General features: G+C 59.6%; 123 protein-coding genes and 3 pseudogenes (1 of these 126 only partly in view). 57 read left to right on the top strand and 69 right to left on the bottom strand.

What is annotated here, in order from left to right:
- From AF71_RS06420 to AF71_RS06365, 12 genes are all read left to right on the top strand, one after another.
- On the top strand, positions 1–449 hold the 3' portion of the coding sequence (locus AF71_RS06420; RefSeq protein WP_169680421.1) for a dihydrodipicolinate synthase family protein. Its footprint begins 439 nt before the window's first position; only the last 449 of its 888 coding nucleotides appear in the window; its start codon lies off the left edge, out of view; the stop codon is at positions 447–449.
- Between the two features lies 1 nt (position 450).
- On the top strand, positions 451–1,797 hold the full coding sequence (locus AF71_RS06415) for an FAD-binding oxidoreductase (protein ID WP_169680420.1): 1,347 nt from the start codon (positions 451–453) through the stop codon (positions 1,795–1,797).
- Between the two features lie 388 nt (positions 1,798–2,185).
- Positions 2,186–2,902 carry a GntR family transcriptional regulator gene (locus AF71_RS06410; protein ID WP_169680419.1) on the top strand — a complete coding sequence of 239 codons (717 nt, stop codon included), beginning with the start codon at positions 2,186–2,188 and terminating at the stop codon, positions 2,900–2,902.
- A complete protein-coding gene (locus tag AF71_RS06405) occupies positions 2,899–3,813 on the top strand; it encodes a dihydrodipicolinate synthase family protein (RefSeq protein ID WP_169680418.1) in 915 nt (304 codons plus the stop codon). Before AF71_RS06410 ends, AF71_RS06405 begins: the two co-directional genes overlap by 4 nt.
- Positions 3,806–5,323, top strand: a complete 1,518-nt coding sequence (locus AF71_RS06400; RefSeq protein ID WP_169680417.1) for an aldehyde dehydrogenase — start codon at positions 3,806–3,808, stop codon at positions 5,321–5,323. Before AF71_RS06405 ends, AF71_RS06400 begins: the two co-directional genes overlap by 8 nt.
- Entirely contained in the window at positions 5,320–6,666 is a 1,347-nt protein-coding gene (locus tag AF71_RS06395; RefSeq protein ID WP_169680415.1) for an FAD-binding oxidoreductase, read from the top strand. The genes AF71_RS06400 and AF71_RS06395 overlap by 4 nt, the downstream gene beginning before the upstream one ends.
- Before the next feature lie 81 nt (positions 6,667–6,747).
- Positions 6,748–7,599 (top strand): glycine betaine ABC transporter substrate-binding protein, encoded by an 852-nt coding sequence (locus AF71_RS06390; protein WP_169680414.1) that lies wholly within the window; start codon positions 6,748–6,750, stop codon positions 7,597–7,599.
- A gap of 83 nt (positions 7,600–7,682) precedes the next feature.
- Positions 7,683–8,774 (top strand): glycine betaine/L-proline ABC transporter ATP-binding protein, encoded by a 1,092-nt coding sequence (locus AF71_RS06385; protein WP_169680413.1) that lies wholly within the window; start codon positions 7,683–7,685, stop codon positions 8,772–8,774.
- Between the two features lie 23 nt (positions 8,775–8,797).
- Complete coding sequence (locus AF71_RS06380; protein ID WP_169680412.1) at positions 8,798–9,646, top strand: proline/glycine betaine ABC transporter permease; 849 nt, start codon at positions 8,798–8,800, stop codon at positions 9,644–9,646.
- The gene (locus AF71_RS06375) at positions 9,643–10,494 is read left to right on the top strand and encodes an ABC transporter permease subunit (RefSeq protein WP_169680411.1); all 852 of its coding nucleotides are present in this window, start codon (positions 9,643–9,645) and stop codon (positions 10,492–10,494) included. The genes AF71_RS06380 and AF71_RS06375 overlap by 4 nt, the downstream gene beginning before the upstream one ends.
- Before the next feature lie 16 nt (positions 10,495–10,510).
- Entirely contained in the window at positions 10,511–11,524 is a 1,014-nt protein-coding gene (locus AF71_RS06370) for a GlxA family transcriptional regulator (protein ID WP_169680410.1), read from the top strand.
- On the top strand, positions 11,525–12,265 hold the full coding sequence (locus tag AF71_RS06365) for an MOSC N-terminal beta barrel domain-containing protein (RefSeq protein ID WP_169680409.1): 741 nt from the start codon (positions 11,525–11,527) through the stop codon (positions 12,263–12,265).
- A gap of 236 nt (positions 12,266–12,501) precedes the next feature.
- On the opposite strand, the gene AF71_RS06360 is transcribed toward AF71_RS06365, so the two are convergent.
- Positions 12,502–12,789 (bottom strand): hypothetical protein, encoded by a 288-nt coding sequence (locus tag AF71_RS06360; protein WP_246733601.1) that lies wholly within the window; start codon positions 12,787–12,789, stop codon positions 12,502–12,504.
- A gap of 208 nt (positions 12,790–12,997) precedes the next feature.
- Here AF71_RS06360 and AF71_RS06355 point away from each other — a divergent pair, with 208 nt between their 5' ends.
- The 3 genes from AF71_RS06355 to AF71_RS06345 all read left to right on the top strand — a co-directional run bounded on the left by AF71_RS06355 (position 12,998) and on the right by AF71_RS06345 (position 14,353).
- Entirely contained in the window at positions 12,998–13,450 is a 453-nt protein-coding gene (locus AF71_RS06355) for an MEKHLA domain-containing protein (RefSeq protein WP_169680642.1), read from the top strand.
- Positions 13,451–13,805: 355 nt separating this feature from the next.
- The gene (locus AF71_RS06350; protein WP_025660847.1) at positions 13,806–14,060 is read left to right on the top strand and encodes a type II toxin-antitoxin system ParD family antitoxin; all 255 of its coding nucleotides are present in this window, start codon (positions 13,806–13,808) and stop codon (positions 14,058–14,060) included.
- A complete protein-coding gene (locus tag AF71_RS06345; protein WP_169680406.1) occupies positions 14,060–14,353 on the top strand; it encodes a type II toxin-antitoxin system RelE/ParE family toxin in 294 nt (97 codons plus the stop codon). The genes AF71_RS06350 and AF71_RS06345 overlap by 1 nt, the downstream gene beginning before the upstream one ends.
- 281 nt (positions 14,354–14,634) lie before the next feature.
- Here the strand turns inward: AF71_RS06345 and AF71_RS06340 are convergent, their stop codons facing one another.
- The 10 genes from AF71_RS06340 to AF71_RS06295 all read right to left on the bottom strand — a co-directional run bounded on the left by AF71_RS06340 (position 14,635) and on the right by AF71_RS06295 (position 25,165).
- Entirely contained in the window at positions 14,635–16,023 is a 1,389-nt protein-coding gene (locus AF71_RS06340) for a Tad domain-containing protein (protein WP_169680404.1), read from the bottom strand.
- 21 nt (positions 16,024–16,044) lie between these two features.
- Entirely contained in the window at positions 16,045–16,638 is a 594-nt protein-coding gene (locus AF71_RS06335; protein ID WP_169680402.1) for a TadE/TadG family type IV pilus assembly protein, read from the bottom strand.
- On the bottom strand, positions 16,625–17,191 hold the full coding sequence (locus AF71_RS06330) for a pilus assembly protein (RefSeq protein ID WP_312867213.1): 567 nt from the start codon (positions 17,189–17,191) through the stop codon (positions 16,625–16,627). Before AF71_RS06330 ends, AF71_RS06335 begins: the two co-directional genes overlap by 14 nt.
- A gap of 289 nt (positions 17,192–17,480) precedes the next feature.
- A complete protein-coding gene (locus AF71_RS06325; RefSeq protein ID WP_169680400.1) occupies positions 17,481–18,809 on the bottom strand; it encodes a HipA domain-containing protein in 1,329 nt (442 codons plus the stop codon).
- A complete protein-coding gene (locus AF71_RS06320) occupies positions 18,799–19,083 on the bottom strand; it encodes a helix-turn-helix domain-containing protein (protein ID WP_169680398.1) in 285 nt (94 codons plus the stop codon). The genes AF71_RS06325 and AF71_RS06320 overlap by 11 nt, the downstream gene beginning before the upstream one ends.
- A 527-nt stretch (positions 19,084–19,610) precedes the next feature.
- Positions 19,611–19,937 carry a hypothetical protein gene (locus AF71_RS06315; protein ID WP_169680397.1) on the bottom strand — a complete coding sequence of 109 codons (327 nt, stop codon included), beginning with the start codon at positions 19,935–19,937 and terminating at the stop codon, positions 19,611–19,613.
- Positions 19,938–20,104: 167 nt separating this feature from the next.
- Positions 20,105–20,809, bottom strand: coding sequence for an LssY C-terminal domain-containing protein (locus tag AF71_RS06310; RefSeq protein WP_348644116.1), 705 nt, complete (start codon positions 20,807–20,809; stop codon positions 20,105–20,107).
- A gap of 827 nt (positions 20,810–21,636) precedes the next feature.
- Positions 21,637–22,587, bottom strand: a complete 951-nt coding sequence (gene araH, locus AF71_RS06305) for an L-arabinose ABC transporter permease AraH (RefSeq protein WP_018856148.1) — start codon at positions 22,585–22,587, stop codon at positions 21,637–21,639.
- 2 nt (positions 22,588–22,589) lie between these two features.
- Entirely contained in the window at positions 22,590–24,116 is a 1,527-nt protein-coding gene (araG, locus tag AF71_RS06300) for an L-arabinose ABC transporter ATP-binding protein AraG (protein WP_169680395.1), read from the bottom strand.
- A 65-nt stretch (positions 24,117–24,181) separates the two neighbouring features.
- On the bottom strand, positions 24,182–25,165 hold the full coding sequence (locus tag AF71_RS06295) for an arabinose ABC transporter substrate-binding protein (protein ID WP_025660836.1): 984 nt from the start codon (positions 25,163–25,165) through the stop codon (positions 24,182–24,184).
- Between the two features lie 188 nt (positions 25,166–25,353).
- Between AF71_RS06295 and dgoD the strand changes: the two genes are divergently transcribed.
- The 4 genes from dgoD (at position 25,354) to AF71_RS06275 (ending at position 29,215) form a co-directional block, all read left to right on the top strand.
- A complete protein-coding gene (gene dgoD / locus AF71_RS06290) occupies positions 25,354–26,502 on the top strand; it encodes a galactonate dehydratase (RefSeq protein WP_169680394.1) in 1,149 nt (382 codons plus the stop codon).
- 76 nt (positions 26,503–26,578) lie between these two features.
- The gene (locus tag AF71_RS06285; RefSeq protein ID WP_169680393.1) at positions 26,579–27,469 is read left to right on the top strand and encodes an aldose 1-epimerase; all 891 of its coding nucleotides are present in this window, start codon (positions 26,579–26,581) and stop codon (positions 27,467–27,469) included.
- Positions 27,470–27,563: 94 nt separating this feature from the next.
- Complete coding sequence (locus tag AF71_RS06280; protein ID WP_169680640.1) at positions 27,564–28,343, top strand: SDR family oxidoreductase; 780 nt, start codon at positions 27,564–27,566, stop codon at positions 28,341–28,343.
- Between the two features lie 110 nt (positions 28,344–28,453).
- Positions 28,454–29,215 (top strand): FadR/GntR family transcriptional regulator, encoded by a 762-nt coding sequence (locus AF71_RS06275; protein ID WP_169680392.1) that lies wholly within the window; start codon positions 28,454–28,456, stop codon positions 29,213–29,215.
- A gap of 75 nt (positions 29,216–29,290) precedes the next feature.
- Here the strand turns inward: AF71_RS06275 and AF71_RS06270 are convergent.
- Positions 29,291–29,548, bottom strand: a pseudogene (locus tag AF71_RS06270) (transposase); the annotation flags it as partial.
- Between the two features lie 77 nt (positions 29,549–29,625).
- On the opposite strand from AF71_RS06270, the pseudogene AF71_RS31520 reads away from it, so the two are divergent.
- The 3 genes and pseudogenes from AF71_RS31520 to AF71_RS06260 form a co-directional block, all read left to right on the top strand.
- Positions 29,626–29,811: pseudogene (locus tag AF71_RS31520) on the top strand (chromate transporter); the annotation flags it as partial.
- A gap of 68 nt (positions 29,812–29,879) precedes the next feature.
- Positions 29,880–30,242 carry a hypothetical protein gene (locus AF71_RS06265; protein ID WP_169680391.1) on the top strand — a complete coding sequence of 121 codons (363 nt, stop codon included), beginning with the start codon at positions 29,880–29,882 and terminating at the stop codon, positions 30,240–30,242.
- A gap of 60 nt (positions 30,243–30,302) precedes the next feature.
- Positions 30,303–30,821: a GNAT family N-acetyltransferase gene (locus AF71_RS06260; RefSeq protein WP_169680389.1), complete on the top strand. Its 519-nt coding sequence runs from the start codon at positions 30,303–30,305 to the stop codon at positions 30,819–30,821.
- A 79-nt stretch (positions 30,822–30,900) separates the two neighbouring features.
- Here the strand turns inward: AF71_RS06260 and AF71_RS06255 are convergent, their stop codons facing one another.
- The 7 genes from AF71_RS06255 to AF71_RS06225 form a co-directional block, all read right to left on the bottom strand.
- Entirely contained in the window at positions 30,901–31,185 is a 285-nt protein-coding gene (locus tag AF71_RS06255) for a copper-binding protein (RefSeq protein ID WP_169680388.1), read from the bottom strand.
- Between the two features lie 19 nt (positions 31,186–31,204).
- Complete coding sequence (locus tag AF71_RS06250; protein WP_169680387.1) at positions 31,205–31,684, bottom strand: plastocyanin/azurin family copper-binding protein; 480 nt, start codon at positions 31,682–31,684, stop codon at positions 31,205–31,207.
- A gap of 29 nt (positions 31,685–31,713) precedes the next feature.
- On the bottom strand, positions 31,714–33,063 hold the full coding sequence (locus tag AF71_RS06245) for a copper oxidase (protein WP_169680386.1): 1,350 nt from the start codon (positions 33,061–33,063) through the stop codon (positions 31,714–31,716).
- Between the two features lie 14 nt (positions 33,064–33,077).
- A complete protein-coding gene (locus tag AF71_RS06240) occupies positions 33,078–34,544 on the bottom strand; it encodes a TolC family protein (RefSeq protein WP_169680385.1) in 1,467 nt (488 codons plus the stop codon).
- A complete protein-coding gene (locus tag AF71_RS31515) occupies positions 34,541–34,765 on the bottom strand; it encodes a hypothetical protein (protein ID WP_169680384.1) in 225 nt (74 codons plus the stop codon). The genes AF71_RS06240 and AF71_RS31515 overlap by 4 nt, the downstream gene beginning before the upstream one ends.
- A 90-nt stretch (positions 34,766–34,855) precedes the next feature.
- Positions 34,856–35,287: a hypothetical protein gene (locus tag AF71_RS06230; protein ID WP_210258162.1), complete on the bottom strand. Its 432-nt coding sequence runs from the start codon at positions 35,285–35,287 to the stop codon at positions 34,856–34,858.
- Between the two features lie 302 nt (positions 35,288–35,589).
- A complete protein-coding gene (locus tag AF71_RS06225) occupies positions 35,590–36,099 on the bottom strand; it encodes a cytochrome b/b6 domain-containing protein (RefSeq protein ID WP_169680382.1) in 510 nt (169 codons plus the stop codon).
- Positions 36,100–36,249: 150 nt separating this feature from the next.
- On the opposite strand from AF71_RS06225, the gene AF71_RS06220 reads away from it, so the two are divergent.
- The 3 genes from AF71_RS06220 to AF71_RS06210 are packed head-to-tail and all read left to right on the top strand — an operon-like array spanning position 36,250 to position 37,428.
- Entirely contained in the window at positions 36,250–36,591 is a 342-nt protein-coding gene (locus tag AF71_RS06220; protein WP_169680380.1) for a hypothetical protein, read from the top strand.
- Positions 36,592–36,624: 33 nt separating this feature from the next.
- Entirely contained in the window at positions 36,625–37,086 is a 462-nt protein-coding gene (locus tag AF71_RS06215; RefSeq protein WP_246733592.1) for a DUF305 domain-containing protein, read from the top strand.
- Between the two features lie 9 nt (positions 37,087–37,095).
- Entirely contained in the window at positions 37,096–37,428 is a 333-nt protein-coding gene (locus AF71_RS06210; protein WP_169680379.1) for a four-helix bundle copper-binding protein, read from the top strand.
- A 34-nt stretch (positions 37,429–37,462) separates the two neighbouring features.
- On the opposite strand, the gene AF71_RS06205 is transcribed toward AF71_RS06210, so the two are convergent.
- The 4 genes from AF71_RS06205 to AF71_RS06190 form a co-directional block, all read right to left on the bottom strand.
- Positions 37,463–37,966: an SRPBCC family protein gene (locus AF71_RS06205; RefSeq protein ID WP_169680378.1), complete on the bottom strand. Its 504-nt coding sequence runs from the start codon at positions 37,964–37,966 to the stop codon at positions 37,463–37,465.
- Positions 37,966–38,154: a DUF2933 domain-containing protein gene (locus AF71_RS06200; RefSeq protein WP_169680377.1), complete on the bottom strand. Its 189-nt coding sequence runs from the start codon at positions 38,152–38,154 to the stop codon at positions 37,966–37,968. Before AF71_RS06200 ends, AF71_RS06205 begins: the two co-directional genes overlap by 1 nt.
- On the bottom strand, positions 38,151–40,295 hold the full coding sequence (locus AF71_RS06195) for a copper-translocating P-type ATPase (RefSeq protein ID WP_169680636.1): 2,145 nt from the start codon (positions 40,293–40,295) through the stop codon (positions 38,151–38,153). The genes AF71_RS06200 and AF71_RS06195 overlap by 4 nt, the downstream gene beginning before the upstream one ends.
- 93 nt (positions 40,296–40,388) lie before the next feature.
- Positions 40,389–40,841, bottom strand: a complete 453-nt coding sequence (locus AF71_RS06190; protein ID WP_169680375.1) for a hypothetical protein — start codon at positions 40,839–40,841, stop codon at positions 40,389–40,391.
- A gap of 24 nt (positions 40,842–40,865) precedes the next feature.
- Here AF71_RS06190 and AF71_RS06185 point away from each other — a divergent pair, with 24 nt between their 5' ends.
- Entirely contained in the window at positions 40,866–41,396 is a 531-nt protein-coding gene (locus tag AF71_RS06185; protein WP_169680373.1) for a cytochrome c, read from the top strand.
- A 136-nt stretch (positions 41,397–41,532) separates the two neighbouring features.
- On the opposite strand, the gene AF71_RS06180 is transcribed toward AF71_RS06185, so the two are convergent.
- From AF71_RS06180 to AF71_RS06165, 4 genes are all read right to left on the bottom strand, one after another.
- A complete protein-coding gene (locus AF71_RS06180) occupies positions 41,533–41,811 on the bottom strand; it encodes a DUF5334 family protein (RefSeq protein WP_246733591.1) in 279 nt (92 codons plus the stop codon).
- Positions 41,802–41,930: a YHYH domain-containing protein gene (locus AF71_RS32215; protein ID WP_169680372.1), complete on the bottom strand. Its 129-nt coding sequence runs from the start codon at positions 41,928–41,930 to the stop codon at positions 41,802–41,804. Before AF71_RS32215 ends, AF71_RS06180 begins: the two co-directional genes overlap by 10 nt.
- Positions 41,931–42,067: 137 nt before the next feature.
- Complete coding sequence (cueR, locus tag AF71_RS06170) at positions 42,068–42,562, bottom strand: Cu(I)-responsive transcriptional regulator (protein ID WP_169680371.1); 495 nt, start codon at positions 42,560–42,562, stop codon at positions 42,068–42,070.
- A gap of 55 nt (positions 42,563–42,617) precedes the next feature.
- Positions 42,618–45,095 carry a heavy metal translocating P-type ATPase gene (locus tag AF71_RS06165; RefSeq protein ID WP_169680370.1) on the bottom strand — a complete coding sequence of 826 codons (2,478 nt, stop codon included), beginning with the start codon at positions 45,093–45,095 and terminating at the stop codon, positions 42,618–42,620.
- A gap of 567 nt (positions 45,096–45,662) precedes the next feature.
- Here AF71_RS06165 and AF71_RS06160 point away from each other — a divergent pair.
- Positions 45,663–47,123 (top strand): multicopper oxidase family protein, encoded by a 1,461-nt coding sequence (locus tag AF71_RS06160; protein ID WP_169680368.1) that lies wholly within the window; start codon positions 45,663–45,665, stop codon positions 47,121–47,123.
- Between the two features lie 80 nt (positions 47,124–47,203).
- Here the strand turns inward: AF71_RS06160 and AF71_RS06155 are convergent, their stop codons facing one another.
- A complete protein-coding gene (locus AF71_RS06155) occupies positions 47,204–47,407 on the bottom strand; it encodes a heavy-metal-associated domain-containing protein (RefSeq protein ID WP_169680367.1) in 204 nt (67 codons plus the stop codon).
- Between the two features lie 144 nt (positions 47,408–47,551).
- Here AF71_RS06155 and AF71_RS06150 point away from each other — a divergent pair, with 144 nt between their 5' ends.
- From AF71_RS06150 to AF71_RS06110, 9 genes and pseudogenes are all read left to right on the top strand, one after another.
- Entirely contained in the window at positions 47,552–48,004 is a 453-nt protein-coding gene (locus tag AF71_RS06150; RefSeq protein WP_169680366.1) for a DUF411 domain-containing protein, read from the top strand.
- A 281-nt stretch (positions 48,005–48,285) separates the two neighbouring features.
- Positions 48,286–48,618 (top strand): hypothetical protein, encoded by a 333-nt coding sequence (locus AF71_RS31510; RefSeq protein WP_169680365.1) that lies wholly within the window; start codon positions 48,286–48,288, stop codon positions 48,616–48,618.
- Between the two features lie 40 nt (positions 48,619–48,658).
- Positions 48,659–49,247 (top strand): annotated as a pseudogene (locus AF71_RS06140) (ATP-dependent DNA ligase); the annotation flags it as partial.
- Positions 49,248–49,616: 369 nt separating this feature from the next.
- A complete protein-coding gene (locus AF71_RS06135; RefSeq protein ID WP_169680364.1) occupies positions 49,617–50,060 on the top strand; it encodes a nuclear transport factor 2 family protein in 444 nt (147 codons plus the stop codon).
- Between the two features lie 395 nt (positions 50,061–50,455).
- Positions 50,456–51,466, top strand: a complete 1,011-nt coding sequence (locus AF71_RS06130; protein ID WP_018856156.1) for a Gfo/Idh/MocA family oxidoreductase — start codon at positions 50,456–50,458, stop codon at positions 51,464–51,466.
- 10 nt (positions 51,467–51,476) lie between these two features.
- Positions 51,477–52,574, top strand: coding sequence for a Gfo/Idh/MocA family oxidoreductase (locus AF71_RS06125; RefSeq protein WP_169680362.1), 1,098 nt, complete (start codon positions 51,477–51,479; stop codon positions 52,572–52,574).
- Positions 52,575–52,577: 3 nt separating this feature from the next.
- Complete coding sequence (locus AF71_RS06120) at positions 52,578–52,991, top strand: VOC family protein (RefSeq protein WP_169680360.1); 414 nt, start codon at positions 52,578–52,580, stop codon at positions 52,989–52,991.
- Positions 52,992–53,103: 112 nt separating this feature from the next.
- Positions 53,104–53,358 (top strand): DUF2934 domain-containing protein, encoded by a 255-nt coding sequence (locus tag AF71_RS06115; RefSeq protein WP_025660824.1) that lies wholly within the window; start codon positions 53,104–53,106, stop codon positions 53,356–53,358.
- A 297-nt stretch (positions 53,359–53,655) separates the two neighbouring features.
- Positions 53,656–54,480, top strand: coding sequence for a glycosyltransferase family 2 protein (locus AF71_RS06110; protein WP_169680358.1), 825 nt, complete (start codon positions 53,656–53,658; stop codon positions 54,478–54,480).
- Positions 54,481–55,210: 730 nt separating this feature from the next.
- Here the strand turns inward: AF71_RS06110 and AF71_RS06105 are convergent.
- Positions 55,211–56,575: a M24 family metallopeptidase gene (locus AF71_RS06105; protein ID WP_169680356.1), complete on the bottom strand. Its 1,365-nt coding sequence runs from the start codon at positions 56,573–56,575 to the stop codon at positions 55,211–55,213.
- A gap of 153 nt (positions 56,576–56,728) precedes the next feature.
- Here AF71_RS06105 and AF71_RS06100 point away from each other — a divergent pair, with 153 nt between their 5' ends.
- Positions 56,729–57,730, top strand: a complete 1,002-nt coding sequence (locus tag AF71_RS06100; RefSeq protein WP_169680355.1) for a LacI family DNA-binding transcriptional regulator — start codon at positions 56,729–56,731, stop codon at positions 57,728–57,730.
- A 38-nt stretch (positions 57,731–57,768) separates the two neighbouring features.
- Here AF71_RS06100 and AF71_RS06095 read toward each other — a convergent pair whose 3' ends face one another.
- From AF71_RS06095 to AF71_RS06075, 5 genes are read right to left on the bottom strand one after another with little or no spacing between them, the layout of a single operon-like run.
- Positions 57,769–58,560: a transporter substrate-binding domain-containing protein gene (locus AF71_RS06095; RefSeq protein ID WP_169680353.1), complete on the bottom strand. Its 792-nt coding sequence runs from the start codon at positions 58,558–58,560 to the stop codon at positions 57,769–57,771.
- A gap of 20 nt (positions 58,561–58,580) precedes the next feature.
- On the bottom strand, positions 58,581–59,498 hold the full coding sequence (locus AF71_RS06090) for a N(4)-(beta-N-acetylglucosaminyl)-L-asparaginase (RefSeq protein WP_169680352.1): 918 nt from the start codon (positions 59,496–59,498) through the stop codon (positions 58,581–58,583).
- 9 nt (positions 59,499–59,507) lie between these two features.
- On the bottom strand, positions 59,508–60,242 hold the full coding sequence (locus AF71_RS06085) for an amino acid ABC transporter ATP-binding protein (RefSeq protein ID WP_112644586.1): 735 nt from the start codon (positions 60,240–60,242) through the stop codon (positions 59,508–59,510).
- Position 60,243: 1 nt separating this feature from the next.
- Positions 60,244–60,915 carry an amino acid ABC transporter permease gene (locus tag AF71_RS06080; RefSeq protein WP_025660816.1) on the bottom strand — a complete coding sequence of 224 codons (672 nt, stop codon included), beginning with the start codon at positions 60,913–60,915 and terminating at the stop codon, positions 60,244–60,246.
- Positions 60,915–61,586 carry an amino acid ABC transporter permease gene (locus AF71_RS06075; RefSeq protein WP_018856166.1) on the bottom strand — a complete coding sequence of 224 codons (672 nt, stop codon included), beginning with the start codon at positions 61,584–61,586 and terminating at the stop codon, positions 60,915–60,917. The genes AF71_RS06080 and AF71_RS06075 overlap by 1 nt, the downstream gene beginning before the upstream one ends.
- Positions 61,587–61,799: 213 nt before the next feature.
- On the opposite strand from AF71_RS06075, the gene AF71_RS06070 reads away from it, so the two are divergent.
- Positions 61,800–62,336, top strand: coding sequence for a hypothetical protein (locus AF71_RS06070; RefSeq protein WP_169680351.1), 537 nt, complete (start codon positions 61,800–61,802; stop codon positions 62,334–62,336).
- Positions 62,337–62,368: 32 nt separating this feature from the next.
- Here the strand turns inward: AF71_RS06070 and AF71_RS06065 are convergent, their stop codons facing one another.
- Positions 62,369–63,796, bottom strand: a complete 1,428-nt coding sequence (locus AF71_RS06065) for an FAD/NAD(P)-binding protein (RefSeq protein WP_169680350.1) — start codon at positions 63,794–63,796, stop codon at positions 62,369–62,371.
- 67 nt (positions 63,797–63,863) lie between these two features.
- On the opposite strand from AF71_RS06065, the gene AF71_RS31295 reads away from it, so the two are divergent.
- The 4 genes from AF71_RS31295 to AF71_RS06050 all read left to right on the top strand — a co-directional run bounded on the left by AF71_RS31295 (position 63,864) and on the right by AF71_RS06050 (position 66,719).
- Positions 63,864–64,079: a hypothetical protein gene (locus tag AF71_RS31295; protein ID WP_192240847.1), complete on the top strand. Its 216-nt coding sequence runs from the start codon at positions 63,864–63,866 to the stop codon at positions 64,077–64,079.
- Positions 64,076–64,909 (top strand): MetQ/NlpA family lipoprotein, encoded by an 834-nt coding sequence (locus tag AF71_RS06060; protein ID WP_169680348.1) that lies wholly within the window; start codon positions 64,076–64,078, stop codon positions 64,907–64,909. The genes AF71_RS31295 and AF71_RS06060 overlap by 4 nt, the downstream gene beginning before the upstream one ends.
- A 93-nt stretch (positions 64,910–65,002) precedes the next feature.
- The gene (locus AF71_RS06055; protein WP_169680347.1) at positions 65,003–66,085 is read left to right on the top strand and encodes a methionine ABC transporter ATP-binding protein; all 1,083 of its coding nucleotides are present in this window, start codon (positions 65,003–65,005) and stop codon (positions 66,083–66,085) included.
- Positions 66,066–66,719: a methionine ABC transporter permease gene (locus AF71_RS06050; RefSeq protein WP_025660810.1), complete on the top strand. Its 654-nt coding sequence runs from the start codon at positions 66,066–66,068 to the stop codon at positions 66,717–66,719. Before AF71_RS06055 ends, AF71_RS06050 begins: the two co-directional genes overlap by 20 nt.
- Here the strand turns inward: AF71_RS06050 and AF71_RS06045 are convergent, their stop codons facing one another.
- The 9 genes from AF71_RS06045 to hutI all read right to left on the bottom strand — a co-directional run bounded on the left by AF71_RS06045 (position 66,720) and on the right by hutI (position 77,219).
- Positions 66,720–68,075 carry an LLM class flavin-dependent oxidoreductase gene (locus tag AF71_RS06045; RefSeq protein ID WP_169680346.1) on the bottom strand — a complete coding sequence of 452 codons (1,356 nt, stop codon included), beginning with the start codon at positions 68,073–68,075 and terminating at the stop codon, positions 66,720–66,722.
- Positions 68,076–68,140: 65 nt separating this feature from the next.
- Positions 68,141–68,995, bottom strand: coding sequence for an ABC transporter permease subunit (locus AF71_RS06040; RefSeq protein WP_169680345.1), 855 nt, complete (start codon positions 68,993–68,995; stop codon positions 68,141–68,143).
- On the bottom strand, positions 68,992–69,783 hold the full coding sequence (locus tag AF71_RS06035) for an ABC transporter ATP-binding protein (RefSeq protein WP_169680343.1): 792 nt from the start codon (positions 69,781–69,783) through the stop codon (positions 68,992–68,994). Before AF71_RS06035 ends, AF71_RS06040 begins: the two co-directional genes overlap by 4 nt.
- A 74-nt stretch (positions 69,784–69,857) precedes the next feature.
- Entirely contained in the window at positions 69,858–70,871 is a 1,014-nt protein-coding gene (tauA, locus tag AF71_RS06030) for a taurine ABC transporter substrate-binding protein (protein WP_169680342.1), read from the bottom strand.
- 210 nt (positions 70,872–71,081) lie between these two features.
- A complete protein-coding gene (locus AF71_RS06025; protein WP_169680341.1) occupies positions 71,082–71,720 on the bottom strand; it encodes a HutD family protein in 639 nt (212 codons plus the stop codon).
- Positions 71,721–71,907: 187 nt separating this feature from the next.
- Positions 71,908–73,596, bottom strand: a complete 1,689-nt coding sequence (gene hutU, locus AF71_RS06020) for a urocanate hydratase (RefSeq protein ID WP_018856178.1) — start codon at positions 73,594–73,596, stop codon at positions 71,908–71,910.
- A gap of 26 nt (positions 73,597–73,622) precedes the next feature.
- The gene (gene hutG, locus AF71_RS06015; protein WP_169680340.1) at positions 73,623–74,423 is read right to left on the bottom strand and encodes an N-formylglutamate deformylase; all 801 of its coding nucleotides are present in this window, start codon (positions 74,421–74,423) and stop codon (positions 73,623–73,625) included.
- A 1-nt stretch (position 74,424) separates the two neighbouring features.
- Positions 74,425–75,960, bottom strand: coding sequence for a histidine ammonia-lyase (hutH, locus tag AF71_RS06010; protein WP_169680339.1), 1,536 nt, complete (start codon positions 75,958–75,960; stop codon positions 74,425–74,427).
- On the bottom strand, positions 75,957–77,219 hold the full coding sequence (gene hutI, locus AF71_RS06005; RefSeq protein ID WP_169680338.1) for an imidazolonepropionase: 1,263 nt from the start codon (positions 77,217–77,219) through the stop codon (positions 75,957–75,959). Before hutI ends, hutH begins: the two co-directional genes overlap by 4 nt.
- Before the next feature lie 121 nt (positions 77,220–77,340).
- Between hutI and AF71_RS06000 the strand changes: the two genes are divergently transcribed.
- Positions 77,341–78,702 carry a formimidoylglutamate deiminase gene (locus AF71_RS06000; RefSeq protein WP_169680337.1) on the top strand — a complete coding sequence of 454 codons (1,362 nt, stop codon included), beginning with the start codon at positions 77,341–77,343 and terminating at the stop codon, positions 78,700–78,702.
- 56 nt (positions 78,703–78,758) lie between these two features.
- Positions 78,759–79,481 carry a histidine utilization repressor gene (gene hutC / locus AF71_RS05995; protein WP_169680335.1) on the top strand — a complete coding sequence of 241 codons (723 nt, stop codon included), beginning with the start codon at positions 78,759–78,761 and terminating at the stop codon, positions 79,479–79,481.
- A gap of 292 nt (positions 79,482–79,773) precedes the next feature.
- Here hutC and AF71_RS05990 read toward each other — a convergent pair whose 3' ends face one another.
- The 3 genes from AF71_RS05990 to AF71_RS05980 form a co-directional block, all read right to left on the bottom strand.
- Complete coding sequence (locus AF71_RS05990; protein ID WP_169680333.1) at positions 79,774–80,496, bottom strand: CBS domain-containing protein; 723 nt, start codon at positions 80,494–80,496, stop codon at positions 79,774–79,776.
- A gap of 45 nt (positions 80,497–80,541) precedes the next feature.
- Positions 80,542–80,874, bottom strand: a complete 333-nt coding sequence (locus tag AF71_RS05985; RefSeq protein WP_169680332.1) for a metalloregulator ArsR/SmtB family transcription factor — start codon at positions 80,872–80,874, stop codon at positions 80,542–80,544.
- A 95-nt stretch (positions 80,875–80,969) separates the two neighbouring features.
- On the bottom strand, positions 80,970–81,533 hold the full coding sequence (locus AF71_RS05980; protein ID WP_169680331.1) for a threonine transporter RhtB: 564 nt from the start codon (positions 81,531–81,533) through the stop codon (positions 80,970–80,972).
- Positions 81,534–81,656: 123 nt separating this feature from the next.
- Here AF71_RS05980 and AF71_RS05975 point away from each other — a divergent pair, with 123 nt between their 5' ends.
- Positions 81,657–81,869 carry a hypothetical protein gene (locus AF71_RS05975; RefSeq protein ID WP_018856187.1) on the top strand — a complete coding sequence of 71 codons (213 nt, stop codon included), beginning with the start codon at positions 81,657–81,659 and terminating at the stop codon, positions 81,867–81,869.
- Between the two features lie 85 nt (positions 81,870–81,954).
- Here the strand turns inward: AF71_RS05975 and AF71_RS05970 are convergent, their stop codons facing one another.
- The 6 genes from AF71_RS05970 to AF71_RS05945 all read right to left on the bottom strand — a co-directional run bounded on the left by AF71_RS05970 (position 81,955) and on the right by AF71_RS05945 (position 85,503).
- Entirely contained in the window at positions 81,955–82,311 is a 357-nt protein-coding gene (locus AF71_RS05970) for a hypothetical protein (protein WP_169680330.1), read from the bottom strand.
- 192 nt (positions 82,312–82,503) lie between these two features.
- On the bottom strand, positions 82,504–82,686 hold the full coding sequence (locus AF71_RS05965) for a hypothetical protein (protein ID WP_169680329.1): 183 nt from the start codon (positions 82,684–82,686) through the stop codon (positions 82,504–82,506).
- Positions 82,683–83,099, bottom strand: coding sequence for a hypothetical protein (locus AF71_RS05960; RefSeq protein WP_169680328.1), 417 nt, complete (start codon positions 83,097–83,099; stop codon positions 82,683–82,685). The genes AF71_RS05965 and AF71_RS05960 overlap by 4 nt, the downstream gene beginning before the upstream one ends.
- Complete coding sequence (locus tag AF71_RS05955; protein ID WP_169680327.1) at positions 83,096–84,025, bottom strand: U32 family peptidase; 930 nt, start codon at positions 84,023–84,025, stop codon at positions 83,096–83,098. Before AF71_RS05955 ends, AF71_RS05960 begins: the two co-directional genes overlap by 4 nt.
- Positions 84,026–84,028: 3 nt before the next feature.
- Positions 84,029–85,006, bottom strand: coding sequence for a peptidase U32 family protein (locus AF71_RS05950; RefSeq protein ID WP_169680326.1), 978 nt, complete (start codon positions 85,004–85,006; stop codon positions 84,029–84,031).
- A complete protein-coding gene (locus AF71_RS05945) occupies positions 84,997–85,503 on the bottom strand; it encodes an SCP2 sterol-binding domain-containing protein (RefSeq protein WP_169680324.1) in 507 nt (168 codons plus the stop codon). Before AF71_RS05945 ends, AF71_RS05950 begins: the two co-directional genes overlap by 10 nt.
- Before the next feature lie 101 nt (positions 85,504–85,604).
- Between AF71_RS05945 and AF71_RS05940 the strand changes: the two genes are divergently transcribed.
- Positions 85,605–87,113: a UbiD family decarboxylase gene (locus AF71_RS05940; RefSeq protein ID WP_169680322.1), complete on the top strand. Its 1,509-nt coding sequence runs from the start codon at positions 85,605–85,607 to the stop codon at positions 87,111–87,113.
- Positions 87,100–87,735, top strand: coding sequence for a UbiX family flavin prenyltransferase (locus AF71_RS05935; protein WP_169680321.1), 636 nt, complete (start codon positions 87,100–87,102; stop codon positions 87,733–87,735). Before AF71_RS05940 ends, AF71_RS05935 begins: the two co-directional genes overlap by 14 nt.
- Here the strand turns inward: AF71_RS05935 and AF71_RS05930 are convergent.
- Positions 87,690–88,370 (bottom strand): NnrU family protein, encoded by a 681-nt coding sequence (locus AF71_RS05930; protein WP_025660788.1) that lies wholly within the window; start codon positions 88,368–88,370, stop codon positions 87,690–87,692. The two genes, AF71_RS05935 and AF71_RS05930, sit on opposite strands and share 46 nt — an antisense overlap.
- 161 nt (positions 88,371–88,531) lie before the next feature.
- Here AF71_RS05930 and AF71_RS05925 point away from each other — a divergent pair, with 161 nt between their 5' ends.
- From AF71_RS05925 to AF71_RS05910, 4 genes are read left to right on the top strand one after another with little or no spacing between them, the layout of a single operon-like run.
- Positions 88,532–89,074 carry an iron transporter gene (locus tag AF71_RS05925; protein ID WP_025660787.1) on the top strand — a complete coding sequence of 181 codons (543 nt, stop codon included), beginning with the start codon at positions 88,532–88,534 and terminating at the stop codon, positions 89,072–89,074.
- Positions 89,074–89,409, top strand: coding sequence for a cupredoxin domain-containing protein (locus tag AF71_RS05920; protein WP_169680320.1), 336 nt, complete (start codon positions 89,074–89,076; stop codon positions 89,407–89,409). Before AF71_RS05925 ends, AF71_RS05920 begins: the two co-directional genes overlap by 1 nt.
- Positions 89,406–90,260, top strand: coding sequence for an FTR1 family protein (locus AF71_RS05915; RefSeq protein ID WP_169680319.1), 855 nt, complete (start codon positions 89,406–89,408; stop codon positions 90,258–90,260). Before AF71_RS05920 ends, AF71_RS05915 begins: the two co-directional genes overlap by 4 nt.
- Positions 90,257–91,630, top strand: coding sequence for a 4Fe-4S binding protein (locus tag AF71_RS05910; protein ID WP_169680318.1), 1,374 nt, complete (start codon positions 90,257–90,259; stop codon positions 91,628–91,630). The genes AF71_RS05915 and AF71_RS05910 overlap by 4 nt, the downstream gene beginning before the upstream one ends.
- Positions 91,631–91,860: 230 nt before the next feature.
- On the opposite strand, the gene AF71_RS05905 is transcribed toward AF71_RS05910, so the two are convergent.
- From AF71_RS05905 to nirK, 4 genes are all read right to left on the bottom strand, one after another.
- Positions 91,861–92,031 carry a hypothetical protein gene (locus AF71_RS05905; protein ID WP_156828727.1) on the bottom strand — a complete coding sequence of 57 codons (171 nt, stop codon included), beginning with the start codon at positions 92,029–92,031 and terminating at the stop codon, positions 91,861–91,863.
- 572 nt (positions 92,032–92,603) lie between these two features.
- Positions 92,604–93,299 (bottom strand): Crp/Fnr family transcriptional regulator, encoded by a 696-nt coding sequence (locus tag AF71_RS05895; protein WP_169680316.1) that lies wholly within the window; start codon positions 93,297–93,299, stop codon positions 92,604–92,606.
- Positions 93,289–94,248, bottom strand: a complete 960-nt coding sequence (locus AF71_RS05890; protein WP_169680315.1) for an SUMF1/EgtB/PvdO family nonheme iron enzyme — start codon at positions 94,246–94,248, stop codon at positions 93,289–93,291. The genes AF71_RS05895 and AF71_RS05890 overlap by 11 nt, the downstream gene beginning before the upstream one ends.
- A gap of 78 nt (positions 94,249–94,326) precedes the next feature.
- Positions 94,327–95,475 (bottom strand): copper-containing nitrite reductase, encoded by a 1,149-nt coding sequence (nirK, locus tag AF71_RS05885; RefSeq protein ID WP_062368251.1) that lies wholly within the window; start codon positions 95,473–95,475, stop codon positions 94,327–94,329.
- A gap of 201 nt (positions 95,476–95,676) precedes the next feature.
- Here nirK and AF71_RS05880 point away from each other — a divergent pair, with 201 nt between their 5' ends.
- A complete protein-coding gene (locus AF71_RS05880) occupies positions 95,677–96,891 on the top strand; it encodes an NnrS family protein (protein ID WP_169680314.1) in 1,215 nt (404 codons plus the stop codon).
- 180 nt (positions 96,892–97,071) lie between these two features.
- Here the strand turns inward: AF71_RS05880 and AF71_RS05875 are convergent, their stop codons facing one another.
- Genes AF71_RS05875 through AF71_RS05855 form a run of 5 tightly spaced genes read right to left on the bottom strand, consistent with a single transcriptional unit; the run spans position 97,072 to position 99,833 of the window.
- Positions 97,072–97,332 (bottom strand): DUF6522 family protein, encoded by a 261-nt coding sequence (locus tag AF71_RS05875; RefSeq protein ID WP_169680313.1) that lies wholly within the window; start codon positions 97,330–97,332, stop codon positions 97,072–97,074.
- A gap of 30 nt (positions 97,333–97,362) precedes the next feature.
- Positions 97,363–97,665, bottom strand: coding sequence for an iron-sulfur cluster assembly protein (locus tag AF71_RS05870; RefSeq protein WP_169680312.1), 303 nt, complete (start codon positions 97,663–97,665; stop codon positions 97,363–97,365).
- Positions 97,658–98,176: a DUF2249 domain-containing protein gene (locus AF71_RS05865; protein WP_025660775.1), complete on the bottom strand. Its 519-nt coding sequence runs from the start codon at positions 98,174–98,176 to the stop codon at positions 97,658–97,660. The genes AF71_RS05870 and AF71_RS05865 overlap by 8 nt, the downstream gene beginning before the upstream one ends.
- Entirely contained in the window at positions 98,160–99,533 is a 1,374-nt protein-coding gene (locus tag AF71_RS05860; RefSeq protein WP_169680311.1) for a hypothetical protein, read from the bottom strand. Before AF71_RS05860 ends, AF71_RS05865 begins: the two co-directional genes overlap by 17 nt.
- Positions 99,534–99,548: 15 nt before the next feature.
- Entirely contained in the window at positions 99,549–99,833 is a 285-nt protein-coding gene (locus AF71_RS05855) for a DUF2249 domain-containing protein (RefSeq protein WP_062368245.1), read from the bottom strand.
- A 219-nt stretch (positions 99,834–100,052) separates the two neighbouring features.
- Between AF71_RS05855 and hemN the strand changes: the two genes are divergently transcribed.
- Positions 100,053–101,405 carry an oxygen-independent coproporphyrinogen III oxidase gene (gene hemN / locus AF71_RS05850; protein WP_169680310.1) on the top strand — a complete coding sequence of 451 codons (1,353 nt, stop codon included), beginning with the start codon at positions 100,053–100,055 and terminating at the stop codon, positions 101,403–101,405.
- A 523-nt stretch (positions 101,406–101,928) separates the two neighbouring features.
- Here the strand turns inward: hemN and AF71_RS05845 are convergent.
- The 6 genes from AF71_RS05845 to AF71_RS05820 form a co-directional block, all read right to left on the bottom strand.
- Positions 101,929–103,821 (bottom strand): VWA domain-containing protein, encoded by a 1,893-nt coding sequence (locus AF71_RS05845; protein ID WP_169680309.1) that lies wholly within the window; start codon positions 103,819–103,821, stop codon positions 101,929–101,931.
- Between the two features lie 7 nt (positions 103,822–103,828).
- Positions 103,829–104,641, bottom strand: coding sequence for a CbbQ/NirQ/NorQ/GpvN family protein (locus AF71_RS05840; protein WP_169680308.1), 813 nt, complete (start codon positions 104,639–104,641; stop codon positions 103,829–103,831).
- A gap of 27 nt (positions 104,642–104,668) precedes the next feature.
- Positions 104,669–106,009, bottom strand: coding sequence for a cbb3-type cytochrome c oxidase subunit I (locus AF71_RS05835; protein WP_018856217.1), 1,341 nt, complete (start codon positions 106,007–106,009; stop codon positions 104,669–104,671).
- Positions 106,010–106,026: 17 nt separating this feature from the next.
- On the bottom strand, positions 106,027–106,479 hold the full coding sequence (locus tag AF71_RS05830; protein WP_018856218.1) for a cytochrome c: 453 nt from the start codon (positions 106,477–106,479) through the stop codon (positions 106,027–106,029).
- A 360-nt stretch (positions 106,480–106,839) separates the two neighbouring features.
- The gene (locus AF71_RS05825; RefSeq protein WP_169680307.1) at positions 106,840–107,127 is read right to left on the bottom strand and encodes a hypothetical protein; all 288 of its coding nucleotides are present in this window, start codon (positions 107,125–107,127) and stop codon (positions 106,840–106,842) included.
- Positions 107,124–107,663: a cytochrome c oxidase subunit 3 gene (locus tag AF71_RS05820; RefSeq protein WP_169680306.1), complete on the bottom strand. Its 540-nt coding sequence runs from the start codon at positions 107,661–107,663 to the stop codon at positions 107,124–107,126. The genes AF71_RS05825 and AF71_RS05820 overlap by 4 nt, the downstream gene beginning before the upstream one ends.
- 297 nt (positions 107,664–107,960) lie before the next feature.
- On the opposite strand from AF71_RS05820, the gene AF71_RS05815 reads away from it, so the two are divergent.
- The 4 genes from AF71_RS05815 to AF71_RS05800 all read left to right on the top strand — a co-directional run.
- Positions 107,961–108,116: a hypothetical protein gene (locus AF71_RS05815; protein ID WP_018856222.1), complete on the top strand. Its 156-nt coding sequence runs from the start codon at positions 107,961–107,963 to the stop codon at positions 108,114–108,116.
- A gap of 9 nt (positions 108,117–108,125) precedes the next feature.
- Positions 108,126–108,614 (top strand): hypothetical protein, encoded by a 489-nt coding sequence (locus tag AF71_RS05810; protein ID WP_025660766.1) that lies wholly within the window; start codon positions 108,126–108,128, stop codon positions 108,612–108,614.
- A 340-nt stretch (positions 108,615–108,954) separates the two neighbouring features.
- A complete protein-coding gene (locus AF71_RS05805) occupies positions 108,955–109,908 on the top strand; it encodes a C45 family autoproteolytic acyltransferase/hydolase (RefSeq protein WP_169680305.1) in 954 nt (317 codons plus the stop codon).
- Positions 109,909–110,601: 693 nt separating this feature from the next.
- On the top strand, positions 110,602–110,970 hold a 369-nt coding region (locus AF71_RS05800; protein ID WP_169680304.1), incomplete at its 3' end, for a hypothetical protein.

Genomic DNA, 110,970 nt, shown 5'->3' with positions numbered 1-110,970 from the left:
TCACGCCGGAGCTATTGCTCAAGTTAAGCGAAATTCCCGGCTTTTGCGCCGTCAAGGATAGCGGTGGCGATCTAGGCAAGCAGGCGGAACTCATTCGCACCGGCAAGTTCGTCATGAATGGCGCCGACAATCTCGTTCCCTACGCGCTCTATGCCGGCTGCCACGGTCTGATCTGGGGAGGCGCGAACTTTGCGCCCAGAACATGCCTCGCAGTCGTCGATGCCGCCGCCAGGGGGAACTGGGCTGAGACCCGTGAGCTCTGGAAGCTGCTCGAGCCGGTGATGGCCCTTCTTTCGAAGGGCGACTACGTCCAAACCGTCTATGCTGCCGCGCATCTGGCCGGATACGGTGCCGGGTCCCCGAGAAAGCCCCTGCGCGCGCTTTCGTCCGATCGCATTCCAGCGCTGCGGCAGTCGATCGAAACGCTCATCGAGCGGGAGGCGATTTGACGTGCCGCGCACTTCCAACGAGGTCTTCGTCGCATCCAGGCTTCCGAAACGCGCCGGTGTTTCAGGCTGGGTGGCGACGCTCCCGTCGCGAAGGCCGCATCCAGCGCTGCATGGTTCGCCCACCGCTGATGTCGCGATCATCGGCGCCGGCTTTGCCGGCCTTTCCGCGGCCCGGCGGATTTCGCGCCTCGACCCTTCCGTAGGTGTTGCGATCCTGGAAGCAGGGATCGTCGGTGAGGGGCCGGCAGGTGCGAATTCGGGCTTCATCATCGACCTTCCGCACGAAGTTTCCGCCGACGATTTCAATGGGGAATCCGAGGACAGGTTCAGCCAGTCCGTGTTGATACAGCGCTCGGCGATTGCCTTGGCCACGGAAATGGCCGTCGAATATGGCTGGGGCAGCGACATCTTCGACCCGTGCGGGCGATATAGTGTTGTGATCAGTCCCGAAGGCGACAAGCACCTCACGGCTTACGCAGCGCGTCTTTCCAAGATGGGCGAGGATCACCGATTGCTGAGTGCCGGCGACATTGCGGCCGTGACCGGATCGTCCGCCTACACGTCCGGTCTCTTTATGCCCGGTACGGTTATTGTTCAACCGGCCGCCTATATTCGCGCTGTTGCCGACGGCTTGAACGAGCCGATCAGACTTTACGAGCAGACGCCGGCGCTTTCGTTCGAGCGTTTCGGGAACGGCTGGCTCATCAAGACGCCGCAGGGCTCGGTGCAGGCGGAAAAGATCATTCTGGCAAACAACGGTCACGCGGAAAGCTTCGGCTTCTTCCGGGGGCAGCTTTTGCATGTCTTCACATACGCCTCGCTTACCGAAGAGTTCGATCCCTCCCGCCTTGGCGGAGAACGGAAATGGGCGGCAACGCCAGCTCTGCCGATGGGAACCACCGTTCGCCGTATCAACACGACAGGCGGTGACCGGATCCTGATCCGCTCGCGTTACAGCTACAATCCGGGCATCAAGGTGAATGACGCCGCGATAGTGCGGGCCGGGTACCTGCATGACGGGAAGTTTGTTCAGCGCTTCCCCAGCCTACATGGTGTGGGAATGCAGTATCGCTGGGCGGGCGCCATGGCTCTGACACGCAATCATGTCCCGGCCTTTGGCGAAATCGCGCGCAACGTGTTTGCCGCATGCGGCTGCAATGGCCTTGGGGCCTCGAACTCGACGGCATCGGGAATTGCTGCCGCCGAACTCGCTCTGGGTCACGAGTCCGAACTTGGCCGGGTCTACGCCAGACTGGCCGCGCCGACGGCACTGCCGCCGCAGCCGCTCACAACGATCGGCGCTAAGCTCCATCTTGCATATCGCGAATGGCGTGCCGGGGCAGAGTGATCGCCGGGTCCGTCCTAAGGGTTTTCTTAGTACTCTAAAGCGCTAAGCCATCGGCCTCGTCGGAGAAAGCCGCGCTGGAGCTGGGTGCGCAACACCGCTTGTGGCCCTCGATCATTCGCTCTTGGACGACGAGAGTCCCAGCTGGTCGCCATCGTTGATCTGCGCCTCTCCCCGCTTTTCCAAGGCCAATATTGGACATCTCGCTCCCGTTTTTGCGGACGATCAGATAGAAAAATACGAAGGCATATCAATGGCATATAGACACGCTCCCCTGAAATTGTATTTCCACTAAACTTTTATTGTGTACGCAAAGTACACAATTTATTGACAGCATATTAGATGCGTGCCATGTTTTAGCCATAGCCCAACCAACGGCGTGGAGTGACGCATGGCGAAGACCGTGAAGAGCAACCTGTACGAGGACTTGAAACGTCAGATCCTGACAATGGAGCTCGATCCAGACGCCGATCTCGACGAAGCCAGCCTGAGCGAACGCTATGGCCTTTCCCGGACGCCGGTGCGGGACATCTTCCGGCGGCTGGCAGGCGAGGGCTATGTCGATATTCGTGAGAACCGCGGCGCGCGCGTCATTCCGATGAACCACGCCACGCTCAGAAACTTCTTCCTGGTTGCGCCGATGATCTATGCGGCCATCGGGCGTCTGGCGGTGCAGAACTTCAAGTCACAGCAGCTGGCAGACTTGAAGCGGACGCAGGATCGCTTCCGCAAGGCGAGCGCGAACGGCGATGCGCTGGACATGGTCCTCGAGAACAATCGTTTCCACGAGATCTTCGGTGAGATGTCGGCAAACGTGTACTTGCAGCCAAGCCTCGGCCGTCTGCTCATCGACCACGCCCGAATTGGCCACACCTTCTTCCGACCGAAGAACGAAGACATGAAGCGCAGGCTTCAGCTGGCGGTCGAACACCATGACGCATTCATCGAAGCGCTTTCGGCGCACGACGAAGATGCCGTCGTCGATCTCGTCTTCGAGCACTGGGAATTGTCCCGCGAGAACATGGAGATGTTCATCGCGCCGCAGGGGCTCAAGGCGGACGTCCTGATCGGCGGTCCCGCCGCCAAAACATTGGAGAAATCACAGTGAAGTTCGAGGGGATCTATACCCCGGCCATCACGCCGCTCGATGCAAGCGGACAGATTGACCGGAAGGCTTTCGCGGCGGTGCTGGAGTCTCTGATCGAGGCCGGGGTTCACGGGATTATCGTCGGCGGATCGACCGGCGAGTACTACGCCCAGACAAGCCAGGAGCGCTTCGACCTGGCGTCCCATGCGAAGGACGTCATCGCAAACCGCTTGCCGCTCATCATCGGAACGGGCGCGACCAGGACTGAGGATTCGGTCGAATACGCGAAGGCCGCCAAGGAAATCGGCGCCGATGCGATCCTCGTTTCCACGCCTCCCTATGCGCTCCCGACCGAGCGGGAAAATGCGGTTCACGCGCTCACCATCGACAGTGCGGCCAATCTGCCGATCATGCTCTACAACTACCCGGCTCGCATGGGTGTGGTGATGGGCGAGGAGTATTTCTCGCGCGTCGGCAAGTCGAGGAATGTCGTCGCCATCAAGGAAAGTTCCGGCGACATGAGCAACCTGCATCTGCTCGCCAGGAAGTTCCCGCATATCGCGCTTTCCTGTGGCTGGGACGACCAGGCGCTGGAGTTCTTCGCATGGGGCGCAAGAAGCTGGGTTTGCGCGGGATCGAACTTCCTGCCGAAAGAGCATGTCGCTCTCTATGAGGCCTGTGTGGTCGAGAGGAATTTCGACAAGGGCCGTGCCATCATGACCGCGATGTTGCCGCTGATGGACTTCCTCGAATGCGGCAAGTTCGTCCAGTCGATCAAGCACGGCTGCGAGATCATCGGCCTTGGGGCCGGTTCGGTGCGCGCGCCGCTTCGCCCGCTCAATTCGGAAGAAAAGCGAACACTCCAGACCGTCGTTGCCACCTTGAAGCGCACGGTCGGCCAGATCACGTCGGGAGCCAATTGTCATGCATGAACCATTGACCGCCACCGAATACAGGGCGATCGCAGCCGACATACAGTTTCCGACGAACGCGTTCATTGATGGCGCATTCCGTCCGGCACGCTCTGGCAAGACTTTCAAGTCCAGCAATCCCGCGACCGGCGAGACCCTTGCCATCGTTGCAGCCTGTGACAGCACGGACGTCGATTGTGCCGTACTCAAGGCGAGGGAGGCGTTCGATGATGGCCGCTGGCGGCTGCGCTCGCCATCCGAGCGCAAAGGCGTGCTCTTGCAGCTTGCCAAGCTGATTGAGCGCAATCGTCACGAGCTTGCCGTGATGGAAAGCCTCGATAGCGGCAAGCCGATCCGCGAGTGCCAGACAGTCGACGTGCCCGATACCATTCATACGCTGCGCTGGCATGCCGAGCTGGTTGACAAGCTCTACGACAACACGGCGCCCGTCGGATCGAATGCGCTGACAATGATCGTGCGCGAGCCTGTCGGCGTCGTCGGCTGCGTTCTGCCCTGGAACTTTCCCCTCCTTATGCTTGCATGGAAGATCGGCCCCGCTCTGGCTGCGGGATGCTCCGTCGTCGTCAAACCCGCTGAGGACACGACGCTGACGACGCTTCGCATCGCCGAGCTTGCTCATGAGGCGGGCATCCCTGCCGGCGTCTTCAACGTCGTCACCGGAAGCGGCAAGGATGTCGGCGAGCCGCTTGGCATGCACATGGACGTGGATATGATCGCCTTTACAGGTTCGACGCCGACGGGACGTCGCTTCCTGCGCTATGCGGCGGACTCCAATCTGAAGCGCGTGGTACTCGAATGCGGCGGCAAGAATCCGGCAGTCGTTCTCGACGACGCTGAAGATCTCGACCTTGTCGCCGAGCAGGTCGTCAATGGCGCCTTCTGGAACATGGGCGAGAATTGCTCGGCCACATCGCGGCTGATCGTGCATGAAAGCGTCAAGGACGAGCTGCTCAACCGGATCGGCACTTACATGCGTGAATGGAAGACCGGAGACCCACTCGACCCGGAAAACCGCATCGGTGCCCTCGTCAACAAGGCTCATTTCGAAAAGGTCGCTTCCTTCCTCGACGATGCGAAGAAGGAAAAGCTTTCTGTCGCGCACGGCGGCAAGACGCGCGACGGCATCTTCGTCGAGCCAACGGTGGTCGAAGGCGTCACCCCGTCCAGCCGGCTTTTCAAGGAGGAGATTTTCGGGCCGGTTCTCTCGGTCACGACCTTCAATTCCATCGCCGAGGCGATCGCCCTCGCCAACGATACGAATTATGGTCTGACGGCTTCGATCTATACCGGAAGTCTCAAGAACGCGATCAAGCTCTCACGCGAAATCCGCGCAGGCGTTGTGACAGTCAACTGCTTTGGAGAGGGGGATGCGACGACGCCGTTCGGCGGCTACAAGGAGTCCGGCTTCGGCGGTCGCGACAAGTCCATCTTCGCCCACGACAATTATTGTGAGCTGAAGACGATCTGGATCGACGTTTCCGATCGCTCGGTCGACGAGACGATCCGATGACGAAGACTGTGGTCAGACGGCTTCCTGCTGAATCCGGTGTCTCTGGCTGGGAGGCGATCAGCAACCGCATTGCCCCCATGCGGACGCTCGAAGGCAGCGTGACGGCCGACTGGCTCATCGTCGGCGCGGGGTTTGCGGGATTGTCTGCGGCGCGACGACTTTCGCAAATCCGACCGCACGACAAGATCGTCGTCATGGAAGCCGGCGAGGTGGCAAAGAGCACGGCAGGCCGAAATTCCGGTTACATGATCGATGTGCCGCACAACCTCTCGGCGGGCGAATATTCCAGCGCCAGCGAGGCGGCAACGACGCTTGAGATGGCGCAAAACCGCTTTGCGATCGATTTCGCAAAAAGTGCTGCGGACGAATACGGGATGTCCCGGGAAACATTCGACCCGTCGGGCAAGATCAATGCCGCTGCAACGGCGAGGGGAATGAGGCTGAACGTCAGCTATGGCGAGTCGCTCCGGCGCATCGGCGAAAAGCACATGTTTCTCGATCGATCCCAAATGCGCGAGCTCACAGGCTCGGACTACTACCTTGGCGGCCTCTACACGCCCGGCGCGGTCATGATCCAGCCAGCTGACTACGTCCGCGGCTTTGCGGCCGGGGTCGGGCAACGTGTGACGATCTTCGAGCGCTCGCCTGTGACGGAACTCCGGCGTGAGGGAGGAACCTGGACCGCCAAATCGACAAACGGGACAGTCACAGCGCCGAAGGTCATCCTGGGCGTCAACGGACATATCGAGGACTTTGGCCATTTTCGCGGACGGCTGATCCATATATTTGCCTACGCCTCGATGACGGCTCCGTTTGCCGCGGACGATGCTGCGCACGCAGCTTCCGGACAAGACCGGTGGGCCTTGCTCCCGGCCGATGCCATGGGGGCGACGGTTCGCAAGATCACATCGAACGGCCTTTCGCGGATCGTGCTTCGGACGAGATACACCTATGACAGAACGATCACCGTCACCGACAAGCGGCTGGCCAAGCTCGCGGCCGCTCATCGTCGTTCGCTGGATGCGCGCTTTCCGAAATTGACCGATTTGCCGTTCCAATACAGTTGGGCCGGACGTCTCTGCCTCAGTCGCAATCATGTGCCGGCCTTCGGCGAAATCGACGACGGGTTGTTCTCGGCCTGCTGCGAAAATGGCCTTGGGACCGTGAAGAGCACGCTTGCCGGCGTGCTGGCTGCCGAGCTGGCGACAGGAACCGGCTCGGAACAACTCGACAAATACATGGATCATGCGGCGCCCACGAGACTGCCGCCCGAGCCGCTGGCATGGCTGGGGATCAATTCTGTGATCCGGTTGCAGGAATTGCGTGCAGGCCGCGAGGGATGATCCCTCGCCGCGCAATGTGAAGACTGAGGCTACCCGCACGTCTTCAATGAAAATGGGAACAAAGAACTAGGAGTAAGAGCAATGAAGGCTTTGTGGAAAGCGCTCTGCGCGGCTGCGATGGTCGGGATCAGCATTCTTCCTGCCCGGGCGGAAGAAAAGACGATCACCATGGGCACGATGTCATGGGAAGACCTGACGCCCATCACCGGTATCACCAAGAAGGTTCTCGAAGACGCCGGCTATACCGTCAAGGTGACCGAGTTCTCCGAATGGGGCATCGCCTATGCTGCTCTTGCCAAGGGCGACATCCAGGTTCTTACCTCGCAGACGGACTATGTCGCTCAGGATTACTGGAACAAGAACAAGAGCCGGCTGGAGAAGATCTCACCGGTTTCGCATGGTCTCTACCAGGGCATCGCCGTCCCGAAATACGTTCCGATCGACTCTCTGGAACAGCTCAATGAGAACGCCGACAAGTTTGGCGGCAAGATCATCGGCATCGAGCCGGGCGCCGGCCTGATGCGGGACTCCTCCAACGCCGTCAAGGACTACGAGATCAAGTTGCAGCTTGTCGAAGGCAGCACGGCTGCAATGACGGCCGCACTCAAGTCGGCCTATGACCGCAAGGAGTGGATCGCCGTCACGATCTGGGAGCCGTCATGGATGGTCCAGAAATACGAGGTGAAGTACCTCAAGGATCCGAAGGGCGTCTTCCCGCCGCCGCAGAGCTACTACTGGATCGGCCAGAAAGGCTTTTCCGAAGAGAACCCTCACGCCCGTGAGTTCATGGCAAGCGTCTACGTTCCGATCGCCGACATCACCGCCATCAACGGCGAGGTCAAGGACGGCAAGACAATGGATCAGGCCGTCGAGGGCTGGATCGCAGCGCACGCTGACCTGATCAAGCGCTGGGAAAACATCAAGAAGAACTAGTTGCGCAGGGCCGTCCGATCCGGTCGGACGGCCTTTGAAGCCCAACGAGAAAAGCCAGCACCAATTGGCTCAAGGGGATCGCTATGAAAGCCGCAAATGCCGATACCAATGAAGTCCTGATTGACTGCCAATCCCTCTGGAAGGTCTTTGGAGACAAGTCCGCCGCCGCCATGAAATCGATCACCGAGCGCGGACTTAGCAAGAAGGACGTGCTGAAGGAGTTCAACTGCGTCGTCGGCGTTTCCAACGCCAGCCTGCAGGTCCGGCGCGGCGAGATCTTCTGCATCATGGGCCTGTCAGGCAGTGGAAAGTCGACGCTCATCCGATTGCTCAACAAGCTGATCACGCCAAGCGCCGGAAAGGTGTTCGTAAAGGGCAAGGATATTGCCGCCTTGTCTCCGGGCGACCTCCGGCAGATGCGCGCCAAGAACATCGGCATGGTATTTCAAAGCGTTGCGCTGCTCCCGCACCGTACGGTGCTCGAAAATGCGGCCTTTGGGCTGGAAGTTCAGGGCATTCCCAAGCCCGAGCGCAACAAGACCGCCAAGGCTGCGCTGGAGACGGTCGGCCTGGCAGACTGGGTCGACCGTTACCCGAAGGAATTGTCCGGCGGCATGCAGCAACGCGTCGGCCTTGCCCGCGCGCTTGCCTCCGATCCGGAAATCATCCTCATGGACGAGCCTTTCAGCGCGCTTGATCCGCTGATCCGTCGTCAGCTTCAGGACGAGTTTCGCCAACTCACAAAATCGCTCGGCAAGTCCGCCGTCTTCATCACCCATGACCTCGACGAAGCGATCCGCATCGGCGATCGCATCGCCATCATGAAGGATGGCGTCATCATCCAGACGGGTACCGCCGAGGAGATCATTCTCAATCCGGCGGATGACTATGTCGCCGAGTTCGTCGCAGGCATATCGCGACTTCACCTGATCAAGGCGCACTCCGTGATGCACAGCGTCAGCGAGTTTCAGCGCAGCGAGCCACACAACGACATCTCATCGCTGGTGCGAACCACTCCGGACGCCGACATCGACGAACTGATCACGTTGACCATGCAGACAGACCGCGACGCTATCGCCGTCGTCGACAACGATCAGGTTGTCGGCGTCGTCACGCCGCGCAGCCTCCTCATGGGCGTCAAGGGCACCTCCAACAGCGATCGCGTGGCCGCCTGATCGCAGAACGGGAGCTGAGTGACATGGACATATCAAGCTTCACAGACATCTTCGACGAATGGACAGACACCGCGCTCGAGTGGGTAAGCGAAAACGGAGAATCCCTCTTCGACTACGTCAGGTGGGTTCTTGAGGGCCTCTACGATGGGATCCTCTGGTTGCTGCAGCTTTCGCCATTCTACGTCGTCGCAATCGTGGTGGCGCTGGTGGGCTGGCGGCTGGTGAACGCCTGGTTTGCGATCCTCAGTGGCGCTGCGCTTCTCCTGTGCTTTTCCATGGGGCTCTGGTCCGAAACAATGAGCACCCTGGCACTGGTTCTGACGGCGACGGTGATTGCGCTCGCGGTCGGCATCCCTGTCGGGATACTGGCAGGCTTCTTTACGGCACTCGACCGGTTCATGGAACCGGGTCTGGACCTGATCCAGACGCTTCCGCCGTACATTTATCTCCTGCCTGCCATCGCGCTCTTGGGCTACGGCCCGGCGACAGCGCTTATCGCCACCATCGTGGTTGCCATGCCGCCGGCAATCCGGCTGACCTCGCTAGGTATCCGCATGACGCCAAGGGAGTTCATCGAGCTTGGTGAGGCAAGCGGAATGCGCCCGAGCCAGATGTTTTTCAAGATCCGCCTGCCATTTGCTCTTCCCAGCATCATGGCTGGCATCAACCAGAGCCTGATGATGGCGTTCGGCATGGTCGTCATCGCCGGTATCGTCGGCTCCGGAGGCCTTGGCGAAACGATCTATGGCGCGATCCGCACGCTCGACATTGCGACATCCATCAACGGGGCGATCGCCGTCGTCGTTCTGACCATGGTCATCGACCGCATGACCCAAAGTGCGGGCCGGCTTGGCGCAGGGAGGCATTCATGAACCCTTCGATACTCAAGTTTTCGCCCGGAGCTTTCCTCGCTCCGGCGGTCGACTGGCTGAACACGAACCTGCACCCCTTGTTCGCTGCAATCAGCTATGTGGTGGAGGCCGTCCTGTCGGCAATCGAGGCAGCGCTCCTGTTCGTCCCGCCTTTCGCCCTTATTGCGATTGTCGTCGTCGCGGCCTTCCTTGCGGTCAATCTTCGCGCGGCCATCCTTGCCGGCCTGTGCCTGGGGTTTTGCCTGATCGTGGGGCTTTGGACGGCATCGATGCAGACCGTCGCACTGGTGACGGTCGCCGTCTTGATCTCCGTGCTCATCGCGTTTCCGATTGGCGTCCTCTGCTCGCGCCACAAGACCCTCGAAGCCTTCGTGCGCCCAGTCCTCGATGTGATGCAAACCGTGCCGCCGTGGGTTTATCTCATCCCCGCTGTGATGATCTTCAGCCTTGGGCGGGTTCCGGCCATCATCGCAACGATCGTCTACGGTATTCCGCCGATGCTGCGATTGACGACTTTGGCCTTCAACCAGGTGCCGCACGAATACGTCGAGCTTGGCAGCGCGATCGGAGCGCCCCCTCGTTCCGTGCTCTGGAAGATTGAGATTCCGCTCGCCAAGCAAACGCTCTTGGTCGGCCTCAACCAATGCATTCTTCTTTCCCTGGCCATGGTCGTTCTAGCCGGCCTGGTCGGGGCAGGTGGCCTTGGCGCCGAGGTGACGCGCGGTCTGACCCGGATGGAAATGGGACTGGGCTTGCGCGCGGGTCTCGCAATCGTGGCTGTTGCTCTCTTGCTCGATCGAGTGAGCCGTGGTCTTTTCGATCGCGACAGGGGACCTCGGGCGGCCTGACATGAAGGAGATTGAGATGCGACCAGAAGACTATCGGCAGGCAGGAGCCGTCGGCAAATCCGCCAGCCGACTGAAGGTTGGTTTTGTTCTTGCCCGGTCTTTCACGCTTTCGGCGTTCGCGCTCTTTGTCGATACGCTGCGGCTTGCCAGCGACGAGCATGATCGTTCCGGACGGGTGATGGCGGACTGGCAGGTGCTCGGAAGTACGAGGCACCTGATCGCCTCCAGCTGTGGCGTGCAGGTGGCCCCGACGTCGGATTTCGTGGACCCGGCGAGGTTCGATTACATTGTGGTCGTTGGAGGACTTCTCACCGCGAGAGACCCGGTCGATCACGATACGGTCAGGTTTCTCAAGCGTGCGGATGCCGCCAAAATCCCGTTGATCGGTCTCTGCACCGGATCGTTCATTCTTGCCGATGCGGGACTGATGGCCGCCCACGAGACCTGCGTGAGCTGGCTTCACTACAAGGAGTTTCGCGAGCGCTTTCCCGATCTCGCCGTGCGGTCGGATCGGATATTCAATCTGGATCGGCAACGCGGCTCCTGTGCCGGTGGCAGCAGTGCAGCCGACATCGCGGCAACCCTGGTGCGGCGGTACATCAGCCGGGAGGCCGAGAGAAATGCCTTGGAGGTCCTCCAGATCGAGAAGGCGCGTTCCGCCGGCGACATTCAGCCCCGGCGCCCGCTACACGACGACTACGAAGATAACCGCGTCAAGGCGGCAATGATCCTGATGGAGCAGCATGTCGAGGGGGGCATGACCATTCCCAGGCTCGCGACGTCGGTTCGCCTGTCGCGGCGACAGCTCGAAAGACTGTTTTTGGAGAAGGCAGGGATGTCTCCCGCGAAAGCCTATACCCGCGTTCGAATGGAGAGGGCACGCGCGCTGCTTGTGCAATCGAAGGCCTCTCTGATCGAAATCGCGCTCGATGTTGGATACGAGAACGCCTCCCACTTCACCCGAACGTTCAAACGCATATTCGGCCAGACGCCAACGCAACTTCGGGCCTCTGCACTGGGATTTCAATAGATGCGCAAGGTCGGGACAATCAGCGAGTTGTGGCGCTACCCAGTCAGTTCCACCGCAGGCGAACTGATCGAGCAATGCGAGGTCACGGCGACCGGTGTCGTCGGCGATCGTCGGCTTGCGCTCGTTGATGCAGCCACAGGTGTCGTTGCTCATCCTGAGCGCGACAAGCGATGGCAGAAAGCGATCTTCATCAGATCGAGGACCATCTCGGATGGCACCGTGGAAATCAAGTTACCGGGCCACGACTGGCTGTCCGTCGATGCGCCGGGGTTGACGGAAGCTCTCACGGGGTTCTTCGAGTTCAAGGTAACTGTAATGCCCTATGAACGCGCAAGGCCGGCGGATGATGGAACCCTCTTCGCCATCGACCGGTATGACGTTTCGCCGCTTCACCTTCTGACAAGCGCGTCGGTCGACCATCTGAAGGCCATCCATCCCAACGGAGATCCCGACCGGCGCAGATTTCGCCCGAACATTTTTCTTGAAACCGAGCCGGATCTCTCCGGCTTCGCCGAATTGCAGTGGGTCGATGCACCTGTAAGTATAGGACATGTCCGCGCAACGGTGATTGCGCCGACCAAACGATGCGGGTTTACGATCATCGCTCAGGACGGACTGGAGAACGATCCGGAAATCCTCCGAAATGTGATGAAGTTTGGTAACCGTAACATGGGCGTCTACTGCCGACCCAACGAGCCAGGGGTTGTTCGTGTTGGAGATGCCGTTTTCATTTCCGCGTGACCGTCCTGCTACATCCCTCAGCTTAAGGCTGTCATCCTCGTTGAACCTTTGGGCCGCCAGCGAAGGCCGACATGACCGACCAACACTGAGCGAGAAACCAGCAGGATGGAAACTTCGCCTTGGCGGGTGAGTAGTTTTCAAGCTCGCACCCGCTTGCAGTCCTCGCCAAGGCCGTGGCCAGCGCCACGTTGGCGTTGCAACGAGGCGCTGAGACCTGAGAAAAAATCAGCCAATTGCTACTGGCAGACGCGCATGCTCTCCATATGCCATCCACCATCGTAGGCATTCGGCACCCGCCGGTCTTCGAACCAGCAACGCGGCGGTGGTGGAGGCGGCGGATCGATGTAGCGCGGCTCGCTGTTGTTTACGATCGCGCCACCGATCAACCCACCGATGACGCCGGCAGCCAGACCACCGGCAATCGCGGCGCCATTGTTGTCGTGATGGTGATGGCGCCGCGGTGGAGGCGGCGGATCGTCATAATGTGGCCTTCGCCACTCCTGGGCAGACGCAGGCGCGGCCATCGGCAATAGAGCGGCAACGCCGCAAGAGGCCATGACTGCCCAGGTAAGTATCGTTTTCATTGCAACTCCGATATCGGGTAGTGGATTTGAAAAATTGCTCAAGGTGGCCGGATCAAATGCCGGCGACCTTATCCTGGTTCTTGGTGTCAAAGTCGGCGGCATCATGGCGCGCCTCAACAAGAGCCCAAACGGGAGTAAGGATAGCCGAATGTCGCCTGATGAGCCTTCAACCAGTCAAGCCTTCTTCGAACTCCTTGCGCAAAGCTTCTTGCGTGCTGTCGGCCGACCGCTTGTCGAGCCAGGGCAGGGAGCCGAATGGCTCTACTTCGACGCCCCTTTTGTGGTCGTCGCTCACAATACCGAGCCGGATCCTCGGTTCATTTATGCAAATCTCACGGCACAGCGATGTTTCGGATACTCGTGGGACGAGTTTACGAAATTGCCTTCTCGATTATCTGCTGAAGCTCCGGATCGACTGGAGCGCCAGGCGCTTCTCGATGCAGTCGCACGGCAAGGATTTATCGCGAACTATCGCGGACTTAGAGTTCGCAAGTCCGGCGCGCATTTTTGGATGGAGGATGGGCTCGTCTGGGAACTGCGGTCAGAAGCCGGAATTCGGCTGGGGCAGGCTGCCACGTTCTCCAGCTGGACGGAAGCGTAAGCTGGGGGATATCGACGGCCTCGTCTTCAGGAATGTTGACCGAGAGACACCGATTTCCTGGAGCATACGATCAATCTCACCTGGCGACCGCTCCCGGGCGCCACAAGTCGAGCTGACCGGTGCTGCACGCGAGGCAATTCCGCGCGGCAGTGGACGTGGGCGAACCGCAATGACCTTTACGCATTCCTGTGGCCGCGACCTTTCTTGTCGCCTTCCTGGCCGCGGAATGCGCTGGACTTGCAGTTGGGGTTAGGCCGCCAATCGCAGAACCCCTTTCAGGAGCTTTCTTAGTGGGCTTCAATAGTTTGACAAACTTTGCCATCACAGGGTAGCCTGAGACCTCAAGGAGACTCTAATGGCAACCATGAATGTATCCCTGCCGGACCCGATGAAAGACTGGGTCGAAGCGCAAGCTAAGACCGGTCGATACTCGAACGCGAGTGACTACGTTCGAGACCTTATCCGCAGAGACCAGGCCCGGACTAACAAAATTGCGGAGATGCAACGTTTCGTCGATGACGGAATCAAAAGCGGCGTAGGAGGCCGTTCGAAGGACGAGTTGTTTTCCGCTGCCGTTGCGCGTGCCGAGATCACCCGCAGACGTGATTGATGCCATTCAGGCTCTCTGTTGAAGCGGAAGAGGATATCGTCTCGATCGCCGAACAAGGTATCCGCAACTTCGGATCCTTGGCCGCCAAACGATATCACGATGAGCTTTTTGATGTGCTCGATCTCATAGCCGCGAGTCCTCGAATGACGCGTGAGCGCCAGGAGATTTCGCCGCCTGTCAGAATCCATCCATTCAAGGCTCACCTGGTAATCTATCGGATCAACGATGATGGGAGCGTTCTCGTGATCCGTATCCGTCATGGTCACGAAGATTGGATTGGAGACTCCCTCTAACGCGCCGCAGTATCGCGATTTGCAACTAAGGCTTTGGACTTCCCGGCAGCAGAGTCCCCCAGCACGCAACTATAGGCTGCCGCCTCGACTTAGGTCAATCCGCTCCAACACTGATCAGGACGATCTTCCCAAAGGGACAGCCGGATAACATAGCCGAAGATTTGACTGTGTTGTTCTCAGTAGTGAAGAGTGCCTATCGGAAGCCAGCATCTGTTTCCTACAGTCGGACATATTGTGGATCCGCGTCTGATGAGGAGGCATTCGACACCATCGCACAATTTCTATTTGCTGACACGGAGGTTGGAGAGTGAATCGGCGATCTGCTTGAAGGCCGACTGAAGCGCGGCCGTTGTCGGCGAGTTGAAGTAGAAGGCGTTCTGGCTGGCGCAGCTGCTCAAAAGCTTTTGGGTGGTTTCGTCGGGCCCATTGAAGGCAATTGTGTAAATGATGATGCCGGAGTTCTTCATCGCCGTGCAGACCGAGGACAGACGGTCGTTGAGTTCCGTCACCGCGGCATCTTTGTCGGCCGTCCCGAGTTTTTTGTCGGCCAGCCAGCCATAAGCGCTGTAGACGTCTGGCGACATCGTGTTCTCGCCGTCGGTCATGATGACTGCCGCCTTGTTCATGTTCTTCGTGTAGTAGTCGAGCGGCAGGTTGTAGGTTGCCATGTCGCCGCCCCAGAGACCACGCCATTTCGGAGACAACATCCGCCAGCCCCACACGGCCCCGAAGTTGATGTGGGTGTTGCCCACCGCCTTCATCGCCGCGATGGCGGCAACCACCGTTGCTTTCTTGGGCGTCAGGCGCGTCACTTCGGCGGGGCAGTTCTTGTTGGGGCCGAGGGACGTGGTGAGAGTCTTGACGTATGTTTTTTTGCCATTCTGGTCGACGCTGATCCAGTTGTTATCCGTGCCGTCTCGCCAATAGTAGGGCGTGATCGGCTTGCTGGAGGGAACCGCGTCAGAAATGTCGTCGGCCTTTACGGCCTGCGCCTCGACGCAGCCACCCCATGAGCCACCCGTTGATGTCGATCCCCAATCGAGCGCGGCGATGGAGCCGGACTTCATCCAGCTGGTATGGCTCGTCCCGACATTGACCGACTGCGAGAACGGAACGATGCCGACATAGAGGTTCTTGGCAACTGCGTCGTCGCCATAGAGGATGTTCACCAGGGTGTTGGCCGCGGACTTGAGGCTCGTGAGCGGCGTTCCCTTCATGGAGCCGGTGTTGTCGAGAACAAGTGCCAGTTCAAGGCCATTGGTCGATCGTTCGATGACGCTTTCCGCGCTGGTGCTGATCGTCTGGACGCCGAGGATTTTCATCAACGTCGCGGGAGCGCTGGCCGATGCCTTGACGGTCAGTGTCTTGTTGTCCGAGCTAATGGTCCAGGTCAGGCTGTCGAGCGTCCCGCCGATCTCCCCATCGTTGAAATTGGCGACTGCAAACTTTCGCAGCTCGACGTCGATGGTGGCGGTGTCCAGCTTGGCGACGGTCGAAAGAGCGCCGGCGTCGATGGCGCGCTGAAGGCTCGAATGGAGAAGCATCAGGCGGGCCGCGTCGATGCCGAACCCCGTCGCCCCGATCAGCGCCAGGCTGACGATGCCGACGAAGGGGAGGACGGCACCTTCCTCGGCCTTGCGGAAGCGGGAGATCATGGACATCAACGACATTGGATCATCCTTCCTTTTGGACTAGCAACCGGGCGCGCTCGTGAGGCTTCCGAGACGGGGGCGGAAGACCGCCGTCTTGTAGAGCTGCGTCTCGACCGGCGTAAAATTGGAAAATAGCGGGGTGTAGCGATAGAAGACCTCGGCGACGATCACATTGTCGGTCGCATCGAGGGTGAGGTTGCCCGGAAGTGTGGCGGCCTTGGTGACAACACCGATCTTGCTCGTCTGGGCGTCAGAGCCGCCTTTGCACTGCCACGCAACGACCGGTGCAGCGCCGCCCGTGCGGGAAACCGACGTCAGGATCACGTAGCCGTTCTGCTTGAAGTCTTCGTTTCCCATGACCTCGGACGACACCGAAAAGATCGAAGTGATGTCCGACGACGTGATCGCTTCGTAGCGCGCAACCGCATCCGCTACCGTCGATGCCATCTGCGCTGTCTGGAAGTGCGAGCGGGCATAGAGGCTGATTTCGCTGCCGCCGCAGAGAAGCAGCAGCAGCACGGGCGTGATGATCGCCATTTCGATACCTGCGACGCCCTCCTCGTTTACCGCCAGCCGACGGGTTATGGAGGAGAGAACGCGCAAGGGCTTGGAGATCAGGTCAGTACGGCTCATTCTGCACCACCGCTGTTGCCGTCAGTTCGACGGTGCCGTCGTTGCCAACGAGCTGCTTGAGGACGGGAGTGTGGAAGGTCCATGGGTAGGTTACGGTGTAGAGGACGACTTGTGCCGTACCGCCGTAGCCGTTCGCCCCCTGGTCGATGTCGTAGACACCGTTTCCATTGACGTCGGTGAAGTTTTCGCCATCGTCGCGAACGCCGTTGCCGTTCTTGTCTGTGAATGGTTCGGGCTTTTTGAGAGCATCGAAGCCCTTGTAGGACAGGCTGGTGATGACGAGCTTGTCGGCATCCATGAATACGCCCGCCTGGTTGCGAATTTTCGCCTTTACGGTCGCATCCTGTGTCGAGTTTTCCGACACAAACCCCGTTCGGCCGGTCCTCGCGGCGTCATAGGTAGCGTTTTTGAGGACAATGTCGGCAGCAAAGGCAATACCGGACTCGACAATAGCGAATGTCAGGAAAATAAGAACGGGAGCGATGATTGCGAATTCGACTGCGGTCGCTCCGTCCACCGAGGTGCGGAAGCGCGTCAATACAAGTCCCCTCACGAAACACCCCATTCGCATCCATTCCGCGATCTTTTGGGTGTTCTAGCGCCGAAACATTCATGGGAATGTAACGCGATAGATAAAATTCTATGCAACTGTGCCTTTTATCAGCAATTGGCTACATTCCGGCCGAGCTGGAGGCGTTTGAGTATGGCGATCGGTTTCATGGAGAACTTCCCATGAAAATCCAAGCTCGTGCCCGGTATGCCCCCGAGGTATCCACAACGACCTCAAGCAGCGGGGTCGGGGGGCTGCCGGCCGTGCGCGTCCTTTGAGCTGCCTAGGCGTTTCATCCCTGGACGCCTCCGCGGGCGATCAGCGCAGCCCGGGCGGCAGCGAAGGAGTCTTGCAGCGCTTTGTGACCTTCGAGCCCGTCAAGGGCATAGCTATTGAGAAACTGGCGCCCGGCGAACAGCTTGCGGTCGACGGCACTCAGTTCGGCCTCATCGCAGGCGGCTTGCCAATGCTCGGCGATGGTCTTGATCTGGTGTTCGATCAGCGCGGCGGCTTCCGCCTCTTTCAGGTGATAGTCCGGCGCGGCGGCAAGGCAGGTGGCGAGCGTGCTGGCGCGGCTCTCGCCCTTGATCAGCATGGCCTGCGTGGCTTCGTTGCCGGTGCGGCCTTGCGGGCAGATATCATACGCCGGTGTCAGGGTCAGCTTCTTGCCGTCCCAGAACGCGGCATGGTTACGGGCATGGTCGTCGGTGTTGCCGCACAGCACGTTGAAGCAAATCCGCCCGTAAAGCTCCTTGAGGGTCTCCTTGGGATCGGTGAAGCGGTGGCGGATGAGTTCTGCAAGGTCTTCGTAGGAGGCATAGCGGGCCATCATCTCATCCAGGCCCAGCATGGTCAGGGCCGAGACCATGCCGTGGCGTATCCAGCCGTCCTTTGTGTGTGTGCGGTCGAAGCGCTCGATCAAGAGGACGTCTTTTTGTGCGGCGCGAGTCATGGAGACTGAAGCGGCGTTGAGACCGCATGCGGTCGCCAGCTTCATCCCGATGAACTCGGCCTTCACGACGCCGTAGGTGTCGTTGATCGCCGAGAATTTGGCGATGAACTTCTTCGTGTCGTCATCGATCAGAGCCTTGGGACGCGCGCCGCCGATCGAGGTGCCGTTATTGAAAGCCTGGTCGAGCGCCGGGGTAAGAGGGACGCCTCTTTCAACGAGTTCGGCCGCTTCGAGGAGTTCGGCGAGCGAAGCTTGCGCGGCAAGGCGGGGGACATACTCCGTAGCCGATGCCTGAAAATCGAGTGCACCAATCCTGTCGGGGCCTGACTGGAGCAGAAAGGTCAGTTCGCTGATCTCCGGTACGCCGGCAGCGTCGGACCTTTTGCCCGTCAGCCTGTTGATGATGACCCGGCGGCCCCAGGCGTCAGGCGAGGCGTCGCGAATACAGCTTGCCATCGACAGGCCGGTGATCGGGGCGATCGTGCCCTCCTGAAGCGGCAGTTCCGGCTCATAGAGGGAAATGGCGCTCTTACGGCGCCGGTAACTGGCGCCATAGGTGAAGAGCAGGCGATCGCCGTCCTGATCGAGGCGGCCCGCGACCACCGGTTCCGTCGCCCCCGGCAGCCAATTCCAGACAAAGGCTTCGGTAGTCTCCGCCTTAGAAGTCATCATCGACCTCCCTCACGGCGTGGCGGACGCTTTTGGGCAGCAGAGTCAGTTTTTCGTCGAGGCGGGCATTATGCATCTCTAGGGTGCGCTCGTCGTAGTCGAACAGGCGAACGCCGACGAGCGAAGCGACTTCGAAGACGATGCCGATCTCAGGGCCCGGCGCGCCCTTTTCAATGCTGGACAGCGTTGTACGGCTGATGCCGGCGCGGTCGGCCAGTTCCTGCGCGGTTAGGCAGCGTTTGGCGCGGGCGACGCGGATCAGCTTGCCAAGCATCGTGAGGGCCTGGCGCGTGACTCTAGAGTAGCTTCTCTGACGGGACACAGTTATGCCTGATTTGTTCATTTGAGTGGACATGAGAGCCTCTCACGTCCAGAATTCTGTACATTATGGCATTGGGCTGGCGTCGGGTCAAATTTTGTTCATTTGATTGGTCATAAAGGCAGTTCGTGCCCAGAATTTTGTACATAATAGGCGCCGAGCATGATTTGGTCGATGGACTTGATGGCCGACCGGGCACGGCTAACCCGTTGAGATGTCCGAGGACATGTTCATTGCAGCAGCAAAAAAGAAACGACGAGAAAATTGTCAGTCGCCAGGTTGCTGCAACAGGGTGGCAAGGTCATCTAAAACAGCTGTCGTTGCACTAGGCTTGTAGGGATAGTGCTCCCAGCACCACCATTGCGTCTCAATCGACTTCGATGAAGCATGGCCAAAACCGCCCCATGTCTCGCAGCCAGCAACGGAACACCAATGGTTCACGTGAATGGTTGCTGCTGCCGCGCTGCTGCGTCCGTCGATACTCACGGCGCGGCGATCCCAACAATGCGCAATGTCCAACCGGCCTTTGGCGGTGAAATACCGATGGCCTGCGCTCTTTTGTCTGCCTCCCTTATTGCCATGGCCTTTGCCGTGGCCTGGTTCGCGGCCCAGACGGTGACCCTCATTTTACCGGCAGTGAACGTGAAGCGGCGAACCTTCTTTCTCCGCCCGGCAGCGAAGCCAGCTTTGAAAGCACGCAGGAGTTCATCCATATTGTGAAGCGCTTTAAAATCGCTGGATTGCGCCGACCACCAGTCGTTAAAGGCTGTTTCCGTTTCCGTGGTCCGTTTTTGAACGCGCATTAGCATGGGAAACTCCGTCGCCGCGACGGCGCTCTCGTGGAGAATGCAGTCGACCGGTCAAGTTAATTAGGTGTGTTCACATTTTGTTCTCTTGTTAAGTCTTAGTCAAGTTCGGTCTTTCTCTCGATCAAGAGCGCCCGGCACTTTGAACTCATTCGGTCTGGTTGGTCGGATCAGGGTGTATCCGGCCCGACAACGGCATCGGCGTGACCGGCGCCCGTGACACTGACAGTCAAGCTGGCAAACGCGATCTCACCATCGGTAATGTAATGGTTGACCTTTCCGGTGTTCAAACGAGAGCCGGATTGGTGCCGCGCGACCTCCCCGATTACTTGCTTTGCCCTCAGTTCATTGACTATGTAGTCGCGCTCGGCGTTCGTATCGGCATCGGTCTTATGTGTGACTTGGAATGTCAGCCAAGTCAGAGAAATCCCGGTATCTTTGGTGCCCGCCCCCACCCACAGGACGCGCTCGTCGGGCGATGGCCTGTCGGTATTCAACCAGAAGCTCGCCGTGCTCATGTCGTCCTCGGAATGGGCAAGACTAAGGGCCCAGAAACGGATGTGATGACGCTTGCGGGGGCTATCGTCGATGGGCTCCTGGAATCCTATGTCCTGCCGTCTTCCAAAGAGATAGAAGGTGCTGAAAGGTGCGGTGGGATAGGCAGAGTTCATCAGGAAAGCGCGTATCATTCGCAACGTGCTTGCGATCCCCAAATGGTCGGCCGTAGTCCAGCCCGCCGTTGCAAAGGCCTCGCGTAGTTGTTGAAGATTGCCGATGAGGGCGAAATTTATAGGATCGCCGGGCAGGCCATCCGCCGTGATCGTGTATCTGGGGATCAGCCCCCGATGAAGAACCTTCAGTGACAATCGGACCACGTTCGGAAGAATGACGTAAGCAGCCAGGCCATATGTGAGGCACACCGCAACGAGCCATGGAAACCTGTGGTCCGCAGTATCGAAAACAACGAAGACGATCAGCCAAACGCTGAGTACACCCAGACAGAAAACCAGAAACCTCCGGAAAAGGCGCGTCAGCAATCTCAAGACACGGGCTCCTCGTCTGGCGTCTGATGGGCTGGCAGTCGCCCTCGCTGTTCGTCGCGGGGATTTTAGCACCCGAGAGTATGCAAATGATAGCATCGCCGTCGCTCATTGTGGGTAATATCGAGCGGGCGGCATGGAGGTGTCCGAGGCGAAGCGAATGAGGACGAGAGTGCGAGGCTGAAGAAGCGGATCGCCGAACAGATGTTGGATGCAGCGCACTCCTCGAGCTTGTCGAAAAAATGTATGGTCCGCCTCGTCCGTGCGAGGGGCTGCGACATCGCAAAATGACGATTCCCGTTGCGTAAATCTATCCGGCCTCTCCCGAGAGGGCTGCTGTTGCAGCCAGGCCATGATGAGATCCGCGCACGCCGTTCCCATTAAATGTATGATCCGTCAAACTGCGAGAGTGAGCAACCTCAGGAGCTGCTACCTTGGCCCTCAGTTCCGGGATGGGCTGTTGTACTTGGCATCCGATAATCAATATAATCGATTATCAGGAGAGGAAGGCCCATCGGATATGAGGTGGCGGCGATTTCGACAAGCCCGTTCCCAACGCGCGCTTTTAACAACCTTGTTCACCACAAAAGGCTTTCGGACGCGGTGCCGTGGTTGGCTTACGCTGGAATCGGTCTGAGATTGCCGTAATGCGTCGCCTCACATCAGCCGCGCCTCCCAGCCGCAGCAGATCTCAGGTTGTCCAACAGAACGGCGAGCAGAAGGATCAATCCACGCACGACATACTGATAAAAAGCCTGGATATTGAGGAGGTTCATCACGTTCTCTGCAATGCCCATAATCAGGACACCGACGATCACTCCGGTCATAGCTGCACGACCACCCGCGAGCGACACGCCACCCAGAACACAGGCCGAAATGACCGATAGTTCCAGCCCGGTTGCAGCATTCGGCTGACCCGATGTGATGCGCGACGCAAGCAGGACACCCGCCACGGCGCAAACGAGTCCCTGCAGCGCAAAGATCCAGATGCGCATTCTGGAGACATTGACACCCGCGAGACGCGACGCTTCCGGGTTGCCGCCGATAGCCAGCGTGTTCTTCCCGAAGACCGTCCGGTTCAGTACGAAGCCAAAGATCACGAAGAAGATCGCCATGACCCAGATCGGAGTTGGGATGCCCAAGAACTTCGAGAGTGCCAACTGGTAGAAGCCGGGATCGTTGATACCGACTGCGCGGCCATCTGATGCGATCAGCGCCAAACCGCGAACGATCTGCATCGTCGCCAGCGTGGTGATAAGGGCGTTGATCCGAAAACGGGCGATAACCACACCGTTCACGAGACCAACAGCACCGCCACAGAGGAGCGCTGCTATAAGTCCAAGGACGATCGAACCGGTGGCGTTCGAGGCCATGACCGCGATCATCCCCGAGAACGCGACGGTCGATCCGACCGAAAGATCGAAATCGCGGGATGCAAGGCAGAACATCATGGTGCAGGCGACAATGCCGATCGTGACGACCGACTGCAGAAGCCCAAGCATGTTTCGCTCGGTGAGGAAGTTTGGAACCGTTGCTGCCACGATGGCGAAAGCGATGGCAAAGATAACGACGAGACCTTGCTCGCCGAGTAGAAGTTTTTTCAGAGACGTCATCGCTACTGGACCTGCTGGTTGGGGAGTTCGCTGGCATTGGCCACATCGGGGAGGGCGGCGGCGAGAATTCGCCGCTCGTCGAAGTCGTCGCGCTCGATATCTGCTGCGACGCGACCCTGGCACATCACGACGATGCGGTCGGTGATGCCCATCACTTCCGGCAATTCGCTTGAGACAACGACTATTGCCATGCCCTGTGCAGCAAGCTCGTAGAGAATTTCATAGATTTCAGACTTCGCACCGACGTCGATACCGCGTGTGGGCTCGTCAATGATCAGCACCTTCACGCCCTGTTCGGACAGCCAGCGGCCAAGGATCACCTTCTGCTGATTGCCGCCGGACAGGTTGACGATGTCCTGCTTCCTGGACGGCGTGCGCACACGCAGCTTGGCAATGAACTGCTCGGCGAGTTCGGCTTCCTTCTTGGGCTGAAGGATCCCGAACGGCGAGAAGTGGCGGCGAGAGGAGATCGCCATGTTCTCTTCGATACTGCGGCCCTGCACGATGCCGTCGAACTTCCGATCCTCCGGGCACAGAACAATTCCGCCGCGAATTGCGTGCGGAGGGCTGTCGGCCACTACCTCTACGCCGTCGACACTGACCGTGCCTTGCGAGCGTGTGTCCGCGCCATACACGAGGCGCGTCATCTCGCTGCGGCCAGCACCGATCAGGCCGAAGAACCCGAGAATTTCGCCTTGGCGAACCGTAAAGCTCATTGGTGTGCGGAGCTTGCGGCCTGCAATGTCCTTGACCTCAAGACGGACGTCGCCGAACTCGCGCGGCCGGTATCCCCAGATGTTGGATATCTCGCGCCCTACCATTTCCGAAATAATCTGCTCGCGAGTAACAGCGGTGATGTCCGCGTGATGTGCTGCAAGCTTGCCGTCACGAAGGACCGTTAGGCTGTCGCAAAGACGGAATATCTCGTCGAGGCGGTGCGATACGTAAAGGATGACCTTGCCCTGAGAGCGTAGGCGTTCAATCAGGGAGAACAGAATTTCGCTCTCCCGCGAGGACAGCGACGACGTCGGCTCATCGAGTGCGATCACGCGAGCATCCGCCATCACGGCTTTCGCGATTTCCACCATCTGGCGTTCGCCGATCGATAGCGAGGCCACCTTGGCACCAGGCTCGATCTCAATCCCGATCTCGCTGAGCTTTTCTCGAACGACGTTCGTAAGGCGGCTTCGGTCGATGACCCCGGCCTTCCCGGGAAAGCGCCCGAGCCAGAGATTTTCCGCTACCGTCAGTTCGGGGACGAGCTGCAGTTCCTGGTGAATGACAATAACGCCCGCATCGAAGGCATCACGAACCGAGCGATAGTGCTGGGTCGAGCCATCGATCGAGATTTCGCCGGTATCGGCGGATTGGTCACCTGAGAGAACGCGGATGAGCGTTGACTTGCCAGCTCCGTTTTCGCCCATCAGGCCGTGGACCGCTCCCTTCTTTACAGAGAACGAAACATCGGCGAGCGCCTGCACGCCGGGATATCCCTTGGATATCGCTTTGAATTCGAGAAAGTCCTGCATGACAGCATCCCATAAGAAGGTCCGGCGACAGAAAGCCGCCGGACTGAATTCATCTTAGTAGCTGATCATTCGATACCCAGTTCCTTGCGGACTACCTCGTAGTTGTCGCGCAGCGCGAGCTGGCCAGCCGTCAGGATCAGCTTCTCAGGTTCTTTGCCGTTGGCTACCCACTCATACATGTTGAGTGCGGTTTCGTAGCCATGGCGCTTCGGCGAGATGATCACAGTGCCGAAGAAACCCGTTGCCGTCGGCTTCTTGAACTCGTTGATTGCCGAATCCGCACCGCCGATGCCGACGCCGATCATGCTGTCGGCGGGGATGCCAACCGTTTCGGTGGCGCGAACAGCACCAAGCACGGCTTCGTCATTGAGGCCGACTGCGACCCACTTCTTGATACCAGCGTTCTTGTTGAGCACGACCGTTGCTGCGTTGAGGGCGGCTTCCGTGTCGGTCTTGGCCTGAGGCGCGTCGAAGATGTTGGTTTCCGGGAACCCGGCAGCCTTGAGCACAGAGAGGGCACCGTTCACACGGTCAACGGCAGTCGGAAGCTGGTCGTAGGAAACGCGGATTACGCCCACTTCCTTCACGTCCCAGCCACGCTTCTTGACCTCGTCGGCGATCGTCTGGCCAACGGCCTCACCGATCTTGGTCGCCGAGATACCCATGTGAGGCACGTCCTCAAGCGGGCTGCCATCGGCGTTTACCAGGCGGTCGTCGACGGTCATGATCTTGAGGTCATTGGCCGCGGCCTTGGCTACGATGCCTGGTCCAAGCTTGACGTCAGGAGTGCAGATGATGAAGCCCTGAGCACCCTGTGCTCCCAGGTTGTCGATGGCGGACTGAACCTTCTCACCGTCTTCCGCACCGATCTTGACGAGCGTGAAGCCCTTTTCCTTGGCTGCTACGTCGGCGAACTTCCATTCGTCCTGGAACCACGGCTCTTCGGGCTGCTTGACGATGAAGCCAATCTTGACGTCGGCCGCGAAAGCCGAACTTGCGGCCATCAGAGCCACGGTCCCGAACAAAACTGCTGCACGAAAAATGCGCATTTCTCTCTCCCTCCTGGTGGAAACACTATGCCTCCCTGGCATGTAGATGAACTATTTCAATTTATCATACCAGTCAATTGCTATTGTATGAAAAATTGGCTACATGCCTTGGTAGCGGGAGGAATGCCGCGTCGATGTGACCATAGAACCGCGTTTGAGCTGACTTCGACGCGCTGAGGAGAGTACGGATGAAGATTACAAAGCTGACGACATACATGGTCCCGCCGCGCTGGTTGTTTTTGAAGATTGAGACCGACGAGGGCATTGTCGGTTGGGGTGAACCGGTCGTCGAAGGGCGTGCTCTGACCGTCGAGGCGGCAGTGCATGAGCTGGCAGACTACCTTATCGGCAAGGACCCGTTCCTGATCGAGGACCACTGGACGGTGATGTACCGCGGCGGCTTCTATCGTGGCGGAGCCATCCACATGTCGGCGCTTGCGGGAATCGATCAGGCGCTCTGGGACATCAAGGGCAAGGCGCTGGGGCAGCCGATCCATTCGCTGCTCGGCGGCCAGGTACGCGATAGGATCAAGGTCTACTCCTGGATTGGTGGGGACCGCCCGGCAGATGTTGCAGCAAATGCCAGGGACGTCGTCGCTCGCGGGTTCAAAGCGATCAAGCTCAATGGCTGCGAAGAGATGCAGATCGTCGATACGAACGAGAAAATCGACAAGGCTGTCCAGACAATCGCGACAATCCGGGAAGCAATCGGCCCGCACGTCGGAATCGGTGTGGATTTCCATGGTCGCGTTCACAAGCCGATGGCAAAGGTTCTCGCCAAGGAACTGGAACCCTACAAGCTTATGTTTATTGAAGAGCCCGTGCTCTCCGAGCATCGCGAGACGCTGAAGGAAATCGCCAACCATTGCTCGACCCCGATCGCGCTTGGGGAACGTCTCTATTCGCGCTGGGACTTCAAGTCCGTGCTGGCGGACGGGTATGTCGATATCATACAGCCGGACCTCAGCCACGCTGGCGGTATCACAGAGTGTAGAAAGATCGCCGCGATGGCAGAAGCGTATGATGTCGCCGTCGCTCCGCATTGCCCGCTCGGTCCGATCGCGCTTGCTGCGTGCCTCCAGGTCGATGCTGTCAGCTACAACGCCTTCATCCAGGAGCAGAGCCTGGGTATCCATTACAATACGGGCAACGATATTCTGGATTACATCTCCAACAAGGAGGTGTTCCATTATGCCGACGGTTTCGTCAGCATTCCGCAAGGACCAGGTTTGGGTGTCGAGGTGAACGAGGAGTACGTGATCGAGCGTGCCAAGGAAGGTCATCGCTGGCGCAATCCCATCTGGCGTCACGAAGACGGCAGCTTTGCCGAGTGGTGATAGCGCGAATCTCTCAAGCCCAGCTGAGGATACTTCTCGATCGACCGTTATGGATCAGGGTCCAGAGGGCTAAGCTGTGACACTTGTGGATATCGGCTCAGGATCACTTTCGCTTCGGGTAAGCACCCATGGGGGATCGATCCTTGGCCTGTGGAAGCAGAGCGGCGGCCGGAGAGTGCCGCTGCTCAGACCTGCACCCAAAGTCGATGCAGGCGCACCCGAAGCGTCCTGCTTTCCGCTTGTCCCCTTCGGTAATCGCATTAGGGGCAACAGGTTTGTCTTCGACGGAGCTGTGTTTACCCTTCGACCGAATACCGAATGGGACGCTCACTACCTCCACGGAGACGGTTGGCTAGCTGACTGGCACCTCGGAGGTCAGACCGACAGGTCGATCGAGATGAGCTTCGAGCACAGGGGCGGGCGCACGCCCTATGAGTATCTGGTGAGCCAGTGCTTTACGATCGACGACGACAGCCTGACAATCGCGATGACGGTCGAAAATCGCGGTCGTCAAAGATTGCCATTCGGTCTTGGCTGGCATCCATATTTTCCGCTGACGCCCCAGACCACACTTGAGGCCCGCGCCGAGGCATTCTGGACGGAGGTCGAGGGATGGCTGCCGGGGGAGCGGACGAGCATACCAGGGGATCTGGACTTCAGCCGAGCCATCGGTCTGCCTCATCGATGGGTCAACAACGGATTTGAGAACTGGAATGGCCACGCGAGAATCTCGTGGCCCGAGCATGGCATCTCTCTCAGCATGGAGGCTGATCCGATACTTCGGCACGCTATCCTTTTCCTGTCGGACACGACCTTCGATCCCAGGTTCAAGCGGGATAATTTCTGCTTCGAGCCCATGTCTCACCTGGCGAACGGTCACAATTTACCGGGCCTTGGTGGGCTTACGGTTCTCGCACCGGGCGAGTCGCTTATGGGAGGTTTCCGTTTGCGGGTCGAGACAAACTGACGGATGGCATACGATACAGGCATACAACGGTTGCCGCACATCAGGTGTGAACCGGATGGCGGCATCACAAGAAAGTCGGAGGAGTAAAACACTTATGTCGAAGCGGCTGTCAGGCAAGCGCATCATGATAACGGGCGCGGCACAGGGCATTGGCCTTGCCATTGCCAAAGGATTTGTCCGAGAAGACGCAAGCCTACTTCTCATCGACCGTGACGAGGCTCTCCTGAACGCCGAGGCATTGAAGCTGCGAGAAGAGGGCTATCGAGTGATAGCACACGCGGTGGACATCACGGATGGCGCGGCGATCAGACAGGCTGCCAGCCAAGCCTCCGACGATTTTGGCCAGATAAACGCATTGGTGAACAATGCCGGGGTCAATGTTTTCTCGGAGCCGCTAGAAACGACAGACGACGAATGGAACCGTTGCTTCGACATCAACCTGAAAGGGGCGTGGAACTGCTCGAAGGCGGTTTTACCCGGGCTGATCGAGCAGGGGGGTGGGGTGATCCTCAACATCGCGTCCACCCATGCCTTCACGATCATTCCACATACGTTTCCATACCCCCTGGCCAAGCACGCGCTTCTCGGCATGACGAAGTCGCTGGGACTGGAATATGCGGCGAAGAACGTTCGCGTGAATGCGCTGGCTCCTGGCTATGTCGCCACGCAGAAGGTTATCGACTACTGGAATAGCTTTCCCGATCCGGAGGCGGCGAAGGCCGCGACGATGAAGCTTCATCCCGGCGGAAGAATTGCATCTCCTGAAGAGATTGCAATGGCGGCGGTTTTTATGATCTCCGACGAGTGCCCGTTCATGAACGCTACCTGCCTGACCGTAGATGGGGGCTTGAGTGTCCAACAGCATCCGGCATGAGTCCCCGCAGTCAGGCTTGTCCGATGAATTTATATCGCTGGCCTAACTAGCTTGTTTCCCGACTCCGCGATCTGATAGAAAAGTGGCGTCAAAGAGTGAGGAGAATCGTGATGCGCTCGGCGCAAAACATCGGAGAACCGAGCGCTTCTGGAGGCCAGCGCCCCCGGGTGATGCCCGATGTGACAAGAGCGCTAGCTGAGGAAGTTCTGTCGGGAAAATACGCTCCCGGCACTGCACTTCCCACTGAAAACGAATTGGGGACGGCGTTCGGAGTCAGTCGCACGGTCATAAGAGAGGCGATCAAGGTTCTCGCCGCTAAGGGTCTGGTGGTGACGCGGCCCCGGGTGGGTACGGTCGTTTCTGACCCGGACAATTGGAGCCTGCTTGATCCTCAGGTTATCAGCTGGCACGGACCAGGGCTCTTCGATGCCAACCTCCTTGGCGCAGTCCTGGAAACCCGACGTGTGCTTGAGCCGCTCGCCGCCAGTCTGGCCGCCGAGCGTGCGACCCTCCGCGAGATCGCTGACTTGGATGGCGCTTGGCAACTCATGAAAGAAGCCAGCGAGGACGTCGAGAAGTTCTCAGCTGCCGATGTCGAGTTTCACCGTATTCTGTATCGAGCCAGCCACAATCCCGTTCTGAGGCAGATCAGCAGCCTGATCGATGCAGCCCTCACGTACTCGTTCGAGACCTCCAACAAGACCGTCTTCAATCGTGACGATGCCGTTCGGTGTCATCACGCCGTGGTGGAAGCGTTGCGCATGCGCGATGTCGATGGTGCCGGATCGGCTGCGAGCAAGCTCATAGAACAGGCAGCCCACGATATCGATCTTGCAGGACGCAAGGCCAAGGATTCAAAGGGCGAGGACTAGCGATCTGACATACATTTACGCAGACTGCTATCGTCGGAACCTAAAATCCTTGCAATGACAGGGTAACCATACATTTCGGCGAATGACGTCCTGCCGCTTCTCCCGGTCCAGCGTCAGATCCGCGACGATCTTCTTCAGCCGCGCATTCTCGTCCTCGAGCTGCTTCAGCTTCTTCATCTCCGGCGGCAACAGGCCGGCGTATTTTTTCTTCCAGTTGAAATAGGTCGCCTGGCTGATTCCTGCCTTGCGGCAGATCTCAGCAACTGGAACACCCTCATCACCCTGCTTCAGGATGAACGCCTTCTGAGCGTCCGAAAACTGCGATGCCTTCATCGTCTTCCGTTCCTTTCCCAGCCAGGAAAATGCGCCGAAAAACTCTAATCAAAACTGGTCCAGTTTGAAGGGTTCGGATCAGTATTTTGGCGGCTGCACTTTAGAGTCCGATTTGGACAAGTGCCGTTTTGTCCGCGCCCGATTTTGCGCTGGCGCTGACAGGCTTCTTGCTTCTAATCGTCTGGAAATTCCCGCCATGGACCGTCGTTGCTTTGATGGCAGCCGGTGGAATTTCTCTTCGACTATTTAGCGGTCTGCAGTAACTGCAGACCAGCAAAGTCCACGGATTCGTGTAGAATGCCGACATCTCACTCAGGCTTGGGAGGGCCAAATGTGGGGACTGTCGATCACATTGGCGTGCTTTTTGATCTTTGCCACGACCAGCTTTGGCGCTGAGCTTCCACCATTCCACACTTCCATGTTGTCGGACGACGTCTCAATCTCCCTGACGGTTCGTTCTATTACCGCCTCGGTAGTGGAAGGCTATGACTACGATGTGAGCATTGGACTGCTGGAGCAGAGGAGCAATGGCAGAACGGTCTTTACTGATTATGGTAGTCATGACGCCCGAGTAAGATGCTTGCCGGGCACAGTGTATGTTGGTGGTAAGAAGTATACGCCGCTTCCGACCAACGCGGGTCGGGACTGGAAGGAAGACCTCGTCGAGACACTGTGCGCCGCGCCGGTATCGTAGCAACGTGAGGCACTAGAGCATCCAGACCCCAACTCATCCCGTCATGATCGGAGCGCAGATATGGAACCGAATTCGGAGATTGGATCGGCCGGACCTCACGACTTTCCTGCTATCAGGGCATTGTGCAACGGCTTCCTCGATTGGTGCCGCTCGCGTTACGGCGAAAACGCTTGGTTTGTCGACCGGTACTACACGCCAGAACAATGGGCCGCGCTCTTGGAAAGCCTACCTAGAATACATTCGGCTCCAGAAGGCGAGATACTTGTTGCCCGCCTGAACGGGAAAGTGGTCGGCTGTGTGATGATGCAACGGATCGATGAGCACACGTGCGAGATGAAGCGCATGTTCATCAGCCCCGAGGGCCGAGGCTTGGGGCTGGGTCGCCGTCTCGCAGCGGGTATCGTGCGCGTGGCTGCCGAGCGGGGTTATACTGCCATGCGGCTAGATACCGGCCGTAACCACAACGAGGCGCTGAGCCTCTACCGCTCTCTCGGGTTCAAGGAGATAGCACCCTACTACAAGGCACCTCCTGAACTGCGCAACCATCTCGTCTTCATGGAAGCCAAACTCGCCGGTTAGCTTTCCTGACCTGTGGTGAACTTCACATTGAAACGGCGGAGAAGCCCGGCTCCCCAGCGCGAAGCCGGGCTTGACCAGCTTACTTGACCTGCGTCACGGTCAATTTGCCATCGACGCGTTCGGCAACGAACTCGATGTTTTGGCCAGCCTTCAGTTTTTCAAGAATGGCGGCCTCCTTGACCCGAAACACCATGGTCATGGCTGGCATGTCGAGGTTCTTCAGGTCATCATGCTTGATGGTGACCTTCTGTCCCTTGGCATCGACCTTGTTGACGACGCCTTTGGTGAACTCCTGAGCAAGGGCAGCGCCTGCTCCGGCAAGCGAAATGGCCAACGCGGCGACGAGATTTATCACAGTTTTCATGGAGCTTCTCCTTCGTTGATTACTTAGCTGCGACTGAAACGTCGCCATGCATTCCGGCCTCGTAGTGGCCGGGGATGAGGCAGGCGAACTTGAAGTCGCCGCCAGTCGTGAACTTCCAGATGATCTCGCCGGACTCACCCGCTGCCAGGCGAATTGAGTTCGGGTCCGCGTGCTCCATCTCAGGGAACTTCTCCATCACCTTCTTGTGCTCCAGGATTTTATCCTCTTGGTCGAGCACGAACTCGTGGTTGGTTTCACCCGCGTTCTTGATGGAGATTTTCACCGTTTGGTCCTTGCGAACCTTGATGACAGCAGGCTGGAACAGCATCTTGCCGTCTTCGGTCTCTTTCATGGTGACGCGGATGGTCTGGGTCACCTTCGCCTTATCGCCAGGTTCGCCGACCGCCATTTTTTCCCCATGTCCGCCAGCGTGGTTGCCGGAGGCCCAGGCGGGCGTGGTGAGGGCGGCGATAGCCAGTGCAAGTGCGCAAATTTTCATGTCAGGTCCTTTGTTGCTGAGGATGTGTGTCAGCCGTGTTTCATCGGCTTCGGCGTGATGGTGGTGTTTGCGTCTTTGGCCTTGGGAGCGTCCGGCAGTTCGCCAGTCCACTCCCAGGCCTGGGTCCCGGGCGGGTTCTCGTACCAACCCGGATCGGAGTAATCGTCGGCCGAGATGCCTTCACGGACTTTCACGACCGAGAACATGCCGCCCATCTCGATGGGGCCGTGAGGACCCCATCCGGTCATCATGGGGATGGTGTTCTCGGGAATGGGCATTTCCATTTCGCCCATATCGGCCATGCCTTTGGTTCCCATCGGCATGTAATCGGGCTGCAGCTTGCGGATTTTTTCCGCGACCTTCGACTTGTCGGCACCAATGAAGGTCGGGATGTCGTGGCCCATCGCATTCATGGTGTGATGCGACTTGTGGCAATGGATTGCCCAGTCCCCGAGGTACTTGGCGTCGAACTCGTAGGCCCGCATCGCCCCGACGGGGATGTCGATGCTCACCTCCGGCCACCGCGCTTCCGGCCGCACCCAGCCTCCATCGGTGCAGGTGACCTCAAAGTCATAGCCGTGCATGTGGATCGGATGGTTGGTCATCGTGAGGTTGCCGACGCGGACACGCACGCGGTCATTCTTGGAAACGACAAGCGGGCTGATGTCCGGGAAAATACGACTGTTCCAGCACCACATGTTGAAGTCGCTCATTTCCATGACCTTGGGGACATATGTGCCAGGATCGATGTCATAGGCGTTGAGCAGGAACACGAAATCCCGGTCGACGCGCATGAGCTTCGGGTCCTTGGGATGGATGACGAAGAAACCCATCATGCCCATCGCCATCTGGACCATTTCGTCCGAATGCGGATGGTACATAAAGGTGCCGGACTTCACGAGATCGAACTCGTAGACAAACGTCTTGCCGACAGGAATGTGAGGCTGTGTGAGGCCACCCACGCCGTCCATGCCCGACGGCAGGATCATGCCATGCCAGTGGATCGTCGTGTGTTCCGGCAGCTTGTTGGTGACAAAGATGCGGACACGGTCGCCCTCGACGGCCTCGATAGTCGGTCCCGGAGATTGCCCATTGTACCCCCAGAGATAGGCGGTCATACCGTCCGCCATTTCTCGCTCCACGGGCTCGGCAACGAGATGAAACTCCTTGACGCCGTTGTTCATCCGATGGGGAAGCGTCCAACCGTTGAGGGTTACGACCGGTTGGTAGTCCGGTCCGGAAGTCGGATGCAGTGGAGGCTGCATGTCGGCCGACGCCATTGCCGGAGCGTCCGGCAGGCCCATCGCGGAGGTCTTTGTCCAGGCTCCGGCTGCCATCAGGGCTGCGCCAGCGCCAAAAAGCTGTCGTCTGTTGAACATCTGATTGTCCTTTCTCAATGAACGCCGCCGCCGCTTTCAGATGCCGATGCAACCTCCGTCTCGGCTGTCGCAGCAGACGAGCCGCCGCCGTAAACAGCGGGGGCGAGGTTCGCGTCGGATAGCCAAAAGTCTCGCTTGGCGTTGACGGAAAGCAGGATGGAATTGATCTTGTCCCGAGTGTCGGTGAGCAATTCGAAGGTATTGGTGATCATTCCGTTGTAGGTCAGCAGCGACTCTTCCTCGACCTTGGTACGCAGCGGCACGACGTTGTTGCGGTAGTGCCGGGCGATGTCGTAGTTGGAGCGGTAGGCCTCGTAGGCCGATCTCGCCTCCGAACGCACATTGACGGCTTTCTCCGCCAATTGGTTCGCGGCTCGCATGTAGCCAAGCTCGGCCTTGCGCATCCGGGCCTTGCCGGTGTCGAAGATGGGGATCGCGAACTCCAACTCGCCAGCGGCGGTGGTTTCCCACTTCTTCTTGCCGTCCTCCTCGACTTCGCGTTCAGCCTCGGAGCCCGCCAGGATTTCCAGGTCCGTGACGTAGCGCGTAGCCTCGGTCAGGCCATAGGATCGTGCGGTGGCCTCCAGCTCCAGGCGGGCGACCTGAAGATCAATACGGTTTCTGAGGGCTTCGGCTTCGATTGCGTCGCTCTTGGCAAGCGACCGTGGCAGCGCCGGGAGACTGTTCGGAACCTGGTAGTCGACGTCTGTGCCCCACAGGCCCATCAGTCTCGTGAGTTCCTCCTTGGCAAGACGGGCCGTCAGCCGAGCCTTCGCGGTTTCGCCAGCCAGTTCGGCGACGAAGACATGCTCGCGGGCCTGGCCTCCCTTGGTCATTGCGCCTGTTTCGCCCAGCTTTTCGGCGAGTTCTGACGCTGCGTCGGCGGCTGCTTGTGCTCGTTGTAGCTGACCGACGGTTTCCCATGCGGCCACGGCATTGATCCAGGCACGACGGGTTTCCGCCGCGAGCTGAAGGGTCCTAACGGCAGCGTTCAACTGAGCCTGCCGGAAACGGGTATCGGCGATCTCGATGTCCCGCTTCTTGGTCATCAGGGCGAGAAGGTTTGTGGTGATCGCCCCCTCGATTGTGCGAAATGCCTCAAGTTCCGGCGCACCGATCCCCGAGAAGCCAATAGAAACCGTCGGGTTCAGCAGGATTGTGGCCTGCCAGGCATCTGCCGCGCTGTCGCCGAGGTCGGCGTAGGCTGCCTGCAGGCCCTTGTTGTTGATGAGCGCGACTTGGACGGCCGTGTCGGCGTCCAGCACCTTGTTCCTGCCAAGGATCGCCTTCACCCGAGAGGACGTTGCCTGTGCCTGCTGTTGGTTTTGCACCCAGACAGTCTGCTTGGACGTGACACCACCGACCTTGGCGGAGACCGTGGAAAAGCCCGCTTCCTTTCCGGCGTATTCGGCACTGCTGACGCAACCGGCCAGAACCAGCGGAATAGCCGTCAGGGCCATCGCTCTCTTGATCGCGATCATGATTGGTCTCCATTCTTCGGAGACAGCTGCTCGTTTTGTTGCCGCCATGGCTTGGGATCGACAGGCTGGCGGGCAACGAAGCCAGAGATGGGCGAACGGTACCGAATAGGACGCACTGAGTACGTCTGCTGGACGTCCGCCGACGCAATAACATCGGGAGGCGTGGATGCGCAGCCGCCCACCAAGAGGGGCAGCCCCACCACAAATATGGAAGATTTCATTTCAAAAATCCGAATAGCAGTAATCTACCGGCAGGCGCGGCTGTCGCCACGGCATGCCTTCCGGACCCGTCAGGACGGGCAAATTGCTATTCAGATATTAGGCGGTCGATGCAGGGGCGGCAGCTCGCCAACCAGACTTTGATCGTTGACGAACTGCCGGATCGAAGACACGACGGGTCCGCCAACGTCGTGAGCTTCACAAACAATGCCAAAGCCGCCGCAGAAATCCTTGCAGCACTGCTGTTTGGAGAACTGGTCGTCATCGCCCGTGGGTGATCCGTGCTCGTGTTGGTGGGCGACATCTTGGACCGCCTCATCGTCGCTGGTCACACCATGATCGTGGTCAGTTGCGGCGTGATGGTCGTGCGCGCTAGCGGCACTGGGGGGCGGTAATTCGGGGAAAGCCGACCCATGCATTGCGGCGTTCGCGTTGGACAATGTGTATCCTGCCAGCGATGCGATGATCACCAGCCGCACGAATATGAGCAGTTTGCTCAGTGCGATCCGATACATTTTGCCCATTCCCAAGAGCTACCGCCAAAGCAGCCCCACTTTAATTGCGCCGCCGAAGCTTTCAAAGATTCGCGACGATTGTGAGGCAGTTCGGATAGCCGTCTACGGCTTGCCATCGTTGGAAGGTCAACATCTATTTTGCAGAGCCGCCCGCGATTGGACAGCAATGGGTTTGAGGGAGGCCACCGGCTTTTTGCAAACCACCCCTCCGTTGTGGCCTCCCATATCCTCCCAGGAGAAGAAGGACAGGAGAACACTAGGCTCGAAGGCAGCGCGGGCAATGGGACTTAGGTCCTAACCCGAAGAGCCGATCACTTGACGGTCCAGGTAGCAGGCTCGTCCTTGCGGGGAAGGATCATCCGGTCGATTGAAGCGTCCCGCTTGATCAACGTATGCCAGGCAGCAGCGGTGAAGTGGATCGCGACCATAATCAGGATCACCTTCGATCCGATGACGTGAAGCGGTGCGACGGAGAAGGTCAGATAGCTGGCGACGAAACCAAGTGCGGCTTGACCGATTATCGCGGCATAGAAGGCAAAGTGGAGAGCCTTTGCGAGCAGGTCCGCACCCGTCTGCGGTATCGATGGTGATGGCGGCCGCATGATCCTCAGGAGAAGCCGCAGGACCATCAGCCCGCCGATGGCAATCCCTGCATAGTTGTGGACCAAGTGCTGCAGCACGTCGGCGGCCGACGGCTGCACGCCCATATGCACTGCATGATGGGTGCGCTCAATACTACCTCCCGTCAGGTACTGGACCGGCAGTAGTCCAGCGATCACCCAGTGCAAGGCGATCTGATAACCCCTGTAGCCGTTGCGCATTCGATCCTCCAATTGCCGAGGAGGATGCCGCGACTCTGTAAAAATTGGGTATCGACGCCCGCACTCCTTGGTTGCCAAGCTTCCCAGCCCATATCGCCATCAGGAACAAAATTCTGCTTTCGCGATTTGGATGCGAAAGGGAAATTCACAGTGAGCCGTATTAGTAGCAAAATCGCCCATGTCATAATGGCCCTGGCGTTGAGCTTGATGGTGATCGCGGCGATGGCGATGGCTCCGTCGGTGAACGCTGGCTTGCTGGGCGGGCAGTGCGTGCATGCCTACTCAGGCTCACATGATGAAAAGCCGGATCCGGACACAACACATGTAGGCGCATGCTGCACCGACATGCATTGCTGTCCGCTTATGCCGAGCGTCCTTCCAGACGATACGTCGTTGCAGTTAGACGACATCCTTTTTGCGGGACATAGGGCAGCAAGCCCGCTCTTGTTGATCAGGCCAATCGATCCGCCGCCGAAAGCCTTGCCGGTTTGACGTTTCGATCAACCCAATCGATGGAGAGTCCCGATGAAAACGAAATACCTTGTTACGGCTTTTGCCGCGTCTTGCCTGTCGCTGGCAGCGCTTCCTGTTGCTTCCCAAGAAATGTCTTACCCTGAAAAATGCAAGGGGATGGACATCGCCAAAATGGGCACGTCGTCCGGCGGCGGGATGAAGATGGACATGTCTTCCGGTGGTGACATGAAGATGGACATGCCCATGGATCAGATGGGCGACTACCAGAAGGCCACGATGGAAGGCATGAAGTCGATGCACGACGACATGATGCAGGGGATGATGCAGAAAGACCCGGATGTGGCTTTCGTCTGCGGGATGATCGCCCACCACATGGGCGCAATCGCTATGTCCGAGGCCGAACTGAAGTACGGCGATAACAAGGCGGCGAAGGACATGGCGAAGAAGGTCATCGCGGCGCAAAAGAAGGAAATCGCCTACATGACCAAGTGGGTCGAGAAGGAAGCCAAGTAGGAGCCGGTCGTGCACCACCAATCGGAAGAGATGAAACGTTGCATCGAAACCTGCCTGGCTTGCTACAAGGAGTGCCTTTCGATGGCGATGACCCACTGTTTGGAAATGGGTGGCGAACACACGAAGCCCGACCATTTCCGTCTTATGATGGCATGCGCGGAAATGTGCCGTACGTCGGCACACTTCATGTTGCTCGGCACACCGCATCACAAACACACATGCCGCGAGTGCGCCGAAATCTGCCGGGAATGCGCCGCCGACTGTGAGCGTATAGGCGACATGGAAAGCTGCGTTGATGCCTGCCGCAGCTGCGCGGAAAGCTGTGAGAAGATGGCCGCCTGAGGCCGTCAGGAGGGCCGGGTGACCGGCCTTCCATTCAGGTTCTTTTCGGAGGCTGGGGGAAGTGATTACCCGCCTCTGAGGTCATTTTTGATACGCACCACCGCGCATATGCCTTTGCGGGAACGCCTCCCAGCCAACTGCCCACCGGGCTGCGGGAGTACGAGTATTGGATTTTCACGATCACCCGGCAGCCTTCCGAGATCGGCCTGATGACAAAGTCCATATGGTACGAGTCGATGACCAGCAGCTTCGGCTGGCCTAGCGTTTGCCAAGATTTCCGCCAAGGCGGTTGCCGCTCAGTTACGATCTCTTCCACGAAAAGGCTCATGCCGAGAACCTTGCCGCGCATCTTGACGATGGAGCCGACCACTTGCCCGTTCCCGGCGTCGACGTCGTATTCCAGTGTACTCCCCAGCATCATCAGCGAGGGCTTCTGCATGTGGGCTCCGACAACGGTTGGATCATCAAGGAGCGCGAAGACCTGCTGCGGCGGAGCCAGCAGGTCGATGGTGCTTGTCGCAGCGTCCTCGTACGTCATTACGCGCCATCCTTGTGGTCATGACCTCCGTGACCACCGTGGCCATGGAATAGGTGCATCAGCGGACATGCCAAAAGAAGGAGGTATGGGGCGATGCCAAGAGCGTGCGCCCAATGCTCCCGGAGCATGAAGAACACGACGATGATACCAAGTGATGCCGCCATCAAAATCCAGGTGCGCGAATTCATAGTCCGATACTCCTAAGTCTGAGGGAATTGCCGACGACGCTCACGGACGACAGGGCCATGGCGGCGGCAGCAATGATGGGGGAGAGGAGGATTCCGAAGACGGGGTAGAGAACGCCCGCCGCTATTGGTACGCCAGCAGCGTTGTAAATGAAGGCGAAGAACAGGTTCTGCCGGATGTTGCGCATCGTCGCCCGGCTGAGCTGTCTTGCCCTGACAATGCCTTGTAGATCGCCCTTGAGCAGGGTAACGCCCGCACTTTCGATGGCGACGTCCGTTCCGGTCCCCATGGCAATTCCGACGTCGGCGGCCGCGAGTGCAGGTGCATCATTGACGCCGTCCCCGGCCATGGCAACGATGCGGCCCTCGCTCCTCAATCGCGAGACGATCTTGCTCTTGTCTTCCGGGAGGACTTCCGCCTCCACCGAGGTGATGCCGAGCTTGCGAGCAACTGCTGCCGCCGTCGTCTTGTTGTCGCCGGTCAGCATGACAACTTCGACGCCTTCTTCCATTAGCACCTTAACGGCCTGCGGTGTCGTGGTCTTGATCGGGTCGGCGATGGCAAAGAGACCGGCCAGCGAGCCATCGATTGCCAGGAAGATGACGGTTGCGCCTTCGTCTCGGAGTTCCTCGGCTTGAGCGGTCATCGGCAGGACGTCGACGTTAGCGTCGGCCATGATCCTGTGGCTTCCAAGGATGAGCTTCTTCCCGGCAACAGTGCCCGTCACGCCTTTGCCGACCGGACTATCGAAGTCTTGTGCGTCGTGGAGTGGGAGATTCCGCTCTTGGGCGGCAACGACTATGGCATGGGCAAGCGGATGCTCGCTCGACCGCTCCAGGCTGGCGGCCAACTGCAGGACGTCATCAGCCGCCATGCTGTCGCGAGGAATGATGGCTGTCACTTTTGGACGGCCCTCGGTGAGAGTTCCGGTCTTGTCGACCACGAGCGTGTTAATCTTCTCGATCCGTTCCAGTGCCTCGGCGTTCTTGATCAAGACCCCAAGCCTTGCGCCGCGACCAACGCCCACCATGATCGACATCGGGGTCGCCAGACCCAGGGCGCAGGGGCATGCGATGATCAGGACAGCGACGGCAGCGACCAACCCATGGGCAAACCGTGGCTCTGGCCCGATCAGCAGCCATGCGACAAAGGCGATGACCGCAATGACGATAACAACCGGCACGAACCAGCCCGACACCTGGTCGGCCAGGCGCTGGATCGGCGCACGAGAGCGCTGCGCCTCGGCGACCATCCGCACGATCTGGGACAGCATCGTGTCACGGCCGACCTTTCCGGCCTCCATGACGAAACCGCCGGTCTGGTTCATGGTGCCGCCGATCAGCTTCGAGCCGACTTCCTTTGTGACAGGCATGGACTCGCCCGTGATCATGGACTCGTCGACCGAGCTTCTGCCTTCGAGGAGGATGCCATCGACCGGTACTTTCTCGCCGGGCCGAACCCGAAGCCGGTCCCCGACCACGATGACATCGAGGCCGACATCTTCGTCGGAACCATCCGATTTCACGCGTCGCGCCATCTTCGGAGCAAGATCGAGCAGGGCCCGGATCGCTCCGCCCGTCTGCTCGCGGGCCCGAAGCTCAAGGACCTGGCCCAACAATACGAGGACCGTGATGACTGCGGCGGCTTCAAAGTAGACCGCCACCGCACCGTCGTTCGAGCGTACTGTTTCGGGGAAGATTTCCGGGAACAAGGTCGCGACCGCACTGTAAATCCAGGCGACCCCGGTTCCCATCGCGATTAGGGTAAACATGTTGAGGTGACGGCTGACCAGGGACTGCCATCCCCGTTGAAAGAACGGCCAGCCAGCCCAAAGCACGACAGGGGTGGCCAGAACCATCTGTACCCAGTTCGACGTCTGAGCGCCGAGAAGCGTGTGCAAATTCGTGAGGTGGCCGCCCATCTCCAGCGCCAGGACTGGCAGAGAAAGCACCAGGCCGATCCAGAACCGCCGTTGCATATCGGTCAGCTCGGCGCTGGGCCCGGTCTCTGCTGTCACGACTTCGGGTTCAAGGGTCATGCCGCAGATCGGACAGTTCCCTGGGCCGGGTTGTCGTATCTGGGGATGCATGGGACAGGTATAGATCACCGGCTCGCCGGTTATCGTAGGCGGCGGTGCCGCCATATGTTCATGGTCGTGATGATGGACCGTTGTCACGAGACACTCCGTGTTTTCCGTTGCCAGCTCGCGCGGCCGAACATGGCCACGCTCCATAGATCAAGCAGCGGTACGGGGTGGTCCCAGCGATGGTGGGAACATGACGCCGGTCAGGTGGTCGACGGGTTCGCGGTAGGCGACCTCAATGAAACTCGGAACGTGACGGACTTCTATCGCAACAGCTTCTGCGACGAATACCAGACACTGCAGGGCGCAGCATTGGCCAGGGACACTATGCGGTTTTGAATCGTCGCAATCCTCGTGACCAATCTGGTTGGCCGAAACGTGCGTGTGGGGAACAACGGAGAGGTCGGCTGTGAAGCCTGGCATCACAGGGGAAAGGAAGAGCAGGACTGCGATGAAAACCGCGACCATGACTTTCCGTCCTTGAACCTCGTCGCTAACTCCAACTGGGCTGAATCTTGCCAATGTCTGTAGATAGCTGAGACGCAAAGTAAGACATTGATCTTGATCAAATTCAAGTCGATGCCGGGCCTTGCCGGGTTCGTTCATCAATCCTGCTAGCGAAGGGATGCCATGAGGTCCGGTATTCTCGGTTCATTGATTTTTGTGGCTGTCGCGTCTGCTGCGGTTTGTGCGGATGACATCGTGACCGTCCGGCAGGCGGATATGAAGGCAATCGCCGCTGCCACCAAGTCCATCGCGGGTATGTTCAAGGTGCCGTCAACCTATTCTTCGCCCGAGTTCAAATGGGTAGCCGTGCTTATTCGGGACAAGGCGGGTCAGACACTGATTGACCATTTCGCGTCGGAAGCTGCATCTCCGGCTTCAAAGGCAAAGCCAAATATCATCGAGGAACGTGACCGTTTCGACCGCCTGGCAAATGACCTCAAGTCCTATGCGGCGGCGCTGGCTGTCGCCGCCGAGAAGAACACAGCGGTCATGACCGACAGCATGCGAATGAAGCCCGGCGAGCCGATGGGCGGCGGGCCGCTTGGCACCCATGTCCAGAGCGAGGCCGAGCTTTCGTCCATTCCGGCCGAACACGCCTTCCACCTGATGCTACAGACGTGCACGACCTGTCACGTCAGGTTCCGAATGGAATGACTTCCCTCGATGCCCGTATCCCCGGGAAGTGTTGCTTTTTTGGAGATTTCGTCTCTGCTCCAGGCAGCGTCGCAGCGCCAAGACGCAGGGGACGCGGCGCTTTCGCCGCATCCCGTTGATCGGAAATGAGAAGGACCTAGTCGTCCATTTCCAGAGTCCGATATTCTCCACTTTCGGTGTCGTAGACCTCAATCTCGACGGAACTACCGTTGCGTTGGATACTCTCCACGTCCACGTCGCGATACTCGCCCGCCTCCTGGTCATAAATCTCAATGGTTCGACCAGTTCGCACGAGGTTGCCCTTGCCGATCTCCACCGCGCTTCCCGTTTCAGTATCTACGCCGTCCCACGCAAGAGCGCTCACAGGTAGGGCGAGCAGGATGCCGATCAGGCTGGCGGATTTTCTTAATGGCAATGATAGCCTCCAGTCTTGTGGTCCGTATGACAGCCATTGCTATCGGTTCCACCACCATGTGCCCACGAGTTTGTAAAGCAGGCGAACGTGACAAAAAGTGCCGCAATAGTAAGCTTCATAAGTAGTCCCTCGGCAACAGGTGGTATGAGATGATCTCGCCGCAATACTTGCGGAGTTGCTGAATTTAATGTTTCCCCACCCTTTGATCATCTAATCAATGCTGCACTTATCAGTCGAGTGCATATTTGAGGTTTTACTAACCTTTTAGTTGTCGTCTCTGCTTGGACCGCGCTGTCGGCTGTTCGGTTCTGAGGCCGTTTACCCCGAATGGGGCATTCATGGCCGGAACATCCTCTTCATCGCTTGCGTTGGCGAATTCCTCGATGATCGGGCAGTCTGGCCGTCCGTCGCCGTGGCAGTGGTTGGCGAGATGCTTCAGGGTCTCCGTCATCGCATGGATGGCGGCGGCCTTCCGCTCCAGTTCTGCAATATGCTCCATGGCGATGGTCTTGACGTCTGCGCTTGCGCGAGAGCGGTCCCGCCAAAGAGCGAGCAGTGTCTTCATCTGCTCGACGGAAAACCCGAGATCGCGTGCGCGGCGGATGAAGCGCAGCGTATGGATGTCGTTGTCGGCGTAGGTTCGGTAGCTCGATTCCGTTCTATGAGCAGGCGTGATCAGCTTGATCTGTTCGTAGTAGCGGATCATTTTCGCCGAAACGCCGCTCGCCTTTGCGGCCTGTCCAATATTCATGTTCGATCTCCTTGAATGCGGGCGGCCCTTCTTCGGCCAGCTCGCTTCGCCTGGGTTATGGGTTTGCAGAACGGAGGCGTAGCGCGTTTCCGAGGACGAAGACGCTGGACATCGCCATGGCGGCTGCTGCGAATATCGGCGACATCAGCGTGCCGTTTACCGGGTAAAGCACGCCTGCCGCTACCGGGATCAAGCTCACGTTGTAAGCAAAGGCCCAAAACAGGTTCTGCTTGATATTCCGGATCGTCGCCTTGCTGAGGGCGATAGCCTTCGGCACTCCGTTCAGGTCGCCAGACATCAGCGCGACGTCTGCACTTTCGATAGCAATGTCGGTGCCGGTGCCGACAGCAAGGCCGACATCCGCTTCGGTCAAAGCTGGGGCGTCATTGATGCCGTCGCCGATGAAGGCCACCTTACGGCCGCCAGCTCGCAGGCGCTTGACCGCCTCAACCTTACCGTCCGGAAGGACTTCGGCCACGACCTCGTCGATGCCCAATTGGCGGGCGATTGCGTCGGCGGTTCGTTTGTTGTCGCCGGTGATCATCGCCACTTCCAGGCCGAGCGCGTGAAGCGCGGCAACAGCTGCCGGGGTCGTTTCCTTTACAGGATCAGAGACCGCGATGATCGCTGCGAGATTGCCGTCAATGGCCGCATAGAGCGGTGACTTCCCCTGATCGCCAAGAGCGGCGGCCTTCTCACGGAATTGGCCGATGTCGATACCCGCTTTCTCCAGGGCGCGGTCAGCACCGACCAGAACTTTTCGGCCGTTGACCGAGCCTTCAATGCCGAAGCCGGGGTTCGCCTGAAAGTCGGTGACGGGAAGAACATGAATGCCCCGTTCCCAAGCCGCTGCGGCCAATGCCTTGGCAATCGGATGCTCTGACAGGGTCTCGACGCTGGCGACCAGTTGCAGGACCTCGACTTCGGCATATCCGTCCCGGACCTCAATATCGGTCAGTTCAGGGCGGCCCTTCGTCAGGGTGCCGGTCTTGTCGAGAGCGACGACATCGGCTTCGCGAAGGCTCTGCAAAGCTTCACCCTTTCGAAACAGGATGCCGAGTTCAGCCGCACGGCCTGTTCCGACCATGATCGAGGTCGGCGTGGCCAGACCCATGGCGCATGGGCAGGCAATAATGAGCACGGCGACCGCGTTGACGAGCGCGAAGCTCAATGCAGGAGAGGGGCCCAGCAGGTACCAGCCGACGAAGGTAATCGCCGCAGTGAGGATCACCGCCGGGACGAACCAGCCGGTGACCTTGTCGACCAGGGCCTGGATTGGCAGCTTCGACCCTTGTGCGGCTTCGACCATCTTGATGATCTGCGCCAGCAGCGTGTCGCTGCCGACCTTGGTTGCCTTGAAGATGAAAGTGCCGTTCGTGTTGATCGTCCCCCCGACGACTTGGCTTTCGGCTGCTTTTTCAACGGGGATCGGTTCACCCGTGATCATCGATTGATCCACAAACGAGCTTCCGGTGACGACGATGCCATCGACCGGTACCTTTTCGCCCGGGCGGATACGAAGGAGGTCGCCGACGATAACGTCTTCGATCTGCGTTTCGATGAATTCGTCGTTACGCGATACGAACGCGGTCTTCGCCTGCAGGCCGATCAGCCGCTTGATTGCTTGGCTCGTCTGTCCCTTGGCGCGGGCTTCCAGGAAGCGCCCCAGCAGGATTAGCGTCACGATAATAGCGGCTGCCTCGTAATAGAGGTTGGCAGTGCCGGACGGCAGCACGCCCGGTGCGAACGTGGCCACGACGGAGTAGAGCCAGGCCGCCGTGGTTCCGAGCACGACCAGCGAATTCATGTCAGGTGTCCAGCGGATCAGGTTCGGTACGCCCTTCTGGAAAAAGCGCAGGCCGGGTCCGAACAGGACGATGGTTGCCAGTATGAATTGTAGGTAGAGATTGTTCTCCATCCCGATGGTGTCCATGATCAGTTCATGGACGCCCGGGATGAAGTGAGACCCCATTTCCAGCAGGAAGAGTGGCAAAGTGAGCGTTGCCGAGACCGCTAGCAGGACCTTGAGCTTGGAGATTTCGGCAATTCGGTGGTCTTTTTTTCCAGAAGTCTGCGCCGTGTGCAGGCGGCGGACATCGTATCCGGCATTCCTTACTGCAGCTTCAAGCGCTGGCGTCTGGACAGCACCCGCTGCCACACGGACAGTCGCCCGCTCGGTGGCCAAGTTCACAGAGGCGTCGATGACGCCGGGAACAGCTTTGAGCGCTTTCTCGACGCGGGCAACGCAGGAGGCGCACGTCATTCCCTCAACACCGAACTCCTGTGTGTCGACCTTGGCCTGATAGCCCGCGTCCTCGATGGCGCGTAAGACGGAGCCTGAATCAACAACGTCGTTGAAGGTCACACTAGCGCGTTCAGTGGCGAGATTAACCGAGGCATTGTCCACGCCGGGGAGCGCCTTGATCGCTTTCTCCACGCGCACGACGCAAGATGCGCACGACATACCCTCGATTTCGAACTCTGTCGGTATCGGAAGGGCTTGGCTTTTTTCGAATTGGGTCAGCGCAGTCATGGGGGATTCCTCATTTCACTGCACAGATAGGTAATCCTTCCCATGATGGGAAGGTCAAGGGGCTTCTTTCATCTGTTTGATGTGGATCAACGCCGCGTCACGCCATCGTGTTTACTGTCGCAATCAATCCATAATATGCTGGATGGCATGGCAGGGAACTTGGATCGAAAATTGATGCGTCTTGCCACGATGGTCATTGTGGCCATTGGCTTGGTGTTCGCGCAATTTGCGGCCACCCACGCTGCTCACTGTGCTGACAGCTCAGCTTCCTATCACATTGTGGTGCAGGATCACTCTGCTGCAATAACGGACAATGCCCACCGGCATTCTGAATCGTCGCATCCGGTCGCCGGAAACTGTTGCGTTTCGACTTGCTCGATATGTGCGACACCTTTCTACTCTGGAGGTTCAGAATTCCTGCAGGTGTCTCACTTAGTCGTCTATGGGATACAGGTCTCTCCGTTGACAGGCCACTCGGTGCCGCCCGGGCTCGATCCGCCTCGTATTGGTGTCTGACGTTTCTTCGCTGGCGCATTGCGCCCAGATTCTCGAAACCGGACAACGAATATGTACAGACGCGAATTTCTCACCCGCACAGTGGCTGCGGCCGCCACCTATGCCCTCGTCAACTCTGTCGCCACCCGGGCAGGTGCCGAGACCAATCCTGTGGCGGGATCAACCCAGAAGCTGAACATCGTCAAGAGAACCATCGAGGTAAATGGAAAGCCTGCGAGCGTTCTCGGGTTGACTCGGCCAAACGGCTCGCCGGGGCTGATACTCGATGCTGACGCGGCCTTTGATGTAGAATTGTCGAGCCAGATCGACGCCCCAACACTGATCCACTGGCATGGGCTGACGCCGCCATGGGACCAGGACGGCGTACCGGACAATCCCGCCGCCCTAATCAAGCCGGGCGAAAGCCGACACTATAACTTCCCCCTTGCATACGGCGGGACCCACTGGATGCATGCCCACACGCTGCAAGAGCAGAGTCTCCTTGCCGCGCCGTTGATTATCCACACGGCCGACGACAGGAAGCGCGACGAGCAGGAGGTCGTCGTTCTGTTGCACGACTTCTCGTTCAAATCCCCCGAGGAGTTGCTTGCCGATCTGAAAGGCAAAGGTGGAGGCATGGACATGGGGCATGACATGGGGTCCATGATGAACATGTCCGGCGGTTCCATGAAGATGGACATGGGCAAAATGCCCATGGGCAACGGAATGGCGATGGGAGGGATGGACATCAACGACATCGAATACGATGCCTACCTCGCCAATGACCGCACGCTTGATGATCCAGAGGTCTTCCAGGTCGAGAAAGGCGGGCGCGTTCGCATCCGGCTGATCAATGGCGCGACGGCTACTGGTTTCACCATCGACACTGGAGGATTGGACGCAACACTGGTTGCCGTCGATGGCCACGAGATCGAGCCGGTTCAGGGGCAGCAGTTCCCAGCCACAATGGGCCAACGCCTGGATATCGTAGTGGCGGTTCCGAAGGAGGGTGGCAGTTTCCCTGTCCTTGCGCTTCGTGAGGGCGCACCTCAACGGACAGGGTTTGTCCTCGCCACCCCCGGCACGGATGTCACAAGGATTGCCACAAGTGGTGATGCAAACGGTCCATTACTTGGGCTCGACCTCGAACAAGGTCTCCGGCCACTAACACCCTTGGCAAAACGTCGGATCGACAAGTCCTACGAGGTCACGCTTTCTGGAGACATGACGAAGTACGCATGGACCATCCAGGGCGACGCTCTTGATGTCACTTCGGGAGACCGCGTCGAAATCGGGATCAGGAACATGTCGATGATGTCTCATCCGATGCATCTACATGGCCACAAGTTCCAGGTCGTCGGGGTCAACGGACGACGTGTGACCGGGGCCATCCGCGATACAATCCTGTTGCCGGTGATGTCGACGGTGACTGTTGCGTTCGACGCCGATAACCCCGGCCATTGGCCATTCCATTGTCATCACCTGTACCACATGGCGAGCGGGATGATGACATACATCGGGTACGAGGCCTGATGTCGGCGCAGATGTCCCATCCACTCCCGGGGGCATCTGCGCTTCTTTGTCAAGGCGGGCTCTTGCGCGGCCCGCGAGGACTAGAGAGAGGTGAAGGTGTTCGGGTAACCCGCGTTCTCGATAGCCGCCGCAATAGTGGCAGGGTCGAGAGCCGTTTCGACCTTAGCCGTCCGGGTCGGGAGGTCGACCTTGGCCTGAGCGGTGGGATCGGCGGCTTTGATTGCCTTTTCCACCGTGCCCGCACAGTGGCCGCAGGTCATGTTCTTGATGTTGAATTCGTACATCGAAGGTCTCCAATTCAAGTGACCTGTAACACGTGGCGCTTCCCAAGGTTGGAAGGTCAAGGGGCCACACCGCATTCGTGGCCGAGAAATACACACAGGGAGTCGCTGGCACCCGATTTATGGATGATGGAAAAGGAAAACGAGATGAAACGCAGAGCTTTTATGTGTCTCGCCGCGACCGGTGCAGTTGCCGCTTTGACTGGCCCCGCGCGTGCTTCACAGGTCCAGATGGACCTTTACAAGGACCCAAGTTGCGGCTGCTGTGAGGCCTGGGGTCGAGCCATGGCCGACGCTGATTTCAACGTAGTCGTTCGCAACGAGGATTTCACTGCAGTGAAAGCGAGGCTGGGCATCCCCGAAAATATGCAAGGTTGCCATACGGCTGTCGTTGGCGGCTATTTCTTCGAGGGGCACGTCCCACTGGAGGCCGTCCAAAAGATCATGAACGAACGGCCGCAGATTGCCGGTCTTGCGGCACCTGGCATGCCAGCCGGGTCGCTGGGGATGGGAGATGATCCCAATGCCTCCTACGAGGTCTACAGCCTAAGCAAACCAGACATGAAGCCTACAGTGTTCATGCACATGGGGAAGGCCTAGCGGCCCATAACTGCATGCCATCCGATAAATATCATCGCAGTTCCGAAAAACAGCGCTGCGATGAGGGCGATCTGGGGGTCTGCCTTGATTTTCAATCGGGGGCGCACGCACCGCTTCGGCCGCAGTCGATGGGCACGAACCAGGGTTGGATTGGCGTGTTGATGTTTACGGCGACCCGACGTGGCTCATCCTCCCGTTGATGCAGGGTCGATTTATAAGGTGCTCGGGAGAGGATTCCAATTATCGTGGTCTTGGGACCGTTGACCAGCTGGAGGATTATGATGCGGCTATTCCTTGCATGCATGTTGATCGCTTTTTGGAGCGTTGCAGAGGCACATCACGCACCGTCGGGCTTCAAATACGAAGCGTTCTGCTGCAACGGGGATGATGAAACTGGCGACTGTCAGCCGATCCGGTCGGAAACGGTGCACCCTAGCGGCGCGGGATACCAAATCACCTTGAAGCCCGGCGATCATCGCCTCGCGACCCGCCAACATGTTTTCCTGGTTCCGCAATCGAAAACGCTGGAGTCGCCCGATGGACTTTTCCATCTTTGCTTGTTTCCCAACGAAGATACGGTTCGCTGTTTCTATGCGCCACCGATGAACTTCTGACGACGCGGCGAAAGCAAACTCAACGCTGATTTTATGTCCTTTCACGGGTCACGATATTCGGAAGATGGAGCTTTCGTCGCGCCGGTTCTTCCTGGATTCGCTTTTGCGCAACGAGCAGGCAGCCATACGTCTATCCGAGGTCATCGATGGCAACGGTCAGGACATCCTTTTGGCCGCGTGCGGACACGATCTTGAAGGCATCATTGCCAAGCGCAAGGATAGCGCTTATCGCTCCGGTCGCCTCGGAGACTGGGTTAAGATCAAAAGTATCCAGAGTGACAGCTTCACTGTCGTCGGATACGAGCAGTCGTCGGTTGCGAGGGGAGGGATCGGAATCTACTTCTCGCTGCCCGAAACGGTGGCGACTGGGTATACGTTGGGTCTGTTGGGACCGGCTTTCGCATGAGCGTCGCCGAGAAGCTCCGCTGGATCAGATCAAACGGAAGACGCCTCCGGTCTCTTACAGCGGCAGGCGCAAGAACTTGGTCTGGGTCCAGCCCACGCTTATCACAGAGGTCGTGTTCCGTTCCTGGACGCAGGACGGGAAGCTTCGGCACTCTTCCTATAAAGGGCTGCGTGAGGTGCTAGACAACGCCGCTGTCGTCTTTCAAATTCTGAAGGCTGGTTGATCGCTGAATTGTTGAGCGGCCTGCGTCGACGGCTGGAAGCTACATGGCGCTCCTTGGAGACAAGAAGATTGCGATGTGGCCCTTGGAGCCGCCGTCGTTCAAAGGGCGCTCGCTATCGCTAGGCAGAGCACAAACTGCTTTGGGCAGCTGTCACGTTCGCAGCAGAAATTCTCGCCGGAGCTGGTTGCACGAGTAGGGCCAGATCGTTCTGGGCAGCCATGAGGATCTGACATCAAGGCACACGAGGAAGCCGACGCTCGGGGACCCCCTCGACGTCCAAGGCGGGATGCAAGTTCAAGAATTTCATCATCATCGATGTCGGAATTCATCTCTTTCGTCCGTCCTTGGTAAGAAGGAGGAGTATCCGGAATGACCTATGCAAAAGCCCACAGCACAGACGAAGAAGCAATTGTCGCCATGCTGATGATGCGCGCGACCGCAATCGGGGAGAAAAACGCAAAGCAGGCGTTATCGTTCGACGCAGCCGACTCCGTGGAATTCTCGCTTGCCCCACCTCTCGCGTACTACGGCAAGGATGAGGCCGGACTCCAAGAGTGGTTCGACACCTGGGACGGCCCGATCGGCGGCGATGTGCAGGACGGCAAGCTCACGATCGGCGCGAACGTGGCCTTCTGGAGTGGCCTCGTCCATATGACGGGCACGAAAACGGACGGTGCAATGGTCGACCTCTGGTTTCGCCAGACTTTAGGCCTTGTGAAAAGGGAAGGGCGGTGGCTGGTGGCCCATCAGCATGCGTCCGTCCCGTTTGCAATGGATGGCAGCGGGAAGGCGATGCTCGATCTGAAGCCATAGGAGCTTGGTGTTCTTTCGTCTTGGATTAGGTCCGCTTCGGTGCCGCCGAAGGTCACTGAGGATATGACCCTGGTCCGCAGGCAGAGACTTGGACCTGCTCCGGCTGATCTTAGGGCATCCTTTGTAATGCCAGGAGCCAATATCCGCCTCCCTAAGAAGTGAATAGCAAGCCCCGAGCACAGCCGCCGACATGCCTTAGCTCGCCGCAATCAATTAAATAACTATTTAGATACAAAAATTTCTCATGTATTTTCCTATGGTTAGCATGATTTCTCCGAAATTCCACTGCCTTTCCAATCTTGACAGCCTCTGAGTTTCGCTGTCTGCTTCGACCAGAGGAGACCGCGCAGGGCTCAAGACTGCACGCTAGAAATTTCCAGGAGGACATTGCTGTTATGTTGAGATTTGCCGTCGTCGGGATCGATCATGGGCACACGTTTGATCATGTGAAGGGCCTGCTTGCGGCCGGTGCCGAGTTCGTTGGATACTGCCCGCAGACCTCAGTGCCAGCGCTCTTGGAAAACTTCAAGAAGACCTATCCGGATACGCCGCAGATCGATCGCGATAGGATCTTCGCTGATCCTTCGATCGACGTGATCTGCATCGCCGCAATCCCGCGCGACCGCGCCGGATTGGCCGTCCGTGCGATGAAGGCCGGCAAGGATGTCATGACCGACAAGCCAGGCGTGACGACTTTTGCCCAACTCGAGGAAGTCAAGCGCACCGTCGCCGACACCGGTCGCATCTTTTCGATCTGCTTTTCCGAGCGCCATTGCGTGCGATCCGCTGTCAAGGCGGGCAAGCTCGTCAAGGAGGGGGCGATCGGCACGGTGATCCAGACGCTCGGCATGGGGCCGCACAGGCTGCAGTTGCCCACACGCCCCGCCTGGTTCTTCGATCCGGAGCAGTTCGGCGGCATCATCGTGGATATAGCTTCGCATCAGGTCGACCAGTTTCTCTTCTATACGGGCTCGACCAGCGGCGAGGTTGTCGCAAGCTCGGTCGGAAACTTCGGCATGTCCGACAAGCCGGCCTTTCAGGACTTCGGCGAGGTACTGCTTCGCTCCGAGAAAGCCTCGGGCTATGTGCGTGTCGACTGGTTCACCCCAGAGGCGCTGCCGACCTGGGGGGATGGTCGCCTGACCATCCTTGGCACCGAAGGCTACATCGAACTGCGCAAATACATCGATATCGCCGGACGGCCCGGCAAGGACCACCTCTTCCTCGTCAACGGCACGGAGATGACCCACATCGATTGCAGCGGCGAAAAGCTCGACTATTTCGATGCCTTCGCCGCCGACGTGCGCGACCGTACGGAGACGGCGATGTCCCAGGCTCATGTTTACGAAGTCTGCCGCCTTTCGCTGGAAGCACAATCAAGGGCAGCGCGCCTGGGTCATCGTTGAGGAATCCGCCATGTCCAAGAAGTTTCGTGTCGGCATCATCGGAGCGGGGATCGCCTCGCGCCACCTGACAGGCTTTGCCTGGAACAAGGATCTGTTTGAGGTTGCGGTCCTTTGTTCGCTGGACGAGGAACGCGGCCAAGCGCTTTGCGAGGAGTTTGGCATTCCCGAATATACCCAGGATGCCGAGACGATGATCGCTCGTGCGGATCTTGACATCATCGATATCTGCACCCCGCCAAGTTCGCATTTCGAGCTCTGCCGCAAGGCAATCGAGGCGGGAAAACATGTCATCTGCGAGAAGCCGCTTTTCGGCTCTATCGCCGAAGTGGACGAGATGGCTAGGATCGTAGCGCGAGCCGAAGGTCCGCAACTGATGCCGATATTTCAGTACCGGTATGGCTCGGGACTTCAGAAGCTGAAAATGCTGATCGATCTAGGCCTGACCGGGACGCCGTTCCTCACCACGATCGAAACACATTGGTGGCGCGGCCCCGACTATTATGCCGTCCCGTGGCGCGGAAAATGGGTGACCGAGCTGGGTGGCGGTCTGCTTGGTCACGCGATCCATGCGCATGACATGCTGAACTATGTTCACGGCGCCTGCGCCGAAATCTTTTCCTACGGGGCGACACTCGTAAACCCGATCCAGGTCGAGGATACGGCAGCCCTTTCGGTAAAGATGAAGAACGGCTCGCTGGCGACGCTGTCGATGACACTGGGCTCACGGAAAGAAATCTCGCGTCTGCGGTTCTGCTTTTCGGATCTCGTCGCGGAAAGTATTCTCGAGCCCTACACGATGGGCCGGGACCCCTGGAGCTTCGTTGCCGGGACCGGGGAGCATCAGCAGCTCGTCGATGAGGCGCTGGCCGGTTATGTGGTCAAGGAAGACGGCTATACCAGACAGTTCGAACTGTTCCACCATGCGCTGACATCGGGAGGCGAGCCGCCGGTGACGTTGGAGGATGCTCGCAACTCACTGGAGCTCGTCACGGCGGCCTATCATTCGCAGCGCACCGGCAAGCCGACGCCGCTGCCGATCCTTTCCGATCATCCGCTCTACCATTCCTGGTTGCCGGAAGAAGAGCGGCGTCTGGCGGCCGGGGCCTGATCCATGATCAAGAGCTTCGAGCATGTCGGCATGGTCACCGGCGACATGGACAGGTCACTGGCCTTTTACCGCGACCTCCTGGGTCTGCGCCTTCATTTACGAAAGACGATGGGGAACGGCACTGAAGTGGCATTCCTGGATAGTGGCAATGGCATGCTTGAGATTTTTGCGCCGCCCGGCGGCGCGGGGCCTGCCTCTGATCTTGCAGCCGCAACATCGGGCGTGCTGCACATTACCTTCCTTGTCGATAACGTCGATGAAAGCTTCGCGAAGCTGGAGGCTGCCGGAGTGGCAATCAAGGAGCGACCGCGTCCCGCCGTCAATTCGGAGGTGCTGGACCGGGTGGCATTCCTTCGCGACCCCGATGGTATCATCGTCGAGCTCGCCGAACGCCGTGATGAACGGAAGCTCGACTGATCGCAAACGAGAAGGCCCCCGAAGCGTATTTTTTTGCACTGCGGTAACGACTCCGTAATGCTCGTTTGTCAGCCTGAAGGCAACAATACGTTCCTTCACGGCTGGGCTTGTTATGTCACGCAGCAAAGACGACTGGATCAATCAGCGCGCTTACGCACTTTGGGAAGCCGAAGGACGGCCGGAGGGGCGCGGTGGCGAACATTGGCAGCAGGCGGCACGCGAGTATCAGCAGCTCGAACTGACCCGCGCCTCGGTCGACGGCAGTGACCTCATCGAGCGGCTGCGGACCATGCGCCGCTTGATGCACCCGAACGACGTTGAAATCGGCGTCGGTGTCCGCGGAGAGGAGCAAAAGGCATCTGCCTGAGTAACACCCATTTTATGGCAGAACCTGGAAGAATGCGTGCGCTGCCGGGCTTCTCGCTGTGTATGTCGCTTCAAGAAAGGCGCGCCCTACCTCGGCCGGCGAGTCGTGGTGGTATTCGGCCGGTAGGCCCCTAGCAGTGCGTTCCAAGTCAGAATACGAGGCCAATTTGCTTCGTCAGTTGCCGTGATCCGCATATGACGCTTCACAGGTGTTCTGGCCTTGACTTGCCGTGACCGCAAATGGCACGGTAGCGACACCTGAATTTGATCAGCGGGTTACATTTTCATCGAGCACCCATTGCGGATCATATCACTCTCCAGCATTCCCCCTCGGTTCGCCAAGCTCGCTCCGACCCTGAACAGTCTCGTTGATCAGAACGGTCCGATCGACGAAATACGGCTCTACATTCCAAAGCGATATCGGCGGTTTCCGGAGTATGACGGGTCACTTCCTGCCGTTCCTGACGGGATTACGATTGTGCGCCCCGACGATGATATGGGACCGGCGTCCAAGGTGCTTTTTGCTGCCCGTGAATTCCTCGGGCAGGACGCACAGATCCTCTTTTGCGACGACGATAAGGTCTTCGAGTCCGACTGGGCCTCGCGACTATTCCTGGCGCAGAAAGAGCGGCCGAACGAGTGTGTCGCGCTGATCGGTAAAGATGTTCCGAAAGCCTTTGCAACCTCGACCCCGTTTTTGCCTAGGGCGGTGCGCAAGCGAAAGCTAACGTTGGCGCTTCGAGCCCGCAGGCTTCACTACAAGGTCGCCACGAAGGTTTTCCGGGCTGAGGTGCGCCGGCCGATGCCGACCCTCATAGAAAGGGGCGGTTATGCCGATATTTTCCAAGGCCTCGGCGGGGTTGTCGTCCGCCCCGAGTTCTTCGACGATCTCGCCTACGACATTCCAAACGTTCTTTGGACGGTCGACGATTACTGGCTTTCCGGCATGCTCGCGGTCAAGGGGATCGCGATTTACCTTCCTGCCGGGCTCGCCGAGCCATTTTCGACCGGCGCCCATGAGGTTTCTTCGCTCTACAGGGCAACGATTGAGGGTGCAAATCGCGCCGAAGCCAACCGTCGATGCATTGAGTATATGCAGGAGCGTTTCGGTATCTGGCGGTGATGCCTGTTGAGAGAGCCACCCAAGCGCCTTCTGCCATTCAGGAGCCAGCGTCTCGATCTCGATCGGCTTGTCATCTTCTGAATGCCAGAAATGCCACTCTCGCCGACGATCATTGCCGTCCAAGCTTAAGTCGAGAAAGTTGGTCCGGGGATCGGTCATGGTTCTCTCCTTTTCCGGATAACAGCAGACGGGCGCGGGATCTTCTGCTCGCACATGGGCGAGTGAGCGGTTAAGGTCGCGCATGGAAAAGCTCCTGATCGCGATTTCTCTCGTATGCATTGCCATCGGCATAGGGGAGCTGATTTTCTCTGTGCCTCTTTTCTTCGAATGGGGTCCTGGAGAGAACTGAGCGGATCGCTGCGTTAAAGTTCGCCAGCAGTGCTGACTAGAGTTGATTTTCCGGAATGCCAATCTATGATTGTGAAGCCGGCAAGTGAGGGCAGACTTATGCGATACGCATTACTAAAAGGGTCTGACATATGCATGGTTTCCGACTCTCTCGCAAAAGCAGAGAGGGAGCGCGCATTTTTCTTGTCCCGCTACGGTCAAACCGTCGAAATTGTTGCGATCGAGGACGGCGATGAGGCCAGCGCTCGGCTGCAGCGACAATTGGCTATCAGGAACCCACGTGATGAAACATAGTCTGGGCAAGGCGTAGGAGCGACGCTCGGCGCCCGGGCGCCCTTGGCAGGGTTCGAACCCGCGACTTCTCAAGCGCCACAAGCCTCCGTCATTTCCGCACGAGGACGTTGCCCGACCGCAGCCAGAATGGCGGCAAATAGAGCGGCGTCGAAGAGAACGGCAGAATATTGTCGGAGAGTGTCACGCCGAGCTGATCTTCCATGAAAGTGCGTCGTGCGGCAATGCGGGCATGCATGTCAGGATAGCGCTGGCGTATCTCTTCGCGCAGCCCAACGTCCGCGAAGGCCACCATGTCTTCGCAATTGAGAGCCCAACCGGCAGGCATCGGCACCGGTATCACGTCGACCTGGAACGGCATGCCGGATCGCAAGCGCTCGGTCGAGCCGGGGCGTACGGGTGAATGAAGCCACTCCTCGTGACTTCCAAGGTGACCGGGATTCAGCGCTGAGTTGAGACCCGCGGATTTGAGCTTTTCGGTGACCGCGGAGAACAGATCACCGCCGGTCACGCCGATATCTGCGGTCTCATACCATGTGATCAAGGCTTCGAAATAGGCCTTCGAGGGCTTCAGGAATGCCTCGTCATGGTCGGTGAGCAGGCCGGCGCGCGAAGACAACGCCCCCCAGTAACCGAGTGCGGTCGTTACGCCGTCTCCCTTCTTCAGGCAGCGGGTCGTCGGGCTTCGCAGACCAATGATGCTCTCACCGGCACTGACGGAAGCAAACATGGTGTGGACGTTTACAGGGTCCCCCTCGTAGCCGAGGCGGCCAAGAGCCTCGAATTCCGTATCTCCCTCCCTTGCGCCGGAAACGACCCTGAAGAGCGCGTCCGAGCACCGCATGGCGGCCCATTCGAAGGCCGCGAGCTGATCGACATCGATGATCGCGCGATGGCCGGTTTCCGGGTGCATGAGCACAGGCGTCGCATCGACCAGTCGCGCCGAATGACCGATCGCCCGGCGCAGCGCATTCACGATGAAATGGGGAACGAAGAAACTCTGCCCATATTCTTCGTCCTCCTCGGCCGCGAGATATTTCCAGCCGACCAGTCCAATGGAATCTCCGTTTTTGATCCCTGCCTCGCGCAGTCGATCGCCGAGCCGCGGGTTTTGACTGCGGTCCTGTCCCAGGAGGCTGAAGGTTTGCGCGCGCAATACGTCGACACCTGGAAGACCGGCAATTGCCGTATAGCTCTCGGATTCGTTTCCGGTGATGATGATGCGGCGCCCACCAGGACCGAGGAGTAGCAGCGCCTCCTCGAAACGGGGCTCGAAGCCGGAAAGATGCATGATGTTTCCGAAATGCTCGCGATCAGCATAGACGACCAGCCAATCGGTGCCAGCGGCCTCAAGGGCTGCGTCCGCGCGCGCGGCGTAGGTCGTCGACGGGATTTTCGGCTGCGCTCCAAGTGGTCCGAAATTTGGCAATGCAACAGGTGCTAGACTAATCGACATCAAGTTCCTCCAAGCGAAAATCAAAGCCAGTCAAAGATAAAAGGCGCAAAAACGTGTACAGCTGCGGCCCGACCGCCAAGCAACAAAAGATTAGCATAGCCGAAGCACGCAACGTTGCGATATCACCCCTTCAAAGGTGGAAAGCTCTCGATCATGAATCACGACAATAGCCGCGACGCTCCTCCCACGATTGCCGATGTCGCGCGCTTGGCGGGTGTCTCGCGCGCCGTCGCGAGCCGGGCGCTGTCGAACGAACCGCGGCCGGTATCGTCCGAGAAGCGCGAGCGCGTAATTGCCGCCGCCGCAAACCTTGGCTACAAGCCGAACCTCCTGGCGCAGAGCCTGACCACCAAAACCGTCAACCTGGTCGCCGTCGTCGTCAACCACATCCACGATCTGTCGGATCTCGACCTGTTCGACCGGCTGATTGATCAGGTCCAGTCGATTGGCAAGCAGGTCATATTGATCCGGATCGGCTCGGTTGCGCGCGTGGACGAGTTCCTGCGCAACGGCGTCGCCTACCATGTTGACGCAGCCCTGGTCTTCTCCGACTTTGCTGACGCCCCGACTGTCCGTCGCTTGTTCCGTTCCGACAGCGTTATCATGCTGAACGGTCTGCACGACGAGTTCTCCCCCGCAATCATCCCGGACGAAGATGCTGGCATCGCGGAAGCTGTGGCCGACGCTGCGACGAAGATGGTGCGTACAGCCGGGCTCGTCACCGGCCGCGCCTCCTCTCCCGTGGAGCAGGCACGCATTCGCTCTTACCACGAGGCGTTTTCGCGCTACGGCATCAATCTTACCCGGACGGTCCAGGGCGACTATTCCTATGAGAGCGGGCATGCCGCGGCCAACGCATTGGCCGGCGCCGATTGTCCTGATGCGGTCTTCTGTACATCCGATGCCATGGCGATGGGCATCCTTGACGTCTGTCGGACCGATTTTCCTGCTGGTCGGCCGTCGCGGTTCCGGCTCTACGGTTTCGACAATCTGTCGCTGACCGATTTCGATGCCTATCCGATCTCGTCCATTGGCTACGACAAGCTGCTCTATGTTCGCCATATCGTTGAATCCGTTGCCAACCCTGGCAATTTCACGCCGGGTCAACCGCCGATCACGGTGCCCACACGTTTTGTGCCCCGCCTCACCGCTTAAACGAAAACGGGCTGCCAGGAGGCAGCCCGAAGTTCAAGTTACCACAGAGGGGTCAGGGCAGGGGGATTGGATTCAGGACCCCACCACTTCTTGTAGTTCGCCGCATAAGAACCCGACTGGATGTAGTCGGAAACGAACATGTCGAGCCAGCGCACGAATTCCGGGTCACCCTTGGCAACGGCAATACCGATCGGATCGTTGGAATAGAGGCCAGGCAGCGTCACGAGCGACGGATTCTTGGTAGCCAGATAATCGAGCAGCGATGAATCTTCGATGGCCGCATCGACGCGCTTCTGCTGCAGCTGGAGAACGCCATCCGGAGCAAACTGATCGACGTAGACGAGTTGGGCATCGGGAACGGCGGTCTTCAGGAAGCTCTCGCCCGTCGTGCCGCGTCCGACGACAACCTTCTTGCCGGCCAGGTCCTTCAACTCCTTGATAGCTGCATCCTTCTGAACGATGATGCGCAAGCCAGCACGATTGTAGGGAATAGTGAAGTTCACCGTCTTGGCGCGCTCGAGCGTTGCCGAGGTGTTGGCAACGGCGACGTCGATCTGGCCCGAAACGAGCATCGAGATCCGCGCGTCACCCGAGACGTCGACGAATTCGACGGGTACGCCGAGCTTCTGGGCGAGCAGCGTCGCAACGTCGACATCGTAACCAACAGGATTGTTCTGCGCGTCACGGAAGCCGATCGGCTCGCCGCCGAGCGATACGCCGATCCGAACGGTGCCGCGCGAACGGATGTCATCGATCATTCCCGCAAAGGACGGAAATGCCGACCCGGCCGCGATGGCGAGGGCGGCAAGGGTAGTCAGAATACGCTTCATGGTTTCATTCCCTCTTTTGATTATGCCAGTTTCGCTGCCCGCAGTTCCGGTTCGGGCATCGATTCCTCCCAGAGCCAGTAGCGAATTTCGCCCTCGCATCTGAAATTCACGACCTCATGGTTTCCCTCGGCGTCGACTGCATGGATCACGACGCCGGCGAGAAATCCGGTGGAGAGTTCATCGAGCTCATCGACGGCAAGCTTCACCGCGTCGGAGAGCGAATAGCCAAGCTTCATTGCAAGAACAACGGTGCGCGCTGTCGAGCAGCGCATCGTCATCTCACCCGTGTGGGTGCAGGCAGCAGCGCCATAGCGGCTGTCGGCATAAAAGCCGGCGCCGGGGATCGGACTATCGCCAAGGCGGCCTGGATATTTCCACGCCCAGCCGGAGGTGGACGTTGCGGCGTGAATGCCGCGCGCTGAATCAGCCGACAGGAAGACGGTCGTATCGCGCACACGCTCCGGATCAGTGATGGCGCGGCTCAACGGCGCGAGCGGAATATTGGGAAACTTCGCCAGATCCTCCGGTGACAGTTCCCTTTCCAATCGCTCCCACCAGACCCGCCTGCTGTCCTCGAACAACACGTCGTCCTCTGCGAAACCGATTTCAGTTGCAAAGCGCCGAGCGCCGTCGCCGGTCAGCATGACGTGCGGAAGGCGTTTCATCACCTCATAGGCAAGACGCGCCACCGGCAGCGTATTCGGCACGGCACCGACTGTCCCGACATCACGTGTGTTGCCGTCCATCACCGCAGCGTCCAGCTCCATGTTGCCGAGCATGTTGGGCCAGCCGCCATAGCCGACGCTGCGGACCTTGACTTCGCTCTCCACCTTGCTGATCCCGGCGACCATTGCATCAAGGCTGATTGCACCGTCGCGCAGCATCTCCACGGAGGTCGGGAAACCCGGCCACGCTTCTTTATTGGCCAAAAGCAGCATCTTGAACCTCTAATCTTTGCGCATCTTGGAAAGGAACTGGGCGACGCGCGGCTGTGCCATGCCGCCGTCGGCGGCGAAAAACTCTTTGGTCGGCAGGTCGACCAGCAGCCGGCCCTTGTCGAGGAACACGATACGGTCCGAAATCTGCCTGGCGAACTCGACCTCGTGCGTCACGAACAGCATCGTCGTGCCTTCCTGGGCGAGCTTTGCAAGGATCGCCAGCACTTCTGCCGTCATCTCCGGATCAAGCGCGCTGGTCACTTCGTCGAGCAGCAGATAGCGCGGCTGCATGGCAAGCGCCCGGCATATTCCGACACGCTGGCGCTGACCGCCCGAAAGCTGCGCCGGATAGGCATCAGCCCGGCTCCCGAGACCAACCGACTCGAGCAGTGCGCGCGCCGTCGCCTCCGCCTCAGCGCGCGGTTTCTTCAACACCTCGATCGGCGCCAGCGTGATGTTGCCGAGCACCGTCATATGCGGATAGAGGTTGAAGAGCTGGAAGACCGTACCTGACCGCTTGCGGGCCTCCGCCAGTTCCCGGGGTTTGCCGACATCGAACTCATCGACCGTGATCTGGCCGCCGTTCAGCTTCTCCAGGCCATTGATGCACCGGATCAGCGTCGACTTTCCCGAGCCGGAGGAGCCGAGGATCGAGACGACCTCGCCCGGCTCGATCGTCAGATCGATACCATCGAGCACGGTGGTCTGGCCGAAGGCCTTTTTTACGTTTTCAACTTTGATCATGTCAGAGCCCCCTCCAGGCGCTGTGGGCGCGAAGGCGATTTTCGAAGCGCGTCCCAAGCAAGGCAACCAGCTTGGCGGCGGCGTAATAGAGCAAGCCAACGGCCGTCCATACAACAAACGGCTTCAGCGTTCGCATGTTGAGGATGTTGCCGATCTTGGTAAGGTCGACCACGCCGATCACCGAGATCAGCGATGTGACCTGCAACTGGTTGACGAGAAGTGCAATCAGTGGCCCGACCGCGAAGGCGGCAGCCTGCGGGGCGAGCACATGTCGAAGGACCTGCCACCGTGTAAGCCCGAAGACTCGCGCCGCCTCGATCTGATCACGGCCGATGGACTCGATTGCCGAAACCGCGATGACATAGATGAAGGCGGCTGTATTGGCCGACAGCGTGATCGTCGCCGCGGTAACCGGCGTGACACGGATATGGAATAGCCCTGGCAGACCAAAGAACACCAGAAACAGCTGCACCAGCACCGGCGAATTCTTCAGGAGTTCAGAAACGAAGGTGATCACTTCGCTGAGGACGGGCACACGGTAGTAGCGCACAATTGCCCAGGCAATGCCGATCACCAGGCCGATCAGCGAGGTCGCGAGAAAGAGCGCGATATTGACCCCGAGCCCTTGTGCGAGAAGAACCAGATCAAAGGCTGTAAAATCGGCAAAGCGCATTACGCAACCGCCTCCATCATGTCACGGTTGAGACGGCGATGGAGGATCGCAATCGCGAGCGATACGAGATAGGTCAAAGCCGCATAGACGACGAGAAGCACAACATAGACTTCGAACGGCCGGTAGGTCTGCGACACCACGATCTGCGCCGAGCCGGTCAGTTCGTTGAGCGTGATCGTCGACAGGATCGAAGAGGTGAGGATCATGTTGATCAGAACCGAGCCGAGCGGGCGCACGGATGTCCTGAGTGCGATCGGCAGGACAATGCGGGTGAAGATCACCCTGCGTGACAAGCCGCTCACCTCCGCTGCTTCGATGATGCCCTGATCGATCGCCAGGATACCGGCGCGGATTATATCGGACGCGTATGCGCCGCCTGCGATCGACAGCGCAATCACGCCTGTTGTGAACGCATCGATGTAAAGACCGATCTCGGGCAGGCCGTAGTAGAAGAAAAACAGCTGCACGATGAACGGCACGTTGCGGAAGATATCGACGTAGACGAAGGCAATTCGCCGCAGCGCCGCTGACGAGGATGTGCGGGCGATTGCCACGAACGCACCCATGATGACGCTGCCGACGAGCGCGAGAACACACGCTTCTGCTGTCAGCAGCGCGCCTTGTGCGAGAAAGCCAAGATGGGGCAAGAGAATCGACAGGTCGAGCCGCACGATCTTTCCATGAGCACGAGTGAAACCGGTTTCATCGTGTCTCGATGACCGAACATTGTCAAGAACGCCCTGGAGATTTCCTGCTATATCCAGCGCGATCGGAGAGATTCGTCTCGTCCGGCGGATTTGCACCGTGCCTGAAGCAGTTGGGGCGGCACCGCCTTTCCGACTTTTCAAGCGTCATTCAGATTTACCCACCGAACGAGCACCGCCATGAGCCATATTCCGCAGATCGACTACACCACAGCCTCTGAAGAGATCCGGGCCGCGCATGACGAGGAGATGAGGGTACGGGGGCGCATGACGAACATGAAGCGTACCTTGCTGCATTCGCCCGCCGCCCACCGCATCTATGCCGAATGGTTCACGCTGCGCGCAGAGCTTTCTGCAATCGCGGATCGACCGATCTGGATCTTCTCGCATTCCATTTCAAAAGCTGCGAACTCAAGGATCGCCATCACTTTCTTTCGCCGGGCACTGATCAATGCAGGTTTCGACCCGGAGGCCTTGGTACTTTCTGAGGAAGAGTCGCTGCTCGATGCCTTCGGCACGGCGATCGTTGCCAATTCCGACGCGGTTCCCGCCGAGATCTGGACGCAGCTGAAAGGGCGCTACGATGCCAAGACGCTGGTCGATCTCGTGGCCTTTGCCGGCATCATGCTCGCAACAGCGGTCTTCAACAATGTCGTGGAGGTTGACTTCGATCCAGAGCTCGAGCCCTTCGCCGAAACCGGCCGAACGGGGTCCTGACGAGTGCCGCATCCTGTCGAGGTCAGGCGAGCCTAAGCGTATTCGCCGGTTGCCGTCACCTTTGTGGCCAACTCACGGGCTACAAGGACGGCATGTTCTGTAATCTGTGGCAGTCCCATCAACTCCCCAAATGTCCCACGGGCCAGGGGGCCGGAAATAAGCAAGGTCGGATCAGGACGGCCATCGGCACTGATCGCCTCCGATCGTTCGGTACATGCAATGCCGAGGCCGGTCGGATCAAGCTGCAAGCGCGATTGATCGCTCAGGCGAGCGAGCCACGCCTGGCTTTCCAAAATGCTTCCATGCGCGGGACCGGTTGTGACGACGACGGCATCAAAGGTCTTCTGTAGCGGTGCGCCGTGCCGCAGTCTCAGTTCCACATGGATTGCCTCGCCGTCACGTTGCACCCGAGCGACGGAGGCCGCCAACACCTCCATCCTTCCTTCGGCAATCGCTCGCTCCAGCACCTCTTCCACCTGCGGAGCGATGCGGAACCGGTGAGCGTCCCAATAAGGCCTGATATGGCGTACGATCCTGCAGCGTTCGGCAATCGGCAGGCTCTGCCAGATCGCGTGGCCGTGACCGCGAACCTGGTCGATCACGGCGTGCCACGTCAATCCCGCGGCTGTGGCTTCTGCAATGGTCCGCCGGATCCCCCGCAGCAGCGCCGTCGCGCTATGAGGCGGGGCGGTCATAAACGCACCGAACGGCTCCTGTGGATACGGAGCATGCCCTCGCGATCTCAATCCGCGGCGCGAAATCGATATGATCTTCCCGCGGTGGCCGGTACGCGTCAGCGAAGCGACGATGTCGGCTGCGGTCAGGCCGTTGCCGACCACCAGCACCCGGTCTGCCGGACGGACAACGTCGAGCGCGCCGGCAACGGTGGAGTTGGCGACAAAGCGGGGGTGTCCTTCGAGAACGCTGAGAGCACGAGGGGCTGACGGCGCGGGATGGCTGGTGGCGATCACCAGGAAATCGGCAACCGTTCGTCCGCCCTCGTCATCGAAGATCTCCCAGCGCCTGCCGTCCCGGCGTACCTCGACAACGGCCGCACGGCGATGATGCACGGTCCCGCTTTGCACCAGGGGAGCGAGCGCCGAAGCAATATAGGCGCCGAAGACATGGCGTCGGGGGAAGAGGTTGCCATCCGGCCGGGACGCGTCCGGGTCGTCCGCGACAGCATCGTTGCGGGCCATCCATTCGAGGAAGTCCTCCGGCCGATCCGGCAACAGGCTCATGCGGGCGGCGGGAACATTGATCCGATGTGTCGGATCGGTGGTGTCGTAGGCGAGCCCTCTGCCAAGCTCTTCTCGTGGCTCGAAAACCACGATTGTTGGTGGCGGGCTGCATGTGGAGGATGCCAGATGGTACGCAACGCCCGCACCAGAAACGCCTCCGCCGATAATCGCCACGACGGGGCGACACGTCTTGCCACGGGTGTCCTGTCGAGATGTCACGCTGCCCTGCTTCACTTGATCGCGACCCAGATCGTCTTGTAAGGCGCGTTTTGTCCCTCGCGCCCCGATGGTTCAATTTAAAGGCTCACAGCCAGGACAGCAACTTCAATATTCTACAAAATTAGTAGAATTTTTATCCCGCTATCCCGCCAAAGCACCGAAGAGTTTTTCCGTGCTGCAGCGCAATAGAGATGGGCTTGCTTGGTTTATCCTCGGCGATTTTGAAATTATCTGGCCGTTCGAGGCTTGCCTCATCAATTCAAGACGGGAAACACCACAATGAACAAGAAGACGTCCAAATCCAGCCTGACGCGTCGCGCAAGCCTTGCCGCGATCGCCGCCTCCACGATCGCTCTGATCGCATTTGCATCGCCTGTCGCTTCCTTCGCCGAAGACAAATCGATCAAGGTTGGCATCATGAGTGGCGAGGACGAAGACGTCTGGCGCGTTGTGGCCGCCGAAGCCGCCAAGAAGGGCCTGACGATCGAAGCGATCGTCTTCAACGATTATACGCAGCCGAACGAGGCGCTGGAGCGCGGCGAAATCGACGCCAACGCCTTCCAGCACAAGCCCTATCTCGACAACCAGATAAAGCAGCATAGCTATCATATCGTCCCGGTCGGATACACCGGCGTCTGGCCGATCGGCCTTTATTCGAAAAAGCACAAGACCATCGCCGAGTTCGCCGAAGGTGCGGCGATCGGCGTTCCGAACGACCCATCGAACGAAGGTCGTGCGCTACGCGTTCTTCAAAACGAAGGCATCATCAAGCTCAAGGACGGTACCGGCATCCTCGCGACCGTTACCGACATTACCGAGAACCCGAAGAACGTCGAGATCAAGGAGCTTGATGCCGGTGTGGTCGGCCGTGCCATCGATGATCTGGATGCGGCAGTGGTGAACACCGACTGGGCCCTGAAGGCCGGCCTCTCGGCGGCCGACCGCATTGCGCAGGAACCTATCGCTGACAATCCGTACCGCAACTTCATCGCTGTCAAGCAGGGCAGCGAGAACGAAGACTGGGTGAAGACGCTGGTCTCGTCCTACCAGAACGATGCGGTCAAGGCGGAGTTCGACAAGGTGTATAAGGGAACCGGCCTCAGCGCCTACTGATCGACATTCGCGCCGAGGGGTTAGGCGCGTTGAACAAGGCGGCCCGGGCGTTCCTTGCCCGGGCCGCCTTGGGCGTTTCCGAAGGGAAAGACTATGAATTCAATTGTAACGGCCTCTGTAATCGAGACGCCGCAAGCAACTGCTGAGGCGGTGGTCCGCCTGGTCGACGTACATCGGCATTTCGGCACCACCCCGGCCCTCGATGGCGTAGCGCTCACCGTCCACAAGGGAGAAATCCTGGGTGTAATCGGGCGCAGTGGAGCCGGCAAATCCACATTGATCCGCTGCCTCAACGGCCTGGAGCGTCCGGATCGCGGCTTAATCGAAATCGAGGGGCGCAGCATCGTTGGTCTCGACGAAGATGAGTTGCAGCCGCTTCGCCGCCGCGTCGGAATGATCTTCCAGCATTTCAACCTGCTGGCCTCCAGGACGGTCGAGGAGAATGTCGCACTGCCGCTGAAGATCGCCGGCGTGGCAAAGACCGAGCGCCTGAGGCGCGCACATGAATTGCTGGAGCTTGTCGGTCTCGCGGGTAAGGCGAAGGCTTATCCATCGTCCCTGTCCGGTGGCCAGAAGCAGCGGGTGGGCATTGCGCGCGCGCTTGCCGCACGCCCTGCCTTGCTCTTGTCCGACGAGGCGACATCGGCGCTCGATCCCGAGACCACACGGTCGATCCTGGCCCTTCTGAAGGACATCAACCGCAAGCTCGGCCTCACCATCATCCTCATCACGCATGAGATGGAAGTCGTCCGCAGCATTGCCGATCGCGTCGCCGTCATCGATGCCGGCCGGATCGTGGAGGAAGGACAGGTTTGGTCGGTGTTCGCTGACCCAAAAGCGCCGATCACCCAGAGTCTGCTGTCCGGCAGCCGCCCGCAATTGCCGGAGCATATCGCCGCCCGCCTTTCGCCGACATCAGGGGAGGAAGCGATCATAAGCATCGACATGGCGGGCCTCGCCGCACAGGGCGCGGTCTTTGCCGACCTGTCTGCGGCGCTGCCGCAATCTTTCCGGCTCGTCCACGGCGGTATCGACCATATCCAGAACCAGCCGGTGGCGCGGTTCTTCATTGCTGTCCCGATGCGCGACCCTGCGCTCAAGGACAAGGTTCTGCAGTTTCTGAAGGCTCGCTCTGCGCGGGTGGAGGTCCTTGGCTATGACACCGATCATGTTTGATCTTCTGCTTCGTTCCCTCTGGGAAACGATCCTGATGACGGGTGCATCCGGACTGATTTCGCTGGTCTTCGGCCTGCCGCTCGGTCTCGCGCTCGTTCTCACGAACAAAGGCGGCATGGCCGAGAACGCCTGGATAAACGGTATCCTTGGGGCCATCATCAACGGGTTCCGTTCCGTGCCGTTCATCATCCTGCTGGTGGCCCTGATCCCGGTGACGCGCCTGATCGTCGGCACTGCGCTTGGCACCTGGGCGGCCATCGTCCCGCTCGCCATTGCCGCAACGCCCTATTATGCACGGATCGCGGAAGTGTCGCTGCGCGAGGTCGATCGCGGACTGATCGATGCGGTGCGCGCCATGGGCGGCAATCGCTGGACGATCATTCGCGAAGTATTGGTACCGGAAGCTTTACCCGGCATCGTGGCCGGCTTCACGGTCACTTTGGTGACCCTGATCGGGGCCTCGGCAATGGCCGGTGCAATCGGCGCTGGCGGTCTCGGCGACCTTGCCATCCGCTATGGCTACCAGCGCTTCGAGACGACCGTCATGGTGGCAGTCGTTGCCGTCCTGATCGTGCTTGTCTGCGGCATACAGTGGCTCGGCGATCGACTGGTCGAAAGGCTTGACCACAGGTAGTCAGCGGCGAAACGCAGCGGCAGGGTGCGAGGATGGCAGCCTGCCGCTGCCGCCAAACAGCTTCTGCCTGAGAGGTCCCTCGGTGTAGTCCGCCTTGAACAGCCCGCGCTCCTGCAGCACGGGAACGACGAGATCGACGAAGTCGCGCAGGCTTTCCGGCGCCACCGTGCGCGCCAGGTTGAAGCCGTCCACACCGCCATCGGAAACCCATGCCGCCAGGCGGTCCGCCACTTGCTCGGCCGAGCCGACAATCGGTTTCATACGGCTGCCGAGTACCATTTGATCAATGATCTGGCGCAGCGTCACCGGCTTTGGCGCTTCCCTGGTGATTGCGGCGAGCGCAGACTGATTGGCATTGGTGGATTTCTGCTCGATCGGATCGTCGAGGCCGTATTTGGAGAAATCAATGCCTGTCGAGGCCGAATAGTGCGCCAGGGAAGCTTCGACACTCGCATGGCGGCGGTAGTCTTCGAGCTTGTCGAATGCCTCCTTTTCGGTGCGACCAACGACAACCGTCACAAGGCCGAGAACGCGCAAGGCATCCGCCCCGCGCCCTGATGCCGCCGCCTTGTGCTTCAGGGCCGCCACGGTCGGCCTTGCCGCCTGCGGGGTCGGCGACGCGATGAAGACGCATTCGGCGTGTCGGGCCGCGAAATCCTGCCCGCGCGTCGAAGCGCCTGCCTGGAAGAGCAGCGGCGTGCGCTGTGGCGAAGGCTGCGAGAGATGAATGCCCTCCATCTTGTAGTATTGCCCGTCGTGCTTGACGGCTCGGACTTTGGACGGGTCGGCGAAGACGGCTCGCGCCTTGTCGCCAAGTACCGCATCGTCGTCCCAGCTGCCCTCCCAGAGCTTGTAGAGGATTTCGAGATATTCCTCGGCCGCGTCGTAGCGCGCGTCGTGTTCCGGCAGTTTGTCGAAACCCATCGCGCGCGCAGCACTGTCGAGATAGCCGGTGACGATGTTCCATCCGATGCGACCCTTTGTCAGGTGGTCGAGCGTCGACATGCGCCGCGCCAACAGGTACGGCGGCTCGTAGGTCGTGTTGAGCGTTACCCCGAAGCCGAGATGCTTGGTGACATAGGCCATTGCCGAGATCGGCATCAGCGGGTCGTTGACCGGGATCTGCGCGCCAGCCTCGATGACGGGTGCCGGACTTCCCTTGTAGACATCGTAGACTCCAACGATATCCGCCAGGAATATCCCGTCCAGCTTGCCCCGCTCGGCTGTCTGGGCAAAGTCCACCCAGTAGTCGAGGTCGGTATAGTGAAGGGACGTATCGCGTGGATGCGTCCACATGCCGTGATTGATATGACCGACGCAGTTCATGTCGAACGCGTAGATCTGCATCTGCTCCATACAATCATTCCCTGGGCCGGTAGACCCGGCACCGTCTTGAGCCACGAGGGACGCTTTGCGTACCCCTAGCTCTTACCTTTCCACGGAACGAGGGTTGCTTCCAAGAGGCGAACGGCAGCGCTGAAGGCAAATGCACAGGCAGCGATGATGCCGATGCCAACGAAGACAACGTCGGTTGCCAGAAACTGGGATGCCGACATGATCATGTAGCCGATGCCGCGGTTGGAGGCGATCAACTCCGCTGCAACGAGCGTGCCCCAGCCGACGCCAAGCGCAATGCGGATACCCGTCAGGATCTCCGGCAGAGCCGATGGCAAAACGATGCTGACAAGAAGCTGCCAGGGCCGGGCGCCAAGCGACCGCGCCGCGTTGACGCGCTCGATCGGCAGGGCGCGCACGCCAGCCTGCGCCGAAAGGCAAATCGGTGCGAACATGGCAAGCACGAGAAGCGTTACCTTCGACGTCTCGCCGATGCCGAGCCAGATGATCATCAGCGGCAGATAGGCGAGGGGCGGTAGCGGCCAGTAGAATTCGATCGGTGTGTCGAAGATGCCCTTCGCCCAGCGATTGAGCCCCATCAGCAGGCCGATCGGGATGCCGGCGGCAATGGCGATGGCAGCTGCCGTTGCAATCCTGAACAGGCTTGCCGAAATATGTTCGCCGAGCGACGCGCCGGCATAGCCGTCATGATAGACGGCTCCGATCTGCGTGGCGACCTCCTGTGGTGTTGGCAGGAAAAGACGCGGTACCAACCCCAGTCTGGCGATCAGCCACCAGGTTCCAATCAAAGCGACGGCCGTCGCAAAGCTGATGACAAGCGTATTGCGTTCGCCGACGCCGAACCCGTTCATCTCGACGGTTTTCGGTTGGTCCGTTTCGGCCCGCACGACCACGCCCGTCGTTTCGAGGACATTGCTCATTCTGCCGCACTCCTGATCTCGTCGGAGCCATGCAGAATGGTCCGGATTTCTTCTCGCAAACCGGCAAACTGCGGTGCCATCTTGATCGATCGGGCGTCGCCAGTGCGGGCAAATTCGCGAACGAAATCGAGTTCGAAGCGCGCCACAATGCGGCCGGGACGCGGCGACATCACCACAAGCTGCGTCCCGAGGAACAGAGCTTCCTCGATCGAATGCGTGATGAAGAAAATGCGTTTTCCTGTTGTTTTCCAGATCGATACGAGGAGTTCCTGCATCTGTTCACGCGTCAGGCTGTCCAGGGCTCCGAAAGGCTCGTCCATCAAAAGCACATCAGGATCGGCGGCAAGGGCGCGGGCAATCCCGACGCGCTGGCGCATGCCACCCGACAATTCGTAGGGAAAGGCTTTCGCGAAGTCTTTCAAACCGACGAGAAACAGAAGCTCTTCCGCGCGAGTACGCCGCGCAGCTTTTGGAGTACCCGTAAACTGAAGGCCAAGTGCGACATTGTCGACGACCGACTTCCAAGGCAGCAGGGTATCCTTCTGGAACACGACGCCTCGGTCCGCGCCAGGGCGCGTGACCGGTCGCCCATCAAGAGTAATCGTGCCCGAGGACAGCGGCAGGAAGCCCGCGATCGCATTGAGGAGTGTGGACTTGCCGCAACCCGATGCACCAAGTGCCACGACGAAGCTGTTGTCTGGAATATCGAGAGAAACGCGATCCAGGGCATGGACCGTCCGGCCATCCCGCGTCCGGAAATAGACGCTTGCGTGATCGACTTTGAGCATGTGCCGTCTCTTCATGTTGTGACGCTGGCGCGATATCGCGCCAGCGTACCAGGATGGGAGGATTGTTCGTTATTTCAGTTACTTGCGTTGACAAGTGCATCCGGCGTGACAAAAGCCGCGTAGCTCGGCAGCACCTCGCTCACCTTGCCCTGATCCTTCAGGAAGGCGGCCGTGTCCTTGAGGATCTTGGCAGCGCCCGACTTTTCGCCGCCACCGAGCCAGGCCTCGGACGCCTGCACCTCAGGGGTCAGCAGCGTGAGGTTCTTCAGTGCGGCAGCCTGCTGCTCGGGTGTGCCACCAAGTGTCTTGGCAAGCAGCTTGGCATTTTCGCTGTCGGCGTCCCAGGCCTTCTTGTCTGCCGCGAAGGAGGCGTAGTACTTGTTGACCACGCTGGCGAAGCCCTTCAGGAACGCCGGGTTCTCATCGGCGAACTTCGATGCGGAAACCCATGCGGAGAAAGTTGGCGCGCCCTTGTCGGCGACATCCTTGGAGGTGACAAGCACCTTGCCGTTCTTTTTCAGCTCGGTCAGCGCCGGATCCCAGACAAAGCCACCGTCAATGTCGCCGCGGTTGTAGCTGGCGACGATCTCGGGCTGCGGAATTGCAAAGACCTGAACATCCTTTTCCGTCAGTCCGAGAGATTTGATCAACGCAAGAAGCTGATAGTGGTCGGTCGATACCGGCGCGGCAGCGAGCTTCTTGCCCTTGAGGTCGGACAGAGACGCAATGCCCGAACCGTTGCGAACAACCAGCGCCTCGTCGATGCCGGAGATCGAGGAAAGGTAGAAGGCCTTGACCTCCAGTCCGCGCGAGGTCGCAGCTGCGAACGGGCTCGAGCCGACGTAGCCGACCTGCACATCGCCCGAAGCGATGGCCGCGAAGATTTCAGCCCCGGAGTTGAACTTGCGGAAATCGATGTCGTAGCCGGTTGCCTTCGCAAATTCGCCATTGGCGATTGCGACCGACGATGGCAGCGCATCCGTCTGATAGGCCACCACGACCTTCTTGTCGGCTGCCTGTACCGTAAATGTTGCCAGCAGGCTCGCGGAACCGAGTGTGATCGCCGCCAATAATGTCCTGATATTCATGTTTCGCCCCCTTGCGGCTGAGCGTCAGCTTCAGCGCCTGAACTTGTTTCGACGCTTAGAACCGTAGGGCGGATGCTTCAGCGGACACAGGCAAAACTATCTATTTTATAGAATATAAGAACAATATTGTTTTTTGATTGAGTTGAGGCGCAAACATTCGCGCCTCGGCCTTCTGAGGACCTCGATCGGCACCATAATTGGGAAATGGCGTCAGACCGGATCGATAAGGATCAGGAAGCAGCGCGCTCTGCCGCTCACCTCGACATCCCCGGGTTGTGCTAGCAGAAGCTCGACACCCCCGGGTTGCTCGAGCAGAAACTCGACAGCCCCGGCCTGCTCGAGCAGAAGCGTATCGCCTGGGCCAAGATCCACGCTTTGACCACTCCATTCAACGGTGAGCGCGCCCCGATGACACAGGAGAAGCCACGTCGGCGCGGCGGGCTGAAAGGTGACCCTGGAATCGATATCAACCCTCTCGACCCGGTGGCGCAATCCGTCGCGACGCGTCATGACGTTCAGGTCCGTGATGGGTCCCTCGGCAAGCGCTGCAGTGACAGCGACATCGGCGGCAAAGGCAAGGGGCGCGCTGTCCTGCGTCAGCAACAGCGGATCATCCCCATCGATGGCGAGCTGCATGCCGTTGCCGTCGATAATCGAAAGCGTCCGGTCGATGCCGGGAAAGATCGAGAAGGGGCCATCGGTCGCGACCGTTGCCATGCTGACGCGCCAGTCGAAATCAGAAAGGGCCGCCCCCTCGGGCGAGACGGCGACCTCAACTGTCTCGCCGCCGCCGTTCTTCCACGGCATGCGGCGATAATTGCTGGCTCTGAGGACGGTGGCGCGGGTCATTTTTGCTCCATCATTGTGAACTCCCTGTCACCGGCTGGAACTGAGCGACAGTGGAAAGCTTTCCCCCTATTTAGGGAGATGCCTTCGATCCACTCCTCATGGCACAGGCTTTTCGCAGGCATTGATCCTTCTCATCGTCGACAAGACCGTCGCACGATGCGGCGGCCTTGTTCGACTGATGTGAGGCTTAGTTTCCGAGGATCGCGGGCAGGCGCAGGCCCTGTTCCTTGGCGCACTCGATCGCGATCTCGTAGCCCGCGTCGGCATGGCGCATGACGCCGGTTGCCGGGTCGTTCCAGAGAACACGCTCAAGTCTGCGCGCCGCCTCATCAGTGCCGTCGGCGCAGATGACCATGCCGGAGTGCTGCGAGAAGCCCATGCCGACGCCGCCACCGTGATGGAGCGACACCCAGGTCGCACCCGACGCAGTGTTCAGGAGCGCATTCAAAAGCGGCCAGTCGGAGACAGCATCCGAGCCGTCCTTCATCGCTTCCGTCTCGCGGTTCGGTGAAGCGACGGAGCCGGAGTCGAGGTGGTCGCGGCCGATGACAACGGGTGCTTTCAACTCGCCGTTCCTGACCATCTCGTTAAACGCAAGGCCGAGACGATGGCGATCGCCGAGACCGACCCAGCAAATGCGTGCCGGCAATCCCTGGAAAGCGATGCGATCGCGGGCCATGTCCAGCCAGTTGTGCAGATGCTTGTTGTCAGGCAGAAGCTCCTTCACCTTGGCGTCGGTCTTGTAGATATCTTCAGGATCGCCCGACAGGGCTGCCCAGCGGAAGGGACCGATGCCGCGGCAAAACAGCGGGCGAATATAGGCAGGCACGAAGCCCGGGAAGGCGAAGGCGTTTTCCAGGCCCTCGTCCTTGGCAACCTGACGAATGTTGTTGCCGTAATCGAGCGTCGGAACGCCAGCATCCCAGAAGGCAACCATCGCTTCGACGTGGACCTTCATCGAAGCGCGCGCAGCCACTTCGACAGCCTTCGGATCGCTCTCGCGCTTGGCCTTGGCTTCCTCGACAGTCCAGCCGGCTGGCAGGTAGCCGTTGCGCGGATCGTGCGCGGATGTCTGATCGGTCACGATATCGGGGCGAGGGCCACCGGCCTTCATGCGGCGAACGAGTTCCGGGAAGATTTCGGCAGCGTTGCCGAGCAGTCCGACCGACTTTGCTTCGCCGGCCTTCGTCCACTTGTCGATCAGCGCCAGGGCCTCATCGAGTGTCTTCGCCTTCTCGTCGACGTAGCGTGTACGCAGACGGAAATCGATGCGCGTCTCGTCACATTCGACGGCCAGGCAGCAGGCGCCCGCCATCACGGCTGCGAGCGGCTGTGCGCCACCCATGCCACCAAGACCGCCGGTCAGGATCCATTTGCCCTTGAGGTTGCCATCGTAGTGCTGGCGGCCGGCCTCGACGAAGGTCTCGTAGGTTCCCTGCACAATGCCTTGCGTGCCGATATAGATCCATGAGCCGGCTGTCATCTGGCCGTACATGGCAAGGCCCTTTTTATCCAGCTCGTTGAAGTGATCCCACGTCGCCCAGTGCGGCACGAGGTTCGAGTTGGCAATCAACACGCGGGGGGCATCCTTATGCGTGCGGAACACGGCGACTGGCTTGCCGGACTGCACGAGGAGCGTTTCATCCTCGTTCAAAGTTTTCAGGGTCGCTGCGATACGGTCGAAATCGTCCCAGGTGCGGGCTGCGCGGCCGATGCCGCCATAAACCACCAGCTCGTTTGGATTTTCCGCGACGTCAGGGTCGAGGTTGTTCATCAGCATGCGCAGCGGCGCTTCGGTCATCCAGCTCTTGGCGTTGAGTTCACTGCCGCGCGGTGCGCGGATCTCGCGAATGTTGTGACGTGGATTTGAGGTCATGTGGGGTTCCCCCTGTCGAGTGATCGTTATCGTTTCAGGCCCGGCGCGATCTGTTCGATACGCACCAGAATGTCTTTGAGGTGGACGCGAAGGCGCTCTGCCTTGGCAGCGTCGTAGGCAAACGGCGGCGCCTCGGTCTCAAGATGCGTCGATTGCGCCAGTTCCATCTGGATGGCGTGCACGCCGGTTTCAGGCTGGCCGTAGTGCCGTGTCGTCCACCCACCCTTGAAGCGGCCGTTGAGCACGCAGTCATAGCCTTCGGCCGCCTCGACGACCGTGAGCGTCGCCTGTTCGATGGCCCCATCGCAGGTCTTGCCCATATCGGTGCCGATGTTGAAATCCGGCAGCTTGCCTTCGAAAAGGAAAGGAATATGCGAGCGGATCGAGTGGCAATCATAGAGGATCGCCACGCCATGAATTGCTCTCACACGCTCGACCTCGGCGGCAAGGGCTGCGTGATAGGGAGCATGAAAGTCCCTGAGCCGCGCCGCAATGTCGGCTTCATCAGGTGCCCGTCCATCCTTCCAGATCGCCTTGCCGTCGAAGTCCGTTTCAGGAACCAGGCCGGTGGTGTTTTGGCCGGGATAGAGGCTGACGCCTGCCGGATCTCGGTTGGCGTCAATGACGTAGCGATGGAACGTCGCGCGCACCGTCGTCGCATCGGCAAGCAGGCCGTCATAGAGGTCGTGGATGTGCCAGTCGGTATCGGCAAGAATCCTGCCGTTATCATTCAGACGCTCCCAGATCCCGGCGGGCACGTCAGTGCCGGTGTGCGGAAAACCCAGAATAATGGGTGAGGAACCCTGTTTGACGTCGACGACAGCCATCTCAGACCTCCAGAGCCGGCAGGATGCCGCTTGAGACTGATGCATTGAGCGCGCCTGTCGCGACGAGGTCGCCCGCCGCCTTCAGATCGTTCGCCATGTAGCGATCGAGCTCCAGCGTCGGTACCACGCTGCGGATGGTGGCGATCGCCTTCTGCAGTTCGGGGCTTGTCGTGAGCGGCGCACGAAATTCCACGCCCTGTGCTGCGGTCAATGCCTCGATGCCGATAATGCTGAAGAGGTTGTCGGTCATCTGGAGCAGACGACGCGCGCCATGGCAGGCCATCGAAACGTGATCTTCCTGGTTGGCGGATGTCGGCGTCGAATCGACGGAGGCCGGGTGCGACATCTGCTTGTTTTCCGACATCAGCGCTGCCGACGTTACCTCGGCGATCATCAGGCCTGAGTTGAGGCCCGGCTTCTTTGCCAGGAAGGCCGGCAGTCCATAGGAAAGCGCGGGATCGACCAGCAAGGCGATGCGCCGCTGCGCGATCGCGCCGATTTCGCAGATGGCGAGGGCGATCTGGTCGGCTGAAAAGGCAACCGGCTCGGCATGGAAATTGCCGCCCGAGACAACCGAGTTGTCCGAAAGCACCAGCGGGTTGTCAGTGACGGCATTTGCCTCGATCTCCAGTGTGCGCGCGACCGAGCGCAGAAGATCCAGGCAGGCACCGTCGACCTGCGGCTGGCAACGAATGCAGTAGGGATCCTGCACACGCTCGTCGCCCTCAATATGGCTCTGGCGGATGACGGAGCTTTCGAGGAGCGCGCGAAGTGCCGCGGCCGTGTCGATCTGGCCCCTGTGGCCGCGTAGCGTGTGAATATCGGGATGGAAAGGCGCGGACGAGCCCATCGCCGCATCGGTCGACATGGCACCGGTAATCAGTGCTGCCTGAGCTGCGCGGTGAGCCCGGAAGAGACCGGCAAGCGCCAATGCCGTCGAGGTCTGCGTGCCGTTGATGAGCGCAAGGCCTTCCTTGGCCGCCAGCACAACGGGCTTCAAGCCAGCCTTCGCAAGGGCGGCCGCGCCGGACAGGCGTTCACCCGCAAGGAAGGCTTCGGCTTCGCCCATCATCACGGCGGCCAGGTGGGCCAGCGGCGCAAGGTCGCCCGAAGCGCCCACGGAACCCTTTTCCGGGATGACCGGGATGACGCCTTTTTCGAGCATGCCTTCGATCAGCCGCACCAGTTCGAGCCGGACGCCGGAGGCGCCGCGACCGAGCGAAACGAGCTTCAAGGCCATGATCAGGCGAACGATGTTTTCGGGCAATGGCGCGCCGACGCCGCAGCAGTGGGACAGGATAAGATTGCGCTGGAGCGTCGCCACGTCAGCACTGTCGATCTTGATCGAAGCAAGTTTGCCGAAGCCGGTATTGATGCCATAGACCGGTGCATTGCCGGCCGCGATCTCTGCAATGCGGGCAGCGGCCTTGGCGATACCGGCATCAAAAGATGCGTCGAGCCTCGCCGGTTCACCGGTCCAGTAGATCGTCTCCAGATCCCTGAGCGAAACGGAGCCTGGATGAAGGGTAATGGTCAACGGTCGATCCTTTCGCCCTTGAAAACATGTGCATGAAGCGGGTTGAAGCCGATGCGGTAAACGAGCTCCGCGAGGCTTTCGACGTCCCAGATCGCAAAGTCCGCGGACTTGCCGGTCTCGAGCGTTCCTGTCTCGCCCAGAAGCCCAAGGGCGCGTGCACCCTCACGGGTCGCCCCCGCAATGCACTCTTCGACAGTCAGGCCGAAGAGCGTGGCTGACATATTCATCGTCAGAAGCAGCGAGGTGAGCGGCGAGGTGCCGGGATTGCAGTCGGTCGCAATGGCAATACGGGTGCCGGCGTCGCGCAGCGCCTGAACGGGCGGCTTCTGCTTTTCGTTGATGGCGTAGAAAGCGCCAGGCAAGAGAACGGCGACCGTACCGGCCGCAGCCATGGCGGCAGCACCCTCGGCATCGAGATATTCGAGGTGGTCGGCAGAGAGCGCACCATGGGAGGCGGCGAGCTTGGCGCCGCCAAGATTGGACAATTGTTCGGCATGCAACTTGACTGGCAGACCGAGTGCCTCTGCCTTGTCGAAGACCCGGGCGATCTCGGCGGTGGAAAAGGCGATGCCCTCGCAGAACCCGTCGACCGCATCGACCAAGCCCTCGGCATGGGCGTATTCGAGGCCTGGGAGGACGACCTCGGCAATGTAGTCGCTGTTGCGCCCCCTGTACTCGATCGGCGTTGCATGAGCGCCGAGATAGGACGTGACGACGCGCACCGGGCGAAGGCGCTCAAGCTGGCGGGCAGCGCGCAACATCTTCAGCTCGCCATCGACGTTCAGCCCATAGCCGGACTTGACTTCGATCGTCGTCAGCCCCTCGCGGATCAGCGTATCCAAGCGGGGAAGCGCCGCCTTGACGAGGCCATCGACCGAGAGCGCATTTGTTGCCTTGACGGAAGAGACGATGCCGCCTCCGGCGCGCGCAATCTCTTCATAGGTCGCACCTTCGAGGCGCATCTCGAACTCGCGGGCGCGGTTGCCGCCAAAGACGATGTGGGTGTGGCAGTCGACGAGGCCCGGTGTAATCCAGCGGCCCTCGAGATCCGTGATCTCGGCGCGCTCGATCGCGGCAACCGGCAGTTCGGCCTCGGAGCCGACGTAGCTTATGCGCCCACCCTCGGTGACGAGGGCGCCTTTGTCGACGATGCCGAGGCCCTGCTTTTGCGGGTCGAGTGTTGCCAGGCGCACATTCCGCCACAGATGCGGACGGACGTCGCCGGATGACTCATGGCTTGAAAATTTGTTCCCATTCATCAGCTTTGCGCCTTTCCTTATGCGGAAACATGTATATACATAATAAACCGATGACAAGTGAAATTTTGTGCGCCTCCATGGAAAAGAAAGATGCGCGGCGCCAAAGAGGAGAAAAAGCGTTATGGCTCAGACGGTGGCGACCAGACTTCATGCGAGCGCGGCACTTCTGCCGCAGGGGTGGCGCAAGGACGTGCGCGTGACGATCGAGGACGGCCTGATTGCGACCATCGAAGCCAACGTCGCTCCGACGCCAGCCGATGATCGTCACGACACGCTTGTGCCCGCGATGGGCAATCTCCACAGCCACGCTTTCCAGCGCGCCATGGCCGGCCTTGCCGAAGTGCGGGGACCAGCCAATGACAGCTTCTGGAGCTGGCGCACGGTCATGTACAAGTTCGCATTGTCGATGACGCCCGAACATGTCGAAGCCGTTGCCGCCCAGCTCTACATGGAGATGCTGGAGGCCGGCTTTTCCCGGGTCGGCGAATTCCACTATCTGCACCACGACAAGAACGGCACACCCTACGCCAACATTGCCGAGCTGGCCGAGCGCATCGGGGCGGCGGCAAATGTCAGCGGTATCGCCCTGACGCTGCTTCCCGTATTCTATGCCCATTCTGGCTTCGGCGGCGCCGCACCGATCGAGGGTCAACGGCGCTTCATCAATTCGCTGGACAGTTTTGCCGCCCTGATGGACGGCTGCCGCAAGGTGACGAGCGGGCTTCAAGGTGCCGAGCTCGGCCTTGCCCCACATAGCCTGCGCGCCGCCACGCCCGAGGAACTGGCCACGGTCGTCCCGCTTGCCGGTAACGGCCCGATCCACATCCACATTGCCGAGCAGGTCAAGGAAGTCGAGGATTGCATTGCCTGGTCGGGCGCCCGGCCCGTCGAATGGCTGCTTGCCAACCAACCCGTCGATGATCGCTGGTGCCTGATCCACGCGACGCACATGAGCGACGAGGAAACCCGTGGCATGGCCCGTAGCGGCGCGATCGCCGGCCTTTGCCCGATTACCGAGGCCAACCTCGGCGATGGCACCTTCGAGGCACCGCTCTTCATCGAAGAAGGCGGACGTCTCGGCGTCGGCTCCGATTCCAACGTGGCGATCTCGCTTTCCGGCGAACTGCGCCAGCTTGAATACTCAGAGCGTCTGGCGTTGAGGGCCCGCAATGTGGTGGCTGCACCCGGCGGCTCGACGGCGCGCAGCCTGTTCGATCATGCAATAACCGGCGGCGGCGCCGCCCTGAAGGCCCCTGGGGGAATTGCCGTCGGTCATCACGCCGATCTCATCTCGCTCGACACGACGGCCGTGCCCTACCTTTCAGGCGACCAGTTGCTCGATCATTGGATTTTTGCCGGCGGTGTCGCGGTCGACAGTGTCTGGGCGCTCGGCCGCAAGCAGGTGGAAGGCGGCCGCCACGTAGCGCGCGAGGCAATCAATCGCCGGTTCCTGAAGGCGATGGGCGAGCTTCTTTCAGCATAGGGCTTTCCAGGTCCCGACATTCACATTAGAGCGGGAGGTATAACCGGAGCGTGACGATGAACCAAAGCAAGGACATCACCTTGCATCAGCGGATCGTGAGTGACATCGAAGGCCGCATCGTCTCGGGCGAATGGCCACCGGGTCACCGCATCCCGTTCGAAGTGGATCTCACCAAGCAATATGACTGTTCGCGCATGACCGTGAACAAGGCGCTGACCCAGCTCGCCAAGGCGGGCCTCATCGAGCGTCGGAAAAAGTCCGGCAGCTTCGTCACACAGCCGCAGGCACAATCGGCCGTCCTCGAGATCCACGACATCGGCGCCGAGGTCAAGTCATTGAATCTCGCCTATGCCTTCACGGTCTCAAAGCGCGTGCAACGCAAGGCCAGGGCCGAGGACATCGGACGCCTGGACGTCATGCCGGGCTCTTCCGTTGTCGACGTGGCCTGCATTCATCACGCGGGCGGACGGCCATTCTGCCTCGAGGAAAGGCTAATCAGTCTGTCGACCGTACCCGAGGCAGCCGACGCCGATTTTTCCGAGATGGCACCCGGCGCCTGGCTGATCAATCAGATCCCATGGAGTAGCGCCGAGCACCGCATCCATGCCGTATCGGCCGGCGCGGACGAGGCTGTCGCCCTGGACATCCCGCGCAACACTGCCTGTCTGGTCGTCGAACGCCGCACCTGGAGCAATGTCGGGCCAGTCACTCACGTGCGCTTCACCTATCCCGGCGACCGGCACGCACTGGTAGCGCGCTTCACCCCGGCGTCGCAATAGCGAACGGCCTTGTCAGACGGCGCTGTCAGACGGCCTTGTCAGCAAGACACCTGGTTCCTCGAAGCGCAAGTCTCCTACCCGAGTTTCGTGGCTCGCCAGTGAACGCAACCGAACGTGACGCAAAACGTCTCAAACTGCAGAAGGTTGATGTCTCGCATGCCGCAGCAAGCTCGCCATCGCCGGCAAGACTGCCGCAATGCATATTGGCGTCAGCACTTTTGCCTCTCCCGTCATCGGGTCGGGGCCGGCCATGCGGCTTTCCGCAACGGTCAAGCCGCCGGTTGAGGCGCGTTCAGTTCAGCCTCTCTTCGACGGTTGGTGACGGCGCCAAAATCCTGAAGCTCTGATCGATCCAGGTGAGTTCGTCCCGAACGTCCTGCACGCCGGCGACATTCTCCGCCGCCACTCTTACGGCCGCCCGCACCCGTTCGTCGGGAACCGTCCCTCTCAACACGACAATGCCGGCATTGACGCTGACGCGGATCTGTCCACATCGAGCCCATTCCCTGGTCTGCAATTCCGCCTCGACGTTCGATAGGATCGTCCTGTCATCAATCGGAAAGACCAAGACCGATCGCGATTGTCGAAGCGGCTTGAGGAAGTCCTTTCTGGCAATGATGCCGACGAGGCTGTCCCCCACAACCACCGGCAGCCGCTTTACACTTGTCTGCTCCATCAATTCTGCTGCCTCGGTCAGCGTCGCATAAGGAGAGACGGTCACAAGCGGACGCGACATGACTTCACCAACGCGCCGTTCGCGCAAGGCCACATATTCGGCGGCAAGGCAGTCTTGACCCGTCAAGAGTTGCAGCCACCATGAACGGCGCGTCTCGGTCTGCGCCTCCGTCCTCCGCACCAGGTCGCTTTGGCTCAGCATGCCCACCAGGCCGCCCCGCGCATCAAGCACCGGAAGGCCACTAATGCGATGGTAGAGCATCAGTTCTGCAGCATCGATCACGGTCGCCCGCTCAGTGATCGTGATGACGCCTTCTGTCATGATTTGACTTACGCGCATTTCAGGCACCTCCAGGGCGCAAACGGGAACCGGTTCTACAAATGCCTACACGCCATCCCGCGTGACGTCCGAGAACCCGAACATCGACAACTGGACCCCATACGGAAAAAGAATGGTGTTAACGAGCAGGAGCGCCTTGTCGCTTCTGCTGCCAGACAGAGAATAGTAGGTCGTCTGCGCTTCACGACGCTGCTTGACCAGCTGATGCCGTCGAAGGATGTTCAGGTGCTGCGACAGGGCAGACCGGCCCAGACCGATGCGGAGCGCGAGTTCCCTGACGCAGATTTCGCCCTCGGCGAGTGTTCTCAACACGGCCAGGCGATGGGCATTCGCGAGCGCCGAGAAATATGCAGCGAGTTCGCCGTCGTCGCCGAGCATCGCATTTCCTCCGGTATGAACGGAGCGAATAGTAGCGACCTCCCGGATCCCTTCATTGAGCCAGCGCAAATTGCTGGGGAAAGACGGCTCGTCTCCTAGCGAAGAGCACTCGCCGTCAAAACGATGGAGAAGATCATCAAGGCTGCTGAACCGCAACGCCTGGCGATCAAGGGCATGTGATCGCTTTCGCCGATCACCAGCCTGCCGGCGGCAAGCCAAATCAGGGAAGTCGAGAGTGCCACGGCGACGAACGCCATCATCGTGCTGAGCGCAAGTCCATCCTGTGCGGAGGGAACGATCGTCAATCCGATTATTATTGCCTTCGGATTGAGCAATGTCGTCACGAACACGTGCCGGGGACCCGCAAATTCCGTCGAGGCGACGGTACTGCGCCCCCAAAGCTTGAATGCAAGATAGAGCACCCAGACGGCGGAGATGGCCTTCACGACTTGCAGCGCGAGAGGGTGAGCGTGCAGGAAAGGACCAGCGACGCTTGAAACGGGAATTATGATCGCAAGGTAAGCGAAGACAACAGCGGCGAGCACCTCAAGCAAGCCAATGCGAGATAGGCCGTGCGACGCCATGACGAGCAATGCGTTGGTCGGTCCCGGCAGTATCAGAAGTGTGAAAGCACCAAGTGCAAAGCTGAGGTCATTCATGGTCCGTATCCTGTGAAACTCGCTGCTCGCACGATGCGACGTCGGCCACATTGACATTGATCATTTTGGGAGAACTTGTCGCCACACGACGTGTTATGCTGGGACATGGATGGAGGTACCGCGATGCCTCACTTGATCTGGTTTCTGCTTACCCGCCTTTCGGCCGGATTCGCAATCGGATCCGTGGCTGGATTGGCTATCTGGAGGGTCGGCTCCTGGGGCGCAGGTATTGAAGTGCCCGACTATTATGTCGCCCAGGGCATGTTTGTCTATCTGTTCGGCAGCACGATCGCTGCCGGTTACCTGGCGACGGCGCTGTGGCTTGATGAACCTTGAACGCCGAAAGTCCGGCGCAAATGCGCAAAGCCGAAGGCATGAGCGCCGAGCGGCGCGATATTGACGACCAGGGCGATCCTGCCGCTCAGACCAACCCGAGCCGAGAACGACCGCCTTTCTGTTTCCAGGAGCCCCACTGGTCTTGCCAGGTCCACAGCGGCTCCGGAACCGGTTCTGCTTTTCTGCGGTTGCGAACGTCGGTCGCTGTGACAAGGAGCGTCTCGCAGTCGTCCTGGCGATCGCCGATGAAGGCGAGCGCCATCTCACAGAAACTATCAAGATGTTGAAGGAGACGTTCCTCCGTGGCGCGGGGAGGGGTGTCGACATTGAGGAGCGCACGTCGCGTGACAACGATCGTCCGTGAACGACCGGCTGCCTGCAAAACGATGCGTCCGGATTTCTCCTTTCTGTCCAGCCACGCAGCGACTACCGTATACCGCAAACTTGCTCCCTCCTTGCCGCGCACCAAAAGCACGGCTGACGACGATCCCTTGCCGAAGTTCTGCGAAGATGAGCGATGCGCTCTCCCAAAACCTTGATCTGGGTCAAACCGTGACATCATACCTGCCGGGCCCAAATACCTTCGTGAAGCCGGCTCGAACTCGCACTCGATGAACGCGAACTGGAATGAAGGCTATTCACCGGAGCGTTCCCTGCAAAGCCGGTCCTGCAGGTCACCCGGATCTTTCGAGAACCACCCGCGGGAATGGAAAAGGAACGCCTCCAGCACGGCCCGATGCTCGCCGCCAGACGCTCCCCAAAGGCTGACGAACTCCAGAGCGTCGATATGTCTCTGCCAGCTCCGTTCGGAATTCACGACAAGGCCTCCTGCACCTCAACATGCTTGGTTGATGGAGCGAGTATGTCGTTTCGATTGAAGGCGAAGGCTCTCAGGAGCTGCGATCCCAACCGCGCCTGCTGGGCCAGGTCGTCGAAGATCAACGCCGCCTCCTCAACCTCCCCGATCTCTGTTGCCGGTCCGAACTGGTCGAGTTCCTTCAGAAGTTCCATAAGGGTCGACACTTTGTCCCGTTGTCGCATGGCAGACAGAAAGAGCTCCTGGACGACTGCAGCGCGCTGTTTCGGCACCAGGCTGACCAGGACCTGGCCCACAACCGTGGAGCAGCCGCAATCGAGCGCCGGATTTTTCGCGAAAGCCTTGATCTGGCGAACCGCTGCAAGAATATGATTATCGGCGAGACTGCCGCTTCGCAATTGCTTCCCTGTCATCTGCTCGCTCCTTCTGTGTTCCTTTGTCTTGCGATCCATTCCGCACCGGCGCGCCCGTGATGAAATCCGTTCGACAACGGGACGTCGGGATAGATGCTTCGTATTCTTGAGCCCGTCTCCGCCGGCTCGAGGTGACCGTCGAGCATCTTTCGATAGAGCGCGGACACGGCAACCATGTCGCAATCCTGCGGCGAGAGGCGCAGTGAGCTGACGCCCAGTGCGTCCCACTCCTCCGGCCCTTCCAGGAGCGCCTGGCAGGAGTGGGAGACCGTCTGTACGCCGTTCAAGGCGAGAAACGGCTGGTTTGAAAGCGTGCCTACGGAAAGGCCGTCGGGATCTTCCTGGCAAACGAACTGACAATTGTCCTTGGTCTTTCCCTTGGATCGGGCATGCGCGCAGCGCGCCGAGATGGCGAGGGGTAAGCGGCCGAACGCGAAGAGCTCGAAATCACATCCGGGGCAGGATCGCGTGATCTCGGCGACCGACGCTGCCGGCAGCTCCGGGGGCAGGCAGATGCTGGCCGCGCCGTTTCGTGCGAGAAGCTTGGCCGACGGTCCATTATAGACATTGACGAAGGGTCCGACGGTGTGACGCCGGCCCTTCAGCATCTGAAGGGCGGAAAGATCGTTGGCTTCGACCAGGTGACCTTCATCGGCTGCAACTGATCTCTGATATTTCGATTCACGATCGAGGGTTACAAGGGCGAGCGTGGAGAGACGGACTTCCTTTCCCGCCGCCTCCAGGCGTTCAACGACAGCCACAAACTCGGGTTCCATGAAATGCAACCGCTTGGAACAGACGGTCTCGCCAAGCACCACGACGTCGACAGGCGACTGGTCGGCGATTGCGAAATAGAAGTCGCGCCAGCGCTCTGTCGGCCAAAGATAGAGGAGCGGCCCCAAGGTAAGCTTCAAGGGATATTTCATCGACTACCTCCAACGCTTCTCATAGGCGCCCTTTGTCGTCTGTTGTCCCTCGCTGAGTTTGCGAAGGCGTGACATGAGGACCGGGCGGTCCGCGGGCGCCGCCTTCAGCGTGGCGCGAAGCGTGGAAACGACCTCCGAGATGTAGGCCTTGCCGCGTTGACGGCCTTCGACCTTCAATGCCTTGACGCCGGCCGCCCGAAGTTCGTCGAGCTGGTCCATGACGTCCAGCGACACCGGATCCTCGAAAGCGTAGGTCGCGCTTTGTCCGACTGCGAAGCGACCCTTGCACAGCGTCGGATAGCCAGCGGGTTCTTCTTCGGAAAACCGGTTTATGGTGAAGCCACCCAGTTCAGACACCAGATCGCCGCCGGCCTGCCGGTAGCGTACGTGGCTGGCTGGCGAGCATACGCCGTTCATATTTGGCGACTTGCCGGTCGCGTAGGAGGACAGCGAGCAGCGCCCCTCTGCCATGACGCACAATCCGCCAAAGACGAAAACCTCCAATTCGCAGTTTATGCTTCGTGCAATGCGGGCGATGTCCTGGATGGTGAGGGTTCGCGGCAGCACGATGCGGGCAGCACCGAAACAGTCGACCAGATATGAAAGGGCCTCGGGATTGGAGGCAGACGCCTGAACGGAGATGTGGAGGCGCTGTGCCGGGTGATGTTCCGCGACATGCGCCATCAATCCGAAGTCTGCAACGATGAGGGCGTCGGCGCCCGCTTCCGACGCTTCCCTTGCCCTGCGGTACCAGAGATCTTCCTTGCCGGCGGTCATGAAAGTGTTGAGAGCGACAAACGTCTTCACCTTTCGCTCGCGTGCGTAGCCGATTGCATCACGAAGCTCGGCGACATCAAAGTTCAAACCCGGGAAGTTGCGCGCGTTTGTCTCGTCGCGAAAGCCGCAGTAGACGGCATCAGCCCCCGCATCGACGGCCTCGCGAAACGATGCAGGGGTTCCTGCAGGGCAGATCAGTTCCATTGGACACCATGCGCCTTCAGCGCTTGCCGACGGACCGAACCGAGGGCTCCGGTGATGGAACGGGTCATCGGGCCCGACAATCTCCCGACGGCGTCAACGAGGTCTATTTCATTGTCATCAAGGGCGTTTCGAAGTGCCAGCACCGCCTCCATGTCACCGGTGACAGTGAGCTTTCTGGCGAAGAATATGGCGTCGCCGTCAATCCTGCCCTCGGCAAGGGCCAGCATCAGGACCAGCGGTCCGCAGATGGTGGTGTCAGCGGCCATGTGGGTACCGCGACGAAAGGCTTGGACAGTGCGATCTTTTGGGCAAATCAGGAATGAAAACGGGAAGTCCGACGGCACGAATGCAAAGCGGGACTGGCTGTACTCACCGAGCCGGTCGAAGAGCTTCGGATGAATTGAAAGAACCTCCTTGAGCAGGAAGTCGGCGATGCGCCCGACGATCGGCAATGGAATGATGCGGGCGGTCGCCATCAGGCGAGATGGGGCGAGCATTACGGCCTCTCAGATTGAACAAGCCATCCTAGTTTTTCTTGGCGAGGCTCTGTTTGATCTGAGACAAAGACAAGGACGGTTTCCTCGTCGATTTCAGCGTCATGCGTAATGAAGAACCAAAAGCCAAACGGCATGGCGACCTGCAGTCCTTCCTTTTCGATCTGCAGCAGCGACGGCTGCTGCTTGTCGTGGAGGAGCCCGTGTCGCTCGTGCATGAACTGACCGCCCTGCACCAGAAAGTGCTTTCCGAGGGTGGCCCCGCCCTCCTCATCAAAAAACCAGTACACGCCGACGGACGGTTCTCCCCGATACCCGTCGTTGTAAATCTGTTCGGTACAAGGCAGCGGATCGAGCTCGGCTTTGGCGTCGGCAAAGCGGGATTGACGGGTCTCGCGAATGACCTGGCCGAGCTTCAGCGGCCGACACCACCCGTGTCGCTCGCCGATGCATGGAGCAAGCTGCCAATGCTCAAGGCGGTGGGCAGCATGCGACCTCGCTTGCGCAGGGCGGCTGCCTCGCAGGAGGTCGTCTACAAGGGACCGCAGATCGATCTCGGGCAGTTTCCGGTACAATGGTGCTGGCCAGGCGAGCCGGCGCCTCTCGTGACCTGGCCGCTGGTGATTACATGCAATCCCGACGACCCCAGGGACGTGAACGTGGGCATATACCGGATGCAGGTCCGCGACCGCTCGTCGCTGATCGTTCGGTGGCTGGCCCATCGTGGTGGCGCGAAGCATTTCCGGCTGTGGCAGCGCAAGGGTCTGGATATGCCGATCGCCGTTGTGATCGGGGCCGATCCGGCGACGCTCCTCGCCGGCGTCATTCCACTCCCCGAAGGCATGAGCGAACTGAACTTCGCCGGCCTTCTGCGCGGATCGAGAACCGAGGTCTCGAGCGCGCTCACCGTCCCGCTTGCGGTCCCTTCAAATGCCGAAATAATTCTCGAAGGCTACGTTTCCGCTGAGGAAACGGCCCCTGAGGGACCCTATGGAGATCATACCGGGTACTACAACTGCGTGGAACCGTTTCCAGTCGTCAGGTTGAGTGCGATAACCACGCGGCGCTCGCCGGTGTATCTCTCGACGTATACCGGGCGCCCGCCAGACGAACCATCACGGCTGGGCGAGGCGATGACCGAGCTTTTCATCCCGATCGTGAAGCGCCAGTTTCCGGAGATCAGGGATCTGTGGCTTCCGCCGGAAGCTTGCTCCTACCGGGCAGTCGTCGTTTCGATCGACAAGCGCTATCCGGGTCAGGCACGCCGCATCATGATGGGGCTGTGGTCGATGCTCCCGCAGTTCAACTATACGAAGCTCATCATCGTCGTCGATCCGGATATCAGCGTCAGGAAGTGGGAGGAGATCATGTGGGCGGTCGCAACCCGGTTCGATGCCTCGCGGGACCTGGTGGTGCTGGAAAACACGCCAATCGACTACCTCGACTTCGCGTCTCCGAAGTCCGGGCTCGGCGCCAAGTTGGGCTTGGACGCCACCAACAAGATCGGCGCTGAGACCGAAAGGGAATGGGGTCGAGTGCTGGAGATGCCCGAAAACCTTGAGGAAAAGGCCGCGCAAACATGGGAAAGGCTGCGACGTGATGCGGGTATCTGAACACAAGGATGTCGTGCTTGCAGTGACAGGAGCGTCAGGCGCAGCGCTTGGCGTCGCCGCGCTCGATTTGCTGGTCTCGCTGAATGTGAGGGTGCATCTCGTTGTTTCCGACAGTGGCTGCCGGACACTCGCTCACGAAGTTGGGGCTGAAGCCCACGGGCGCATGCTGCTCAAGGCACATAGGACATATGACAACAACGACATTGGATCGGCTATCGCGAGTGGTTCGTTTCCGGTCACGGGCATGATTGTTGCACCCTGCTCCATGAAGACGCTGGCAGCGATCTCCACGGGGTTGTCTCAAAACCTGATTTCTCGGGCGGCGGATGTTCAACTGAAGGAAAGGCGCAGGCTGGTCCTGCTCACCCGCGAGACGCCGTTGCACCTCGGACACCTTCGCAACATGGTCACCGTCACGGAAATGGGAGCGATCGTCATGCCGCCCGTGCCGGCATTCTACAATCGGCCCGAGTCCATCCAGGACGTGGTAGACCACCTCGCTCGTCGGGCAGTCGATCTGCTTGGACTTCCTGTCCCGCATCAATCGCGCGCCTGGCTTGGCGAGGCGTTATTCGATCAGCCGAATATTGCAAAAGGGTCGGCGCCGAAAAGCAGGGCATGACCGCCGCCAAACAAGAGCCAGCCAACAAGGATACCGGTCAGGAGAATGGAGGCGACCAAGGGCACGTCGAAGGCGGGTCGCCTTCCAGCCAGAAACGCCCGGAAAGGCAGGATCGAGGTCGGCGCAGCCAGGCTCTCCCACCGTGATCCAAGCCGCCGCTTTGCCCGCTTCTCGATCATCGGTATGGCGCCGATGGCAAAGAGCGCGAAACCGCCGAACAACAGAATGGACCGCAGATCGCCATTGGCGATGATGTGTCCCGCTGCCCAGATCGCGAACCCGAGGAGTACCGGATGGCGGGTGATGCCAACCACGGCGCCAGGTCTTTCCGATGACCGGACGGTGATCGAAAGGGGATTGGGACTAATAAGTCCTGCAATCACCAGGAAGCCGCCCAGGGGGGCCAGGACAAACGTGATCGCCGCATGCCAGGGCTGCAGGTCCCACAAAGGCACGTAGTCAAGTTTCAGCGCAGCGGCAAAGAGCCAGGCCAGGGCCAGCAGTGAGGCTGCTGAATAGGCGACGAAGTAGGTCCGCCTGCCAATCCGACTGATGATGCCTGCTCGAACCGCTGGTGTAGCGGGGATCGAATGAAGCGCCAGAAACACCACAAACGCGGCTAGAAACTCGGTCACGCTCGCCTCCTTTTTCTTGTCGATGGCACGATCTGCACCAACGGGCGTTGAGGAATGTCAAATCAGCCTTGCGAAGTCCTCATCTTTGCGCCAGCGCAAAGAGCGGGGCAATTGCGCTGATAAAGGTGAGCCGTTCAGTCACCTTTTACGGATCACACACAATGCTTCGAGCTACCTGCCTTTGCCTCGCGCCTGTTCTTCTCGCCGCCATGCCTTTTGCTGTGCGCGCCGCGGAATATCCGATCGGAGCGCCGCAGCTCGCGAGTGGGATGGAAGTGGCAGCCGTCTATCTTCAGCCGGTCGAAATGGATCCTCCGGGAATGATGCTTGCAACGGCCGAATCCGATGTTCATCTGGAAGCCGACATACACGCCACGGCCGAGAACGCGAATGGCTTTGCCGAGGGCGACTGGGTGCCGGGTCTTCATGTCGAATACAGGGTGAAGAACCTGGACAACGGCGCCGAACAGGGGGGTGCCCTTGAGGCGATGGTCGCAAGCGACGGGCCGCACTACGGCGACAACGTCAAGCTCTCAGGGCCGGGCCGCTATGCGCTTGAACTCACCGTGCACCCCGGCGGTCACGGCATGATGTCGTTCGGTCGGCATGTCGACAAGGAGACCGGAGTGGCCGCGTGGCCTGAAGCATTTACCCTGAAATATGAATTCGTGTTTGCCGGCGTCGGAAAGAAGGGCGGCTACTGATGTGGCTGCGAACACTCGTTTCGGGGCTCTCGGTCTGCCTCGCGGTCACGCCCGCCCTTGCGCAGGGCGACGATCCGGTCATCCAGATTCACTTCAGCAATGGGATGATCTCGCCGTCCGTCATCGAGGTGCCAGCCAACACGCGTTTCAAGCTTGAGCTTCACAACGACGGCTCGACGCCGGTCGAATTCGAAAGCATTCCGCTGCGCAAGGAAAAGGTGCTCGCTCCGGGCGCCTCAAGCTTTCTCGTGTTTCGCTCGTTGGATGTCGGAACCTATGCCTTCTTCGACGACTTTCACCTCGACATGCCACCGGCGAGCATGATCGCCAAATGAGCGCGAACCTTTATCTGCAGTCCTTCGAGATCGCATCCGTGGTCTGGCGGGAAACATTTGAAGCCTTGCTCGTCGTCGGAATCCTTTTGACCTGGTCGTTGCGGGAGGGGCCTTCCGCTCAAAGAACAGCCGTCGGATGGATTGCCGCGGGGGTTGCCTCTGGCATCCTGTTCGCCGCCGCCCTGGCGCTGATCATGAGCCGGGCCTCCGCACTGCTCGACGGGGATGCTGAGGAAATACTCCAGATGATCATGGCGTCGCTGGCCTCAGTCCTCATGCTGAGAATGGTGTTCTGGATGCGCCGGATGGAACAGGGCGATACCGGGGGACTGCGCAATGAGGCGCTCGGGCATGTACGGGCTGGCAACTGGCTGGGTCTCGCTTCCCTGGCGGCGCTTGCCGTAGCCCGGGAAGGAGCCGAAACAGTCATTTTTCTCTATGGAATGCTCTCTGCGTCCGAAGGGTGGCAGACCGGCATTGTCGTCGTGTCGGGAGCAGTTGGTCTGGTGCTGGCCGCGGGAACGTTCTGGGCGTTTAGGGCCGGTGCGGCGATGGCATCCAAGAAGGTGTTGTCGCGGATCAGTCAGGCGCTCCTCATCATCCTCGGCAGCGGCCTGGCCATGACCGTCATCGACAAGTCGATTTCCCTTGGCATCCTGACGCCCTTGACCGCACCGCTATGGGACCTGAGCTGGCTTCTCGACGATGGCAGGGGGGCCGGCGCCTTCCTCGCCGGGCTCGCAGGCTATCGGGCCCGTCCAGAACTTCTTCCTCTTCTGGGCATCGGCGCCTACTGGCTCACCGCCTCTCTGGCTTACATGCCGCCGCTTAGAGAGAAGGCTCCTGCATGACCGCCATCCAGATTGGCGCGCAGGCGCTTCTTGGCGGCTTTGGCGATCTTCTCCTGCGGCGGCAGGTGTTCATCCGGCGCCTTCAATGGGGGATCGTGGCAGGCTATGCGGCGCTTCTGGCCGTGCCCGTCGTCCTGCCCCTTCCTGCGAGTACCGATTTCATATGGACGAACCTGACGCGCTTTGCTCAATTTGTGTTCTGGGGCCTCTGGTGGCCGTTTGTGATCCTCGCAACGGCGCTCGTCGGCAGGTTCTGGTGCGGGATACTCTGCCCGGAAGGCGCGCTTTCGGAGTTTGCCAGTGAACGGGGCGCGGGGAGGGCGATTCCTGGCTGGATGAAGTGGTCGGGTTGGCCGGTCCTGTCGTTCATTTCCACCACAGTGTACGGTCAGCTTACGAGCATTTATCAGTATCCCAAGCCGGCCGCACTTCTGCTCGGCGGCTCGACATTCGCAGCAATCGCCGTTGGCGCTCGATATGGCAAGGCCAAGAGAGTGTGGTGCCGGTTCCTGTGTCCTGTCAGCGGCATATTCGGCATCGTGTCGAAGATAGCGCCCCTCCATTTCAGGGTGGATCCCGCGAGCTGGCGCCACGCGCCAGGCGGCCGACCCGACGCCGTGAACTGTGCGCCCCTGGTCCCCATCAAGACCATGCAGGGCGCTGCCGCCTGTCACATGTGCGGCCGTTGTTCCGGACATAGGGGCGCGATCCGGCTGGCGTGGCGAAAGCCGGCGATCGACATCGTGCGAGGATCCGGCCGGATGGCGACCGGATGGGAGACTGCGATGTTGCTCCCGGTCATGCTTGGTCTCGTCCCGGCAGCGCTCACCTGGTCGGGCAGCGACTGGTTTCTGGCCATACGCCAGTGGCTGGTGGAAGCCTGCCTCGACGCACAGCTGATGTGGCCGCTTTCGTTACGGCTGCCATGGTGGCTGTTGACCGACTACCCTGCAGCCAGCGATATCATGACGGTCGTCGACGCCGTGTCCCTGCTTGCGCTTCTCGCATTGTCAGCTGCCTTGGCGACCCTCGCTTTTGGGTTCCCTCTGGCAGCGAGCGCCTGGATCCTTCGCAATCGCGTCCGCCCGATGCATCACCTCGCACAATCCCTTATTCCCCTTGCTTCCGCTTCGTTGTTCACGGGCCTTCTGTCGCTGACGATATCGCAGCTGCGGATGGACGGGATCATGTTGCCCATCGCCGACGATCTAAGAAGCGCGCTGGTTCTGGCGGCCGCCGTCTGGTCTGTCGCACTTTGCTATCAGATCACTGGTCTGTACGACCGGTGTTTCGGCCGGCGGCTCCTGGCGACGTGCCTCTTGGCGCTTCCGACGTTGACCTTTGCAGTCGGCTGGGCGGCGTTCAGCTAGCGACGCTCCAGGGTTGCTGGCCTGTTGACAAGGACACCTCTTGTGGGAAGAGGGCATCATTCAGCCGTCGGCGACGCAAACCAATCAGATGCGGTGACCATCGATTGCGACCGATCAAAGCTCTCCATCGCAAAACACTATCGAGATGAAAAACCGCTGGTGCGGAAGGATTTCTGAGTGCCCGGAAGGTTTGGAAAAATCGCCGGCCGCGCACAAGGCATCAGCCTGTCTCAGGAACGCTGCAGACGACCGAAGACCAGCCGGCAAAGCTTGTCCGTGTCGACCTTGCCGGTGCGCGCATCAAGGTCGGGCTTGTGTTCGGCTCCGGCTGCACGGGGAGCTCTGCGCTTCTTGATCTCTACGACGAACGGCTTCTGCTGGGGTCTCATGGTTCTTTTCATTTCTTTTCCGTTGAACCCGCTTGAGCGAGCAATTGATTCAGTGCCTGCACGAAGCCTAGCGAAGCAGGCAAGAGCGCACTTTGACCTCCATCAAAGTTATCAGGAAACGGAAGGCGAATATCGACGCACGCGCCCCTGGCGAAGACATCCCGCATGCCGCAGCGCTTCAAAGGTGTAAGGGGGAGCTACCTGGAATTGGCGGGTTCAAGGAGGTCAGCGAGCGTATGTCTGGCCAGATGACCTTTATAGGCGAGGGCAGCTCCTTGCTCTATCGTCCGCCATCCTTGGAGAGTGTCCAGCGCATCCGACCTGGCCTCGCAGGAAACGAGCGCTGCGGCAACCTCCGCAAGGCAGATCGTCTCTGGCGACCGCGCAAGGAAAAGGCCTCCTCTCTTGCCGCGCCGGCTCGCCAAAAAACCGCGACGAACCAGAAGGTTCGCTGCCTTCGCAAGGTGTGGGTGTGACGCCCCGAAAGCCTCGGCGGTCTCGGCGATCGTAACCCGGAAGGGATGGCGCCCAGCGGCCAAAAGAAGCAGCCGTATGCCGTTGTCCAACATCACGGCCATGGCGGTCTACTCGCGTTCGCCGTCGGCCAGTTTCAGAAGGCGCTGCGGATCGGTGACGGTGAGTTTCTGCCGCCCGCCCTCGACGATACCCTTTGATTCCCACGCGCTGAGGATGCGTGAGACCGTGTGAAGGGTCGTTCCAGTCATCTCCGCGATATCCTGCCGCGATATCGGGAAGTCGATCCGGATGCCAACACCGTCGGCCTTTCCCGCCTGCTTGGACAGGCGGAGCACGGCGTGCGCGACGCGCTTTTCAACTTCCTCCGTCGACATCTCGCGAATTCTGACGTGGGCCTCTTCAAGCCGCTGGCCGATGGTCTGCATCGCAGTCATCGCCAGGCGTGGGTTCTGTTCGACGAAGCGTCCCCACATGTCCGTCGGCCATCCGAGGATCAAGCTCTCGGCCGCGGCACGGGCCGTGCCTGGGTAGTCGGTCCTGCGAAACGCCATGGCGAAACCGAACAAGTCGCCGGGGTGTACCATCCGGACAATGATCTGCTGGCCGTCCTGCGTCACCTGCGTCACCTTGAGCCGCCCATGCAGCAGCAGGAAGAACGACTTCGCCTGTGCCCCTTGCTCGAAAACGGTATCTCCTTGGGCGATGCGACGCGGCACAGCGTGCTCGAGCATCGTGTCGAGGTCGGTGTCCGTCATCCGCTCGAAGAGCGGCAGGGACTTCACTACTGTGCGATCAACCTTCATTTTCGTTCTGCTCCGTCTGGGCGCTGATATGGGGGCCAAGAGCGTCCGTTGCGGCCCTGCGGGCGAACGCCACCACGCTCTGGAAAAACGTGGGACGGCGGACGAGCCGGAAACCGAGATTGTCGGGCGGCGCTCCGACTGCGCAGCCCCCGCCCTTGGGATTTCGAACGAAGCTGCTCATCGGCGACCTGTGCTTACCAGAAGCTATTATAATGCCGCAGCCGGCTGGATCCAGTGTCTCCGTCTCTGCTGTCTTGTCTAGATCGACGCGCCTGTTGCACGTGGAGGTCCATTCCCAGATATTGCCCGCGAAGTCGACAAGGCCGGTCGTGCTGATGCCGAACGAACCTCTCGGCTGCGGCTTGGGGTTGGTCGACGCCGCGCGGCGGGCCTCGCGCTCGTAATCGGCAAGCCAACGTGTCGCCGGGTTCGTGTCGTCGGCGTCGATGCCGAGCGCATCGTCAGGAAAGCGGTCGGCTGCGGCGTATGCAAGTTCAAAGTCGCTCGGCAGGCGCCAGTTCTCGCCTGTCTGCTGCGATAGCCATGCCGCGTACTGCACTGCATCGTCGTAGCTCACCCCTGTGACCGGCAGGTCAGGCCCGGCCTGGCCTTCATATTCGGCCGGTGCACACGCGCCGTCCAGCACGCAGCGCTGATATTCTGCGCGGCTCGTCTGAAACTTCATGACGTCGAGCGGGAGGCGGACCTTCGCGTCGTGCTTTGGCGCGTCGACGGCAAGCCCCTTGCGAAAGTATTCGGTCGCCTCGCGATACTCGAAAGAATGAGGCTGTATGGTGACCACTTCCGGAGCGGTAACTCCACCGTCGTGTTGACTGGACGAAGCAAAACCCGCCTTCACGGCAACCGCTCCGGAGAGCGCGGCCAGAAGAGCGAGTGGAATAGCGATCGAAATGCCTGAAACCGATCCAGTCTCAGCGTGCCTGTTCATGGTCTTTTCGCGAGTAGCGCCTCCTTATAAAAAACGGTGCGCGGACCACCCCCGTCCGCGCACCTCCCCCGCCAATGGTCAACTTGCTTGCGGGCTCTTGACCGACGTCATGAGATCGTCGTTCCAGTCCCCCGTGACCTTGAAGTGGGCCGCCGCACCAAGCTCGAACGCCTCGATCAGGTTGTGGTTCACGTAGGCGTAGATGCCAGGCTGAGCGAAGGTGTAAATCGCAGCGCCTGCGGTACCGCCCGGAATGAACCAGGTCTCCTGGTCGATGTCGGGCACGTTGGCGAACTTGCCGGTCGCCCAGACGTATTCGCCATGGCCACCGATGAGATGCGGACGCGTGTCACGGTTGGCCTGCGAATGAATGATCAGGACCGTTTCGCCGACCTTGGCGGTCATCGCGTTGTCGCCAGTCAGTGCACCGACCGCGCCGTTGAAGACGATATGGGTCGGCGTAAGGGTCTTCATCACCGCAACGGTGTCCTCGTAGGCCTCGCCGGGGCTTTCGTATTTCTTGAATTTCCCGGTTTCATCCCGAGGGATGTAGAAGTCCTGTTCGCCAACATAATAGACCTTGTCATAGACGAGCGGCTTTCCGTGACCGTCTGTCAGGCCTTCACGCGGCAGCACCATGATTGCCCCGTTCATCCCCGATGTCACGTGCCAAGGCACCATTCCGGGAGGAGCGCAGTGGTAGACGAAGACGCCTGCCTTCGTGGCTTTGAAGCGCAGGACGGTGCTTTCACCGGGGTTCACGACGGTCAGAGCGCCACCCCCAAGGCCGCCGGTCGCGGCGTGGAAGTCGATGTTATGCTGCATCGTGTTGGTTTCGGGATTGACGAGCGTCAGCTCGACATAGTCATCCTGGTGGACAACCATCAGCGGGCCGGGGACCGAGCCGTTGAACGTCATGGCGTTCACTTCCGTGCCGTCCTTGTCCAGCACCATCTTCTTTTCTTCGATGGTAAGCGTGAATTCCTTGATCTTTGGGCCACCCTTGGCCTTCTGATCGTGAGCGTGCACAAACGGCGGCTTTACGAGTTCGACCTTTTCACGAGCCAGCTTCGACAGGTCGACCTTCTTGGCACCCTTGAGTTCCGCGGGGGCGGCATGATCGTCGGCATGGGCAGCGGTGCTCGCGACGATGATGGGTGTAAGCGCCCCTGCGACAGCGGCGCCGGTCAGCATGGTGCGCCGGGTCATTTGCATAGTATTTGTCATTTCCCAACTCCTGTGGTCGAAGAGCGAGCGAACCCCGCCCTGTCGACAAGGAGAGTAGAGAAAAGGCGGTCAAACTCTTTGACTTGGCGCAAATTTGCTATTTGTGGCAGCGCAAAGTTGTACTGTCCCTATTTGCGTAATATCAACGACCTGCGCTCCAAAACTTGGCATTGCTTGGCCGTCAATTTGGAGACTACGATCATGCAGAAGACCATGGACGCCGAGACGCGCGTCCCCCGCGGCATGTCGCGGACCGGCCTTGTCCTCTTCTCGTATGGCTTCCGGCCATTCTTTCTAGCATCTGCGCTTTGGGGCATTGTCAGCATGGGCCTCTGGACCGCCTACCTGACGCTTGGTGTTCCGGTCGCTGAAGACTATGGGACACTATATTGGCACGCCCACGAGATGCTGTTCGGCTTCGCGCCCGCAATACTAGCGGGATTTCTGCTCACGGCAATACCGAACTGGACGGGCAGACTTCCGATAGCCGGGCGACCGCTGGCCTTCCTGTTCTCGATCTGGTGCGCTGGCCGCCTCGCGATGTTGGCGAGCGGTCTTACAGGAGTTGTGGCAGCCGCTTTTGTCGACGCCCTCTTCTTGCCCGCAATGCTTGTCCTGTGCACGCGAGAAGTAGTCGCAGGCAAGAAATGGAAGGACCTGAAGGTTGTCGCCGGGCTTTTCATCCTGTCCGTCGCCAACGTCTGCTTCCAGGTGAAGGCAATCAACGGGGTAAACCCCGAGCTGCCTATTCGTCTCGGGCTGAGCGCCTACGTGCTGTTGGTGACAATCGTCGGCGGCCGAATCCTTCCCAGTTTTACCCGCAACTGGCTGAACCAGTTCGGGCGAACCGACTTTCCCGTACCGTACAATCGGTATGACGCGGCAACGATCATCGTGGGCGCAGTCGCGCTCGGATCCTGGGCGGTCTGGCCAGACGCGATCGCGACCGGCATCGTCGCCGCTGTCGCGACGGTGATGAACGTCATTCGCCTGTACCGTTGGCGCGGCTGGACCACTTGGGCGGAGCCGATCGTGTTCGTTCTACATGCCGCCTTTGCCTTCGTGCCATTGGGATTTGCCGCCGTCGCTCTTGGTGCCACAGGCCTACCCCAGATCGCAGTACTGCATGTCTTCGCCATCGGCGCCATTTCGCTGATGATGCTGGCCGTCATGACGCGTGCCACTCGCGGCCATACCGGACGCAAGCTCAAATCGAGCAGGATGACGAACGCATCCTATGTCGTTCTTGCCTTCGTGGCTCTTCTGCGACCGCTTGCAGAAATCGCGCCATCGTTCACTGCACAGATATTGATGACTTCGGCGATCGGATGGATGGCTGCGTTGGCAATGTTTGCATTCGAGCATGCCCCGATGCTCTGCACTGGCCGCAAGCCGTTGACCGTCAGGGGAAAATGAGTGTCGGACAGCGTTCCGCGCCGAGCGTTTCGGCGCGGTCGTCCGATAGCCGAAAGGGGAAGTGGCAAGACGCGCGATGACGGTCCTGTGGCGCTCACGAGGTCGGGGCCATCAGCAGCGAACGCTCCAGAGAGACGGGCGGGAACAAGCGACAGGGTGGGGCAACCGCTTCGTACCCGATTACGAGCCCTGCGGTCCCTTTGCGACAAATCTTGTCTCTTCGCTCAAAATGCTGCCGTTTGAGCCCACGATTGCAATCCAGATGCGGTTGCCGAAACGGACCGAAAGGCGCGTCCTGCCGGCGTCGTCACCAATACCGGCCTCGACTGTGCCACGGACAAGGCCTCGCTTCATGTAGCCCCGAAGCGTCTCTGCCGACAGGCCAAACCGGCCTGCCAGATAGGAAGCATCTACGGCGAGGTTATCAAGGTCGATGTTCACAGTTTGATGCCTTTCTATCCTTGGCCGTCGTCAGGCTGGCTGCTCGAATGAAAACAGCGCGGCCATGTCTGGCGACCATGGAGGATCGTAGACGAGATCGACAACGACATCGATCACGCCGTCGACCTCGGCGGCACGGTTCTTTACCGCCTCGACGATGAAGCCCGATACCGGACAGAAGCGCGTGGTCGTGGTCATCTTGATCCTTACGATGCCTGTGGGGTCGGTATCTATCTCGTAGATGAGACCCAGGTCCACGATGCTGGTTCCGACCTCCGGGTCCTTGATTCCCCGGAGCACGTCGAGGATCATCTTCGGAGAGAGATCAGCCATCCGAACCTGCCGGCGTCGCTCTGATCATGATCCTGTAAACCTTTCCGCTGTCGTCGAAGTTCCCGATCCACTCATGGCCGCGGTCCTTCAGCTCATTGAAGAGAAAAACCGGTTCACGGTTCAGCAGGGCGAAAAGGACTTCGCCGCTTTCCATCGTCTCGAGCCGCGCGAGGATACGCTCCATCGGTTCGGGAGGCGGAAGGTCGGTTAGATCGAGGTTCCAAACCGGATCGGGCCAGATGGCTTCCGTCGCCGGGGCCGCCGGCTCAGGTTCGACAGCTTGGTCGCCGGGGACGAAATCGATCTCCCAGTCATCCTCCGAAAGCTTTCGAGCGACGTGCGAGTAGCCCCGCTGCTCGAGCTGACGGATCAGGGGAACCGGCTGGAATATCACATGGAGCCTAAGTCCCTCGCCAGGATCAAGGCTGGAGACGGTATCCATGATCAATTGGAACGGCATCCCGCCGTCCCGCAGGATCTGACGTACGTCGAGTTCACGAAGCTGAACCATTGGCGTTACCCCTTTGATTAACGGCGAAAAGAAGCGCCGGCTTTTTGAATGGTGCTGTCTTCATCGAAGCATCTATATTTGCGAGTGAGCGAGCAAGGACAAGCTCGATGATGAGGGCAGCGGTCGAGAAGGTCTGGAAGATGACGGCAACACGGAAAAGGCCGTCGAAAGCCAAAGATATTGCAAACGACGCGACGACAACCGCGCCGTAGAAGAGCCAAAGCCAGATCGCGGCCCGGCCTCCCGATACGAGATCGGAGAGACGCGGTGTCTGCCGGCGTCCGAGGAGGGGGCCGAAGACCTCGATCCACGTCAGGAAGGGAACGATCTTGAGCAATTGGGCAAGACCCAGGCCCGTCAGCCAGCCGAAGACGAACAGGTAGACCGCGGCTGCGAGAAAATGGCTCCCCACGTTGTATGCGAGGCCTGTGGCCAGCATCGACATTGACAGTCCGAGTAGCGTGAAGGCCGGCAGTGATCCGGACATGTTCACCTCCAGAGGCCCGCGGCGGCGTCCTTTGTAGGCCGATATCAACTCCAGTACATATATGGCGATCGCTACAGCGAACACTGTTGCTGCCGCTGCCAGCAACCATTGGGAAACGGTCGGCCACGTCAGTGAAATCGCAGTCGCCACCGCCAGCACGACCATACTCACGCCAGCCATGTTGGCGATAAGTTGCGCCCGCTTCATGTCGTCGGACAACAGGAACATCGGGAGCAATTTATAGCTTACGCCGATGGCCGCCAGCGTCATCCACCCCCCGAGGCCGAAGCTTGCGTGGAAGGGAATCCCGTGGAGCAGAAGGACGATGAAAACCGGTGCCTGGGAGACACCCGAAACGGTGACAGCAAAGAGCGAGCCGAGGGCGGCTGTTGCCGCGAGGCAACCGATTGCGATCAGGACGAGGGGCGATGCCGGATGGCTTTTGCGACCGCGCCACAGCACCAGCAGCAACGCAGCTCCCACCCAGGAAAGCGAAGGCGCCAGAGTGGCGACCGCAGCGAGCATCACCCCGCCCGCGAGTTCGGATCCACGGTCGATCAGATGGAAGCCCAGCAGCAGAAGAGCAAGCCCGGCGACGATGCCGCCGAGGCCAAGGACGTCGTACCGTCCTTTGGGAAGGCTCAACCCCGTAAGAACCGGTGCGAACTGGAGCAGCGCGCCAATCATCAAGAGGGCAAGCCATCCAATCGTTACAGAGTGCACGACGATGAGGGCGCGAGGATCGCTGACGTCGACGGATGGCGCCCAGCTTCCTGTTGAAAGCAGAACCTCCGCAAACAGCAGAAAGAGGAGCGCTGCGCCGAAGTAGCACATGGTCCATCGCGACAGACTGGCGCCCATTGGCATCATCGTGCTTCTCCGGTGCTAGTGGCTGCCGCAGCAGCAGTCGCAGCCGGCGTCGAGACGGGTGATCTCCACACGCCAGACCTCCGGCCCCTGCTCCAGGTATTCCCAGGAAAACTTTCCAGGAAGTGCCGTTTCCAACTGGTATTGAAGCGGCCGGGGTTCGTGATCACTGGTGATATGCAAAACCTTTCCAGGCGTCAGCGTATGCAGCGTGCCGAAGATTTGGGGATGACGCTCAAATGGCGGCAGTACACGCACGTCGATATGCGTGATTTCGCTTTGCGTGGAGGGCGCGTCAGTCATGTGATTGTTCCTTCAGCCGCTGGCATGATGATCGACGGGACCGCGGCGCATCCGTTGTCAGTTGGCAACGATAGGCTTGCGCGGATTGGGGCACTTTGACAGCGAACAAACATCGAGGAGGTTTGACCCGTGCGAATTCGTTTTCATTGACATATGACAAGGAAATGCAGGCGGCGGGCAGACATAAGAGCGCGATGATCCTCAAGAAAGGAGATCGACATGTCGGAAGCTCTGGTCGCCAAATACGGCGACGCCCGACTCCCGCGCTACACAAGCTATCCAACCGCACCGGCATTCGCTGCGACAGTTGGACCTGACGAATACGCGCAAGGGCTTCAAGCCATATCCGCCTCGGACCCTGTCTCGATCTATCTGCACGTGCCCTTTTGCCGCTCGATGTGCTGGTACTGTGGATGCCACACGACCATCACCCGGCAGGACGCACCGATCCTGGAATATCTCGACGTCATGAGCCAGGAGATCGAACTGGTGTCGTTTGCGGCCGGAAACAATGTGCCGGTCAAGAACGTCCACTTCGGAGGTGGAACACCCACGATCATGAAGCCCCACGAGTTCGCGGCGCTCATGATGAAACTCAGGAGCGCCTTTCAGTTCGAGCACGACGCCAGCGTGGCAGTCGAAATCGACCCGCGCACACTCGCGCCAGAAATGATCGCGGCGATGGGAGAGAACGGCGTTGATCGTGCCAGCCTCGGCGTGCAGAGTTTCGATCCCGTCGTTCAGAAGGCCATCAACCGCATCCAGACCTTTGGTCAGACCCAGGCAGCCGTCGCAGGGTTGCGCTCCTTCGGGGTGACGAGCATCAATTTCGACCTGATCTATGGCCTGCCACATCAAACTGTCCAATCGTGCGTGGATACGGTCAGACAGGCAGTCGAATTGAGCCCCGAGCGCTTCGCTGTTTTTGGATATGCTCATGTCCCGGCCTTCAAGAAGCATCAACGGCTTATAGATGAAGCCGCGTTGCCGGATGCCGCGCAGCGAAACGAGCAGGCCGAGGCGGTGGCGGAGGAACTCGTCAACTGTGGCTATGTCCGCATTGGCCTGGATCACTTTGCGCTGCCAGGTGACGAGCTCGCAGTTGCCTCCAGCGCCGGCACCCTCCACAGGAACTTCCAAGGTTACACCACGGATGACTGTGCCACCCTGATCGGCCTTGGCGCCTCCGCGATAGGAAGGCTGCCGTCCGGTTACTACCAAAATCACGTGGCGCTGGGCCGCTATGCTGAACGGGTCGCATCCGGTGTTTTGCCCACAGCGAAAGGCTATATGCTAACCGGGGAAGACAAGCTTCGTGCCAAAGTGATCGAGCGCCTGATGTGTGACTTCGAGGTGGATCTGCCGAAGCTGGCCGAGGAATCAGGATACGAGAGCGGTTTTCTGCTCGACAGGAACGACCGGTTGCAGGCGCTTGTCTCGGACGGCGTAGTCACGATCGAGGAGGGCCGGGTGGTCGTTTCAAGGAGCTCCCGCTTTATGGTCAGGGCGGTTGCTGCCGCGTTCGACGCCTATTTCGGGTCCTTGGGACGATCTCACAGCAAGGCAGCCTAAGCTGGTCGGCGCCCGCTTCTTCATGGCGTGTTGACCTTTCGCCTTCTCTGCTGGCCGGGACGGTTTCGGCCAGACGCAACTCGCCAGACCGTATCCGCCATTTCCGGCAATCTCTGGGGTCTCGCTCGTCGCCATTGGCAGGGTTGGCGGCCAGGCTCCCCTTGCGAGCACCGTCGCCGCGCTGCCAATCTCAATCCTGCCGCGCAGCATCTCGTGGATGGAAGTTCGCGGTGAGCCTGTTTCGGTGAAACTCGCCGCCAGAAGGCGGCATCGTTCGTCAAATGATCGGCGTGACATGGGGGATGGTCCGCGAGCTGGCAACATCATTGTTTCGATGCTCCTGTCCGGCGCCCCTTTTGCGGGCGACCAGTCGCAGAACCAAGGGCGCCTGGCTTGCGCGCGAGCGCCGCCGGAAATCTTCCCAGCCCCTCAGCCTCGACGTCGGCCCCCAATGCCAAAAGAACCGCCTGGATCGCCAGCACAGACGCCCGCACATAAGCCCCTGGCAGTGATCGTAGTCCCGCTATGCCGTCAGGTTTCGATAGATCACAGGAAGAGCGCTCGGAAGCTTCGCAATATTTGAGACCAGCGAGAAGCCCGACCGCCCGAAGATCGCGGGAAGGTAATCGCCAGCATTGCGGTCGACTGTGACCGCAAACACTGCCTGGCCGCGATTGCGGGCCTCCATCACCGCCCGTCGGGAGTCCTCGAGCGCGAACCGGCCTTCGTAATGATCCACGTCGTTCGGCTTTCCGTCGGTCAGAATCAGCAGCAGCTTCTTCCTTGCCCCCTGTAATTCGAGTTGCTTAGATACGTGTCGGATCGCCGCGCCCATGCGGGTGTAGTAGCCGGGCTTCAAGCTGGCGATGCGCCTGGCGGTCGTGGCGGAGAACTGTTCCTCGAAGCGCTTTACACTGTCCACCCGGATCCAGCTATGTCGGCGAGACGTGAACGTGTCGATCGCAAAGCTGTCGCCGCAGGCGTCGAGGCCACGAGCCAGCACGTTAAGCGCCTGCATCTCCACGTCGAGCACCCGCCGATTGTCGAGCCACGAATCCGTGGATAGCGAGACGTCGACCAAAATGGATGTGGCCAGCTCATGGGCCGCAGGACGCGACGATTCGTAGATGCGGTCATCGGGATAACCGGTGGCCAGAAGATCGATGCGCGAGCGCACCACCGCTTCAAGATCGATTTCGTTTCCGTCCAGCTGTGCTCGGCAGATCTCACGTCGTGGCCGAAGGATCTCGAACTGCTTACGTACCTTCCGGATCACGGACTGGTCGCCTGCAATCGGGGAAATCTCCGTGTCCTGAATTGTCCCGAGCACGACCCGGCAATGGTCTTCAGCGTACTGTTGTGTTCTGAAATTCCATTCCGGATAGAGCAACTCGCCTTCTATTCGCGAAGGATCAACGGCTTCGGGGGAGAGGTCGAGATCGAAGTGGAACTTTGACTTCGGCCGCTCCTTGGTTCCGCTGAGCGTGATGTCGTCGAGCTCGTCGGCAGCCGACGTTTCGTCGTCCTCCCTGTCGTCCGTCGGGCGGTCTACATTGACCATTTCCGCCATGGCGAGGATCTTCTCGAAGCGGTTGAGAATAAACGGGTCGCGCTTTCGGTCGGCGGCATCGTCCTTTCGCTTTGCCTCGTGAGAAACTCGCTTTCCATCGTCATCAGATGATGTGTCGTCGGATGGAAGGTCGTCTCGGTCGGTCGGTTGGCATTCCGCCCGCCCGGTGAAGTCGGGCCAGAGGGGAACGGGAAGCATCGGCAGGTATCCGGGAGGAGCCGCCGCAAGAGCGGGCCGGCACCCCGACGGGAGGACATGCTCCAAGGGGAAGGAGAGGGCACTCTTCACGAAATCTTCAACAAGCATCTCTGCCTGAGGGAGTTTCCCGCGAACGCGGCAGGAAAGGACCGCATGGCTGAGGCGGGCATATCGCTCCGCCATTCCGGGGAATTCCCTGACCAACCGCGCGCAATTGCTGCGCCCCGCCTCGATCCGGGCGATGTCGCCCAGCATCCTGTCGCTGGAGGCCTGCCCCGGCATCTGTGCGACAGCGATATATCCCGCGATCCAGAAGTAGAGGTCACGATTGAGCCTCTCGTCGTGGAAGAGGTCGATCGTGGCCGGTAGATGGATCGCGGAACTGTCCCAGGATGGATGATCGCTTCTTTCCTCGCCGAGACCGACAACCTGGCGAAGCCGCAGACGATGAGACGAGGTTTTCTGGCGCGCCTTCTGGATCTGAAGCGTGCGCCCGCCACCAAAGGCGCGGAAGCAGACCGCGAGCTGCGCCTTTAGGTCGGCAAGATGGACAGCGTGCTCCGGATGGCGCTTCCAGGAGCTGGTATCGCCTACGAGGCGATGCCAGGTGCGTCCAACGGTTTCTTCCAGCTCCAGAAACTCAAGCATCTCGCACCTAGCCTATCGTCGCCCTGGCAACTTCAATGAGCGCCGCCTTGACATCGGCCTCGTCGGTCAGTGGTTCAATAATTGCGGCCCTGACGGCTTCGACCATGGGAATTCCGGCCTCGACAAGCGTCGCGCAATAAATCAGGAGCCGGGTCGAAACGCCTTCCTCGAGATCCTGTCCCTTCAACGAGCGGAGCCGTCGGGCGAGATCGACGAGAGACGCGACCCTGGCTTCAGGAAGCCCGCTCTCGCGCGAGACGGTGGCGATTTCCTTGTCCCGCGGCAGAAAGTCGAATTCGATCGACACGAAACGTTGCCGCGTGCTGGGCTTCAGCGCCTTCATAAGGTTCTGGTAGCCGGGATTGTAGGAAACGACGACCATGAAGCCCGACTGTGCCTCGAGAAGCTCGCCGGTTCTTTCCAGGGGAAGGATCCGGCGATCGTCAGTGAGCGGATGGAGGACCACTGCCACGTCCTTGCGCGCCTCGACGATCTCATCGAGATAGCAGATGCCACCGTTGCGAACCGCCTTTGTGAGCGGGCCGTCGATCCATACGGTCTCGCCTCCCTTCAGGAGGTAGCGACCGGTCAGGTCTGCCGCGGTCAGGTCGTCGTGGCAGGATACGGTCGATACGGGCAGCCCCAGGCGGGCTGCCATGTGCTGTACGAACCTGGTCTTGCCACATCCTGTCGGGCCCTTCAGCAGGACCGGAAGTTGCCGCGTCCAGGCGCTTTCGAAAAGGGCGCATTCATTGCCTTGAGGCGCATAGTAGGGAATTTCGTCCTTTGGATGCAGCGGATGATTGAGGGCTATTGTCATGACTGATCTCCAGTGAGGGGGCCCGCCTTATTCGGCGGGCTGTACTGCTGCGTTGGGCATGCGTGCGCGTCCGGGGACAAGCACCGACCAGATGAACATCAGCGCGCTGATGAAGACGAAGACGCCGGAGCCGAGCCTGACCCAGTAGAAGAGGGCGAGCTGGTCCTGGACGTCCATGTAGGACTGACCGAGAACGCGCTGCAGATGAACCTGGATGACGCCCGCGAAGGTCAGCGCGAAAGTCATGACCGACATCGCCCCGCACATGATCCAGAAGCTGCTGATCGAGAGCCACTGGTTGTATGGCGCGCGTCCGCGGATCTGCGGGATGGCGTAGGCCATGGCGGCGAGATTCAGCATCACGTATGCACCGAAGAAGGCGAGGTGACCGTGAGCGGCGGTGACCTGCGTGCCGTGGGTGTAGTAGTTCACCGACGACAGCGTATGCAGGAAGCCCCAGACGCCGGCCCCGAAGAAGGCCATTACAGAACATCCGATCGACCAGAGGAGGGCCGCCTTGTTCTCATGCTTGCGTCCAGCCCTCCAGGTCATGACGAAGGTGAAGACGACCATGGTGAAGAACGGTGCGACTTCGAGGGTGGAGAACAGCGAGCCGATCCACTGCCAGTATCCAGGTGCGCCGATCCAGTAGTAGTGATGGCCGGTGCCGAGGATGCCTGAAAAGAGGGCCAGGCCGATGATGACATAGAGCCACTTCTCGACGACTTCGCGGTCGATACCGTTCAACTTGATCATGAGGAAGGCCAGAACCGAGGCCATGATCAGTTCCCACACGCCTTCGACCCACAGGTGAACGACGTACCACCAGTACATTTTGTCCAGAGCAAGGTTTACGGGGTTGTAGAAGGCGAACAGGAAGAAGATTGCAACGCCCCATAGACCGAACAGAAGGATGTTGGTGATGGTGGTCTTGCGCCCCTTGAGAGCCGTCATCGTGACGTTGAACAGGAACATCAGGGCGACAATGACGATACCGACCTTGATGGCAAAGGGCTGCTCCAGGAATTCCCGGCCTTCGTGAATATGGAAGAGGTATCCGACGACCGCCACTGCGGCGGCCACGAGGAAGATCCAGAACTGCGCCTTTGCGAGTTTCGGACTGTAAAGCTCCGTCTCGCACTCCTCGGGAAGGAGGAAGTATGTGGTGCCCATGAAGCCCATGAGCAGCCATACGATCAGTGCGTTCGTATGTACCATTCGAACGATGTTGAAAGGCAGCATGACGGAGAGAGTGTTGGGCAACACGTAGATTGTGCCCGCGATCACGCCGAACAGGAGCTGTGCCATGAAGAGGCCGAGCGCTCCGTAGAAGTAGAGCATCGCAACACTCTGAGTTTTGTACTTCATCTTAAAAACCTCTCCTGTCAGCCGGCTTGGTTCGGTGGCCAGTTTTGGGTGTTCGTCTTGCTGACCCATTCGAGGAAATCGGCAAGGTCGTTGACCTCCTGGTCAGTCAAATTGAATTGTGGCATCTGCCTGCGCCCCTCGATGCCTGATGGCTGAGCGGCCATCCACGCATGAAGCGCCTCGCGGGCACTTGCCGGATCCTTGTCGCCGCCCCAGCGTATCCAGACGTTCGACAGTTCCGGCGCGAAGTAGGCGCCTTCACCGTCAAGCGTATGGCAGTTGATGCAGGAGTTCTTTTCCCAGATGTGTTTTCCGCGGGCGACGCCTTCTGTCAGGGTCGCCTCGTTGGTGGACACCGTTCGAATGTAATAGTGGCTGTGGGCCGTAAGGCCCACGAATATAGCGAAGAAGAAAGCGGACCCGCCGTAGAACACGTTTCGGGCCGCGGTTTTGGTCAGGCGTTCAGCCATCGATCATCCTTTCATGTCAGTGGCGGTGCCGCCGTGACGTCGGAAATCGAGCCAGGGGCTCGTTATTGGTGGATGGCCGAATTCCGCCGGGGGGTCTTTGTCAATTCGCAAGTAAGCGAAGGATTACGCATTGTTGGTGAGGTCTTTGCTCGGCGGCGGGCGTCATAGAAAGGCAGCCGGATGTCGACAGACCAACGTTGCCGGGCTGGACACCGGGAAGACGTCGAAGCCCGCTCCGAAGGGCCGCTCCGTCGATAGCAAAATAGCGTCACGTCATTGCGAGGGGCACCTGCGCCGGCACCGACCCGATTACCTTGCCGCGCTCGACGGATTGCTTTGTCTGCTCTGGACCAGTGCGATCTAGAAAAACGTGCCCGAAGCGAGGGTCTTCAGCAATGCCATGGAAAGGATGGTCATCGCCCATGCAATCAAGGCTGGGTAAATCGGCGAACGGCGACCGCGAAGTCCAAGGAAATCGGCAGCAACCAACCTGACTTTTGCGATCGCAACAACGACCACAAGCGCCATGAACGCCGGTCTTGATGCGACGCCCAGATAGGTCGATCCGATGGCAATGCATCCGGTGAGCGCGAAGAGATAGGCAAGCGCCTTGGTCGGACGTGCGGAAGTCCGGTTTTCGATTTTCATAGAAGGTAGACCAGCGGAAACATTACGAGCCACACAATGTCGATGACGTGCCACAGGGTCGTCATCAGGTGGACGTTCTCACGGGAAGGGAAGCGAGCTATCAGGGCGAGCACGCAAGAGCCGAAGAGCACATGCGCCAGGTGGAAGCCCGTTATCAGCACATAGAGCGTCGAGAACGCGTCGTTTGAAAGAAGGGACGCTCCCTCCCGACCGTACTCATGGACCTTCAGGGCAGTGAAGAGAAATCCTCCTGCCGCAGCTGCGAGCAACAATAACCGCCGCTCCAACAATTTCGTTTGCCGGGCGGCCATTGCGGCAAACCAACCGCTTGCAAGCAGGACGACCGTGTTTGCCATGGGTATGGTGGTGTCCAGCCTTGCCCTGCCTGCGAGGAAGTCCTCCGGACTAATCCAGGAGGCTATCACAAACGCAGCCAGGAGAGCCCCGAACGCGGCCAGTTCGCTCCAGGCAAGAATCCAAACAAGCAGGTCGCCAGTTCCAGGCTCCGCGAGATCGTCTGATGTCGTCGAGGTCATGCGCCCTCGATAGGCAATGGATCTGCTTTCTTCTTTGAGGAAACGCAAAAACCCCAGGGTCCTCGCATCAGCGGTCAATCCAGTCGGCAAGGTTTTGTTTACCAAGACATGAGACCTTGGTGCCGTCCTAGACGATATCCGGGACGGCAAAGGCTGGCATTTCGTATTCAGTAGCCAGCCTGTTCCCCCACTTCTTCTTGCTCCTTCCGTCGCTTCCGGGCCTGCTGTTGTCTCTTTGATCGATCTCAAAGACCTCTGTTCTCGACAAGTCTATGGTCCGCTTCAAAGGAGAACATAATGACCGACGCCCAGATCGGACTTTCCATAGCCACCCCTGTGATCGTCATTTTCGCAATCACGCTCTACCGCATGGGCGTCCTGCAGCGGACGGGCGTCGTGTCAGCCGTCCTTGCCGCCGTTGCGATCGCCGCAAGCCTCTTTCTGCAAAGGTAGATGGCGATCATGCAAATGCCGAACAAATTCGCCGAGCTCGAGGCCTGCTACGGGCAGCTTGTATCGTGGTGCGACCTTCTGGAAGCGATTGCCGATTTTCTTCCCTGCCACGTAGACGAGAGGCTGTGTGACACCGTGACGGGCGGCCTGATCCCGCTGCTCCAGGCAACCCACGGCCTGGAGGAACATGTTGTTTCTGCGTCACTGCATGCAATCATGCCGGACCATGATCGCGTGGAGGCCGAAAATAGAAGATCCACCGAACGCCTGTTCGACATGGATGCCGCGCAAGAGGTGGTCGACGTCCTGCTGGCTTTGAAGAACGGCGACTGCAGGCTGTCGTGGGATGCCATCGGATATCTCCTGCGATCGTTCTTCTGCTTGATGCGGCGACGCATCAAGGCCGAACGGGAAATCGTAGGGCAGATCCGGAAAGCACTTGCGCGACATGAGGGCATGACCGTTCTGGACGCACAGCTCGCGACTGAGATCGTCTAAGTGCGTCTGTTTGAACAGTAAGCTTCGGGGTGATTGTGATGTCGTCGCCGGCGACCTTTTAAAGGCGGAACCGACGCCACCCTCGAACAGCTCGGCAATGGGGCCGCCAATCTTCAACCGGGCCACGAATCAATCGCCTCATCTGTGATATCCGCCCAAAATCCTCCTTTCCAATTGTAGCGGCGCGCGACCAGACAACCGGGCCTGGCGGGTGCAGCGTGAACTTGAACCGGGTGACTACGCCGAGTTGCCGCCGCAGCAGAGCCGAACGATCGGTTGTTGTTTAGAGCAATAGAGCGACGTAGCCGCACCGCTTGCAGCGGGTTACAATAGCTGCACAATGTTCAAGAGATTTCTCATGGAACGGGAAGATCGCCCCGGAAAGGCTTGGCTTTCCCGGTTCGTTGCTGGGCGAGCGGAAGCAGAACGATGGTATTTCGGCCATCAAGCATCACCGACGCCAACGGCGAAGGATTGCCGCGCGGCCTTGGTGAATTACATGCCGAAGTTGACGCTCCACTACGACCGCGCGTGCGACCTCGTTGGCGACGATGACGTGGCGCATCGAATGCTCAGTCACTTCCGTCCTGCGCCAGAACGCCACGGCTGCAGTCAGGCCGTCTGGTTGGGAAGAGGAGGGCCAGCCCTCATCCGCAATTTCGATTACCCACCCGATATTGTTTCGGAACGATTTGAGATCACAGCGTGGTCGGGAATGCGGGTGATCTGCAAGGCGCAGCGGCCCTGGGGAGGCTGTGTCGATGGTATGAACGAGGACGGACTTGTCGCCAGTGTCACCCTTGGCGGCAGCCGTGCTCAAGGACTTGGCTTCTCGATCATTTTGATCATCCGCTACATCCTCGAAACTTGCCACGATGTAAGTCAGGCGGTGGCGACGCTCTGCCGAATACCAGTAGCGCTCCCACAAAACGTGACCGTCCTCGACCGTTCAGGGCACTACGCCACAGTGCTGCTCGCTCCCCACCAGCGGCCGATCGTTACAAGGTTGAAGGCCTGCACGAACCATCAGCGAACCGCCAGGCCCTCATCGTCATCATTGGCGCGCCAGCATCTGATTCAGCAGGCGATCGATGATCCAACCATGACACTCTCGCGACTGACCGATCTATTTCTTTTACCGCCGTTGTATTCCAGGAACGGTTCCTTTCCGACGCTTTACACTGCCGTCTACCGCCCCGTGGAAGGGAGAGTGGACTATATCTGGCCCGGCAAGCGCTGGTCCCAAGGTTTCGAGGATTTCGAAGAAGACGAGTATATGCACAGCTATGGCTAGCCACTCACTCCTTCCACAGCGATAGTTCTGCCACCGAACAATCAGCAGCAGTCGCCACCTCTCTCGGCGGATATATCGTGTCTATCTTCGCGCATATCGACAGCAAATGGCTGGCGTGTTGGCGAGGAGACTGACCGAGTGGGCTTCGCAACTACGCGCTGCTCCGTCCATAAGCTTGCCAGCCCCCAGGATCTTGCCGCCGGCGGTCGAGGTGTCGTTCGCCTTCTTCCACTTCGTGTCGCAGGTCGCGGCGTTGCCGACGTGTGTTTTCGTGGCTCTCTCCCCGGGGACGGCTGGTCTTCTTGGGCGACGCCAATCGGTTGCTCTGCGAAGCCAAGCGTCTAAGGTTTCATCCTCAGCTAACACACACCGGGCGAAGCTAAAGGCGCGCAGGAAAGCCAGTCCCATGGCTATCGGCGCTACCATGCGGCCGGAAGGGGTAGCTGTGACCCACTGTCGTCGGCCAAACTATGGGGTGGGCGCCAAGAGGCCGTCCGCCTGGCGGTGCTCAGACTGATACTTGCGCAGAGCTGCCAAAGGCCCAACACGGCGCCGATCGGTTGAGTATCTTCGAATGTCGGCTGGGCGAGAATTTGGACTTCTGCCAGCTTCGGCTTGCTATCAAAGAGAGGCCCATTGAGGGCCTCTTTTCATCTTGATTGGCTTTATGACACAAGTATTTAGGTGCTACCGATGGTTGCCGTTATTGCCCGAGTTGCCGTGGCTCCCATTGCTGCCCGAGCTGCCGCCGCTTTGGTTGCCGCTTCCGCTGTTCGAACCCGTGCCATTGCCATTGCCTTCATTGCCGGTGCCGTTTCCGCCGCCGTTTCCGCCGCCATTCCCGCAGTTGCCGCCGCACTGATTTCCGCCAGTGTTCGAATTGCCGCTGTTGCCTGGGTTGTCGCCGCCCTGACTGCCGCTGCCCTGGTCGCCGTTGGTCTGGCTACCGCTGGTGCCGGAATTGTCGCCCGCGGAGTTGCCGCCACCCTGGCCGCTGCCTGCGGCGCTGTTGCCGCTCTGGTCGCCGGAGCCGCCGTTGCCACCTTGGTGGCCACGGTTGCC

Origin of the sequence: Rhizobium sp. 57MFTsu3.2 (assembly GCF_012932765.1) — a bacterium.
GTDB classification, from domain to species: domain Bacteria; phylum Pseudomonadota; class Alphaproteobacteria; order Rhizobiales; family Rhizobiaceae; genus Rhizobium; species Rhizobium altiplani.
The sequence above is the reverse complement of the archived record's forward strand: the minus strand, read 5'-3'. Positions and strand labels throughout refer to the sequence as shown.

Bases quoted from the DNA above. Each gene is read 5' to 3' on its own strand.
- AF71_RS06045 (WP_169680346.1), bottom strand. From the start codon at position 68,075: ATGGAGCAGATGCAGATCTACGCGTTCGACATGAACTGCGTCGGTCAT.
- AF71_RS06360 (WP_246733601.1), bottom strand. From the start codon at position 12,789: ATGGCCGCGCCTGCGTCTGCCCAGGAGTGGCGAAGGCCACATTATGAC.
- AF71_RS06275 (WP_169680392.1), top strand. From the start codon at position 28,454: ATGCGCTCGGCGCAAAACATCGGAGAACCGAGCGCTTCTGGAGGCCAG.
- AF71_RS06135 (WP_169680364.1), top strand. From the start codon at position 49,617: ATGACCTATGCAAAAGCCCACAGCACAGACGAAGAAGCAATTGTCGCC.
- tauA (WP_169680342.1), bottom strand. From the start codon at position 70,871: ATGAATATCAGGACATTATTGGCGGCGATCACACTCGGTTCCGCGAGC.
- AF71_RS05845 (WP_169680309.1), bottom strand. From the start codon at position 103,821: ATGCTTGAGTTTCTGGAGCTGGAAGAAACCGTTGGACGCACCTGGCAT.
- AF71_RS06000 (WP_169680337.1), top strand. From the start codon at position 77,341: ATGGCTCAGACGGTGGCGACCAGACTTCATGCGAGCGCGGCACTTCTG.
- AF71_RS05825 (WP_169680307.1), bottom strand. From the start codon at position 107,127: ATGAAAATCGAAAACCGGACTTCCGCACGTCCGACCAAGGCGCTTGCC.
- hutI (WP_169680338.1), bottom strand. From the start codon at position 77,219: ATGAATGGGAACAAATTTTCAAGCCATGAGTCATCCGGCGACGTCCGT.
- AF71_RS06155 (WP_169680367.1), bottom strand. From the start codon at position 47,407: ATGTACGAATTCAACATCAAGAACATGACCTGCGGCCACTGTGCGGGC.
- AF71_RS06085 (WP_112644586.1), bottom strand. From the start codon at position 60,242: ATGATCAAAGTTGAAAACGTAAAAAAGGCCTTCGGCCAGACCACCGTG.
- AF71_RS05905 (WP_156828727.1), bottom strand. From the start codon at position 92,031: ATGAAAAGAACCATGAGACCCCAGCAGAAGCCGTTCGTCGTAGAGATC.
- AF71_RS06325 (WP_169680400.1), bottom strand. From the start codon at position 18,809: ATGACTTCTAAGGCGGAGACTACCGAAGCCTTTGTCTGGAATTGGCTG.
- AF71_RS06390 (WP_169680414.1), top strand. From the start codon at position 6,748: ATGAAGGCTTTGTGGAAAGCGCTCTGCGCGGCTGCGATGGTCGGGATC.
- hutG (WP_169680340.1), bottom strand. From the start codon at position 74,423: ATGGCTGTCGTCGACGTCAAACAGGGTTCCTCACCCATTATTCTGGGT.
- AF71_RS31515 (WP_169680384.1), bottom strand. From the start codon at position 34,765: ATGAAATCTTCCATATTTGTGGTGGGGCTGCCCCTCTTGGTGGGCGGC.
- AF71_RS06230 (WP_210258162.1), bottom strand. From the start codon at position 35,287: ATGGGCAAAATGTATCGGATCGCACTGAGCAAACTGCTCATATTCGTG.
- AF71_RS05980 (WP_169680331.1), bottom strand. From the start codon at position 81,533: ATGAATGACCTCAGCTTTGCACTTGGTGCTTTCACACTTCTGATACTG.
- AF71_RS06185 (WP_169680373.1), top strand. From the start codon at position 40,866: ATGAGGTCCGGTATTCTCGGTTCATTGATTTTTGTGGCTGTCGCGTCT.
- AF71_RS05870 (WP_169680312.1), bottom strand. From the start codon at position 97,665: ATGGCTGATCTCTCTCCGAAGATGATCCTCGACGTGCTCCGGGGAATC.
- AF71_RS05975 (WP_018856187.1), top strand. From the start codon at position 81,657: ATGCCTCACTTGATCTGGTTTCTGCTTACCCGCCTTTCGGCCGGATTC.
- AF71_RS06025 (WP_169680341.1), bottom strand. From the start codon at position 71,720: ATGACCCGCGCCACCGTCCTCAGAGCCAGCAATTATCGCCGCATGCCG.
- AF71_RS06410 (WP_169680419.1), top strand. From the start codon at position 2,186: ATGGCGAAGACCGTGAAGAGCAACCTGTACGAGGACTTGAAACGTCAG.
- AF71_RS06375 (WP_169680411.1), top strand. From the start codon at position 9,643: ATGAACCCTTCGATACTCAAGTTTTCGCCCGGAGCTTTCCTCGCTCCG.
- AF71_RS06385 (WP_169680413.1), top strand. From the start codon at position 7,683: ATGAAAGCCGCAAATGCCGATACCAATGAAGTCCTGATTGACTGCCAA.
- AF71_RS05895 (WP_169680316.1), bottom strand. From the start codon at position 93,299: ATGAAGGTTGATCGCACAGTAGTGAAGTCCCTGCCGCTCTTCGAGCGG.
- AF71_RS05855 (WP_062368245.1), bottom strand. From the start codon at position 99,833: ATGACTGACGCGCCCTCCACGCAAAGCGAAATCACGCATATCGACGTG.
- AF71_RS06205 (WP_169680378.1), bottom strand. From the start codon at position 37,966: ATGACGTACGAGGACGCTGCGACAAGCACCATCGACCTGCTGGCTCCG.
- hemN (WP_169680310.1), top strand. From the start codon at position 100,053: ATGTCGGAAGCTCTGGTCGCCAAATACGGCGACGCCCGACTCCCGCGC.
- AF71_RS06200 (WP_169680377.1), bottom strand. From the start codon at position 38,154: ATGAATTCGCGCACCTGGATTTTGATGGCGGCATCACTTGGTATCATC.
- AF71_RS06055 (WP_169680347.1), top strand. From the start codon at position 65,003: ATGAATTCAATTGTAACGGCCTCTGTAATCGAGACGCCGCAAGCAACT.
- araG (WP_169680395.1), bottom strand. From the start codon at position 24,116: ATGCAGGACTTTCTCGAATTCAAAGCGATATCCAAGGGATATCCCGGC.
- AF71_RS31295 (WP_192240847.1), top strand. From the start codon at position 63,864: ATGGTTCAATTTAAAGGCTCACAGCCAGGACAGCAACTTCAATATTCT.
- AF71_RS05935 (WP_169680321.1), top strand. From the start codon at position 87,100: ATGCGGGTATCTGAACACAAGGATGTCGTGCTTGCAGTGACAGGAGCG.
- AF71_RS06150 (WP_169680366.1), top strand. From the start codon at position 47,552: ATGAAACGCAGAGCTTTTATGTGTCTCGCCGCGACCGGTGCAGTTGCC.
- AF71_RS05960 (WP_169680328.1), bottom strand. From the start codon at position 83,099: ATGACAGGGAAGCAATTGCGAAGCGGCAGTCTCGCCGATAATCATATT.
- AF71_RS06105 (WP_169680356.1), bottom strand. From the start codon at position 56,575: ATGTCGATTAGTCTAGCACCTGTTGCATTGCCAAATTTCGGACCACTT.
- AF71_RS06120 (WP_169680360.1), top strand. From the start codon at position 52,578: ATGATCAAGAGCTTCGAGCATGTCGGCATGGTCACCGGCGACATGGAC.
- AF71_RS06040 (WP_169680345.1), bottom strand. From the start codon at position 68,995: ATGAGCAATGTCCTCGAAACGACGGGCGTGGTCGTGCGGGCCGAAACG.
- AF71_RS06370 (WP_169680410.1), top strand. From the start codon at position 10,511: ATGCGACCAGAAGACTATCGGCAGGCAGGAGCCGTCGGCAAATCCGCC.
- AF71_RS05890 (WP_169680315.1), bottom strand. From the start codon at position 94,248: ATGAACAGGCACGCTGAGACTGGATCGGTTTCAGGCATTTCGATCGCT.
- AF71_RS05860 (WP_169680311.1), bottom strand. From the start codon at position 99,533: ATGATGCCAATGGGCGCCAGTCTGTCGCGATGGACCATGTGCTACTTC.
- AF71_RS06245 (WP_169680386.1), bottom strand. From the start codon at position 33,063: ATGTTCAACAGACGACAGCTTTTTGGCGCTGGCGCAGCCCTGATGGCA.
- AF71_RS05805 (WP_169680305.1), top strand. From the start codon at position 108,955: ATGTTCAAGAGATTTCTCATGGAACGGGAAGATCGCCCCGGAAAGGCT.
- AF71_RS06195 (WP_169680636.1), bottom strand. From the start codon at position 40,295: ATGGCGGCACCGCCGCCTACGATAACCGGCGAGCCGGTGATCTATACC.
- AF71_RS06255 (WP_169680388.1), bottom strand. From the start codon at position 31,185: ATGAAAACTGTGATAAATCTCGTCGCCGCGTTGGCCATTTCGCTTGCC.
- AF71_RS05945 (WP_169680324.1), bottom strand. From the start codon at position 85,503: ATGCTCGCCCCATCTCGCCTGATGGCGACCGCCCGCATCATTCCATTG.
- AF71_RS05815 (WP_018856222.1), top strand. From the start codon at position 107,961: ATGACCGACGCCCAGATCGGACTTTCCATAGCCACCCCTGTGATCGTC.
- nirK (WP_062368251.1), bottom strand. From the start codon at position 95,475: ATGACAAATACTATGCAAATGACCCGGCGCACCATGCTGACCGGCGCC.
- AF71_RS05910 (WP_169680318.1), top strand. From the start codon at position 90,257: ATGACCGCCATCCAGATTGGCGCGCAGGCGCTTCTTGGCGGCTTTGGC.
- AF71_RS06090 (WP_169680352.1), bottom strand. From the start codon at position 59,498: ATGCTGCTTTTGGCCAATAAAGAAGCGTGGCCGGGTTTCCCGACCTCC.
- AF71_RS06080 (WP_025660816.1), bottom strand. From the start codon at position 60,915: ATGCGCTTTGCCGATTTTACAGCCTTTGATCTGGTTCTTCTCGCACAA.
- AF71_RS05985 (WP_169680332.1), bottom strand. From the start codon at position 80,874: ATGCTCGGCGACGACGGCGAACTCGCTGCATATTTCTCGGCGCTCGCG.
- AF71_RS05835 (WP_018856217.1), bottom strand. From the start codon at position 106,009: ATGAAGTACAAAACTCAGAGTGTTGCGATGCTCTACTTCTACGGAGCG.
- AF71_RS06365 (WP_169680409.1), top strand. From the start codon at position 11,525: ATGCGCAAGGTCGGGACAATCAGCGAGTTGTGGCGCTACCCAGTCAGT.
- AF71_RS06395 (WP_169680415.1), top strand. From the start codon at position 5,320: ATGACGAAGACTGTGGTCAGACGGCTTCCTGCTGAATCCGGTGTCTCT.
- AF71_RS05880 (WP_169680314.1), top strand. From the start codon at position 95,677: ATGCAGAAGACCATGGACGCCGAGACGCGCGTCCCCCGCGGCATGTCG.
- AF71_RS05840 (WP_169680308.1), bottom strand. From the start codon at position 104,641: ATGACAATAGCCCTCAATCATCCGCTGCATCCAAAGGACGAAATTCCC.
- AF71_RS05915 (WP_169680319.1), top strand. From the start codon at position 89,406: ATGAGCGCGAACCTTTATCTGCAGTCCTTCGAGATCGCATCCGTGGTC.
- AF71_RS32215 (WP_169680372.1), bottom strand. From the start codon at position 41,930: ATGAAGCTTACTATTGCGGCACTTTTTGTCACGTTCGCCTGCTTTACA.
- AF71_RS06130 (WP_018856156.1), top strand. From the start codon at position 50,456: ATGTTGAGATTTGCCGTCGTCGGGATCGATCATGGGCACACGTTTGAT.
- AF71_RS05820 (WP_169680306.1), bottom strand. From the start codon at position 107,663: ATGACCTCGACGACATCAGACGATCTCGCGGAGCCTGGAACTGGCGAC.
- AF71_RS06295 (WP_025660836.1), bottom strand. From the start codon at position 25,165: ATGCGCATTTTTCGTGCAGCAGTTTTGTTCGGGACCGTGGCTCTGATG.
- AF71_RS06035 (WP_169680343.1), bottom strand. From the start codon at position 69,783: ATGCTCAAAGTCGATCACGCAAGCGTCTATTTCCGGACGCGGGATGGC.
- AF71_RS06335 (WP_169680402.1), bottom strand. From the start codon at position 16,638: ATGAGCCGTACTGACCTGATCTCCAAGCCCTTGCGCGTTCTCTCCTCC.
- AF71_RS06100 (WP_169680355.1), top strand. From the start codon at position 56,729: ATGAATCACGACAATAGCCGCGACGCTCCTCCCACGATTGCCGATGTC.
- AF71_RS06125 (WP_169680362.1), top strand. From the start codon at position 51,477: ATGTCCAAGAAGTTTCGTGTCGGCATCATCGGAGCGGGGATCGCCTCG.
- AF71_RS31510 (WP_169680365.1), top strand. From the start codon at position 48,286: ATGCGGCTATTCCTTGCATGCATGTTGATCGCTTTTTGGAGCGTTGCA.
- AF71_RS06350 (WP_025660847.1), top strand. From the start codon at position 13,806: ATGGCAACCATGAATGTATCCCTGCCGGACCCGATGAAAGACTGGGTC.
- AF71_RS06400 (WP_169680417.1), top strand. From the start codon at position 3,806: ATGCATGAACCATTGACCGCCACCGAATACAGGGCGATCGCAGCCGAC.
- AF71_RS06215 (WP_246733592.1), top strand. From the start codon at position 36,625: ATGAAAACGAAATACCTTGTTACGGCTTTTGCCGCGTCTTGCCTGTCG.
- AF71_RS05950 (WP_169680326.1), bottom strand. From the start codon at position 85,006: ATGGAACTGATCTGCCCTGCAGGAACCCCTGCATCGTTTCGCGAGGCC.
- AF71_RS05865 (WP_025660775.1), bottom strand. From the start codon at position 98,176: ATGGTTCAGCTTCGTGAACTCGACGTACGTCAGATCCTGCGGGACGGC.
- AF71_RS05940 (WP_169680322.1), top strand. From the start codon at position 85,605: ATGCGTAATGAAGAACCAAAAGCCAAACGGCATGGCGACCTGCAGTCC.
- AF71_RS06265 (WP_169680391.1), top strand. From the start codon at position 29,880: ATGTGGGGACTGTCGATCACATTGGCGTGCTTTTTGATCTTTGCCACG.
- AF71_RS05830 (WP_018856218.1), bottom strand. From the start codon at position 106,479: ATGGCTGAACGCCTGACCAAAACCGCGGCCCGAAACGTGTTCTACGGC.
- AF71_RS06320 (WP_169680398.1), bottom strand. From the start codon at position 19,083: ATGCTTGGCAAGCTGATCCGCGTCGCCCGCGCCAAACGCTGCCTAACC.
- AF71_RS06050 (WP_025660810.1), top strand. From the start codon at position 66,066: ATGACACCGATCATGTTTGATCTTCTGCTTCGTTCCCTCTGGGAAACG.
- AF71_RS06315 (WP_169680397.1), bottom strand. From the start codon at position 19,937: ATGCTAATGCGCGTTCAAAAACGGACCACGGAAACGGAAACAGCCTTT.
- AF71_RS06060 (WP_169680348.1), top strand. From the start codon at position 64,076: ATGAACAAGAAGACGTCCAAATCCAGCCTGACGCGTCGCGCAAGCCTT.
- AF71_RS06250 (WP_169680387.1), bottom strand. From the start codon at position 31,684: ATGAAAATTTGCGCACTTGCACTGGCTATCGCCGCCCTCACCACGCCC.
- AF71_RS06380 (WP_169680412.1), top strand. From the start codon at position 8,798: ATGGACATATCAAGCTTCACAGACATCTTCGACGAATGGACAGACACC.
- AF71_RS05925 (WP_025660787.1), top strand. From the start codon at position 88,532: ATGCTTCGAGCTACCTGCCTTTGCCTCGCGCCTGTTCTTCTCGCCGCC.
- AF71_RS06070 (WP_169680351.1), top strand. From the start codon at position 61,800: ATGAGCCATATTCCGCAGATCGACTACACCACAGCCTCTGAAGAGATC.
- AF71_RS06240 (WP_169680385.1), bottom strand. From the start codon at position 34,544: ATGATCGCGATCAAGAGAGCGATGGCCCTGACGGCTATTCCGCTGGTT.
- AF71_RS06115 (WP_025660824.1), top strand. From the start codon at position 53,104: ATGTCACGCAGCAAAGACGACTGGATCAATCAGCGCGCTTACGCACTT.
- hutU (WP_018856178.1), bottom strand. From the start codon at position 73,596: ATGACCTCAAATCCACGTCACAACATTCGCGAGATCCGCGCACCGCGC.
- AF71_RS05920 (WP_169680320.1), top strand. From the start codon at position 89,074: ATGTGGCTGCGAACACTCGTTTCGGGGCTCTCGGTCTGCCTCGCGGTC.
- araH (WP_018856148.1), bottom strand. From the start codon at position 22,587: ATGACGTCTCTGAAAAAACTTCTACTCGGCGAGCAAGGTCTCGTCGTT.
- AF71_RS06260 (WP_169680389.1), top strand. From the start codon at position 30,303: ATGGAACCGAATTCGGAGATTGGATCGGCCGGACCTCACGACTTTCCT.
- AF71_RS05955 (WP_169680327.1), bottom strand. From the start codon at position 84,025: ATGAAATATCCCTTGAAGCTTACCTTGGGGCCGCTCCTCTATCTTTGG.
- AF71_RS05990 (WP_169680333.1), bottom strand. From the start codon at position 80,496: ATGCGCGTAAGTCAAATCATGACAGAAGGCGTCATCACGATCACTGAG.
- AF71_RS05810 (WP_025660766.1), top strand. From the start codon at position 108,126: ATGCAAATGCCGAACAAATTCGCCGAGCTCGAGGCCTGCTACGGGCAG.
- AF71_RS06280 (WP_169680640.1), top strand. From the start codon at position 27,564: ATGTCGAAGCGGCTGTCAGGCAAGCGCATCATGATAACGGGCGCGGCA.
- AF71_RS06355 (WP_169680642.1), top strand. From the start codon at position 12,998: ATGTCGCCTGATGAGCCTTCAACCAGTCAAGCCTTCTTCGAACTCCTT.
- cueR (WP_169680371.1), bottom strand. From the start codon at position 42,562: ATGAATATTGGACAGGCCGCAAAGGCGAGCGGCGTTTCGGCGAAAATG.
- AF71_RS06190 (WP_169680375.1), bottom strand. From the start codon at position 40,841: ATGAACGAACCCGGCAAGGCCCGGCATCGACTTGAATTTGATCAAGAT.
- AF71_RS06095 (WP_169680353.1), bottom strand. From the start codon at position 58,560: ATGAAGCGTATTCTGACTACCCTTGCCGCCCTCGCCATCGCGGCCGGG.
- AF71_RS06160 (WP_169680368.1), top strand. From the start codon at position 45,663: ATGTACAGACGCGAATTTCTCACCCGCACAGTGGCTGCGGCCGCCACC.
- AF71_RS06340 (WP_169680404.1), bottom strand. From the start codon at position 16,023: ATGTCGTTGATGTCCATGATCTCCCGCTTCCGCAAGGCCGAGGAAGGT.
- dgoD (WP_169680394.1), top strand. From the start codon at position 25,354: ATGAAGATTACAAAGCTGACGACATACATGGTCCCGCCGCGCTGGTTG.
- AF71_RS06165 (WP_169680370.1), bottom strand. From the start codon at position 45,095: ATGACTGCGCTGACCCAATTCGAAAAAAGCCAAGCCCTTCCGATACCG.
- AF71_RS06345 (WP_169680406.1), top strand. From the start codon at position 14,060: ATGCCATTCAGGCTCTCTGTTGAAGCGGAAGAGGATATCGTCTCGATC.
- hutC (WP_169680335.1), top strand. From the start codon at position 78,759: ATGAACCAAAGCAAGGACATCACCTTGCATCAGCGGATCGTGAGTGAC.
- AF71_RS06225 (WP_169680382.1), bottom strand. From the start codon at position 36,099: ATGCGCAACGGCTACAGGGGTTATCAGATCGCCTTGCACTGGGTGATC.